This window comes from Algoriphagus ornithinivorans (assembly GCF_900115305.1).
Lineage (GTDB): Bacteria > Bacteroidota > Bacteroidia > Cytophagales > Cyclobacteriaceae > Algoriphagus > Algoriphagus ornithinivorans.
In genome coordinates this window covers 1-115,343 of sequence record NZ_FOVW01000011.1, presented here as the reverse complement: position 1 = coordinate 115,343, position 115,343 = coordinate 1, and the positions used below count along the sequence as shown (strand labels likewise).

The 115,343-nt window shown below is 39.2% G+C and carries 90 protein-coding genes (1 of these 90 running past the window's edge); 40 read left to right on the top strand and 50 right to left on the bottom strand.

Annotation, left to right across the window (positions count from 1 at the left end):
- Nucleotides 1-798: the 3' portion of a PA0069 family radical SAM protein gene (locus tag BM073_RS16010; protein ID WP_091655346.1), read on the top strand. The gene continues 261 nt to the left of window position 1, outside the view; the window shows 798 of its 1,059 coding nt (coding positions 262-1,059); its start codon lies off the left edge, out of view; it ends in the stop codon at nucleotides 796-798.
- A 22-nt stretch (nucleotides 799-820) separates the two neighbouring features.
- Here the strand turns inward: BM073_RS16010 and BM073_RS16005 are convergent, their stop codons facing one another.
- The 5 genes from BM073_RS16005 to mtaB all read right to left on the bottom strand — a co-directional run bounded on the left by BM073_RS16005 (nucleotide 821) and on the right by mtaB (nucleotide 6,092).
- Entirely contained in the window at nucleotides 821-1,696 is an 876-nt protein-coding gene (locus BM073_RS16005; RefSeq protein ID WP_091655345.1) for an ATP-grasp domain-containing protein, read from the bottom strand.
- 86 nt (nucleotides 1,697-1,782) lie between these two features.
- On the bottom strand, nucleotides 1,783-2,220 hold the full coding sequence (locus tag BM073_RS16000; RefSeq protein ID WP_091655344.1) for an SRPBCC family protein: 438 nt from the start codon (nucleotides 2,218-2,220) through the stop codon (nucleotides 1,783-1,785).
- A gap of 28 nt (nucleotides 2,221-2,248) precedes the next feature.
- The gene (locus tag BM073_RS15995) at nucleotides 2,249-2,569 is read right to left on the bottom strand and encodes a hypothetical protein (protein ID WP_091655343.1); all 321 of its coding nucleotides are present in this window, start codon (nucleotides 2,567-2,569) and stop codon (nucleotides 2,249-2,251) included.
- Nucleotides 2,570-2,658: 89 nt separating this feature from the next.
- Nucleotides 2,659-4,671: an alpha amylase C-terminal domain-containing protein gene (locus BM073_RS15990; protein ID WP_091655342.1), complete on the bottom strand. Its 2,013-nt coding sequence runs from the start codon at nucleotides 4,669-4,671 to the stop codon at nucleotides 2,659-2,661.
- Between the two features lie 101 nt (nucleotides 4,672-4,772).
- Nucleotides 4,773-6,092 (bottom strand): tRNA (N(6)-L-threonylcarbamoyladenosine(37)-C(2))-methylthiotransferase MtaB, encoded by a 1,320-nt coding sequence (mtaB, locus tag BM073_RS15985; protein WP_091655341.1) that lies wholly within the window; start codon nucleotides 6,090-6,092, stop codon nucleotides 4,773-4,775.
- 232 nt (nucleotides 6,093-6,324) lie between these two features.
- On the opposite strand from mtaB, the gene BM073_RS15980 reads away from it, so the two are divergent.
- The 10 genes from BM073_RS15980 to BM073_RS15935 all read left to right on the top strand — a co-directional run bounded on the left by BM073_RS15980 (nucleotide 6,325) and on the right by BM073_RS15935 (nucleotide 20,862).
- Nucleotides 6,325-8,487 (top strand): glutamine synthetase III family protein, encoded by a 2,163-nt coding sequence (locus BM073_RS15980; RefSeq protein ID WP_091655340.1) that lies wholly within the window; start codon nucleotides 6,325-6,327, stop codon nucleotides 8,485-8,487.
- A 549-nt stretch (nucleotides 8,488-9,036) separates the two neighbouring features.
- Complete coding sequence (locus BM073_RS15975; RefSeq protein WP_091655339.1) at nucleotides 9,037-12,162, top strand: SusC/RagA family TonB-linked outer membrane protein; 3,126 nt, start codon at nucleotides 9,037-9,039, stop codon at nucleotides 12,160-12,162.
- Nucleotides 12,163-12,190: 28 nt separating this feature from the next.
- The gene (locus tag BM073_RS15970; protein WP_091655338.1) at nucleotides 12,191-13,756 is read left to right on the top strand and encodes a SusD/RagB family nutrient-binding outer membrane lipoprotein; all 1,566 of its coding nucleotides are present in this window, start codon (nucleotides 12,191-12,193) and stop codon (nucleotides 13,754-13,756) included.
- A gap of 78 nt (nucleotides 13,757-13,834) precedes the next feature.
- Nucleotides 13,835-14,965 (top strand): glycoside hydrolase family 18 protein, encoded by a 1,131-nt coding sequence (locus tag BM073_RS15965; RefSeq protein ID WP_091655337.1) that lies wholly within the window; start codon nucleotides 13,835-13,837, stop codon nucleotides 14,963-14,965.
- A gap of 10 nt (nucleotides 14,966-14,975) precedes the next feature.
- Nucleotides 14,976-15,839: an ROK family protein gene (locus tag BM073_RS15960; RefSeq protein WP_091655336.1), complete on the top strand. Its 864-nt coding sequence runs from the start codon at nucleotides 14,976-14,978 to the stop codon at nucleotides 15,837-15,839.
- A gap of 15 nt (nucleotides 15,840-15,854) precedes the next feature.
- Entirely contained in the window at nucleotides 15,855-17,705 is a 1,851-nt protein-coding gene (locus BM073_RS15955) for an FAD-dependent oxidoreductase (protein WP_091655335.1), read from the top strand.
- A 12-nt stretch (nucleotides 17,706-17,717) separates the two neighbouring features.
- A complete protein-coding gene (locus BM073_RS15950; protein ID WP_091655334.1) occupies nucleotides 17,718-18,725 on the top strand; it encodes a hypothetical protein in 1,008 nt (335 codons plus the stop codon).
- Nucleotides 18,726-18,750: 25 nt separating this feature from the next.
- Nucleotides 18,751-18,942 carry a hypothetical protein gene (locus BM073_RS15945; RefSeq protein ID WP_091655333.1) on the top strand — a complete coding sequence of 64 codons (192 nt, stop codon included), beginning with the start codon at nucleotides 18,751-18,753 and terminating at the stop codon, nucleotides 18,940-18,942.
- A gap of 29 nt (nucleotides 18,943-18,971) precedes the next feature.
- Nucleotides 18,972-19,520 carry an RNA polymerase sigma factor gene (locus tag BM073_RS15940; RefSeq protein ID WP_245756441.1) on the top strand — a complete coding sequence of 183 codons (549 nt, stop codon included), beginning with the start codon at nucleotides 18,972-18,974 and terminating at the stop codon, nucleotides 19,518-19,520.
- A complete protein-coding gene (locus tag BM073_RS15935) occupies nucleotides 19,507-20,862 on the top strand; it encodes a hypothetical protein (protein WP_091655332.1) in 1,356 nt (451 codons plus the stop codon). Before BM073_RS15940 ends, BM073_RS15935 begins: the two co-directional genes overlap by 14 nt.
- A gap of 410 nt (nucleotides 20,863-21,272) precedes the next feature.
- Here the strand turns inward: BM073_RS15935 and BM073_RS15930 are convergent, their stop codons facing one another.
- The 9 genes from BM073_RS15930 to BM073_RS15890 all read right to left on the bottom strand — a co-directional run bounded on the left by BM073_RS15930 (nucleotide 21,273) and on the right by BM073_RS15890 (nucleotide 33,263).
- Nucleotides 21,273-22,001: a DUF4397 domain-containing protein gene (locus BM073_RS15930; protein WP_091655331.1), complete on the bottom strand. Its 729-nt coding sequence runs from the start codon at nucleotides 21,999-22,001 to the stop codon at nucleotides 21,273-21,275.
- Between the two features lie 121 nt (nucleotides 22,002-22,122).
- Nucleotides 22,123-24,384, bottom strand: a complete 2,262-nt coding sequence (locus BM073_RS15925) for a xanthine dehydrogenase family protein molybdopterin-binding subunit (RefSeq protein ID WP_091655330.1) — start codon at nucleotides 24,382-24,384, stop codon at nucleotides 22,123-22,125.
- A gap of 12 nt (nucleotides 24,385-24,396) precedes the next feature.
- The gene (locus BM073_RS15920) at nucleotides 24,397-24,855 is read right to left on the bottom strand and encodes a (2Fe-2S)-binding protein (protein WP_091655329.1); all 459 of its coding nucleotides are present in this window, start codon (nucleotides 24,853-24,855) and stop codon (nucleotides 24,397-24,399) included.
- A gap of 213 nt (nucleotides 24,856-25,068) precedes the next feature.
- A complete protein-coding gene (locus BM073_RS15915; protein WP_091655328.1) occupies nucleotides 25,069-25,476 on the bottom strand; it encodes a response regulator in 408 nt (135 codons plus the stop codon).
- Nucleotides 25,476-28,100, bottom strand: a complete 2,625-nt coding sequence (locus BM073_RS15910) for a ligand-binding sensor domain-containing protein (protein ID WP_091655327.1) — start codon at nucleotides 28,098-28,100, stop codon at nucleotides 25,476-25,478. The genes BM073_RS15915 and BM073_RS15910 overlap by 1 nt, the downstream gene beginning before the upstream one ends.
- A 322-nt stretch (nucleotides 28,101-28,422) precedes the next feature.
- Nucleotides 28,423-30,663, bottom strand: coding sequence for a xanthine dehydrogenase family protein molybdopterin-binding subunit (locus BM073_RS15905; protein ID WP_091655326.1), 2,241 nt, complete (start codon nucleotides 30,661-30,663; stop codon nucleotides 28,423-28,425).
- A 259-nt stretch (nucleotides 30,664-30,922) separates the two neighbouring features.
- Nucleotides 30,923-31,465, bottom strand: coding sequence for a fasciclin domain-containing protein (locus tag BM073_RS15900; protein WP_091655325.1), 543 nt, complete (start codon nucleotides 31,463-31,465; stop codon nucleotides 30,923-30,925).
- A gap of 160 nt (nucleotides 31,466-31,625) precedes the next feature.
- Nucleotides 31,626-32,513, bottom strand: coding sequence for a M23 family metallopeptidase (locus tag BM073_RS15895; RefSeq protein WP_091655324.1), 888 nt, complete (start codon nucleotides 32,511-32,513; stop codon nucleotides 31,626-31,628).
- Nucleotides 32,514-32,801: 288 nt separating this feature from the next.
- The gene (locus tag BM073_RS15890; RefSeq protein WP_091655323.1) at nucleotides 32,802-33,263 is read right to left on the bottom strand and encodes a nuclear transport factor 2 family protein; all 462 of its coding nucleotides are present in this window, start codon (nucleotides 33,261-33,263) and stop codon (nucleotides 32,802-32,804) included.
- 496 nt (nucleotides 33,264-33,759) lie between these two features.
- Between BM073_RS15890 and BM073_RS15885 the strand changes: the two genes are divergently transcribed.
- The 12 genes from BM073_RS15885 to BM073_RS15830 all read left to right on the top strand — a co-directional run bounded on the left by BM073_RS15885 (nucleotide 33,760) and on the right by BM073_RS15830 (nucleotide 46,071).
- Nucleotides 33,760-34,536 carry a hypothetical protein gene (locus BM073_RS15885; protein ID WP_091655322.1) on the top strand — a complete coding sequence of 259 codons (777 nt, stop codon included), beginning with the start codon at nucleotides 33,760-33,762 and terminating at the stop codon, nucleotides 34,534-34,536.
- A gap of 4 nt (nucleotides 34,537-34,540) precedes the next feature.
- The gene (locus BM073_RS15880; protein ID WP_091655321.1) at nucleotides 34,541-35,443 is read left to right on the top strand and encodes a helix-turn-helix domain-containing protein; all 903 of its coding nucleotides are present in this window, start codon (nucleotides 34,541-34,543) and stop codon (nucleotides 35,441-35,443) included.
- Between the two features lie 134 nt (nucleotides 35,444-35,577).
- Complete coding sequence (gene moaA, locus BM073_RS15875; RefSeq protein WP_091655320.1) at nucleotides 35,578-36,558, top strand: GTP 3',8-cyclase MoaA; 981 nt, start codon at nucleotides 35,578-35,580, stop codon at nucleotides 36,556-36,558.
- A gap of 1 nt (nucleotide 36,559) precedes the next feature.
- Nucleotides 36,560-37,735 carry a molybdopterin molybdotransferase MoeA gene (locus BM073_RS15870; RefSeq protein WP_091655319.1) on the top strand — a complete coding sequence of 392 codons (1,176 nt, stop codon included), beginning with the start codon at nucleotides 36,560-36,562 and terminating at the stop codon, nucleotides 37,733-37,735.
- Complete coding sequence (locus BM073_RS15865; RefSeq protein WP_245756440.1) at nucleotides 37,735-38,472, top strand: sulfite exporter TauE/SafE family protein; 738 nt, start codon at nucleotides 37,735-37,737, stop codon at nucleotides 38,470-38,472. Before BM073_RS15870 ends, BM073_RS15865 begins: the two co-directional genes overlap by 1 nt.
- 20 nt (nucleotides 38,473-38,492) lie before the next feature.
- Entirely contained in the window at nucleotides 38,493-38,732 is a 240-nt protein-coding gene (locus BM073_RS15860) for a MoaD/ThiS family protein (protein ID WP_091655318.1), read from the top strand.
- Between the two features lie 2 nt (nucleotides 38,733-38,734).
- Complete coding sequence (locus BM073_RS15855) at nucleotides 38,735-39,799, top strand: HesA/MoeB/ThiF family protein (RefSeq protein ID WP_091655317.1); 1,065 nt, start codon at nucleotides 38,735-38,737, stop codon at nucleotides 39,797-39,799.
- A 4-nt stretch (nucleotides 39,800-39,803) separates the two neighbouring features.
- A complete protein-coding gene (locus tag BM073_RS15850; protein WP_091655380.1) occupies nucleotides 39,804-40,250 on the top strand; it encodes a molybdenum cofactor biosynthesis protein MoaE in 447 nt (148 codons plus the stop codon).
- Between the two features lie 19 nt (nucleotides 40,251-40,269).
- A complete protein-coding gene (locus BM073_RS15845; RefSeq protein WP_245756439.1) occupies nucleotides 40,270-41,538 on the top strand; it encodes a pyridoxal phosphate-dependent decarboxylase family protein in 1,269 nt (422 codons plus the stop codon).
- The gene (gene moaCB / locus BM073_RS15840) at nucleotides 41,531-42,439 is read left to right on the top strand and encodes a bifunctional molybdenum cofactor biosynthesis protein MoaC/MoaB (protein ID WP_091655316.1); all 909 of its coding nucleotides are present in this window, start codon (nucleotides 41,531-41,533) and stop codon (nucleotides 42,437-42,439) included. The genes BM073_RS15845 and moaCB overlap by 8 nt, the downstream gene beginning before the upstream one ends.
- A 182-nt stretch (nucleotides 42,440-42,621) precedes the next feature.
- Entirely contained in the window at nucleotides 42,622-44,103 is a 1,482-nt protein-coding gene (locus tag BM073_RS15835; protein WP_091655315.1) for an MFS transporter, read from the top strand.
- Between the two features lie 24 nt (nucleotides 44,104-44,127).
- Complete coding sequence (locus BM073_RS15830; protein ID WP_175557936.1) at nucleotides 44,128-46,071, top strand: alpha-amylase family glycosyl hydrolase; 1,944 nt, start codon at nucleotides 44,128-44,130, stop codon at nucleotides 46,069-46,071.
- A gap of 4 nt (nucleotides 46,072-46,075) precedes the next feature.
- Here the strand turns inward: BM073_RS15830 and BM073_RS15825 are convergent, their stop codons facing one another.
- The 6 genes from BM073_RS15825 to BM073_RS15800 form a co-directional block, all read right to left on the bottom strand.
- Nucleotides 46,076-47,095 carry a LacI family DNA-binding transcriptional regulator gene (locus tag BM073_RS15825; protein ID WP_091655313.1) on the bottom strand — a complete coding sequence of 340 codons (1,020 nt, stop codon included), beginning with the start codon at nucleotides 47,093-47,095 and terminating at the stop codon, nucleotides 46,076-46,078.
- Nucleotides 47,096-47,161: 66 nt separating this feature from the next.
- Nucleotides 47,162-48,724, bottom strand: a complete 1,563-nt coding sequence (locus tag BM073_RS15820) for a purple acid phosphatase family protein (protein ID WP_091655312.1) — start codon at nucleotides 48,722-48,724, stop codon at nucleotides 47,162-47,164.
- A gap of 102 nt (nucleotides 48,725-48,826) precedes the next feature.
- Entirely contained in the window at nucleotides 48,827-50,068 is a 1,242-nt protein-coding gene (locus BM073_RS15815) for a peptidase C69 family protein (protein ID WP_091655311.1), read from the bottom strand.
- 4 nt (nucleotides 50,069-50,072) lie between these two features.
- On the bottom strand, nucleotides 50,073-51,206 hold the full coding sequence (locus tag BM073_RS15810; RefSeq protein ID WP_091655310.1) for a nitrilase-related carbon-nitrogen hydrolase: 1,134 nt from the start codon (nucleotides 51,204-51,206) through the stop codon (nucleotides 50,073-50,075).
- Nucleotides 51,199-52,563 carry a flavin monoamine oxidase family protein gene (locus tag BM073_RS15805; protein ID WP_091655309.1) on the bottom strand — a complete coding sequence of 455 codons (1,365 nt, stop codon included), beginning with the start codon at nucleotides 52,561-52,563 and terminating at the stop codon, nucleotides 51,199-51,201. The genes BM073_RS15810 and BM073_RS15805 overlap by 8 nt, the downstream gene beginning before the upstream one ends.
- Before the next feature lie 40 nt (nucleotides 52,564-52,603).
- Complete coding sequence (locus tag BM073_RS15800) at nucleotides 52,604-53,191, bottom strand: TlpA family protein disulfide reductase (RefSeq protein WP_091655308.1); 588 nt, start codon at nucleotides 53,189-53,191, stop codon at nucleotides 52,604-52,606.
- A 492-nt stretch (nucleotides 53,192-53,683) separates the two neighbouring features.
- Between BM073_RS15800 and BM073_RS15795 the strand changes: the two genes are divergently transcribed.
- From BM073_RS15795 to BM073_RS15780, 4 genes are all read left to right on the top strand, one after another.
- On the top strand, nucleotides 53,684-55,927 hold the full coding sequence (locus tag BM073_RS15795; RefSeq protein WP_091655307.1) for a Tex family protein: 2,244 nt from the start codon (nucleotides 53,684-53,686) through the stop codon (nucleotides 55,925-55,927).
- A gap of 412 nt (nucleotides 55,928-56,339) precedes the next feature.
- Entirely contained in the window at nucleotides 56,340-58,700 is a 2,361-nt protein-coding gene (locus BM073_RS15790) for a TonB-dependent receptor (RefSeq protein ID WP_091655306.1), read from the top strand.
- Between the two features lie 594 nt (nucleotides 58,701-59,294).
- On the top strand, nucleotides 59,295-59,870 hold the full coding sequence (locus BM073_RS15785; RefSeq protein ID WP_091655305.1) for a hypothetical protein: 576 nt from the start codon (nucleotides 59,295-59,297) through the stop codon (nucleotides 59,868-59,870).
- 324 nt (nucleotides 59,871-60,194) lie between these two features.
- Entirely contained in the window at nucleotides 60,195-60,782 is a 588-nt protein-coding gene (locus BM073_RS15780; RefSeq protein WP_139217515.1) for a hypothetical protein, read from the top strand.
- A 368-nt stretch (nucleotides 60,783-61,150) separates the two neighbouring features.
- Here the strand turns inward: BM073_RS15780 and BM073_RS15775 are convergent, their stop codons facing one another.
- A complete protein-coding gene (locus BM073_RS15775) occupies nucleotides 61,151-63,925 on the bottom strand; it encodes an outer membrane beta-barrel protein (protein WP_091655303.1) in 2,775 nt (924 codons plus the stop codon).
- Nucleotides 63,926-64,229: 304 nt separating this feature from the next.
- Here BM073_RS15775 and BM073_RS15770 point away from each other — a divergent pair, with 304 nt between their 5' ends.
- Nucleotides 64,230-64,487: a hypothetical protein gene (locus BM073_RS15770; protein ID WP_091655302.1), complete on the top strand. Its 258-nt coding sequence runs from the start codon at nucleotides 64,230-64,232 to the stop codon at nucleotides 64,485-64,487.
- Nucleotides 64,484-65,257 carry an XRE family transcriptional regulator gene (locus BM073_RS15765; RefSeq protein ID WP_091655301.1) on the top strand — a complete coding sequence of 258 codons (774 nt, stop codon included), beginning with the start codon at nucleotides 64,484-64,486 and terminating at the stop codon, nucleotides 65,255-65,257. Before BM073_RS15770 ends, BM073_RS15765 begins: the two co-directional genes overlap by 4 nt.
- Here the strand turns inward: BM073_RS15765 and BM073_RS15760 are convergent, their stop codons facing one another.
- Nucleotides 65,258-66,019, bottom strand: coding sequence for a hypothetical protein (locus BM073_RS15760; protein WP_091655300.1), 762 nt, complete (start codon nucleotides 66,017-66,019; stop codon nucleotides 65,258-65,260).
- A gap of 12 nt (nucleotides 66,020-66,031) precedes the next feature.
- Between BM073_RS15760 and BM073_RS15755 the strand changes: the two genes are divergently transcribed.
- On the top strand, nucleotides 66,032-66,703 hold the full coding sequence (locus BM073_RS15755; RefSeq protein WP_245756438.1) for a 2OG-Fe(II) oxygenase: 672 nt from the start codon (nucleotides 66,032-66,034) through the stop codon (nucleotides 66,701-66,703).
- Here the strand turns inward: BM073_RS15755 and BM073_RS15750 are convergent.
- The gene (locus BM073_RS15750) at nucleotides 66,700-67,131 is read right to left on the bottom strand and encodes a DUF2141 domain-containing protein (protein ID WP_091655299.1); all 432 of its coding nucleotides are present in this window, start codon (nucleotides 67,129-67,131) and stop codon (nucleotides 66,700-66,702) included. The genes BM073_RS15755 and BM073_RS15750 overlap by 4 nt on opposite strands.
- On the bottom strand, nucleotides 67,128-68,198 hold the full coding sequence (locus BM073_RS15745) for an AMP-binding protein (RefSeq protein WP_091655298.1): 1,071 nt from the start codon (nucleotides 68,196-68,198) through the stop codon (nucleotides 67,128-67,130). The genes BM073_RS15750 and BM073_RS15745 overlap by 4 nt, the downstream gene beginning before the upstream one ends.
- A 105-nt stretch (nucleotides 68,199-68,303) precedes the next feature.
- Here BM073_RS15745 and BM073_RS15740 point away from each other — a divergent pair, with 105 nt between their 5' ends.
- Entirely contained in the window at nucleotides 68,304-69,137 is an 834-nt protein-coding gene (locus BM073_RS15740) for a 1,4-dihydroxy-2-naphthoyl-CoA synthase (protein ID WP_091655297.1), read from the top strand.
- 584 nt (nucleotides 69,138-69,721) lie between these two features.
- Here BM073_RS15740 and BM073_RS15735 read toward each other — a convergent pair.
- From BM073_RS15735 to BM073_RS15695, 10 genes are all read right to left on the bottom strand, one after another.
- Nucleotides 69,722-71,149: a sulfatase family protein gene (locus tag BM073_RS15735; RefSeq protein ID WP_091655296.1), complete on the bottom strand. Its 1,428-nt coding sequence runs from the start codon at nucleotides 71,147-71,149 to the stop codon at nucleotides 69,722-69,724.
- A 5-nt stretch (nucleotides 71,150-71,154) separates the two neighbouring features.
- Complete coding sequence (locus BM073_RS15730; protein WP_091655295.1) at nucleotides 71,155-72,492, bottom strand: vanadium-dependent haloperoxidase; 1,338 nt, start codon at nucleotides 72,490-72,492, stop codon at nucleotides 71,155-71,157.
- Nucleotides 72,482-75,784, bottom strand: a complete 3,303-nt coding sequence (locus tag BM073_RS15725) for a VCBS repeat-containing protein (protein WP_091655294.1) — start codon at nucleotides 75,782-75,784, stop codon at nucleotides 72,482-72,484. Before BM073_RS15725 ends, BM073_RS15730 begins: the two co-directional genes overlap by 11 nt.
- Nucleotides 75,785-75,795: 11 nt before the next feature.
- Complete coding sequence (locus BM073_RS15720) at nucleotides 75,796-77,043, bottom strand: ROK family transcriptional regulator (RefSeq protein WP_091655293.1); 1,248 nt, start codon at nucleotides 77,041-77,043, stop codon at nucleotides 75,796-75,798.
- A 375-nt stretch (nucleotides 77,044-77,418) separates the two neighbouring features.
- A complete protein-coding gene (locus BM073_RS17985) occupies nucleotides 77,419-77,589 on the bottom strand; it encodes a Lacal_2735 family protein (RefSeq protein ID WP_139217514.1) in 171 nt (56 codons plus the stop codon).
- Between the two features lie 42 nt (nucleotides 77,590-77,631).
- On the bottom strand, nucleotides 77,632-79,215 hold the full coding sequence (locus BM073_RS15715) for a toxin-antitoxin system YwqK family antitoxin (RefSeq protein WP_091655292.1): 1,584 nt from the start codon (nucleotides 79,213-79,215) through the stop codon (nucleotides 77,632-77,634).
- A gap of 102 nt (nucleotides 79,216-79,317) precedes the next feature.
- Nucleotides 79,318-79,869 (bottom strand): hypothetical protein, encoded by a 552-nt coding sequence (locus BM073_RS15710; protein WP_091655291.1) that lies wholly within the window; start codon nucleotides 79,867-79,869, stop codon nucleotides 79,318-79,320.
- Complete coding sequence (locus tag BM073_RS15705; protein WP_091655377.1) at nucleotides 79,869-80,867, bottom strand: 3-oxoacyl-ACP synthase III family protein; 999 nt, start codon at nucleotides 80,865-80,867, stop codon at nucleotides 79,869-79,871. Before BM073_RS15705 ends, BM073_RS15710 begins: the two co-directional genes overlap by 1 nt.
- 195 nt (nucleotides 80,868-81,062) lie before the next feature.
- The gene (locus BM073_RS15700; RefSeq protein WP_091655290.1) at nucleotides 81,063-81,761 is read right to left on the bottom strand and encodes an SOS response-associated peptidase; all 699 of its coding nucleotides are present in this window, start codon (nucleotides 81,759-81,761) and stop codon (nucleotides 81,063-81,065) included.
- Between the two features lie 23 nt (nucleotides 81,762-81,784).
- Nucleotides 81,785-82,744: a YheT family hydrolase gene (locus tag BM073_RS15695; protein WP_091655289.1), complete on the bottom strand. Its 960-nt coding sequence runs from the start codon at nucleotides 82,742-82,744 to the stop codon at nucleotides 81,785-81,787.
- A gap of 121 nt (nucleotides 82,745-82,865) precedes the next feature.
- On the opposite strand from BM073_RS15695, the gene BM073_RS15690 reads away from it, so the two are divergent.
- From BM073_RS15690 to BM073_RS15675, 4 genes are all read left to right on the top strand, one after another.
- On the top strand, nucleotides 82,866-84,524 hold the full coding sequence (locus BM073_RS15690; protein WP_091655288.1) for a pyruvate dehydrogenase complex dihydrolipoamide acetyltransferase: 1,659 nt from the start codon (nucleotides 82,866-82,868) through the stop codon (nucleotides 84,522-84,524).
- A gap of 142 nt (nucleotides 84,525-84,666) precedes the next feature.
- Complete coding sequence (hslV, locus tag BM073_RS15685; protein WP_091655287.1) at nucleotides 84,667-85,209, top strand: ATP-dependent protease subunit HslV; 543 nt, start codon at nucleotides 84,667-84,669, stop codon at nucleotides 85,207-85,209.
- A 110-nt stretch (nucleotides 85,210-85,319) separates the two neighbouring features.
- Nucleotides 85,320-85,985 carry a TetR/AcrR family transcriptional regulator gene (locus BM073_RS15680; protein ID WP_091655286.1) on the top strand — a complete coding sequence of 222 codons (666 nt, stop codon included), beginning with the start codon at nucleotides 85,320-85,322 and terminating at the stop codon, nucleotides 85,983-85,985.
- A gap of 3 nt (nucleotides 85,986-85,988) precedes the next feature.
- Nucleotides 85,989-87,308, top strand: a complete 1,320-nt coding sequence (locus BM073_RS15675) for an ABC1 kinase family protein (protein WP_091655285.1) — start codon at nucleotides 85,989-85,991, stop codon at nucleotides 87,306-87,308.
- A gap of 19 nt (nucleotides 87,309-87,327) precedes the next feature.
- Here BM073_RS15675 and BM073_RS15670 read toward each other — a convergent pair whose 3' ends face one another.
- Together BM073_RS15670 and BM073_RS15665 are read right to left on the bottom strand one after the other, a co-directional pair.
- Complete coding sequence (locus BM073_RS15670; RefSeq protein ID WP_091655284.1) at nucleotides 87,328-87,894, bottom strand: GNAT family N-acetyltransferase; 567 nt, start codon at nucleotides 87,892-87,894, stop codon at nucleotides 87,328-87,330.
- Nucleotides 87,894-89,015: a pyridoxal phosphate-dependent aminotransferase gene (locus BM073_RS15665; protein WP_091655283.1), complete on the bottom strand. Its 1,122-nt coding sequence runs from the start codon at nucleotides 89,013-89,015 to the stop codon at nucleotides 87,894-87,896. The genes BM073_RS15670 and BM073_RS15665 overlap by 1 nt, the downstream gene beginning before the upstream one ends.
- Before the next feature lie 200 nt (nucleotides 89,016-89,215).
- On the opposite strand from BM073_RS15665, the gene BM073_RS15660 reads away from it, so the two are divergent.
- Nucleotides 89,216-90,007: a hypothetical protein gene (locus BM073_RS15660; protein WP_091655376.1), complete on the top strand. Its 792-nt coding sequence runs from the start codon at nucleotides 89,216-89,218 to the stop codon at nucleotides 90,005-90,007.
- A 19-nt stretch (nucleotides 90,008-90,026) separates the two neighbouring features.
- Here BM073_RS15660 and BM073_RS15655 read toward each other — a convergent pair whose 3' ends face one another.
- From BM073_RS15655 to topA, 8 genes are all read right to left on the bottom strand, one after another.
- The gene (locus BM073_RS15655; RefSeq protein WP_091655282.1) at nucleotides 90,027-91,226 is read right to left on the bottom strand and encodes an MFS transporter; all 1,200 of its coding nucleotides are present in this window, start codon (nucleotides 91,224-91,226) and stop codon (nucleotides 90,027-90,029) included.
- The gene (gene mgrA / locus BM073_RS15650; RefSeq protein WP_091655281.1) at nucleotides 91,223-92,245 is read right to left on the bottom strand and encodes an L-glyceraldehyde 3-phosphate reductase; all 1,023 of its coding nucleotides are present in this window, start codon (nucleotides 92,243-92,245) and stop codon (nucleotides 91,223-91,225) included. The genes BM073_RS15655 and mgrA overlap by 4 nt, the downstream gene beginning before the upstream one ends.
- A 17-nt stretch (nucleotides 92,246-92,262) precedes the next feature.
- The gene (locus BM073_RS15645) at nucleotides 92,263-93,597 is read right to left on the bottom strand and encodes a YfcC family protein (RefSeq protein ID WP_091655280.1); all 1,335 of its coding nucleotides are present in this window, start codon (nucleotides 93,595-93,597) and stop codon (nucleotides 92,263-92,265) included.
- Nucleotides 93,594-94,706, bottom strand: coding sequence for a serine hydrolase domain-containing protein (locus BM073_RS15640; protein WP_091655279.1), 1,113 nt, complete (start codon nucleotides 94,704-94,706; stop codon nucleotides 93,594-93,596). Before BM073_RS15640 ends, BM073_RS15645 begins: the two co-directional genes overlap by 4 nt.
- A 9-nt stretch (nucleotides 94,707-94,715) precedes the next feature.
- Nucleotides 94,716-96,062 carry a flavin-containing monooxygenase gene (locus BM073_RS15635; RefSeq protein WP_091655278.1) on the bottom strand — a complete coding sequence of 449 codons (1,347 nt, stop codon included), beginning with the start codon at nucleotides 96,060-96,062 and terminating at the stop codon, nucleotides 94,716-94,718.
- On the bottom strand, nucleotides 96,059-97,012 hold the full coding sequence (locus BM073_RS15630; protein ID WP_091655277.1) for a DUF5996 family protein: 954 nt from the start codon (nucleotides 97,010-97,012) through the stop codon (nucleotides 96,059-96,061). Before BM073_RS15630 ends, BM073_RS15635 begins: the two co-directional genes overlap by 4 nt.
- Nucleotides 97,013-97,128: 116 nt before the next feature.
- Nucleotides 97,129-97,815 carry an SIR2 family NAD-dependent protein deacylase gene (locus tag BM073_RS15625; RefSeq protein WP_091655276.1) on the bottom strand — a complete coding sequence of 229 codons (687 nt, stop codon included), beginning with the start codon at nucleotides 97,813-97,815 and terminating at the stop codon, nucleotides 97,129-97,131.
- An 85-nt stretch (nucleotides 97,816-97,900) separates the two neighbouring features.
- On the bottom strand, nucleotides 97,901-100,222 hold the full coding sequence (topA, locus tag BM073_RS15620; RefSeq protein WP_091655275.1) for a type I DNA topoisomerase: 2,322 nt from the start codon (nucleotides 100,220-100,222) through the stop codon (nucleotides 97,901-97,903).
- Nucleotides 100,223-100,377: 155 nt separating this feature from the next.
- On the opposite strand from topA, the gene BM073_RS15615 reads away from it, so the two are divergent.
- Nucleotides 100,378-100,845 (top strand): SixA phosphatase family protein, encoded by a 468-nt coding sequence (locus tag BM073_RS15615; protein ID WP_091655274.1) that lies wholly within the window; start codon nucleotides 100,378-100,380, stop codon nucleotides 100,843-100,845.
- A gap of 133 nt (nucleotides 100,846-100,978) precedes the next feature.
- Here BM073_RS15615 and BM073_RS15610 read toward each other — a convergent pair whose 3' ends face one another.
- Nucleotides 100,979-103,519: a M14 metallopeptidase family protein gene (locus BM073_RS15610; protein ID WP_091655375.1), complete on the bottom strand. Its 2,541-nt coding sequence runs from the start codon at nucleotides 103,517-103,519 to the stop codon at nucleotides 100,979-100,981.
- A gap of 164 nt (nucleotides 103,520-103,683) precedes the next feature.
- On the opposite strand from BM073_RS15610, the gene BM073_RS15605 reads away from it, so the two are divergent.
- Complete coding sequence (locus BM073_RS15605; RefSeq protein ID WP_091655273.1) at nucleotides 103,684-104,418, top strand: 3-keto-disaccharide hydrolase; 735 nt, start codon at nucleotides 103,684-103,686, stop codon at nucleotides 104,416-104,418.
- Between the two features lie 192 nt (nucleotides 104,419-104,610).
- Nucleotides 104,611-105,954 (top strand): Gfo/Idh/MocA family protein, encoded by a 1,344-nt coding sequence (locus tag BM073_RS15600; RefSeq protein ID WP_091655272.1) that lies wholly within the window; start codon nucleotides 104,611-104,613, stop codon nucleotides 105,952-105,954.
- A gap of 112 nt (nucleotides 105,955-106,066) precedes the next feature.
- Here BM073_RS15600 and BM073_RS15595 read toward each other — a convergent pair whose 3' ends face one another.
- From BM073_RS15595 to BM073_RS15575, 5 genes are all read right to left on the bottom strand, one after another.
- Nucleotides 106,067-106,783, bottom strand: coding sequence for a hypothetical protein (locus tag BM073_RS15595; RefSeq protein ID WP_091655271.1), 717 nt, complete (start codon nucleotides 106,781-106,783; stop codon nucleotides 106,067-106,069).
- A 674-nt stretch (nucleotides 106,784-107,457) separates the two neighbouring features.
- Nucleotides 107,458-108,846: a glycoside hydrolase family 30 protein gene (locus BM073_RS15590; RefSeq protein ID WP_091655270.1), complete on the bottom strand. Its 1,389-nt coding sequence runs from the start codon at nucleotides 108,844-108,846 to the stop codon at nucleotides 107,458-107,460.
- Between the two features lie 48 nt (nucleotides 108,847-108,894).
- Nucleotides 108,895-109,281, bottom strand: coding sequence for a hypothetical protein (locus tag BM073_RS15585; RefSeq protein ID WP_091655269.1), 387 nt, complete (start codon nucleotides 109,279-109,281; stop codon nucleotides 108,895-108,897).
- A 184-nt stretch (nucleotides 109,282-109,465) separates the two neighbouring features.
- Nucleotides 109,466-109,963, bottom strand: coding sequence for a hypothetical protein (locus BM073_RS15580; RefSeq protein ID WP_091655268.1), 498 nt, complete (start codon nucleotides 109,961-109,963; stop codon nucleotides 109,466-109,468).
- 106 nt (nucleotides 109,964-110,069) lie between these two features.
- Nucleotides 110,070-113,303: a S41 family peptidase gene (locus BM073_RS15575; protein ID WP_091655267.1), complete on the bottom strand. Its 3,234-nt coding sequence runs from the start codon at nucleotides 113,301-113,303 to the stop codon at nucleotides 110,070-110,072.
- Between the two features lie 519 nt (nucleotides 113,304-113,822).
- Here BM073_RS15575 and BM073_RS15570 point away from each other — a divergent pair.
- Nucleotides 113,823-115,343, top strand: a 1,521-nt coding sequence (locus BM073_RS15570) for a YDG domain-containing protein (RefSeq protein WP_091655266.1), incomplete at its 3' end; no start/stop codon positions are given.

The following is a 115,343-nucleotide window of genomic DNA, read 5'->3' as shown; positions in this document are numbered from 1 at the left end:
TATTATGGCTTTTCGGCAGGTTTAGATTTTGAAACCCAATTGATGGCAAAACCAGATGCTCCACGATTGTTGGAAAAGCAGATCCTGAGTTCAAACTGGAAGGTGGCTCCAATTTCACTTTCAGGAAATACGGATTGTTATCAGCCTATTGAGAAGAAAATGGGAATTACCAGGCAATTGCTAGAAGTATTTGCCCGCTATCGGCATCCGGTTGGGATTATCACCAAAAATTCACTGATAGAAAGGGATATTGATATTTTGCAAGACTTAGCGAAGGAGGATTTGGTGCAAGTCTATATATCGATTACCTCTTTGAATGAAGAATTGAGGAGGAAAATGGAACCCAGAACTGCCAGTGCTTCTAAGCGGCTTCAAATAATTGAAAAGTTGAGCAATGTTGGTGTTCCAGTTGCAGTAATGAATGCTCCCATCATTCCGGGATTGAATGACCAAGAAATTCCAGAAATTTTGAAAGCAAGCGCTGAAAGAGGAGCTAGGTATGCAGGGATGACCGTGGTTCGTTTGAATGGAAAATTGGAGGAGATTTTTAGTGATTGGTTAAAAAGAAATTATCCGGATAGATTCCAAAAAGTCATGCATCAAATCGCCGAGCTTCATGGGGGATCCGTTAAAGACGTAGAGTTTGGAAGAAGAATGAAAGGAGAAGGGATACTCGCTGAAATGATTCACCAACTTTTTTACACCTCTAAAAAGAAATATTTCTCCAATCGCTCCATGCCAAAATTCAATCTTCAGGCCTTCAGGAAAGGGGGTAATTATTCGCTGAATTTTGGATAATTATTACTGGGCTTGTCTTTCCCTATTTGGAAAGATTTGAATAATAATCATGGATCAAGGCTGCAAATTTCTTCGGCGAATCCGGGTCAAAGCGGAAATAAAGGCAAGGCTCAATCAATTCCAATTCCATCAGGGCAAAGCTTCCGTGACGGGTCCGAACCAAATCAACTCTGGCATAGAAAGGAGTTGATGACAAAGCCTTCATTGCTTTATCTGCTGCATTCACGAGTTCAGGTTCTGGGTTTGGAATAGCTATTACCCCGCCTCCATGTTCTTCCTGAACTCTAAAGTCTCCGATTCCTACGGTCTTTAGAATGGTGTGGCTAAGCTCCCCATTCAAGTAAATCAAAGAGAACTCACCCTCTTTGACAATGCCACTCATGAAAGGCTGTATCATTCCTTCTTTTTCCTGAAAGACTTCCAGAGGTTTCCCCCAGTCTAGCGGATGGGAAATATTGATCCAAAAAGTGTCATCTGCATTTGCTCCTACAAGAGGTTTGATTACTAACTGATTACTTTTAAATTTTTCAAAAGATTCGGTGATGAGGCTTTCATCCAAGCTTGAAAACTTCTGAGTAGGAACCAGTTCAATTCCTTTTTCTGCCAAATCAAAAAGGTATCCTTTGTGAATGTTCTGTTTTACGATATCTAAGGGATTTAAAAGAATTGCTTTGGAATCCTCGATTTTTTGAAGGACTTCCATAAACTCTTCCAAATGCTGCTGATAATCCCAGGGGCTTCTGATGATGACCAAATCCCATTTATTCCAATCGGTTTTTTCATTCCAAGGAATATTTTTTACTTCCCAGCCTAATTCATGCAGGAATGGATGAACCAAATCATCGTCAATAAACCAGCCTTCGGTATTGGAAATGGAAAGAAAAGCGCAACGGGGCATATTGTTGAATTTATTCTATCCAAATATCAGTAAGAATTGGAAATTATGGCTTTGAAACTCTTAAAATCTTTGATTGGACCCAATCATTATTTGGAGGCGTAATTTTTCAACCTGTCTTTGATAAAATAATTCCATCCTCCCTCGCAGCTTTCTCTTTGGAATTCAGGGATGTTCTGAGGGAAGGTTTCTAAGCCCTCTGTAATTACTGTAAGTTTTGTTCCGCTGTTTTTTTCCTCCAATTGAAAAGTAACAAATCCCTCACCTGAATATTCTTTATAAGTCCAACTCAATTTGATTTTTTCAAAAGGGATTACCTCAACAACTTCCCAGATATGGGTAAAAGTCCTCTGCTCAGAACTTACAGGGAATGAGGTTACGAACCCTTCTTCAGCTTTGAAATCAGGCAGATTTTCAAAATACCATTCATGCATATGCTGGATTTCAACCAAATATTTCCAAATGGTCTTTACGTCTTGATGAAAGGTTTCAGATACAATTATTGGCTCAAAATGATTTGATTTCATCTTGTAAATGGATTTTAAGGATAAGGTCTTACGAATTTTTATTGAAATTGAAATAAGAAAACCAATTCGGGAAAACATAACAGATTAATGCTTCTAGGCATGCTGCACAGATTAGTAAGAAGCCGAAAATAACAGGCATTCCAATCAAAGCTCCCATTGCAAGTAATGTTCCTAAAGAAAGTCCAGGAGTTTCCCAAACCGCTCCTGATGCAAGCCCTAGGGAAACTAAAGAGTCAACCACTAATCCTCCAATGGAGTAAATAATTCCACAAAAGAAGCCGAGTATTACTCCAATTTTTGCATGAAACCGGATCCATGATTTAAGGTCAATCGTTTTTGGAACCTTCATAACTTGAGTGTTGATCAAGTATAATTTACCAAAATCCAGACAGATTACCTGAGAATTAAAAATTGTAGTGAAGCGGTTTTAATTTCGGTTTAGAGCTTTTTAATGATTAGGACAGTCCTGTTGGGAACATATAAATGCACCATTTGGTCTTTGTCTGTCTCATACTTCACTGACTTATCCACTCTTTCGAAGCCTCCATATTTCTTTTCATCTGAATGGAGTGCTATCTGATATTTTCCTTTTTCGGGCATTGGGACAGGGTATCCAAAATAAGATTCTGTAGGATGAAAAGAGAAAACAAATATTAATTGTCCTCTATGGTAGGCAATGATTTTCTTGTCAGGATCCAGATAGAGTTGCTCGGCAATGCCAGAGGACAATAAGTCATGGTTTTTTGCCAACTGAATCATGGATTTATCCCAAGCATCCAACTGAGAGTATCGAAGATGCTCAGTGTCTACTAAAGACCATTGTCTTCGGGCATATTGATAGCTCCAATTATTGCCTTCTCTTGGAAAATCTACCCATTCAGGATGCCCGAATTCATTGCCTATAAAGTTGAGATAACCTTCTCCTCCCAATGAAAGCGTGATCATTCGGATCATTTTATGGAGAGCAATACCTCGATCAATAACCAGATTTTGATTTAAAACCGACATGGAAAAGTACATCTCCTTATCCATTAGCCAAAAGGCAATAGATTTATCACCTACCAGAGCCTGATCATGGCTTTCCGCATAAGCGATGGATTTTTCCTTCTTGGGTCTGTTGGTTAGTTCGTGCCAAAGCTCAAACATATCCCATTGCTCATCTTGCTTGTGCTTCAGCGTTTTAATCCAAAAATCAGGAATTCCCATTGCTAACCTGAAGTCAAAACCTATCCCTCCATCAGGTACCTGCCTGCATAGTCCTGGCATTCCGCTAACCTCCTCAGCAATCGCTATAGCATGAGGGTTGAGTTGATGGATTAATTCATTTGCCAATTGGAAATAAAGCAAGGCATCCTCATCTACTCCAAAGTCAAAATATTTGTCTGCAGAGTCAAATGAGGTATGGCCATGGTGATGATAGAGCATGGATGTAGCACCGTCGAATCGGAAACCGTCGAAGTGAAATTCCTCCATCCAGTATCGAATGTTGGAAAGCAAAAACTGCTGAACCTCCCATTTTCCATAATCAAATAGCTTGGAGTCCCAGCCTTCGTGATAGCCTCTCATTCCGGGATGAAAGTATTGATGATCCGTGCCGTCAAATTCATTTAATCCTTCATTCACATTCTTAACTGCATGTGAATGTACAATATCCATAATCACTGCTATACCCATATTGTGGGCTGTATTGATCAGCGATTTTAATTCTTCAGGTGTGCCGAATCTGGAGGAGGGCGCAAAAAAGTTGGATACATGATAACCAAAAGATCCGTAGTAGGGATGCTCCATCACAGCCATCATTTGAATGGCATTGTAACCACCAGCTTTAATTCGGGGCAAAATATTTTCTTCAAATTCCTTGTAAGTGCCTACTCCTAATTTTTCCTGGGCCATTCCCACATGACATTCATAGATGAGGGGCATCTCCTGAATCGCTTGAAGTTGAAATGATGAATCAGTCCATTCGAAGGATTTCTCAGGAAACCATAATTGCCCGGCAAAGTCATGGCTTCTTTCATCCTGCACCACTCTTCTTATATAGGCGGGAATTCTATCTAGGGCCACGTCATTTGCTCCAATGACATGTGTTTTGATTTTACTCTCGTGAACAAATGTGTTCTTATATTCTTGATAGGGTAGGAAAATTTCCCAATCTCCTCTGTGATTTCTACGCATAGGATGATTATACCTGTCCCAGTTGTTAAAATCCCCCATTAAGAAAAGTTGCTTGGCGGCAGGAGCCCATTCCCTGTAAATCCATCCCTTTCGGATGGGTTCAAAATGTATTCCGTAATACTGATGGAAATTGGCAAATTCCAAAATGCTTCCAAACTCATTTTCGATATGGAATTTTGCACTGTTAAACCGGTCTATTCTCTTTTGAACTTGCGTTTCAAAAGTTTCCAACCAAGGTTCATCCTGAATAAGCTGTGGTGTATTGTTTGAATTCACGAAAAATTAGATTTACCTGAGCTGAATTTAGGAAAAAATAGGAGGATTGAAACTTTCCCTCTGCTCAAATAAAAAAAGCTGCTCAAGGGCAGCTTTTAGAATTAATGCTTTTCGTAAACAAACTCAGGTTCTAGCACCTCCACATTTCCTGATTCATTGATGTGGTCTAAAGTCACGAGTTTGGTTTCATTGATTAGCATAGGATCATATTTTGCGGCCACACGGATATAGTTCTCGGTAAACCCATGCATTTTTCCATCTTCGATATCCTCTTCAAATAATACCGTGAAGGATTTCCCTAAATTCTCCTCGTAAAACTTTCTTCTCTTTTTCTCAGATAAAATTCTCAACATCTTAGAGCGCTCATTTCGCTTTTTCATAGGAACCACTCCATCCATTTCAACTGCCCGGGTATTGGCCCTTTCAGAATAAGTGAAAACGTGTAAATAAGAAATATCCAGCTCGTTTAGGAAATTATAAGTTTCCAAAAACAGCTCATCTGTTTCTCCGGGGAAACCAACGATTACATCAACCCCAATGCATGCCTGAGGCATCAAGCTCTTGATTTTTGAAACGCGGTCTTCGTACAGTTCCCTCAAATATCTTCTCCCCATACTTCGTAATATTGTGTTGGAGCCGGATTGAAGGGGAATATGGAAGTGAGGAACGAAGCGTTTGGACTTTGAGACAAATGAAATGATCTCGTTTGTCAACAAATTGGGTTCAATGGATGAAATACGGAATCTGTCTATCCCTTCTACTTCATCCAAAGCCTCTACTAGGTCTCCGAAACGCTCATTTCTTTTACCATCTACGATTCCAAAATCGCCGATATTCACACCTGTAAGTACCACCTCTTTCACATCAGTTGCTGCTATTTCTCCAGCCGCTTCTAAAACAGAGGCAATGGTATTACTTCGGCTTTTTCCTCTTGCCAAGGGAATGGTACAGAAAGCACAACCATAATTACATCCGTCCTGAACTTTTAGAAAGGTTCTCGTACGGTCATTGATAGAGTAAGCATTATTGAAAGATTTTGCTTCAGTAATTTCACTCGCTAGGACTTTCGCTTCCTGTTCTTTGGCGAAATCACCTAAAAGTTCGATTAATCGGAATTTTTCAGCTGCGCCCAATACGGCATCCACTCCTTGGATTTCAGAAATTTCTCTGGGTTTTAATTGAGCATAGCATCCGATGATGGCTACATAAGAGTTAGGCGATATCTTTTTAGCCTCCTTTACTATCTTTTTACACTTCTTGTCGGCATTCTCGGTGACAGAGCAGGTATTGATGATGAAAATGTCAGGAGAATCCTGAAATTCCACTTTTTCGAATCCTTTGTCTTCGAATTGTCTACTGATAGTGGACGTTTCTGAGAAATTCAGTTTACATCCCAAAGTATAAAAGGCTACCTTTTTCACAAATTTCCTCCTGATTATGAGTTTGCAAAGGTAAACATTCTTGTCTTGTTTTCAATTTTCCAATAATGAGACTAAAAAGTGGTTAAAATCGGGTGGATGCCTCCTAAAACACCATGTTTTATTGAAAAAAGTGTAAATTTTTGAAAAAAATGATTCAAAAATGAGGCAAAAGCATTTTGGAACACATATTTTTCTATTTTTGCTGGTACAATTTTAAACCACAAATGTAGATATGGCAACACTAAGACAGCAGGCCTTGACAATGGTTCAAGGCAGACCGCGGGTACAAGTAACCCCGCCGGCCCCAAAAATTTCAGACTTCTTCGGTACAAATGTCTTCGGCATTAGCCAAATGAAGCAGTCTTTAGCTCCTTCAGTTTTCAAAAAAGTAATGGAAGCTGTAGACAAAGGAAGCAAAATTGATGTAGCAACCGCAGAAGAAGTAGCATCTGCTGTTAAAACTTGGGCTCTGTCCAAGGGTGTTACGCACTACACTCACTGGTTTCAGCCACTTACTGGCTCAACTGCTGAAAAGCACGATTCATTTTTCGATGCTCATGCAGGTTTGGAAAAGTTCAAAGGTTCTGCTCTAGTTCAGCAAGAGCCAGATGCATCTTCTTTCCCTAACGGAGGTATCAGATCTACTTTCGAGGCTAGAGGATACACTGCTTGGGATCCTTCTTCTCCAATTTTCATTTTCGACAAGACGCTTTGTATTCCAACCATCTTTGTTTCTTATACTGGAGAGGCATTGGATTACAAAACACCTTTGTTGAAGTCATTAGAAGCAATCAATGATGCAGCTGTACAGATTTGTCAGTTATTTGATAGAAATGTTCGTAAAGTATCTCCATCTCTAGGTGTTGAGCAGGAGTATTTTGTGATCGATAAAGCACTTTACTCTGCTAGACCTGACTTGGTCATGGCTGGTCGTTCTGTATTTGGACACAATCCTGCCAGAGGTCAGCAATTAGAAGATCATTACTTTGGTTCTATTCCTACCAGAGTGAAGGATTTCATGATGGATTTTGAAATCGAAGCTCATAAGTTGGGTATTCCGGTTTCTACCCGTCACAATGAAGTAGCTCCAGGTCAATTTGAAGTAGCTCCAGTTTTCGAAGAAATCAATAAGGCGGTTGATCACAACCAATTATTGATGGATATGATGGAGAAAGTAGCTGAGAAGCATGGTTTGAAAGTTCTATTCCACGAAAAGCCATTTGCAGGTGTAAATGGATCAGGAAAGCATAACAACTGGTCATTGATCACAGATACTGGAATCAACTTGTTCCAGCCAAGCAACTCTGCCCGTGAAAACTTGCAGTTCTTGACTTTCTTGGTAGCTACAGTGAAAGCTGTTTATGATAATTCAGATCTTTTGAGAGCTAGTATTGCTTCTGCAGGAAATGATTTCCGATTGGGTGCAAACGAAGCTCCTCCGGCAATTATCTCTGTATTCCTCGGGGAAACCTTGACAGCTATCTTGGATGAGTTGGAGAAAAACGGAAATATCAAGATTGAAAAAGGTGATAACATGTATATGAAATTGGGTATCTCTAAGATTCCTGAAATCATCTTGGATAACACTGATAGAAACAGAACTTCTCCATTTGCATTCACTGGAAATAAATTTGAATTCCGTGCTGTAGGGTCAAGTGCAAACTGTGCAGGACCAATGGCTACTTTGAATGTCATCGTGGCTGAAGCATTGAAGACAATGGCTAAGGACATCGAAAAAGAAATCGAGTCTGGCAAAGAGAAGAAATTGGCGATTGTTAATGTATTGAGAAAATACATCAAGGATTCCAAGAAAGTAAGATTTGAAGGAGATGGATACTCTGAAGAATGGGAGAAAGAAGCTGCCAAGAGAGGTCTTTCTAACTTGAAGTCTACTCCTGAGGCTTTGGATGTTTATAGCAAAAAATCCACCAAGGAGCTATTTGCAAAACATAATGTGATGAATGACTTGGAAGTTCATGCCCGTCATGAAATCATGTTGGAAAACTTCATCAAGAAAGTTCAAATTGAAAGCCGTGTAATGGGTGATCTAGCTTTGAACCATGTGATCCCAACTGCTATTCTTTATCAAAACAAATTGATAGAAAATGCAAACGGTTTGAAAGGTCTAGGCTTAGATCATTCAGCAGCTGTAGAAACGATCAAAGAGGTTTCCAAGCACATCGAATCATTGAAGTCTAATGTGACTGCAATGACTGAGGCTAGAAAGCAGCTGAATAAGGAAGATGATATCGTAAAGAGAGCCAAAGGATATCAAACAGACGTAAAAGAAGCATACTTCGAGAAAATCCGATACGCTGTCGATAAACTGGAGCTTTTGGTAGACGATGAGTCTTGGCCATTAGTGAAGTATAGAGAAATGCTCTTTATCAGATAAGAGAGAAATATAATTTAAGAAAGCCACCTTCTGGGTGGCTTTTTTTGTTTATGGAACTTTTAAATCCCATTCTGAAAGGCATTAAAAAAAATTCTTAGTTATAATTTTCACTTTTCTAATTTTTCATTAAACTATTTTTTGAATTTTTAAATTTAAATCAATGAAGTTTGAATACTGAGCAGATAATTTTAATACTGATCCCTACTAGAAATTTATTTGTTTAATAAGAATCTACTCTATAGGAAAAATAAAATTTCAAAAACGGACACTTTTAAAAAAAAATTAAAGAAGAAATACAATTTTGATAAAAAAAATCATAGAATTGTTTTTAATATTTTTATTAATTTTTAGCTTTACCCAATAGAGTTGCGTTTAAGGTCTGATATACAAGATAAGGCATGGTGTATCAGTTTTTTATCAAATGTTTTGATTGTAAAAATTTATAAAAGCCAAATTTTATGAAAATCGGTAGGCTGCCAATTTTATTTCACAAAAACCCGGGGAACCGGAATTCCAATTCAATTTATTTCTAACCCTTTATTACCAGCTATGAGAAAAATTTTATCGATCTCGTATGGGCTAGCCTTTATGCTCTTTTTGAGTTTGCAGGCATATGCCCAGAATCGCATCCTGACAGGCACTGTCGTGGGTGAGACGGATGGTTTGCCCATCCCTGGGGTGACAGTCTTAGATAAGACTAACCAGACCGGGACGACCACAGATGTGGACGGCAAGTACTCTATCAGTGTCAATTCGAATTCAGTTTTAGTCTTTTCTTTTATAGGTTATGCGACTAAGGAATTTACTGTTGGCAATCAGTCTGTTTTAAATGTTACACTTTCTGAGGACGTTTCTGACCTAAGTGAATTTGTTGTGACTTCATTTGGTATGGAGCGTGACAAAAAAGCATTAGGATACTCAGTCACTCAATTATCTGGAGACAAGTTCACAGAATCTAGGGCTATCAACTTAGGAAATGCTCTTACAGGAAAAGTAGCAGGGGTAAATGTTACTCCTCCGGCAACAGGAGCGGCGGGTTCAACGCGTGTTGTAATTCGGGGTGGATCTTCTCTAACAGGAAATGATCAGCCTTTATATGTAGTGAATGGCGTTCCTATTGAATCAGGCAACTTAGGTTCAGCAGGTCTTTGGGGTGGCAATGATGCAGGTGATGGATTAGCAGCGATTAATCCAGATGATATTGAGAGTCTTTCTGTATTAAAAGGGAATACAGCCGCTGCATTGTATGGTGCCAGAGCTGCTAATGGTGTAATCTTGATTACAACCAAGGCTGGTCGCGCCAGAAAAGGAGTGGGGGTCTCTTTCAACTCCAATTTCACTGTAGAAAGTGTAGTGGACCAAACCAATTTCCAGAGAATTTATGGCCCTGGTCAGGATGGCAGAAAGCCAATGACTCAGGATGAAGCAATCAATACTGCAAATAATGGCTGGGGAAGCAGATACGATGGTTCCCAGACAATTCAATTTGATGGACAGCAAAGACCTTATTCTTATTTAGGTGAAGATTTTACTGATTTCTACAACATGGGTAAAACTTGGAATAACTCCATTGCTCTTTTTGGTGGAAATGAAAATACCACTTATCGTTTCTCATTTTCCAATTTGGACAACAGAGATGTAGTTCCAAATGCTGGCTTCACCAGAAATGTTGCCAATATCAATGTGAATAGCAAGCAGGGAAAGTTCACTTTGGCCGTAACTGGACAATACTCAAAGCAAAATGCTGAAAATAGACCTAGACTTTCTGATTCGCCGGGAAATGCAAACTTCTCGATGGTCGTAAAACCAGGTAATATTCCCTTGGATGTAATCAAAGGAGATCCCAATAAGCCTGGAGCTTTGCCTGACGGAACTGAATTGAGATATCAGTCCAATGTTTTCCAAACCAACCCATATTGGGCTGTTTACCAATGGGGAAGAGAAGACGTAACTGATCGAGTATTGGGCAATATGTCTTTGAAATATGATTTCACGGATTGGTTGTATGCTCAGGGTAGATTTGGTACGGACTTCCAAGTTAGAGATGAATATGCTTTTGAAGCATATGGGACCGCATTTAAGCCAAGAGGTAGTTATAACACTACCATGACTACTATTCGAGAAAATAATGCAGACCTATTAATTGGTTTTGATAAATCTTTTGGAGATTTTGATGTAGATGGTTTTGTAGGTTCTAACATCATGAGAAGAACCATAGAAAATCAAAGAGGTGGTGGAAATGATCTAGTTGTTCCATTTTTCCACTCCGTGACCAACGTAGCTGCTCCGACTTTCGGGTACGGTTTTTCTGAATTGGGAATCAATTCTTATTTCGCCGCTGCAAACGTAGGCTATAAGAACATGATCTTCTTGAATTTGACAGGACGTCAGGATCAGTTTTCAACTCTTTCTCCAGCGAATAGCAAGTTATTTTACCCTTCTGTAGGTCTTTCGGCTGTGATATCAGACATGCTAGAAATGCCAAACTTTGTCACATTTGCAAAATTGAGAGGTAACTGGGGACAAGTAGGTGGTGGAGCACCGAATCCATATGCTTTAAACTTGACATACGGACTTGTTGGAGCAGGACACTTGGGGGCCAATTTAGGGCAGATCAATAATGGTTCTATACCAAATGCAAATCTAGCGCCTTATACGTCTACTGAATATGAAATTGGAGCTGATATTCGATTTATGGATAATCGTCTAGGAATAGACGTGGCTTATTACAAAAGAAGAACCTCGGACGATATCCTTGCAACCGGAATCTCTGCAACTTCCGGTTTTGGATCTACTACGGTAAATATTGGTGAGTTGGAGAACAGGGGTATTGAATTATTGATCAATGCCACTCCTATCATGAATGAATTTAGATGGGATATCTCATTCAATTTTGCCAATAACCAATCTGAAGTATTGAGCTTGGGAACCAACGCAGCTGGTGATCCTATAGAGTTTATCAATTTAGATGAAGCTAGAACCAGAAGAGAAAGAATTAGACACATTGTTGGTCAGCCTCTGGGTATGATATCAGGTTTCAAGCATTTGGAAATCAATGGACAAAAAGTTTACGATGCCAATGGATTCCCGGTAACAACCAATGGCTATGAAACTATTGCTGAGGGTCGTCATCCAATTTCCGGAGGTATTACCAATACTTTCTCATACAAAGGCTTCCGATTGATGGCTTTGATCGACTTTAGACAGGGTGGTTCAATCATGTCAGGTACTGATTATTTTGCATACCAATATGGACTGCATCAAAATACCCTGAATGGGCGTGATGGTTCGTTGACTGTAAGTGGAGTCACTCCAGAGGGTACTCCTAAAACCTGGACAATTCCTGCAGATCCTTCCGATCCAACCAAGTATTTGATTGACAATTACTGGCAGCGATATGCGCAAGTGACAGAGAATATTGTCTATGATGCTTCATTTGCCAAACTGAGAGAATTCTCTTTTGGATATACCTTCCCGAGAGCATTTATAGAAAGGACTCCGTTCCAGTCATTGTCCCTGTCTTTGGTAGGTAGAAACTTGGCTATTCTTTGGAAAAACACACCTAATATTGATCCAGAAGCAGCCTATACTACTTCTGGAAATGCTCAGGGTTTGGAGTTTTTCTCTGTACCAGCAAACAGAAGCTTTGGATTTAATCTATCTGCTAACTTCTAAGTCGGTTCAACCCTAAACTATTGAAACAATGAGAATTTTAAATAAAATGACCGGTCTGGTGTTGGCTTCCTTGCTTTTTGCTACTTCCTGTAGCGAACAGGACTTATTAGACCTAAACGTGAATCAAAATGCTGTCGAGGATATCGATATGCAATACCTTTTCTCTCTTGCAACATTGAGAATTGGAGGGGAATATGAAAATACCCGTGCCAATATGCTGTATGCTGCTACCATGATTCAGCACACTGCATCCACTGCGGGCTACTTCAGTGGAGATAAATATTTCTATTCTGCTCAGTATTCTGGAGCTTATATGGAAAGACATTTCACTGATGTGATCCGTCTCTTTTCCGAAGTAATCCGAAAAACCAAGGATAAGCCAAATGAGGCAAATGTAAATGCTGCGGCAACTATACTTCGAACTTTTGACCTTTTAAGAATGACCGATATGTATGGAGATATTCCATACACGCAGGCAGGTTATGGTTTGGAAGGTGAGCAAAACTGGTTTCCAGCTTATGAACCGCAAAAAGAGGTTTATTATAAAATGATAGACGACTTAAAGGCTGCAAGGGATAAATTTTCTTCTTCTGCAAGACCTTTGGGAGTTCAGGATTTTATTTACGGAGGAGATATCGCAAAGTGGAAAAAGTTTGCTAATTCTCTATTGATGAGAATGGCAATGAGAATGAGCAATGTTGATCCAGCAAAGGCTCAGGAAGTTTTCACAGAAGCGAATAGCAGTGGTGCCTTTACCAGCAATGATGATATTGCTTTTATCCATTATGCACCAGGGCCTCAAGGGGTAAATAGAAATGGTTTAAATGATGGTTATTGGAACACTTATAAGTATTCTAGGGATTGTAAGATTTCAAAAACATTCATGGACTGGATGAATGCTAACAATGATCCAAGAAAAATGATCATTACAGGTGGAATAGGGAATCCAGAAAATGCATCCACTTGGATAACTGCTCCTGAGGAACAGATAGGGATGCCAAATGGCTACAATTCAACTAATATTAGAGATGTTGTTGCTCCTGGAACTTTGGATCGTTTTACGATTGTTCAGCAAAACTTCTCTATGTTGAATTTGAAATATTTGGATTGGGAAGACCCTTATTACTTGATTTCTTATGCAGAGGTTGAGTTGATGAAAGCAGAAGCAGCGTTGAAAGGCTGGATTAACTCGAGCGCAGAGTCTCATTTCACAGCTGGAGTGAGAGCAGCCATCAATTCATGGGTGTATTTTGATCCGGATTTTTCAGTACCTGCTAATGAAGTTTCTGCTTACATAGCAGGAAGAGGATTTGCGGCCGCATCAAATCAAGATAAATTACGCTTGATTGGTGAAGAGTATTGGGCAGCTACTTATTTGAATGATATTGAATCTTGGTCCAATTGGAGAAGAACAGGCTATCCTGCTTTGACTCCTACACAAGATCCTAATGCATTTGAAGGGAATTTTATTCCAAGAAGGTTGAGATATTGGGAATCAGAGATCGGTTCTAATCCTGAAAACTATCAAGCGGCCACTTCAAGAATGGGTGGTGATTTATTCGCTACTAGAGTTTGGTGGGACGGAGGAAATTAATCCTCATCTTTCTTAATTTTGACAGAGGTTTTGATGAATTTCAAAGCCTCTGTTTTTTTAAATCTTAATTGAATCTCAATGAGACTATCTTTGATCCTTCTTGTAATTTTGATTTTCGGATGCACTTCCAAAGAAGAATCCCAGAATTACCCAGAAAAAGATTACCACATCGTCGGCTATGTGGCAGGTTGGAAAAATATCAATCCAAAAAAAATCCCTGCAGATAAGTTAACGCATATCAACTATGCATTTGCTGATGTGAAAGATGGGGTGGTCACCCATATTGATGACAGAAAGGCAAAAGACAGCACCAATTTAGCAGCATTACAATCCCTTAAACTCATTAATCCTGATTTAAAAATCCTCATTTCAATTGGTGGATGGACTAGGTCTAAAGGTTTTTCTGATGCTGTTTTAACTGTCGAAGGGATAAAGAAGCTGACAGCTTCCGGAGTTGAATTTTTGAAAAAACACCAATTGGATGGATTGGATTTTGATTGGGAGTATCCTGGCTTACCAGGGGATAATAATCCTTACCGAGCAGAAGATAAAGACAATTTTGTAGCCATGCTCAAGAGTTTTCGTTCAGCGCTGGATTCTTTGGGAGAGTTGGACAATAGACATTATTTGATGACGATTGCTTCGGGAGGATTTAGAAAATATTTGGAAGTCAATAATATGGCCGAAGCTCAAAAGTATTTGGATTTCATCAACATCATGGCTTACGATTTTTATACTGCAGGAGATGAAATTACAGGGCATCATGCCAACCTGTATCCCAATGGAAGCAAAGGGATGTCTGCTCAAACTGCAGTAAAGGAGCACATCGAATTTGGAATACCAGCTGAAAAACTAGTATTGGGAGTTCCTTTCTATGGTAGAATGTGGAAAGGGGTAGATTCTGAAGATAATGGTCTTTTTCAAGCTGGAAATTTTGAAATGGGGCTTCCTTATCATCAAATCTATGCACTTTCAAAAAACTCCTCCTACAGTAGATTTTGGGATACTCAAGCTTCTGCTCCCTACCTGTTTTCACCATTGGATTCTACCTGGATTACTTTCGAAGATGAAGAATCCCTAAAAGCCAAAATGAGATTTGTCAAAGAGAATCAATTAGGGGGAGCAATGTTTTGGGAGCTTTCTGAAGACAATACAGGCAGCTTGTTGAACACCCTTTATGAATCTTTGAACCCTGCTAACTCTAATTAAAGCATTTAAAATGATGACAATAATTGGAGTTGATATTGGGGGAAGTCATATTTCAGTAGCGCAGATAAACTGGAATTCAGGAAGCATACAACTTTCCAACTTTTCTGAAGCAGACGTAGATACTTCTGGCTCAGTTGATGAAATCATTGACGCATGGTCAGATGTAATTAAAAAAGTAGCTAATGGGAAACAGGCAATTCAACTAGGTATCGCCATGCCAGGGCCTTTTGATTATCAAAATGGAGTTTCTTTGATTCAAGAACAGGGGAAATTAAAAAGTCTGTATCAATTGTCTGTAAAAGACTTATTGGCTGACTCTCTTTCAATTGGCCCGGAATTCATCTTATTTATGAATGATGCAGAGGCTTTTCTGAGAGGGGAAAGTATGGTGGGTGCAGGGAGAAAGCATAGTAATCTATTGGGACTAACATTAGGAACTGGCCTAGGCTCAGCTATTCAAGTGGAAGAGGTATTAAAGGATGCAAAGCTTTGGACAGCTCCTTTTAGGGATGGAATAGCAGAAGACTATTTGGGAACGGCTTGGTTCATTGGAGAAGCAAAAAAACAATATGAATTGGAAATAGAGGGAGTAAAGGACCTGTTAGCTCCAGAGGTGGATTCTGAGATCTCTCGATCTATTTTTCAGAAATTTGGGAATACATTGGGCGAATTTTTATTCCCCTATGTTTCAAGACTTCAAACTGAGTCAGTTATAGTTGGCGGAAAAATTTCTAATGCATCCAAATTTTTTCTTCCGTTCGCTCAGACTTACCTCGAAAGAATGGGCTTGGAACTGACTTGTAAGAAATCTGAATTGGGTGAAAATGCTTCTTTGATTGGTTCAGTTCAACCATTTTTTAAAAATCTAACATGAAATAAAAACTGATTTATGAAAAAGATAACTTGTTTGAGCCTTTTGTTTTTTGGCTTTTTAAGCCTTCTTTTTGCTCAGGAAAAATATGATGTATTGATTGTGGGAGGGGGAGCAAGTGGGACAGCTGCTGGTATTGCTGCAGCAAGAATGGGAAGTAAAACCCTGATTGTAGAGTCAACAACTTGGCTCGGTGGGATGCTGACTTCTGCTGGAGTATCGGCAATTGATGGTAATCATAAGCTGCCCTCAGGTATTTGGGGAGAATTTAGAGATAGTCTAATCGCTCATTATGGTTCTCAGCAAGCGCTTTCTACAGGTTGGGTTTCAAATACCCTTTTTGAACCTAAGGTTGGAAATGAAATTTTTCAACGAATTGTATCTTCTGAACCGAATCTTCAGGTTTCATTTCAAAGCGAATGGAAGTCAGCCCAATATGAGGGCAATCAATGGACTTTGATTTTCGGAAGAGATGGTCAAATTCATACCGCTTATGCTCCCATTTTGATAGATGCAACGGAGTTGGGAGATGTAGCTGCTTCTCTCGGACTGCCTTACCGCTTAGGCATGGATGCCCGAACTGATATTGGAGAGGAGTTTGCACCCGAGAGGGCGAATGATATTGTGCAGGACTTGACTTATGTGGTGACCCTTCAGGATTATGGTAAAGGAAGCGATCGAACGATTCCAAAGCCTGCCAATTATGATCCTGCAGAGTTTGCCTGTGCCTGCGCACATGCTGATCCTATCACGGATAATGCTCCAACTTTGGACTGTGATAAAATGCTAGGTTATGGGAAACTCCCGAATGGAAAGTACATGATAAATTGGCCGAATTGCGGAAATGACCACTATGTGAATTTAGTCGAGCTGAGTGAGGAGGAACGAAAAAAGGAACTGGAAAAAGCCAAACAGACGAGTCTACGATTTGTCTATTACATCCAAAATGAATTGGGATATAAACATTTGGGAATTGCGGAAGATGAGTATCCAACGGAGGATAACTTGCCAATGATTCCATATCACAGAGAGTCGAGAAGGTTTTATGGCTTGGTGGATTTTACATTACCTTACGTGAGAAATCCATATGATGCTCCCAATCCCTTGTACAGAACAGGCGTGGCAGTCGGAGACTATACGATAGATCACCATCATAAAAAGAATTTGAATGCTCCAGAGATCGACTTTATCAAAATCAGAGTTCCAAGCTATAATGTTCCATTAGGTGCTCTGATTCCTAAAAATCATCCTGCTCTAATTTTAGCAGAAAAAAGTATTTCTGTTTCCAATATTGTCAATGGCGCATCCAGGCTTCAGCCAGTGGTATTGGGGATAGGCCATGCGGCCGGAGTACTTGCAAGCATTACTTCTAAAAACTCAAAAAGGTTAGACGAGATTTCAATCAGGCAGGTACAGTTGGGGTTGTTGAATCAAGGTGCTTATATCATGCCTTTTATTGATTTGAATCCAAGAGACCCGCACTTCATGGCGATGCAAAAAATAGGTGCGACAGGAATTTTAAAAGGAGAAGGTGTTCCTTATTTATGGGCTAATCAAACATGGTTTTATCCTGAAAGACCAATCACAGAATATGAATTGATGTCAGGTTTAAAAGAAGTATATCCACACCTGAATGATTATTGGGGTGCATCCGGGGATTACTTGACGGGAGAACGGTTTCAAGCCTTTTTGGAAATGATAAAGGAGAATACTCCATTATTGGAGATTGCTCAGGTTTGGAAAAGAGAGGGTCTGGAAGGTGATTTTCGTACAGATAAAATCCTTAATAGGAGAGAGGTTTCAGTCATTTTAGACGAAATTCTAGATCCCTTTTCAAAACCTGTTAGTTGGAATGGAAGATATGATTAGTTAATTTTCCTTATGCAAAATATTAGAATCTTCGTTTCATTGGCCTGGCTAATAATAATTTCCAACTCTGTCGAGGCTCAATCATTTTTTAGAATATTGGATAAAGAAAGTGGTGCGACCATCAATTATCCCAATGCAGAATTAGTACAAGATGGATTTATTAACTTTGCTAGCATCTCTTTACGTAGTTCAAAAGATGTGTTTTCCTATACACCTTGGTCTGACCAACCTATAGATAAGTCCAATCATGAGTTTTTCTTAAGCATCAATCATTCAAAATATTTTCCAGAGTGGATAGAGGTCGATTTGATTAAATCAGATACGCTGACAGTATTACTCAGGCCTGATCCAAACCAAAATGGACTTGGTAAAAAAGCCATCTACCAGAATTGTGGAGAGCCAATCTATAAAAAATATTACCCTAGACCCTTTCGCGAGTGGGAGGATCTTCCAAAAGAATTGTTTGAAAAAGTAGAGACCAAACTACTTGATGCAATTGGGCCAGGTTTGTTAAAGCAGCTGTACATTTCTTCTATTTATAGGTTTATAGCGGATGAAATGAATCAAGCCGAGGGAAGGATAGTTTATCAGCCTGGTGAAGTAGGATATAGAATCTGTCTTTCTTACTCTAATCCAAAAGCAGGAATATCTCAATATTCCACTGATTTTTATGTTAATTCTAAAGGGCATATTTCAAAACTACCCAGCTTTCCAAATATTAACTTGCGGCCTTCTTTTTCAAAAGGTATAGAACTTCTTGATTTTACAGAATTGAAGAAAAAAGTCGAATTGGATGGAGAAATTGATCTCGAAAAATCTAACTCAGATTTTCAATACTTTACTAGATCTAATTCTTTTGTATGGATTTTTACCCAGATCATGGAGGAAAATAAAAATGGTATTCAGTCTTCTAAATCAGTTTATTATGACGCTGAAACGGGTAGAAAATTAGCGATATTTTTTGATGAGAATGAGTTTTTTTATCATTTTGATGGTATCAGTGTAGCGTTGGATAATTAGTGTTCGTATCCTAAAAAAAAAGGATATGAAATTGTTTTTGAAAGTAGCGGTCTTTCTACTCTTTTGTAGCTTTTCTTTTCCAGTTGGTTCGGATCAATTGGAAATTGAACAAATTGCTATCGAGCCAGAAATTGAAACTTCTGCTATTAGAAACAATCCCATAACAGAAAAGGAAAATAAACCGAAACCTGCTTCAGGACAAGGAGCGTTTGAATAAGGACAAGCCCGGATTTTAAGTCTTTTGTATTGAATTGGTCTGACGAAGAGTTGATTGCCGGTTGCAAACGGCGCTCAGCAAAACATGAGGAATTTTTTTTTAAGAAATACTATGGCTATGTCATGGGTATCAGTCTCTCCTATGCCAAAGATCGGGATTTGGCTAAGGAGATAGTCAATGACTCTTTTCTGAAGTTTTTCGGTTCGATTAAAAATTTTGATGAGTTTCAGTCTGTGAAATCCTGGTTGAGACGAATCACCGTGAATACCTCGATTGATTTCTATAGAAAAAACAAAAAAATACGAGAGCAACTGGAAATCAATGAACAGACGGAGGTTTTTCATGAAGTAAATGCCATTGGTAATTTGGCTTATGAAGATCTGATTGCCTTATTAAATCAACTTCCGGATGATCAGAAGTTGGTGTTCAACCTTTACGAAGTGGAAGGATATAGTCATAAAGAAATAGCTGGGAGACTCCAAATCACCGAAAGTTCTTCCAGGGTCTATCTAGCTCGTGCCAAAGCCAAACTTCGGGAGCTAGTTCACACACATTTAAAAGAATATGCAGGAAGATAAGCTGAGCAAACAGATAGCGGACTCCCTGAAAAAATATCAGGAAGAAGGAAATCAGCCCTACGAAATAGGAGCCTGGGAGAGCTTTGAGAAAATGCGGGGAGCTTCTAAAATTAAACCATTCTTCTGGTGGATCGGAGGGGTGGCAGCAAGCTTACTATTGATAGCGACTTTTTATTTCTTGCTTCCAAACTCAGAATTGGAAAGTCCTCTATTAGCAGAAGATTCCCAGGGAACAGAAAAAGTCGTAGAAGAAAATAGAATTGAAGAAGCTCATCAAGAAGGCTCTAAATCCTCTCCCTCAGTGGAGACGGAGAGAAAATCAGAAGGTATTCAAGAAGTTATCCCACAAGGAAAATCTAAGAATACCATACAGTCAAATGGCCTAATAGAAAAGCAAAACAATCAATCTCTCATTGCATCCAAGGACTCTCCAAAACAGCCAATTAAAGTAGTAAAAGATGCCAAGGAGCTAAATAGTGATTTGAAATCACAAGAATCTCCATTCACTCAAAAAGTGATAGCTCAGGCTGAAAATATTGAAGAAATAAAGTCAAAAAGCCAATCAGAGATTTCTACTACAAGTGGTTTGATTGCTAAAGAGTCTTTGATGTCTGAAAGTAAAGTTGAACAAGGCAAGCCGCTAATAGCTTTCAAAGAAGAGCCTGAATTCGATCCTATTCCTAAAGAAAAATCTTCATTATCCTATGGATTAGGTGTGGCACCAGGTTTTGGTTCAGCTAGGCAAAATGGAGAATCAATTTCAGGAAATACCTTAGCTATGGGGGTAATGGTGAATTTGGATCTTCCAGGGAAATTGACTTTGGGGTCAGGCTTAGGCTTGAACTTGCTGAATCAGCAAAGTGATGTTTCCAATAGGCCAATGGTGGGCTTTAACATGAGTATAGCCACAGTTACAGAAACAATAATTGTAAGACAGACTCAGGTTGAAATTCCGATTTACCTCAAGTACCCCATTACTAGGTCTAACTCTCTGTCCGTTCAAGCAGGTTTCTCCAATTTCTACGCATTCAATCAGCAGGCAGAGTTAGAGACTTCCTTTACCAGACAAGTAACTGTGGCAGATGCTTCAGCCGCAAATTCATTCCGCACTTTGAATGAAGATGTGGTTCAGACTAGAACATTGGAATCAGTAGATAGTAGATTTTACCCTTTAGCCACTATGAATTTTGGATTGAATATCAGGCTGCTTCAGGCTGAAAAAAGCAGCTATGTATTGATGCCATTTTACAATTATCCTTTACGACAGTTTACAGGGTTTGGAGATAATCCGGGCTTTTTTGGAGCTTCTTTCAAAGTGAACTTTGGAGGAGGAAAAGAATAATAATTTAGGGGTTTGATTACTTCAGAAAGGCCAACTCTATTTGAGTTGGTTTTTTTTTGACCCAAAGACTTGGCTAGATCTCGTTAAGATAATTTGAAAGCTATAATGCTAGAATTGAAGACCTAGGCTTGAATATATGTCTCTTTAATAAGGATTAAATGAGGGGTTTATAAGAGCGAACATTAAAATCTAGCTTGGCTAGAAGTGATTTGATGCATCGTATAAAGGAATATTTTTAATTTCATTGGGCTTAAAAGGTTGTGGATAGCATCTATAAGATTGGAAGTTTAATGGGATCAAACAATGGATTATTAGCCTTAGAATTGAAGCTCATATTCTTTAAACAGTTATAGAATAGGTAAAAAAAAATCCCGGACCGAATGGCCCGGGATTTTTTCATTATGAGGCATTTAAAAATTTACATAGTTGGTAATGAGTTGTAAATCCATTTTCTGGGTTTGATTAGTTGTTTCCGCTAATCCTCTCAATACAAAAGTGTAGACTCGATTCCCGTTGATCTGTACATCATTTGCGCTTAGGAGTACTTCTCCTGTGGCTACAGATTTCACCTGAACATTATAGGTGTTTTTCTTCACCATGGTGAAGTTTGAGTCATCCCCGAAATTCATATTATTTGTTACAGGAGTGCTGAGATTAGAAAATTGTAGAAAAACCTCTCCAGTATCTGGGGACAAATGCACCATCCTTACCTGTGCAGAATCCGCTGAAGGCAAGGTCCATTCGTCTTCAATCAGGATAGCATCCAAATCAGCTACTCTGTCTAAAACGAACATGGAATAAATAGCATCTTGTTCTATTGTGAAATCTTTTTGAAGCAGAGTAGTCGTTGAATTAAAAGAGGAAAATCGGAAGGATCTTTCTCCTACATAAAACGGACTATAAGCAAGAACCTCTGCGAAATTTAAGGGCTGATTATTCACCCGATTTTGATTTGCAAAAATATCCATTGCAGGCGCATCGGGAGATCCCTGGTAAATTGAAATGTAAGCTGCTGGTTGTGCGGGTGGCGTATCGAAATTATTAAGACATCCACTGACCAGTAGTGGTAAACCAATTAAAGTGGCAACCAACGACCATTTAGATTTGAATCTGGGTGAAGAAATGAAACTTTTAATCATAGTGTTTGAATGTTTTTAAATTCCTTCTCTAGACGATTCCATTTATCAATTCGCTTCATTTAGCACAAAAAAAATGGCCTGAAAATAATTGATTCAGGCCATAATCTTGATTTAAAGTTATTTACATCTTCAAATTTTGCATTTCTAGCTGTGGTGCAAATGGTTGTTCGTAATAACGCTTTCCAGTTGCCTTGTAAAGTGAATTAGCTAAAGCTGCAAAAACAGGAGGGAAGAGTGGTTCTCCCAAACCTGTTGGGTCTTCGTTGTTTTGAACAAAATGAACCTCGATTTTTTTAGGAGACTCTTTTTGCCTAATCATTCTGTACTTATCAAAATTGCTTTTGCTGGGAACTCCATTTTCAAAGGCTAATTCTCCAAAGAAGGCATTTCCTATTCCATCTACAATTGCTCCTTCTCCCATATTGGCAGCGGCATCTGGATTAACCACAATTCCACAATCCACCGCAGCATAAACATTTTCTACTACTGGCTTATTGTCTTTGATGACAGTATCTACCACTTCAGCTACATAAGAGTTATGACAGAAGTATGCGGAAACCCCTCGATGCACATTGTCTTTAGGGCTATTCCAGTTTGATTTTTCTTTCACCAGTTCTAATACACCAGCGTATCGCTTGGCATCATAATCGTTGTTTTTCCCAACAGGGTTTGTTTCTGCTCTTTTCAATAATTCCAAGCGGAAATCAATTGGATCCTTACCCATCTCTTCAGCCAATTCGTCCAAGAAGCTTTGCTCTGCTCCTGCGATGAAGTTGGATCTTGGAGCTCGGAAAGCACCGATGGTGATATTTGATGGAATATCCCATCCTTCGGCCAAGTAATTATCTAAGGCTCCCGCAGGGAACCTGTTAGGATGAATTGGAGTCTCAGGAATTCCACCTGCCTTGACATGGAGGGCAGTTAAGTTATTGTTTTCATCCAAAGCCGCCCTGTATGTTGCAGTATAAGTGGGTCTATACACACCAGAAGTCATATCATCTTCCCGTGTGTAAACCATCTTCACAGGGGCTTGAACTTTCTGTGAAATAAGGGCAGCCTCTACCATATGGTGGCTATAAGCTCTTCTTCCAAATCCGCCTCCCATTCTTGAAAGGTTGATTTGAATATTTTCTTTTGGAATATCCAAAGCCTGCACCAAGGTTCCCATAATGAATTCTGGAGCTTGAGTAGGTCCATAAATCACAGCCTTGTCACCCTTGACATCCGCAAAGCAATTCATAGGCTCCATGGTGTTGTGAGCTAAGAACGGAGCGGTATAAGTTCTTTCAATGATTTTTGCTGCTTTCTTAAACTCTCCCTCCGGATCCCCGTCTTTTCTGAGGATGTTTCCCGGTTTTGCTGTGAATTCAGCCATCCTTTCTTTGTGGCTGCTTGTGTTTTCCAAACCAGCAGGGACAGTCGCAGTAATTGTTGCTCCACCTCTGCCGGCCATTGGGAAAGTTGATTCCTGAGCTTTTTCCCATTCAACTTTCAAATTCTTCTTTGCCTGCATGACTTCCCACGTGGAATTACCCACTATGGCAATAATCTCAGGAAAGGTAGTGGTGTCAAAAAAGTTTCTATTATAATCATCATTAAATAAAGAAACAGAGAAAACATCCATGATACCAGGCATTCCGGAAACTGAATTTTTGTCAAATGATTTCAATTTCATACCGAATGCAGGTGGGTGAACAATCGCTGCATATTTCATTCCTTCCACTTTATGGTCTAAAGAAAAAAGTGGTTTTCCGGTTAGGATTTTGACCCCGTCTACGTTCTTCTTGGAGTTACCAATGATTTTAAAATCCTTTATTTCTTTTAATTGAACTTCTTCCGGTACTTCCATAGTAGCCGCTAGGGAAGCCAATTCTCCATAATGTGCTTTTTTTCCACTGGATTTGTGTTCTATTTGACCTGCAGCTGTAGTGATTTCGGAAGCAGAAACATTCCAGGTTTGAGCTGCTGCTGCCACAAGCATGGCTCTTGCGGTGGCACCGGCCGTTCTTAATGGAGTCCAACCTTGCCTGATCCCCTGGCTTCCTCCAGTAAATTGTCTATCAAATCTCTCAGGATAAAAATCAGCTTGTTCTACGAAAACATTTTTCCAGTCTGTGTCCAGTTCCTCTGCCAGTATCATCGGCATGGATGTTTTTACATTGGAACCGAATTCTGGGTTTGGAGAATAAAGGGTGACAGCTCCATTTTCACCAATTTTGATGAAGTTATTGAGTTCAAACCATTCTTTTGGCATCTCCAGCATTTCTTTGGATGTAGGCTTACAGCCTGCAAGCCAACTGAAACTTAATACCATGCCGCCACCCGCTAGTGCGGATACTTTCAAAAATGATCTTCTATTCAATTTTGTATTTACAATGGTCATGATTTCAGAGTTTTAAAGTTTTTGGGAAGCTGTTTTTACTGCTGCTTTTATTCGCAGGTAAGTTCCACAACGGCAAATATTCCCATTCATGGCATTTTCAATTTCCTCATCGCTTGGGCTTGGATTTTGCTGTAAGAGAGCGGCAGCAGTCATTATTTGGCCTGCTTGACAGTAGCCACATTGTGGGACATCATGCTCCATCCAAGCTTGCTGAACGGGGTGATCTCCATTCTCAGAAAGTCCTTCGATAGTTGTGATTTTGGCGTCTTCTACTGCAGAAACAGGAAGTTGGCAAGATCTAACTGCGTTTCCATCCAAATGAATGGTACAAGCGCCACATTGTGCGATTCCGCATCCGAATTTGGTGCCTACCATATCCAAATGATCTCTTAATACCCAAAGCATAGGAGTGTTTGTATCTACATCTACTTTAAGACTTTTACCGTTGATATTGAGATTATATTGAGCCATATCTGTTAAATTTTAGAACTCAATTTAGCTATTATTTGACCAAGTGTCCTTACAAAAATCAAATAGAAGCTTATGGTAATCAATTGATTGCTTGAAAAGTGGCCGTCTGTTACTTTAATAAAAGTGAGTATTCCTGAAAAATAATTTTTGATAAGTCTGATAATCTTCGATGCACTAAAGGGTATTAGGAAGCCAATGTAAGGTTAGAGTATTTTACATTTCAAACCAGATGGGGATTTGTTTGGCAACTAGAGCAATTTGATTTTCATTGAGCGGTTTTTCCCAAAAATCCATGACAAAAGGACTTTTTTGGGCTTTTTCTTTATCAGATCGATCTAAAGAAGAGGTGACCATCACGACTCTGACTTTTACATGGCGAAGTTCCTTTTCTAAATGATTGAGTAATTCCCATCCGCTCATTCTAGGCATGTTTATATCCAAAAAGATTAATATACCTTTTTCAGGTATGTCATTTTCCAGAATGTGATTTAATGCTTCTTCAGGATCAAAAAAAGTAATCGGGTTTGGATGTAATCCCTCTCCCTTTATGATAATTTTATGTAAGAAAAGTATTCCCGGATCATCATCTATTACCAACACATTTGGAAGAAAGGTATTCATTACTTTGTGAGATTTTCAGATTTTGTATGAGTGTCCTTAATAATCTCATCTACTTGTTTCAATGATTCCAGAAGTTCTTTTTCTAATTCTTCTTTGCTTTTTTCTATCCCCTCATACTTGGAATAATTGATCAACAGGTGATTGATCCCCATCGCCCTAGTCAGCGGAGCCCTAAGCAGATGTGAATGATTCCAAGTAAGCTGTTTCATAATTATATTTTGGTTTTCTATTTCTTCCAGAGCCTCCTTTAATTTTTCATTTGCTTGGCTAAGATCAGAAGTTCTCTGAATGACTTTCTCTTCCAAATCTTTCTTTAATTTCTTATTGAAATAAGATTGTAGAATGAAATAAAGAAGAAGAATTGCGACAATTCCTATTATAATTTTAAAGGTTAAAGTTTCGAAAAACAAAGCAGAAACCTTTATGGGAAGAGAATAAACTTTATCTTCTTCGCCGTATCTGAGGACTTTAATTTCTAAGGTATAGTCACCAGGTTTTAGTCCATTGAAAAACAATTGTCTTTGATTCTTTATTGGAAGCCAATTATCATTTTCATTGTCTATTCTATAAAATAATGAATATTGAGCAGGATTCTCAAAATCAATAAGATTAAATGAAATTTGAAACATCCTAACTCCCTCAGGAATACGAATTGGTCCCTGAATATCAGATTTTTCTTCTCCTATCCTGAGTTCATCCCAGTAAAAACTAATTGAATCATTGGGACTGTTAGAAATGGTTTGTGGGTTGATTATCCCAACTCCCTCGACTGTTGGGATCCAGATTTTACCACTATAATCTTGTATGGCAGCAGGAAAAATCAAACCATTGGTCTCAGAATTAGGCAAACCCAATCTTTCATCATATAAAGTTGAGCTGATCAATACATTTTCATTCTCACTTTCTTTAAACTTTTTTATTTCTGAGTAAGAAAAATATTGAACCCCAAAATTATTACTGATCCAAATTCCACGCTTTCCATCGTCCGTTATGCTGTATACAGTTTTAGATTTCAAACCATTGATCTTTCCTAAAATTTTGATTTGATCTCCTTTCAGTAATACAAGCCCTCCATGTGTACCGAACCAAAGGTCATTTTCAGCATCCTCATACATGCTGTAAATCACATCTTCACCAGGAGCCAAAGGAAGTCTTTTATTATCGACGAAGACGGTATCCTCTAATCGAAGAATACCTTCATTCATAGAACCGATTAATAATTGACCATTTTTGAGCTCTAGGGCACTTACAAACCTTGTTGCATCAAATTTCTCAGGAAGCTTAATCTTTTGAGGTTTGTCATTCTCATCAAGGTAATGTATTCCTCCTTTTCTTGTCAGGATCCACAAGCGATTATTAGAGTCTCTGAATAGGGCATGTACATAATTACTTCTTAGCCCATCCTCTTCTGTAATCTGTTCTATAATTTTCCCTCTTTGAATGTCAATTACAGAGATACCGGAGGTGGAGCTGTAGTAAAGTTTGCCGTTTCTTGAAGCTAGGCTGGTGTTGTTATCCTGAATCAAGCCATCTTTTTGAGTCCAGATTTTAACTTTACTCCCATCAATCTGATGGAGTCCATTTGCTTTTGTTCCTATCCAAATACTGCTATCCTCACTTTGGTAGATAGCCTTGACATTCTTATTCCTCAGCTCTTCGTGATTTGGCTGATTTACGCTTGCAGGTTTAATAATGAGGAGTCCTTTTCCTAAAGTCCCTAGAAACAGGTTGTTATCTTCTTTAATAATTTTTCTTACCGTATAATTTTTCAATTCAGGGTAGGAAAATCTTGTGACTTGTCCCTGATTGATCATCATCAAACCTTGTTGTAATGATCCTGCCCAAATTCTTTTATCAGAATCAACTATCAGGCTACTAAGATTAATGTCTTTGATTTGGCTAATTGGGACTATTTTTTCCATCTCATAGCCTTTGTTCATTTGAAAAATACCTTCTTCAGGCGAAAAAATATAGATCTCTTTAGAAGTCCCAAATATTTTATAAACTCCAAGGCTGTCTGCTGAAATTAATTTTTTGGTATTTGCTTTCAAGTTCAGCTCGTATAGGCCTCTAGTTGTTCCTACCAAAAGCTTGTATGAATCGATTTGGAAAAAACTGTAAATCTCCATTGGAAATTCATGCTTCCATATTTCTAGTTCAGTGAAGGTTCCGTTCTCCCATTGGTGAATATCACCGGCATCTGTTCCAATCAATAATTTGCCTCCGTCGATTTCTGTGACAGCTCTTATCCATGTATCATTGGTAATGCCGGTACAGTCTATGATTTTTCTGATATTCTTTTCCAGCAGCGCAATACTTCTATCTCCCGTTGCCCAAATTCCAGCCTTTGATTTATAAAAAGTATAATAGGTCTGCTCTTGCATTAGGGGGTAATTTTCCTGATCAAAAACCTTTGCAGAATATCCGTCAATGCGAGTAAGCCCCTCTTCTGTAGCTACCCAAAAATAGCCATGGTTATCCTTTTCCATAGCAAAAACAGCATTTTGCGGAAGCCCATTAGAGTTGTCCCAGTTTTCCACTATGTAATTGGAGTTTTTGGGAAACAAAGGGGCTTGTGCTGAAAGCTTCTGAGACCCAACCAAAAGACTGATTAGGCACAGCATTACATATATGGGTGATCTAGAAAACAAAGGATTTATCAATTAAGTAGCTGGGTCGATTGGGTAGGCTTAATAAATACCTTTAAAGTATTTTGGAATAAGTAGGAAAGAACTTATATACATTGGAAAATTAAGGGTTTTTAAGATAAAAAGCGGGTAAATCAATACTTTTTTAGTAGAAAAAATAATGATCTTGAAAAAATGAGTGCAGGGTTTTAATTGATTTATGACCTTCACTTTCAAGAATCAACTTTTATTCCTTGATTTTCCGCAGTTCAAATTGTCTTCTGAGGAAAAATGAAGTTAAGTTGAAAGGTTTTGAAATTCAGCTTTGAAGCTGTTTGATAAAAGGTTGTTCGTAAAATCTTTGGCCTGTACCCTGGTAAAGGGAATTTGCTAAGGCTGCAAATACAGGAGGATATGCAGGTTCTCCCAAGCCTGTTGGATCGATTTGGTTATCCACAAAATAGGTTTCAATAACTTTTGGAGCTTCTTTCATTCGGATCATCCTATATTGATCAAAATTACTCTTGCTCGGTTTGCCTTCTTCAAAGGTCAACTCACCAAAAAGCGCAGTACCTATTCCATCCACCACTGCACCTTCACAGAGATTTTTGGCAGCGTCCGGATTGACCACGATTCCGCAGTCCACTGCAGAGACTACCTTTTCTATAAGAGCCTGTCCATTTTCCATTTTTAACTCCATCACTTGAGCAGCATAAGAATTATGGCAAAAATAGGCTGAAAATCCTTTAGCTATACCTTCTTTATTTGTTGCCCAGTCTGATTTTTCACGTGCCAGTTTGATGACTTCCTCATATCGTGCTGGATCATAATCATTGTTTTTTCCCACTGGATTTTGTTTGGCCTTTTCCAATAGCTCTAATCTGAAATCAATAGGATCTTTCCCAGCAACTTCTGCTACTTCATCCAAAAAGGATTGTTCTACGGCTGCCATGAAATTTGATCTCGGAGCACGGAAAGATCCCGTGGTGATATTGGAAGGAACTTCCCAACCCTCGGCAAGATAATTTTCAACCGCACCAGCTGGAAACCTATCTGGGTATATGGGATTTTCGGGTAATCCTCCTGCATTGATATGAAAGCCTATCAACTGATTGTTTTCGTCCAAGGCAGCCCGATAAGTTGCCTGGTATCGGGACCTATAAATTCCCGAAGTCATATCATCCTCTCTCGTGTAAATCAATTTGATAGGAGCATTGAGTTTTTGAGAAATAACAGCCGCTTCAATCAACCAATGAGCATAGGACCTTCTTCCATATCCTCCTCCCAACCTGGTCATTTCAATATGGATGTTTTCAACAGGTATGCCTAATCTTACCGAAAGAGCCTGTTCTGTTAACTCAGGTTTTTGGAGAGGACCTGCACATTCTACTTTATCGCCTTGAACATGGGCAAAAAAGTTCATCGGTTCCATACAATTATGGGCCAGAAATGGTCCTGTATAAGTTTTCTCAATGACCTTAGATGCCTTTTTAAAAGCTTCTTCAGGGTTTCCATCTCTTCTTAATTCTTGCGGTTTTAGGGATGCAATTCTCATTTTTTCTGCCTGAGATTCTGTGTTCTCCTGACCAGCCGGAACTATCCTGCTTTCTTCGGAACCAAATCGATCTCTTTTTTCTACATAAGCGGAGATAGGTTCATACTCAGCCTGGATGGCTTTTTTTGCATTTAAGACTTCCCAAGTGCTAGTTCCCACAACTGCAATTAAATCAGTGAAGGTAACTGTGTCGAAGAATGTTCTAACATAGTCATCTTCTAATGATTTGAATTCAAAAACCCCTTTGATTCCAGGCATATTTCGTGCTTCTGAAGCATCAAAGGATTTAAGCTTCATTCCAAATGAAGGTGGATGAATAATCATAGCTATTAAAGTGCCTTCCTTCTTATAATCAATCCCAAATAGTGGTTTCCCAGTAATGATTTTTTGGATATCTACATTTCTCTGAGATGTGCCAATAATTTTGAATTGGTCCACTTTTTTCAATTCTACATTTTCCGGAATAGGAAGAGAAGCTGCGTAGGAAGCCATTTCTCCAAACTGTGCTCTTTTTCCTGATTGAACATGTATAAGAAATCCGGGTTCGGTTTTGATTTCCGAAGCAGGCACCTTCCACTGATCGGCTGCTGCATTGATTAAAAGTTGTCTGGCTGTAGCACCAGCTGTTCTCAAGGCATTCCAACCAATTCTGATCGCCTGACTTCCTCCGATAAATTGCCGAGTAAAATTTTCAGTGTCCAGGGGAGCTTGCTCTACTCTTACATTTTTCCAGTCTGCGTCCAATTCCTCAGCAACTATCATGGGCATGGAAGTTTTCACATTCTGACCACCTTCTGGATTGGGTGACATGATGGTGATCAGCCCATTTTCACCGATTTTGATATAGCCGTTGAGCCTGAACCATTCTTTAGGCAAATCCAAAATTTCGGAAGAATTAGGTTTGCAGCCTGCCAGCCAATTGAAACTAAGAATCATACCTCCACCCGCGAGTGCGGAAACTTTCAGAAATGATCTTCTATTCAATTTATTGTCTGGATAATTCATTGGAAATTTTGGGCTAAAGAAAGTGAAACCGCAAATCAAAGTTTTACCATTTCTAGTGCATCCTCAAAGGGTTAGATTTGCAGATAATAAGCTAGAAGTTAATGTTTTCCTGGGTATCGGGGAATAATATTTACTTCAATGTGAAAATAAAGCACTTAGCTGGAAGATACTTACGGAATTCAAACAGGATTATTAAAAATAGAAAACAAAAAAAGGCTAGCTCCATGGGAACTAGCCTTAAGTTTAATAACCATCAACCTTATTTCGGTAATAATACTTTATCAATTACATGGACTACGCCGTTTGTTCCGGCTAAATCAGCAGCAACTACAGTTGCATCGCCAATCATAACTTTTCCATCCTTGATAGATACAGTTGCAGTTTGACCATTCAAAGTCGTAACAACTTGTCCATCACTTAAATCACCTGACATTACGTTTCCAGATACTACGTGGAATGTTAAAATGCCAGTAAGCTTTTCTTTGTTTTCAGGCTTCAATAAGTCTTCAACTGTTCCTGCAGGAAGTGCTTCAAAAGCCGCATTAGTAGGAGCAAAGACAGTAAAAGGACCGTCTCCACTTAGTGTTTCTACCAAACCTGCAGCTTGAACTGCAGCTACTAGAGTAGTGTGGTCAGGAGAACCGATAGCTATATCAACTACTGTATTGGATTCTTCTACCGGAGCCTCTTCGACTACTTCCATTGTTTCTTCTGTAGACTCTTCCTTAGGTGCACTGCATGCAGTCCATAAGCCCATTGCCAGAAAACTTCCTGCTAGAGCTAAAATTTTTGTGGTTTTCATTTTTGAGTGGTTTTTTGATTTAACATCTACAGAACTACTGTCAGGCTGTAAGGTTTAAAAATAATTTATGAGCAAAACATATTGGTTGATTTCAAATGTTTTTCTAAGGAAAAAACTTCGTTCTGAGAGGAATAATCATTTTTTACTCAAGAGATCAGATTTATTTTTTTGAATATTTCTTAAGCTCTTTTTTATCCATTTCTAGTTGAATAATGTTTTCCGGATGTTTAGCTAGAATATCCTCTGCATCTTGGTCACTTGAAATATTTTTTTGTTCAGAAAAAATGACAACCGGAAAATTCACCCAAAGCATTCCACTTTCGCTCATCTCCCAATGACTTTGAATCATTTTAACATGATGCAAGTTCTGATTCGGATCGATCGCTGATTCAGCTATTTCCTGTCCTGGAAATACTGTATCACCTATTTCAACTTTGGCTGAATTTTTTTGAAGCCCACTTAATCTGCTGAAACTCCCATCCTCGTGATAAATTTCTATGAAATTTTCTGATTCAAAATTTGAAGGTCCGGAAGCCAAAGCCCCTCGTTCCATTTTAATCTCTGAAACTATTCCCTTCCTTGGGGCACAGATTGCTACTGCTTTTTCAAAAAGAAATAATGAGCCTGTATATGTATTTAATCCTGAATTCTGAGAAGGATGAGACTCAATTCTCAGTGGTCTCATGTTAAATTTTGTTCCTTCTTTAACCGGTGGAAGATATATCGTTTTGTAAAGTGGTCTCTGAAATATATCTCCTTTGAATAGTTTGGTATTATACCGAAAACCGGTTTTTTCATTAGAATAAATGGATTGAAGCTTCACTAAAGTGCTTTTTCCGGGGTTAGCAGTTTTGAAAAGAATGTCTCCCTCCAAAGATTCAAGATTTTCTAAAAGAATGAATTCTAATCTTATGGTGTAAGGGATTTTATCGCTGTTTAAACCCAGTAAAGTAAGGTCACGGTTTTGGTCTTGTTCTGCCACTATCTGAACTTGAGCCAAAACAAAATTGGAACAAAAGGCTAACAATAAAGTAATCAGGTATTTCATCAGTGATTGGGATTTTACTAATCTGATTATCCGCAATCTTACCACTTACCATATATTCTTTGCTTGACCGCTTGGATACTTCGACTTCGCACAGCACAGTCGGCCTATGACCCAGCCACGGTAGGCATGCGAAGCTTCCGGATTCTGATCCTTTGAGCTATCATTAAGCTTTATTATACTTTATACTGGTAAGAAAGCGGATATTGATATTTGCTAATTACCGCAAATTAACTAAAGAATACTTGATAAGCCTTCTAATTTATTAATTTTTGTAAGTCACAATAGTCCTTACTTCTCAATTTGATGGGTGTCTCTTACACTGCTAAAGGTCAATGCAAGCATTTTCCAACCTGAATTATCTTTTTGATATACCTCAGTTACGGTAAATTCTGTTACTACATCATTCCCTCTAACTTCGGCTGTTAAAGTGATTCTATTCCAGACCAATGCTGTATTTCCGAACAGCTCCACTGCAGTATCATGTACTTTTGCATTTTTATACCAGATACTTCCTGATTCAATGATTTCCAATTCCCGTTCCGTACTCCAGGTTCCGCTCATATGCACAAACTTGGCTTCAGGGTGAAAAAGGGGCTTTAATTGAGTAATGTCCTTTTCTGCCATCCATTTCCACTTGTTCATGGAGAGTTCATAAATTTCCTTTTCAGAGGATTGGTCAGGTTGATTTTGGGCCAAAACAGAAAGATTAAGGCCAATAAATAAGACAAATGGAATGATATAGTTTTTCATATTAATAGTGTTTTTGTTTGGTGTTTTTTAAAGTAATAATCTTAGTAAGGTACAATTAGGAACTCAGCCTAAAAAGAATCGGTTTGATTTTTCAAATCTTTGAATTTTATGCAAGATTAGGTTTCATTTTTATAATTCATTGAAAACTTTTTATCGCAAGGGTTAAGATTGTTTGCTTGTGTCCTGAGTTTATACAAATCCATCATTAGATATCAAATAGAGAAATTATTAACTCAAAATTAATTGATTTTTAGCGTTATAATTAATCATTATCAAATAAATACTTACGCTTTTCAAACATATTTCAAGGGTTTTCTTCTCGGTAATTTTATTGATAAATTGTTTTTTTCAATAAATTGATTTTTCTCTTATAGCTATTCAATGTTTGAATTTTGTAATCATCTATTTGATTTTCATTATAAATTAATTGATAAAATTTGGACATTTGTAAGACTAATTTCTCAATTGCCTATTTACCCTCACTTTGAAAAGTTCAATGAAATCAATTACAAAAATTCAGATTTTGATTCTGAGTTTGGTTTTACTCCAAGGTCCTTCCTTTTCTCAGGAAAATCCAGTTGAATCTCAATCACCGATTCGCCATTTTAGTGGAACTATCACAGCGACTAATAATGGCGTCTCAATTATTCCTGCATTTAACTTAGGAAAGCCTGCTGCCTTCTTCGACCTCAGTGTAGGAGGAGAGAGACTTTCTTTTGATCCTATGTTTCGATTCGGAATGAATGGAAAGCCTTGGTCATTTATTCTTTGGTGGAGATATAAAATCATCAAAGACAAGAAATTTTCCTTGACTGCCGGTGCGCATCCTGCATTTCTCTTTCAGGATAGGGAGGTAATGGTGGATGGAGAAGTTCAAAGGATGTTTGTAGCCAATAGATTCCTTGCAGGGGAGATCAATCAAAGCTATAAATTCAGCAATAAATTGAGCATGGGTATTTATTATCTTCATGGAACAGGCTTTAATCCAACAGGACCAAAAAACAGTGATTTTGTAGCTTTGAATACTGTGATTTCCAATATCAGATTAGGAGGAGACTTCTCCTTGCGAATTAACCCGCAACTCTTCTTTCTCAGTGTGGATGAAAATTCTGGAACTTATATCAATTCAAGTTTTACATTCAGCAAAGACGAGTTTCCAATTTCATTTCAAACCTTTTTTAATCAAAAAATTAAGTCACAGGTAGCTGGAGATGATTTGGTTTGGAACATGAGCTTGCTTTACACTTTTAAAAATACCTACGCTAAAAAATAACAAAATGGAAAAGTCAGAGACCTTAGAGGAATTTTATAAACGTAAATTCAATTGGATTCCAGAAAGCCTAAAAAAGGATTTCGGGCATTTTAATATTTTCAGACTTGAACCCTATTTCGAAGGAAAGCTAAAAAGTGTCCCATATAGAAAGCGGGATTTTTACAAAGTCATGCTTGTCAAAGGTGCTAGCACAGTTCATTACGCTGACAGAGTGTATGAGGTCAAAAAACAGGCACTGTCCTTTTCCAATCCCATGGTTCCTTATAAATGGGATCACATAGGAGCGCATACTACTGGGGTATATTGTATTTTCAATCCTCATTTCTTCATGAATTATGGCCAAATTCAGCAGTATGAGGTTTTCCACCCAAATGGAACTCATGTGTTTGAGTTAAGTGATGAGGAGGCTAAAGAAGTAGAGACTATTTTTGAAACGATGCAGGATGAGTTTAATTCAGAGTACAAATACAAGTATGACCGTATTCGGAATTTGGTGTCCGAACTGATTCATTTCGGGATGAAGCTGCAACCAGCAGACTTGCAAACTACCCTTCACGGGAACGCATCTTTGAGAATAGCGTCCATATTTCTGGAGCTTTTGGAAAGGCAGTTCCCAGTAGATGAAAGCCACTCTAGTATTCAAATGAGAACTCCCTCAGAATTTGCCAATCAACTCAACATCCATGTCAATCATCTCAATCGCGCTGTGAAAGAGATGACGGGAAAAACTACTTCTCAGTTGATTGCTGATAGATTGGTACAGGAATCTAAAATCCTTTTGAAACAAAGTAATTGGAACGTGTCTGAGATTGCCTTCGCTTTAGGGTTCAACGAAGTAACTCACTTCAATAATTTCTTCAAAAAGCAGGTCAATTCAAGTCCAACTCAATTCAGAAAAGGCGCCTGAGTCAAGATTCTGGAGAAAATCAGCTTTTACCGAGCTAATTGAATTAAATTACATTAGAAAAATAAAGTCTCCATTTGTAGAAAGAGGGTGGAGAAAGCATTTCAATCTTTCTAATATTAGACTAAAATCACGGCATGCTCAAAGACAATTTTGGACGTATTCACAATTACCTGAGAATTTCTCTGACGGACAATTGCAATTTCCGTTGCACCTATTGTATGCCCCAGGAGGAAATGGAGTGGATGCCACAATCCAGATTGATGAGTGCTGATGAAATTGTAGAGCTGGCTGAGGTTTTTGTAGAACTTGGCGTTACCAAAATCCGATTGACGGGTGGAGAGCCCCTGGTTAGAAAAGATGCTGGTGATATTATTCAAAGGCTGGGTAAGCTTCCGGTAGAATTGTCTTTGACAACGAATGGGATACTGGTTCCAAAATATATTGACCTTTTGAAGGAATCCGGAGTTAAGTCGATCAATGTGAGCTTGGACACCTTGAACCCCGAGAAATTTAAAAGGTTGACGCGGAGAGATCAATTTCAGCAAGTGTGGGATAGTATCATGCTACTATTGGAGGAAGGTTTTCGGGTTAAAATCAATGCTGTGGCCATGCTGGGTCAGATTGAAGATGAGTTGGTGGATTTTATACAACTGACCAAAAAATATCCCCTTCACATACGATTCATCGAGTTTATGCCATTTCAGGGAAATAGCTGGGACAGTAAAAAAGTCCTGACGGCAGGAGAGATGTTGAAAATTGCAGGATCTAAGTTGGACTTCAAAAAGCTAACCGATAAACCTCACAGCACAGCCAAAAAATATAAAGTGTCGGGTTATGCCGGAACCTTCGCTTTTATTACCACCATGAGTGAGCATTTTTGTGGTAGTTGCAACAGGTTAAGATTAACTGCCGACGGGAAGATAAAGAATTGCCTATTCGGTAAAGATGAGCTGGATTTGCTGAGTAGGTTGAGAAATGGGGAAGAGGTAAGATCTTTGATTCATGAGTCTTTGGCAAAGAAACACGCAATTTTAGGAGGGCAGTTTTCTGCGGATTATCAACTTACCCAAGCTGATAAAATCGAAAATAGAAGTATGATTAAAATCGGAGGGTGAGATGATTTCAGTTTCTGAGGCAAAAAGAATTCTTCAAAATATCCCTTTGAATAAAAGGTCTCAATTAATTCCTCTCTTTGAGTCTGAAGGCTTATTCCTAGGAGATGAGGTAAGATCCTTGATGGACGTTCCTTCTTTTGACAATTCAGCTATGGATGGCTATGCCTTTATATGGGAAGAGGGACTCAAAGAATTGGAAATAATAGGTGAATCAGCCGCTGGAGGAGATTATTCTCAACAAATAATGAATGGCCAATGTATTCGAATCTTTACTGGTGCGCCTATGCCAGAAGGTGCGGATTCTGTGATCATGCAGGAAAAGGTGGAGAAGAATGGTGCTAAAATTAATTTTAATCCAGAAGATGCGATTCAGGGACAGCATGTCCGATACCAAGGAAGTCAATGCAAAAAAGGAGACTTGGTGGCTCAGGCCGGAGCTAAAATAACCCCGGGTCTAATCAGTTTGATGGCTTCTGTGGGAGTAGGAGAAATTCCTGTTTTTCAGCCTCCGAAAGTAAGTATTTTGATCACAGGGAATGAAATAAAAAATCTCGGAGAAATCTTGACTAAGGGTCAGATTTATAATGCAAATGGCCCTGCATTGGATATTTGGTTGAAAAGTCAGGGAATTAGAGAAATCCAGCATTGGCAGGTTCGTGATGAAAAAAAGGCAGTTCAAGATATCATATCAAAGGCCTTAGCGCAGTCTGATTTGGTTTTAATTACAGGAGGCATTTCTGTAGGAGACTACGATTTTGTAAAAGAGGCTTTGGAATTTCATCAAGTTGAACCACTTTTTTACAAGGTGAAGCAAAGGCCTGGAAAGCCCCTTTACGCTGGAATGAAAAAGGAGAAATTGGTTTTTGCACTTCCAGGTAATCCTGCGTCTGTTTTATCTTGTTTTTTGAACTATGTTAAGCCGGTAATTGAGTCTTGGAAAGGGAATTCAATGGCTTGGAATTCATTTGTGGAGTTACCAGTTTCGGATGACTTTGAGAAGCCTATTCCATTAACTCAGTTTCTTAAGGCCAATGTAGAAGATGGGAAAATTCATATTCTGAGTGGGCAAGAATCTTTCAATCTGATATCCTTTGGTACTGCTAATGGATTTGCTGAAATCCCCGAGGAAACCACATTTATCAAAGCTGGACAAACCATCAAATTTTATCCTTGGTAATGGAGACTTGGATGTACTATGCCCTGTTTTTCCTTATGCCATTTGCTGCATTTCTATATGCTTCAGTAGGCCATGGTGGAGCTAGTTCTTATTTGATGATTTTAGCACTGCTAGGTTTTGCTCCGGAGGAAATCCGTCCAACAGCATTGATTTTAAATATGATGGTTTCCATGGTTGCCTACCTGAATTACAGGAAAGCAGGTGTTTTTCCTATGCAACTGTTTTTATCCCTGATTTTATTTTCTATTCCAGCAGCTTATCTAGGAGGCACGATATTATTAGATGCAACAGTTTATAAGAAGGTATTGGGCGTTTTATTGATTTTCCCAGTATTAAAATTTGGGGGTGTTTTCCCAATTTCAAAGGATGAGCAGGTAGAAAGAAAATGGTGGATGGCTCCGGTTTTGGGAATTTTGATAGGCTTTGTTTCAGGAATGATTGGAATAGGGGGAGGTATAATTCTTACTCCAATAATTTTGATGTTGGGTTGGGCAGGAGTAAAGGAAACTGCTGCTTTAAGTGCGCTATTTATCTTTCTAAACTCAGTAGCAGGTTTTGTAGGAGCGGCGACGTATGAGATTACAGTTTCCCAGGAACTTTGGGTTCTGATACCTTTGACAGTTTTGGGAGGTGCCCTAGGAGCTTATTTGGGTGCTAAGAGGTTCTCTGTTAAGGTATTGAAATATATGTTGGCAGCGGTATTATTATTTGCCTCTGTGAAATTGATTCTTTCTTAATGCATTTCGTAAATTGAATTATGGCTGAGAAACTTATTATTAAAGCATTCGGGATGGTGGCAGAAGAAATTGGCCAATCGGAAATTTGGCTGGATTCTGTCTCTGATACCCAGGAGCTGTTAGCTATTCTTAAAGAAAGATACCCAGGATTGGAGGGGATGAAATTCAGTCTGGCTGTTGACAAAGAGTTGGTATCTGAAAATCAAAAAATCGATGGAGCCAGGGAAGTTGCCCTTTTGCCTCCATTCTCAGGAGGTTGATTATGGATCGCTTCGAACGCCAAGTAATTCTTCGGGAATTAGGTCCAGAAGGTCAAACTAAACTCCAAAATGCCTCGGTACTATTAATAGGCCTTGGAGGTCTTGGATGCCCAATCTTAAATTATTTGGCTGCTGCAGGAGTTGGGAAAATCGGATTGGTTGACGGGGATTTAGTATCGATTTCTAATTTAAACCGGCAAACTCTCTATGGTGAAAATCATGTAGGGGAATTGAAGACTGATGTGGCTAGCCGAATTATCAGCAAAAAGTATTCAGATATAAAGCTCGAAGTCTATCCTTTTTTTCTCACCCCAAAAAATGCCTTTGAAGTTATTTCTCAATACGATCTGGTAATAGACGGGACAGATAATTTTCCTACTCGATATCTAGTCAATGATGTTTGCTTCCTGCTCCACAAGCCTTTGGTATTTGGAGCAATTTTTAGACATGAAGGTCAGGTCTCTGTATTTGACCTTGGAGAAAACTCCTGTAATTACCGGGATCTATTTCCCGATCCCCCTTCCTCATTGGAAGTTCCAAATTGCTCAGAAACTGGTGTTTTGGGAGTACTTCCTGGCTTGATCGGAACTTTGATGGCTACAGAGACCATCAAAGTCATCACAGGATACGCGGAAGCTCTCAGGAATCGGGTTTTATTTTTCGACAGCAAAACTTACCAACAATACTTCTTGGATTTAAAGCCAAATGCAGTGGCCAGAAACTTAATTCCAAAAACGCAAAAGGAATTGGAGCAATTGGATTATGAGTTTTTATGCTCAGGAATTCAAATTGCCAGTTGGGAGGAAGGGCTTAAATCCCCCAAAGTTCAGTGGCTGGATGTCAGAGAAAGTCACGAAATGCCTAAATTGAATTTGGAAAATCTAATAGAAATCCCAATAAGTGAATTTTATGATTTAAATCAGGTTCAATTCAATTCTGATCAGGTTTTTGTTTATTGCCAAAGCGGAATTAGAAGCCAAAAAGCAGCTGTAAAGCTGAAAGAGAAGTTTCCTCAAAAAGAATTTATATCAATTCGTGGAGGCGTGAATGCCTATCCGAAAAATTAATCTTATGGACAAAGTAAGAACCCCAAAAAATATATTTGTACAGGGAGCAATTTCTCCTGAAAAGATTGCCTCATCTATTGCGAATCATAGTACCAAAACTGAAATAGGTGGGCACTCCATTTTTTTAGGTCAAGTAAGGGCGGATCAAAAAGAGAAAGGAGAAGTGGTTGCCATAGAATACACTGCCTATGAAGAAATGGCTCTTCAAAAAGCTTTTGAAATCAGAGAAGCAGTTTTCGCTAAGTACCCACTGACCTGCATGCATATTTACCATAGTTTAGGCGAAGTGAAAGTAGGGGAGTTATGTCTGTTTGTATTTACATCTTCCAAACACAGAAAAGCCGCTATCGAAGCCTGCAGTGAGTTGGTTGAGCGCATCAAAGCCGAATTACCAGTTTGGGGGAAAGAAATTCTGGATTCTGAAGAGCATGTTTGGAAAAAGAATAGGTAAATAAACCCAAATCAGCCCTATGCATATTGACATGAAATTTTGGAAGAAGTTGAACTCGGAACAGCGCTTGGAACGAGTTCAGAGAGCTTTGAAACAAAATGTTGATTTCTCCAAGGATGCCAACCTGGGATATCCTGCATCTAAATTGGATGAAAAGGTATTTGCCAATGAATCTCTTTTTTTGAGAGAAATGCCTGTTTTGAATACCTACATAGCCAACCCAAACCATATTGGCTGCCACACCTTTGGAACTTCAGAGTTTGCTTTCAAAGGTACTCAAGAACTGGAGAGGGAAGTCCTCAATATGATTGCGGTGGACTTGTTCAAAATCGAAGAAGGTAGCTTTGATGGATATATTTCTCCTGGAGGGACTGAGGCAAATATTCAGGCCCTTTGGATTTATAGAAACGAATTCATTCAAAAGTATGGAGCTAAGATCGATGAGATTGCTATTTTAGCTTCTGAAGATACGCACTATTCCATTCCAAAAGCTGGAAATTTATTAATGCTTGATTGGGTTAAAGTACCTGTGCAAGCAGAGACAAGAGACATGTCGAAAGCAGATCTGGAAAGGGAAGTAAGAGATGCGATTTCTAAAGGAAAAAAATACTTTATTGCCATCGCAAACATGGGGACCACCATGTTCGGGTCCGTGGATGATCCAGTGCCAATGGCGGATGTTTTGAAGGAGTTTCAAGTGCCATTTAGACTTCATATTGACGGTGCTTATGGTGGTTTTGTATATCCCTTCTCAGAAGGTGAAAACCAAATTACTTTTCAAAATTCAGATATCTCTTCCCTAACTATCGATGCCCACAAGATGCTTCAAGCACCCTATGGAACGGGGATTTTTGTTTGTAGAAAAGGTTTAATTGAAAATGTATTAACCAAAGAGGCTCAATATGTTGAGGGTTTGGACTTAACTCTTTGCGGGAGCCGTTCAGGGGCTAATGCGGTGGCTGTCTGGACTATTCTAACCACCTATGGGCCACACAAATGGTTTGAAAAAATCTCTGTCTTAAAGATGAGAACAAACTGGCTATGCAGGCATCTGAATGAGTTGGGGGTTCCCTTTTTTAGAGAACCTGAAATGAATATAGTTACGCTCAGGGCAGAGGCTGTACCAGACTCAATTGCCCATAAATATAACCTCGTTCCTCAATCTCATTCTGAGGATAATGAGTGGTATAAAATTGTCTTAATGGACCACGTTGAAATCGAGCACTTAAAAGATTTCATCCAGGATATGAAGTCCTCTCAAAAACTACCGGAAACCAAACATGATTGATATTACCCACAAGAGTTCTACTCTGAGAAAAGCTATAGCAGAAGCCACTGTAAAAGTGTCCAAGCCTGAAACGATTCAGGCTGTAAAGGATAGAAAAGTACCTAAGGGTGATGTGCTTGAAATGGCTAAAACCGCAGGGCTTTTTGCGGCAAAAAGAACAGCGGATATGATCCCTGATTGTCACCCTTTGCCAATAGAATTTACAGGTGTAACCTATGAAATAGGAGATGAAGAGATACGGATTTTGGTGGAGATTCATACTATTTACAAAACCGGTGTGGAGGTGGAGGCCATGCACACGGCCTCGGTAGTTGCGCTCACCATGTATGATATGCTTAAGCCATTGGACAAAGGAATCAGTATTGAAAAAATTAGATTGATTGAAAAGAAAGGTGGTAAGTCTGACTTAAATTCTAAGGACTTTTCTCATCTCAAAGGCGCTGTAATTGTTTGTTCGGATACTATCTCTCAAGGAAAAGGCGAGGATAAATCGGGTAAGATTATTCAGGATAAACTCAGCAGCATTGGCGTACAAGTAGTGGCCTATGAAATCATTCCTGATGAAATAGAAAAGATCCAAGGTTTAGCAAAAAAATACGCTGACGAAGGAATAGACTTAATCATTTTCTCGGGAGGAACAGGATTATCACCAAGGGATGTGACTCCGGATGCTTTGGAACCCCTATTGACTAGAAAAATTCCTGGAATTGAAGAAACCATCAGGAATTACGGTCAGCAGCGAGTTCCAACAGCCTTTTTATCCCGCTCTTTAGCTGGAGTGATAGATCAAAGTTTGGTGTTGGCAATGCCAGGTTCATCTGCTGGCGCTAGAGAATCTATGGATGCAGTTTTTCCAGCAGTTTTACATGTCTTTAAGGTGCTTTCCGGAGAAAGACATTGAGTAATCCGAAAATCATCAAATTTTTAGGCTTGTCAAAATAATCAACCGTTTGCATAGATTTTCCCTGTATTTTCTTTTGAAAGGCTGATTTTCTGAAGGATAAAGTTTGTATGTTAGATGACCTATTTTAAAATCCTGTGGGATTTTAGATGGTGTTTAGCAATACATACCCAAAATAATCCATGGCAAAACCACGCCTGTCCTTTTCCCAGATCATTAATATGAATGTCGGATTTTTCGGCATTCAATATAGTTTTGGTTTACAACAGAGTGCTGTCAATCCCATCTACGATATGTTGGGTGCAGCACCAGATGAAATCCCCATATTGAACCTTGCAGGTCCGATGACGGGCTTATTGATCCAGCCGATCATTGGTGCATTGAGTGATAATACCTGGAGTCCAAGATTTGGTCGAAGAAAGCCCTTTTTTTTCATAGGTGCCCTTTTCTGTAGTATTACCTTATTCCTGTACCCATTCAGTAGTTCCCTTTGGATGGCTGCTGGATTGCTATGGGTCTTGGATGCCGCCAACAATACTGCTATGGAACCTTATCGGGCCTTGATTGCTGATAAACTTCCAGATGAGCAATATTCTACAGGATTCTTAACCCAAAGCTTTTTTACCGGTCTGGGAATTACGCTAGCCAATATTTCCCTTTTTGTATTTCAAAAATATATCACTGGAACAGCAGGTTCTCTCCCTTATTGGGTATATGCTTCTTTCTTTTTAGGAACCATTTGCTCCATCACCACCGTCATGTGGAGTATTTCAAAAACACCAGAAATACCACCGGATGAAGAGGAACTGAAAGCTCTGAAAAAGCGAACGGAAGGTATGCCTCACCCGGCCATTCAGTTTTTTCTTTCTATTCTAACCACTTTGGTAGCTTATCTGGTCTTTTTCCTATTGCTGATTCCTGCAATTTTTTCCAAAGGGTTGATTCGAAGAACCTTGGAAAAAACAAAGGAAAACTCGACTACAAGGGTATTATTTGCCCAAAACATTGAAATCATCGAATCCATCATGGTCATGCCTTCTGTGATGTGGAAATTGGCACTTATTTACCTTTTCCAATGGTATGCCCTCTTTTGCTATTGGCAAAATGCTGCGAAAAGCATTGCTCAATCTGTTTGGGACACAACTCCGACAGGGGATAAGTTGCTTTATGAGGAAGCTGTAGGTTGGACTGGTTTGGTGAACGGATGGTATAATATAGTGACCTTCCTTTCAGCCTTCTTTTTGGCAAGTATGGCTCAAAAATATGGACCTAAAAAGGTGCATTTTATCTGTTTAATCATAGCAGGTATAGGGCTCTTGATTTTTCCTCAATTGGATAATAAATATGCCTTATTTATACCTATGACTGGTTTTGGGATCGCATGGGCTAGTATGATGGGGGTTCCCTATTTGTTGGTGGTCAATGAAATTCCCAAGGAACGATATGGGGTTTACATGGGGATAATCAATATGATGATTGTGATTCCTATGATTTTACAGACGCTGACTTTTGGCTTTATCTCTAAAACCTTCCTGGGAAATGACCCGGGAATGGCCATTGTGTTTGGTGGGGCTTTGCTGCTGATTGCGGCTTTAGCCACTTTAAATATCAAAGAAAATAAAAAAGTAATAACCAATTCCGGCGGTTTCTCCGCAGGGCATTAATTATTTTGACTTAATATGTCACAGATGAATTCCAGTAATGACCTTTCAATTTTGAAGGACTTTTCTATAGATGCTGTCAAAAAGGACAAGGATTTTGTAGGGCGTTTTGAAGAAGGAGTAGGCTCGTTAAAAAGCCTGTTTTTTGAAATTTATGGAAGAAATGAGTCCACTCATGCTTTCTTTTCAGATCTTTTGAAAACTGTGGTCTCAGCCTATAAAAATCGAGATCAAGATCTTAAAAAAAGAGATTTGGATAAACTGAAGCAAGGTCATTGGTTTTTGAGCAATGACTTGGCGGCCATGAGCCTGTATGTAGATAGGTTTTGTGGTTCCATTTCTGAAATGGAAAAAAAGTTAAGCTACTTCGATCAGCTGGGAGTAAATTTTCTCCATCTCATGCCTCTTTTTAAAAGCCCTCCTGGAGAAAGCGACGGGGGCTATGCAGTTTCTGATTTCAGGAAGGTGGATGAGCGATTTGGAACCCTGGAAGAACTTCTTTCACTTCGAAAAAAAATGCATAAAAACGGTATGCATCTGATGTTGGATATCGTATTGAATCATACTTCTCATAGGCATGAATGGGCAGAGAAGGCAAAAGCTGGGGATAAATTTTATCAGGATTACTTTTACATGTACGAGAATCGATGGATTCCCAATGAGTATGAGCTTGCCATGCCTGAGATTTTTCCGGAAAGCTCACCAGGCAATTTCACTTGGTCCGAGGAATGCCAAAAATGGGTGATGACCGTTTTCCATAACTACCAATGGGATTTAAATTATCGGAATCCACATGTATTAAGGGAAATGCTGGATACGATCTTTTTTTATGCCAATCTTGGTGTAGATCTATTGAGGATAGATGCCCCTGCTTTTATCTGGAAAGAAACTGGTACAACTTGTCAAAATTTGCCTCAAGCTCATGCTATTTTGAGATTGATCAAACAAGCAGTACAGATAGCAAGTCCGGGAATGGCCTTGCTCGGAGAAGCAATTGTGGCTCCGGCCAAAATCATGGAATATTTTGGGACAGGTGAAAATGCCGGCAAGGAGTGTGATTTTGCATATAACGCCACTCAAATGGCTTTGCAATGGGATATGCTGGCCACAGGAGAAACGCAGGTTATGCTGAATGCTCAATCCATTATTCAGCAAAAGCCTTTCGGAACAAGCTGGATAAGCTATACTCGATGTCACGACGATATTGGTTTGGGCTATGATGATTATATGATTGCCCAGGCTGGAAAAGATCCTTACCGGCATAGAACATTTCTGAAAGATTATTTCTCAGGGAAATTTCCAGATAGTCCTGCGAGAGGAGCTTTATTTTCATCCAATCCAAAAACAGGGGATGCCAGGATTTCAGGTACACTTGCATCGCTTTGCGGACTGGAAAAGGCTATCTGGGAAAAAGATGATACCCAAGTTGCCTCTGCCATCCAAAAGATTCTGATGATGCAGGCTCATTCTGTTTTCCTCGGTGGATTACCTATGTTATATTATGGAGACGAATTGGGCTACACTAATGATTATAGCTATGAAAAAGATCCAGCAAAAAGCTATGACAACCGATGGATGCATAGACCAATTATTGATTGGGTAAAAGCTGAAAACAGAAATGAGGAAGGAAGTATTGAAAACAGGGTTTTTACAGGAACTCAGAAATTACTTCAAATCCGGAAATCACTTCCAGCCATAGGCGACTACAAGAATATCACATGGTTGTACCCGCATAATATTCATGTTGCCGCTTATTTGAGAAGCTTGGAGGATCAAAAATTTTACTGTGTTTTCAATTTTAAGAATGAGGCCTCTTATCTGACTTGGTATGCCTTTAAGGAGCAGGGAGTAATCCCAAAGAAGTTTAAAGATCACTGGACAGGTCAGGAATTCGAAGTGGGGAGAGATGATGAATACTTGATACTGGAACCATTCGGATTTCGGATTTTGGAAGTAATTGAAAGCTATTAAAGCCTCAATTTAGAGTTGACTCTCGAATAATTAAATCTGAGTCAATTTTGTAAGTCTCATTGGATCCAAGGCTTTGATCTTTCAGGAGCTGAACCAAAAGATTTACAGCTTTCATTCCCATTTGATGGCCGTGCTGTTCTACTGTACTTAGTCCTGGGGACATCACTTCTGCTATTTTCCAGTTGGAAAAGCCCATCACACCGATTTGTTTGGGCACTTGAATTCCTTGGGACTTGAGATAATTCATTACGCCTAATGCTACCAAGTCGGTGATACAAAAAAAGGCATCCGGCGGCTGAGGTAAGTTGAGTAGTTCCTGAGCAAACTGGTAACCTTCTTCCTCGCTGATATTTTTGCAATGCGGAACCCATTCTTCTCTAAATTCCAAACCGGCATCTTCCAAGGCTTTTTTATATCCTTTTAAGCGATCCATCGAGTTCTTTACCTCAAGGAGTCCATTGATATGTGCTATTCTTCGGTATCCTTGCTTGATGAGATGGTTGACGGCTTCATAGGCACTTTCATAATCATCCGTAATTACCTTGGGTGTATGGAAGTTTTCCAGAAACTTATCAAACTGGATGACAGGTTTACCTTCATCTATAAATTCCTGCAAATGCTCAAAGTCTTTGGTTTCATTACTAACCGAAATCAACAAACCATCCACACTTCCTGAAAGCATACTCCTACAAGCTAATTTCTCGTTGGGTAGTTTTTCGTCGGTTTGGCCTAAAAGTATCCTGTACCCATGTTGATTGGCAGCCGCAATTGCTCCGCTGATAATAGATGAAAAGAATGGGTGTACGACTTCCGGGACGATCATTCCCAAAGTCATGGTTCTATTTCTTCGGAAATTGACTGCTATGCTATTTGGAACATAATTATGCTTTTCAGCATAATCCTTTACCAATTTAATCGTCTCTTCAGAAATCCCAGAATAGGAGTTTAGCGCTCTAGAGGCAGTAGAAACAGATATACCCAACTCACGGGCAATATCTTTCAAGGTAATTCTTCTCTTATCCATTCTTTTAAAGGATCATTCATCAAGATAAACTGAAAAAATGGATTTTTGTCCTGTTCAAACCTCTGATTAGTTTTCGCTCAGGACTTTTCCTTTGCTATCCAGCAATAGGATTTTCTGAATTTCCACTTTTTGAATTCGAAGTTCAATTCTTGTTTGACCTTCTACTTCTTTGAAAATCACCCTCCTAATTTCATATCCAGAATATTTTTTCAAGATTTTAGACTCAATTTCAGAAGGTAACTGATCCTCATAGGGAATAGTGTTTTCAAATCTATACTCAGGCCCCAAATCGGTTTTCAATTCCAAAAAGGTATTGCTTCCATCCTCATTTTTTGCCAATTCAAAAGCATCATAGAGTTCTCCTACAGCCGTGTAGGATTCAAATTTCAGGCTATTATTCTCAATGCTAATTACCTGAAACAACTGAGTGTTTTCAGCAGCCCGGTCTCTCACTGCCTCAGTTCCTTCCCATGCATTTGGGTTGAGGCCATACATTTTGCCTCCACTGACTGACACCACGTAAACTGTACCAGTTAGGTCTCTCAGGTTGGTTCCATTCAGTACATTCTCACCAGGACTTACTCTCCCTCGAGCATAGCTATGGTCATGTCCTTGCAATGCCAAGTCTACTTTAAATTCATCGAAAATAGGCTTCCAAATAGCTCTCAATGCCTCATTATCTCTTCCAGAGGAAGCCGAAAAAAGTGGATGGTGGTAAGATACAATGGTCCATTTCTTTTTATTCTCTTTCAATATGTCTCGAAGCCATGCAGCCTGCTTTTCATGATCTCTGTTAGAGTCCAAGAAGATAAATTTGACATCAGGATAATCGATAAAATAGGCTGTTTCCTCCAAACCTTCAGGACCGTTTATAGGGAAAGTAAACTGAGGCTTCCACTGAATGGAAAGTGCTCTTCCGGCCTCCCGATTGGAGTTATTTAGATAATTGTATTCATGATTACCAGGAACAGAAAGGGAAGGGAGCATACTATGGATAAAACCTCCTGCAGTAAACCATTCATGCCATTCCTGCTCTCTATGAGCATAATTGATCAGATCCCCTGCATGGATTATAAAATCTGCATCAGGTGCTTTTCTATATCCTTCCCGAATTAACCTAGCCCATAATTCCAGGATATAATTTTGTGCATCTCCTACATACAAAAAAGAAAAGCGCTCCTTTGGATCAGCAGAGGCAGTTTTGAATTGAAACCATTCGGACCAATGTTCTCCATCTCCAACTCTATAGCCATAAACTTGTCCGGGTTGCAGGTTCTTAAATTCCACAGAATGATAATTTGCTTCCACTTCTGCCATGGGAACTTCTTTGGCATTCAGGTTTTCAGTTTTGGCTGTGTAAGTTTTCGCATTTCTCCAAAACTTCGGAGCTGCCGTAGCAGGTGCAATTTCTGCGTAGGCGACCTCTATCTCTGTAGTAGTTCTCCAAGTTACGTTCATTTCTGAACTGGGATTTTGACCGGGATTTAAGATGATTCTGTCCGGATGAATACTGGGTTTGGACCAATCGTTGGCAAAAACTGGTTCTTTGTAAACTCTAATCTCCTGGGCTTTACAAGAAGATTCAAAAATTAGAATGCCTAAAAATAGGAATAGGATCCTGATATGCATAGGATTTTGGGTTTGGTTAAGGTCTTGAAAAATACCTGATTATCCCCAGAAGAAAAATCTAAAAAGGAATAAACATCTCTTTAATCCTAAAGGAGCTATTCTTTAAGCAGAAAGCTGGGATAGTTTATCGGCTATCCATGCTTGATATTCCATATAACAGTCTTCTGAAAAGGAGTTGAGAATTGACTTATCAGACTTAGCAGCCAAAAGCTCCTGATCCTGTTGAATCCATCTATTTTGAATAGTATTCAACTCCTCTCTAATTTGGAAAAATAGGCTTTGCCGATGCTGATCGATTAAAGAATGGAGCTCCTTTGCTTTCCACCATAGGGACTTGTCTGGATTGGAGGTTGGAGCTACGAGAAAGCCTTTTGATGTGCCCAGATAAAATGGCACATAAATACTCAAACAGGGGTGTGGTGTGCCTGAAAGCCAAATGCTTGAAAAGCCTTCTTTTCTGAGTTCAGCAACCATACTTCCCGTGGTATCTGACGGATTTGTCAAGCCTGTTGCGTGCATACAAATCGATTCAGAATTGGCTTTCTTGGGGTGAAATTTGGTATCAGGTAAGTTATGCGTCCTTAATATTTCAAATACTGAATGTATATCGATAGCTCCCTGATTTTCTTGTAGAAAATTACCTGTACAAGCTTTTCTTTTATCACCTTTTCCAAAATAGGTAAATAGGATGTCAGAAAATCTTGATTTAAACCCCGATTTTTGAGCAAACCAAGAGGAAAAGGTTTGGCTTTCACCAGCTATGAAAATCTGATCATAATCCTCCTCGATGGTCAATATATTGGAAATACTGGCAGTTAACGCCACTTTTTTCCATGCCCAGGATTTTCCCGAGGTTTCCAGTATAAATGCATGATCCAGATCAGCAATTAGGAAGCTGTTGTGATAGTAAAAGTCTTTATTTTGATAGCCTCCACAGGCATTTTGGCCAAACTGCTGCAGAAGGGAAATGATGATTTCCCTAGCTTCTTCTGCGCTTTTACTTCTTTCTAATGCCAATCGCAACAAATCCATCCCTGTAAGTCCCTGATTGGATTTATCGAATTTGACATTGGTAAATACAGCTTCATTGCCAATGCACACATTGAACTCATTTACCCCCATCTCTGCACCCCACATTTGGAAGGGTTTGGAAAGGATGCACTCATAAGTTTCACTTACTTGAGGAATCTCTAAATAAGTGCATTTAAGGATTTGAGAAGTAGGTTTTTGGGCTGGAATCCAGAGAATTTCCTGAGCCTCTTGTGGTTCCCTATCCGAGTTTTTTCCAAATATCAGATTTCCAGATTGGGTTGCTTTTGCAAGGGCTACCAGTGTATCACACATAAGCTCAAAAGTTCAAGGACCAGATCCCAGCTTGTTCTGCCGCTTGTATTTCCAAGGTATCTCCTCTCAAATAAGCAAGAGGTTGCCCATCTGCACCTAAGTCCCAGAGCTCTCCTTTGAGGAAGATATTTAGTCCAACCAACGCCGAGGTCTGGCTGATTTTACCAGGTAAGGCATATTTTTTCCATGCTTCACCTTCCGTCAGAAGATTAATGTCAGATTCATTGATGCTTGTAGGTGTGATGGATCCGCTATAGCCTTTCCAGGGGTTATTCATGGTGCTATCTCCAGGGCAGAAGGATGGCACCAAGACTATTTCAGCTCTATTTTCAATAGTATTTAAATAAGCATCTTCATACCAACTATCGGCACACACGAGTACGGATGTTTTTCCCATAGGAAGATCAAATACAGGCAAATCTTTACTTTCTCCAGAACTTAAAAAAGGGAGTTCGGATTCAACGGGAAAGTTCTTGTAAATAGGGGAGCCCATGATATTGCCTTCCGGATCAAAAAGGAAAGAGACATTATACAAAGGACCATTGGGATCCACGCTGAGTTTTCCGGAAATCACAGCAGGCTGAGGTAGAATAATTGAACCTGCAGTAATATAAACCTGATAATCTTTAGCAAGACTGGAAAAGGTTTCGAAATAGGTTTTTGCCATTTCCTTAGCTTTCATCCTGAAAATAGAAGCTGCTGCTTTGTCCTTTTCTTTTGTCTTGAAAAAAGCCAGAGAGAAATCAAAAATATTGCTCATGACCAAGGTGCTCATAGCCTCATTCAGGGTCTTTTTTTCAGCTAAAACATGCTTTTCTCCTTGCAAAACCAGCCAAGTGCCGATATACTCAGGATACAGAACCAAAGTGTTACTTTTTAAAAAACCTGAATCGCGGGCGATTTGTAGATACAATTCTATTTTTCTTTTAAAAATATCCGGCTGCAAATAATCGTGCTCATCCATGAAAGGTTGAATTCCTACGATATTCCTTTCTAAGGAATCGCTGGGATTGATTTCCTGAACCATGCTCAGGTAGGGCTTTGGCGTTGGAGCTTGAATTTTTCGCCCGGAAGAAGACCAAATCAACCAAACGAAAATCACCAATAAGAATAGACTGATGAGTAATCTTTTAATCATTGCTTAATTCCTGTAATATTTTCTCTGCAGCAGCTTCTCCTGCTCTCACGGCACCTTCTATATATCCATGCCATCGAGTAGCTGCTTCTGTGCCTGCAAAATGCAATCTTCCCTCGCTTTGGCTATAACTGTTCTGATATTTAGTCCAAGAATTGACTCCTCTAATTCCGGCGTAGCAGCCCTCAGACCATGTTTCCTGATTCATGGTGTGGTCCACATAGTTGATTTCCTGATTAGCTTCCTCTCCAAAATATTGAATAAGCTGTTTTTTCACGGCTTGTTTTCTCGAATCCTCATCCATCTGGAAGAATTTTCGAGCCTTGTTTCCAATGACAAAACCCATTAAGACTCCGTATTTGGAATCCGCCGGGGAACTGTCAAATATTGTTTGTAGGTAAAATTCAGAATCCGAAACGGCTTGGCCAGATAGATTTTTATGTCTCCAATATGGCTTAGCAAATACCATTTGGCACTTTCCGATATATCCCATTTCATATCCTTCCAAGAGTTTTTGCTTTTGATCAGAAAGTGGAGGATTGATTCCTATTTTCTTCAAAAGAGGAGGAGGAACGGCGAAGATGATATGGCTAAATACTTGAGCTCCTTTGGAGGTGCTTAGGGTAAATTTTTCCTTTTCCTGAATGATTGATAGGACAGGGGAGTCAAATTGAATACGATCAAAAAATGGTTTGGCTATCGCTTCTGCAAGTGTTTGCATACCTCCATGAATTCTATGCTGCTGAGCTCCGTTTTTGATGGAAATCAGGACATCGAGAGAGGTGCCGGATTTGATATAAAACAGCGCATGCAAAAGAGAAAGCTCCTCGGGTTCGCAGGCGAATATGGTCTGCATACCAACTTTCATCACCTGCAAACAAGCCTCAGTTTTTGAGTTTCTTTTCAGGAAATCCAGCAGAGTTTGTCCGTCAAATTCCTGAGCTTTAGGATGGGTCCAGGGTTTTTCCAAATCTATTTTGGAGGCCATGCGCTCTAGCTTTCGCACGATCATATCCAGATTTAAAAGTGAAATGATATCCAGCTTAGGGATAGTTCCTTTGTAACTTTTGATTCTTCCATTTAGATCCAGAATACTTTGCCCTTGGTTGTAGGTTTCGAAATATGGAACTCCGTATTCTTGGCAGAGCTCGTACATCCGGGTTTGGGAAGGACCTATCCACTGTCCGCCTAAATCCAGGTAAAGGTCGTCTTGGATTTGTTTGGTATAAACTCTTCCACCCAGTCGCTCTCTTGCCTCAAATAACTGGAAAGAAATTCCCTTTTGATGCAAAATGCGTGCGGCTGCTAGGCCAGAGAAACCAGCGCCAATTATGGCAATCTGATTGTTTGGGTGAATCATAACGGAAAATAGATAAATTTTCCGAAACTCAGATAGTTGATTATTTATTCTGGGAAATCAAGAATTCACGAAATTCCTCGGTATTAAAATTACTCATCCCTTCTTGGTAGAATACGATTTTGCCTTGAGGATTTATTACCAAGGTTGTAGGAATGGATTCACTTTGTAAGCTGCTATTGAGACCATAGCTGGCATGAGCTGTAGGGAAAGCCCAACTTTTACCTTGAATAAATGCTTTACTTTTTTCAAAATCATTGTCTAAACCAATCAGAAGAAATTCCAGATTGGGTTCATCCTTTACCTTTTTGTAGAGTTCGGAGATATGCGGCATTTCAGCACGGCAAGGGCCACACCAAGAAGCCCAAAGATTAATAAAAAGAGTTTTGCCTTTGAACTCAGCTAAATTGATTTCCTTTCCTTCAAAATCCAGGAATTTACCTCTGTAATCAAAGTTTTGATTTGTTAAATCTACCCGCTCAATTTTGGGTGTGATCAGGCCCGTGTATAGTAATGCGGATTGGATTCCACCTTGAATCACCGGCAGTAAGCCCGTGAAATAAAGAAAGGCAAAAAAGGACAAAATCAGCCCCCAGGATTTAAGTTCTTTGAGAAAGGTTGATTTTGACATGGTTTAAAAGATTCAAGATTTAAGATTTTTGATTTACGAGGGGCACTAATAACTCAATAACTAATAACTAATAGCCTACTACAATCAAATAAGATAGTTTCCTCTTTTGATAGCTGCCTGTTTGATTTTTTGAGGGAATAAGTCATTTGTGATTATAGCCTCGATATGACTGCTTCGTTCCTCGCGGTGACGACAATATTTTTGATTTACGAATTACGATTTACGAGGGGCACTAATAACTCAATAACTAATAAATCAATAACTAATAACCTACCCCCATCAAAGAAAATAGATGCTTCTGCTGATTGCCTCTGACTTTTTTATCCCACAGATTAACACAGATTTCTTTCAGCTTTTACACTTCTAATTTCAGCCTTTCCAAAATTACCCCCACGCTTTCAGACGCTTAGTGACAAGTCTCACGGACTTTACTTTTTTGAAAGAAAAGCAGCCTTATCTTGCAGGTTCAATCGAAAGATCTTAGCCAAAAATATGAATTACGAGATTAAAATTGCCTCCGAACTCAACATCAAATCCCATCAGGTGAAAGCCACCATGGACTTGCTGGATGAGGGAGGTACAGTTCCCTTTATTTCACGCTATAGAAAAGAAGCAACAGGAAGCCTGGATGAAGTGCAGGTAGCAGCGGTAAGAGACAGGTTGCAGCAATTACGGGATTTGGATAAGCGTAGAGAGGCGGTGCTGAAGTCCATAGAGGAACAAGGAAAGCTAAGCCCGGAACTCAAAAAAGCTGTAGAAAATGCAGAAACTATGGCTAAACTGGAGGATATCTATCTTCCTTATAAGCCCAAAAGAAGAACCAAAGCTACTATCGCCAGAGAAAAAGGTCTGGAGCCTTTGGCAGAACGTATTTTCCAGCAAGAATCAATTGATTTGGAAGAGGAAGCCTCTCAATATATAAATGAGGAAAAGGAAGTTAAATCAGTAGAAGAAGCCCTTCAGGGAGCAAGAGATATTCTTGCCGAGTGGATCAACGAAAAAGCAGATCTCAGGGAGAAAATGCGTAAGCTGTTTTTGGAAGAAGGAAATTTCACTTCCAAAGTAATCCCTGGAAAAGAAGCCGAAGCGGTTAAATACAAGGATTATTTCGACTGGACAGAACCCATTAAAACTGCTCCTTCTCATAGGGTTTTGGCGATGCGCAGAGGGGAAAAAGAGCTTTTCCTGATGCTGGATTCCTGTCCAGAAGAATCAGATGCCTTGGCCTTGATAGAAAGAGTAATGATTGATTCCCAAAGAAGCAATGAATCCGTAGAACAGGTGAAACTGGCGATCAAGGACTGTTATAAGCGCTTGCTGAAGCCAAGTATGGAAACAGAAGTTCGCCTTCTGACCAAAAAGAAAGCTGATGAGGAAGCCATTCGGGTTTTTGCGGAGAATTTAAAGCAGTTGCTTTTGGGAGCTCCTTTGGGTGAAAAATCTGTGATGGCCATAGACCCGGGATTTCGTACTGGTTGTAAGCTGGTATGTCTGGGGCCGCAGGGTCAATTTTTACATTATGAAAGTATTTTTCCACATGAGCCTCAGAAAAGAGCATCCGAAGCTGGCATGGCTGTCAAAGGTTTGGTGGATAAGTTTTCTGTTCAGGCAATTGCCATTGGAAATGGAACTGCGGGTAGGGAAACAGAAGCCTTTGTAAAATCTTTAGGGTTGCCCAAGTCAGTCGTAGTTACCATGGTCAATGAAGCAGGAGCATCCATCTATTCTGCATCAGAGGTTGCAAGAGAGGAGTTTCCAGACTTAGATTTGACTGTTAGAGGTGCAGTTTCAATTGGCCGAAGATTGATGGACCCTTTGGCCGAATTGGTTAAAATCGACCCAAAGTCCATAGGAGTAGGGCAGTACCAACACGATGTGGATCAAAATGCTTTGAAAAATGCACTGGATGATACGGTGATGTCTGCAGTAAATGGAGTGGGAGTGGAGGTCAATACGGCTTCCAAACAACTGCTGACTTATGTTTCCGGTCTAGGTCCTGTACTAGCTCAAAATATAGTAGAATTCCGAAATCAACATGGACCATTCAAATCCAGAAGTCAGTTGCTAAAGGTTCCTCGCTTAGGTGAAAAAGCCTATGAACAGGCAGCTGGTTTCCTGAGAATTTCTCAGGCAAAAAATCCTTTAGATGCTTCGGCGGTTCACCCGGAGCGATATGCTTTGGTGGAAAGCATGGCGAAAGATCTGGGAGCTTCGGTTGATGATTTGGTTAAATCAGAGGAACTACGCAATCGAATCAACTTAAAAAACTACGTTTCAGAGCAGGTTGGTTTACCCACCTTGCAGGATATTTTAGATGAGTTGGCTAAGCCCGGAAGAGATCCACGAGAGAGTTTTGAGGTCTTTCAGTTTGAGGAAGGAGTAAATAGCATGGAAGATCTCCGGGTAGGAATGAAATTACCGGGTGTGGTTACGAATATAACTGCCTTTGGAGCTTTTGTAGATGTAGGCGTTCATCAAGATGGCCTGGTTCACTTAAGCCATTTGGCAGATCGCTTTGTGAAGGATCCGAATGAGATTGTACATGTCAATCAAAAGGTGGAGGTAACAGTCGTAGAAATAGATATTCCTAGAAAGCGGATTGGGTTGAGTATGAAATCCGATCCTTTTGCGGAGCGAGGAAAGAAAATGGAGAAAAGTGCAAAGCCAGCCAAAAAAGAAGAACCCCAAGGTAGCATGGCAGAAAAGCTGGCCATGTTGAAAGGAAAGTTTAGATAAGTTAGAATTGTGAAGTTTGAAATATGAAAAAGCGCGATTCCGAAAGGGGTCGCGTTTTTTTATTCGGGTATTTTGCCACAGAGTTCACCGAGGAAAGTGCTGAGGGCGACTGATACGTTTTTTTTAATTGGAGATCAAAATTGCGAAGCAGTTAAAATTTAAATAGCAGCAAGTAAAAATCAGGATAATGGATTAGTGATAGACAAGGTCCTCCCGCCCAAGAAATTTAAAGGGAAGAATCAGTAAAGTGCAAGGAGGAGGGAAGAGGTTTTTTTGAATAGGACTAAAATGGTATTTCATTGATCGTTTTCTCCAATCAGAGTTTTTATCTACCGTAAGTCAAATACCTGAAACAAAGAGGTGTACAACGTGTTTTTTCTTTCATTCAACAAATTGTTACAACTACTGAACCGTGAAGAAGAAAAAAGAAGTACTTAAATTTAAATTCAAAACTTACCAACTTACATTATTTATCGGTTTAAGTTTTTTCCTCTGTTCGAATATCATTTTTGCCCAATCAGTTAAAGTAATCGGAAAGTTAGTTGACTCCCAGTCACAACAACCCGTTTCATTTGCTCAAGTTGCGTTATTCAAATCTTCTGATGATGTTAATCCTGTGGTTTTTTCTGATTCCGATGAAAAAGGTGCGTTTCAGCTTGAAGTAAAACCGGGTACTTATACTTTCAAAGCATTTTTTTTGGGATATGAGGATTTGATTTTAGAAACTATCCAAGCTACTACAACTACGAATCTGGGGAATTTGAGCTTTGAAAGTAGTAATCAAAATCTCGAGGAAGTTGTCGTCGAAACCTCTCAGCTTCCGGTTAGAACTACATTGGAAGGTTTGATAGTTACTCCTGCCAATAATTTAGCAAATGCAGGAGGAACCTTATTGGATATCTTAAGGAATACTCCTTCTGTCTCAGTTAGTGAGGATGGTGGCATTTCTTTGAGAGGTAGTTCTGCTACCAACATTTTAATCAACGGTAGAAACTCTTCCCTAACTCAAAATTTGGATCAACTTCCGGCATCAGTTGTGGAAGAAATTAAAATTATAAATAATCCTAATGCAAGGTACGATGCAGAAGCAGAAGGCGGTGTAATTGATATTGTTTTAAAGAAGGGAATTGAATTAGGAACTCATGGTGGGGTCGAAGGGACTTATGGAACAAGAGGTAGAAGCAATGTTGGAGGGAGAATTAATCACAGAAACCTGAAAATGAATGTTTTTGGTGGATATAATTACCGAAACTGGAGGAGTGTTGGAGAAAGGCAAAACTCAAGAAGATTGTTTGATGAACAAGAAGATTTGGATCAGACCACCAGAAGTTCTGATAAAGACGTGAGTAATAATCTGAATTTTGGATTAGACTTATATTTCGGTGAAAATACCTTGAGTTATGAGGGGGTACTTCAAGTGAATGAAACTTGGGATATCAATACTCTTTTTGCAAATCAAATAAGAAAAGGAAGGGATTTCGATTATGTTCGGCGAAACAATGAAAATGAACAAGATGATGGCCTTGATAACGCTTTAATTTTTGAGCATAGGTTCAAGGAAAAAGATCATGTTCTTCGCGCTACTGCAAGCCATTCATTCAGAAATCAATATAAGACCCAAAACATTGAGATATTCAATGGGACTCAAAATCCAATTCCAGAGAATCTTTCAGGTAGGGAAAGGGCATTTACAGATGAGGTAAGAAATATCAGCGTTGCTCAAATTGATTATATCAGACCACTGGATAAAGGGAAATTTGAGTCGGGTTTAAAATCAACAATTAGAGAATTTGACAATGATTTTATTTACCAAAGGTTCAATGAGTCGACTCAGACCTTTGTAGATGATTCAAATGTTAGTAATCGTTTTCTTTACCAAGATCAAATTCATGCTGCTTATGCAATCTATTCAAATAGCGGTTCCAAATTTGAATATGGTTTGGGTTTAAGAGGTGAATTCACGCAAGTGGATACTTATCTATTCAATTCTGATGAAGAAAATCAACAACGATATTTTAATCTGTTTCCGAGTATACAAGGCTTATACAACCTAAATGAAATTCATGGAGTGAAATTCACCTACAGCCGTAGAATAGATCGGCCAAGAGCATGGAGATTAAACCCATTTCCCAATATTACTGATAGTTTGAATGTTCGCCGGGGCAACCCGAATCTGGTGCCAGAAATGATCAATTCCTTTGAATTTGGGCACCTGGCAAATTTTGAAAAGACGAGTTTGACAACTAATCTATTTTATAGGAAGATCAATAATCAAATAGACTTCATAACCATCATTGAAGATGGAATCTCTTATACACAGCCTGAAAATTTGCGTTTTGCCGAAGCCTATGGAGTAGAATTGATAGGAACTGCTGAGTTAAATGAATGGTACTCATTGAATGGTGGGATGACCTTTTCCAGAATTGTGGTAAATGCATCAAATATTAGTGAGGAATTTACGAATGATGGATTTACCTATAATGCGAAGCTGAATCAAGATTTTAAATTGCCAAAAGGTTTTAACTTCCAATTAGTGGCGAATTATGAATCACCAGAAATTCAGGCTCAAGGAAAAAGCCTTTCAGTTTATTATGTAGATACTAGTATTCAAAAATCCTTTTTTGAAAATAGAGGAAGTCTTACTTTAGCTGTAAGAGATGTATTTGATACCAGGAGATATGCGGGTAGCTCCTTGACGAATACCTTTTCTCAAGAATATTTCTCCAAGGATGAAACCAGGATTGTATTGCTTTCGGCGAGATATAATTTTTAACCGGATTATTATCAATTAGGCCTTTACCATATTTTCTGTAATTGGCCGATTGGATATTTCGACTAAGCTCAGCACATGCGAACGAAGACCGAAGCGTCCTAATTCTAATACTTTGGGCAAATCCTATGGCATATTTTTCTTCTTACTGAGAAATGTGATTATATAATTTTTAAATGAAGGAGTAGTGTTTATTTCTTTACCTAAAAATTTCTCTTCCAAAAAGATTAAAGTTGCTTATAATTTGGCCTAAAAATACCCTGAATAGGGTATTTTTTTAGTTTAAAAAACAACTATTTTTAGGTGTCAACTAATTATAAAAAAAACGACCCCAGCTAAATATTTTAACTGAGGCCCTTTTAAATGTTTTCACAACGGATCTTCATGTCAAAGCATTGAAGGAGGGCTGTGATTCCTACAGGAAAGTACCAATTTGAAAATGGAATTCATTACTGTAAGCTTTTAAGAATGAATCTTCAAGATAGTGAATTAAGGTTGGATTGTCCGGAGCACGAGTTCACTTAAAAAACTCAAATTTTCAGAAATCAATTATTGAAAAAAAAATTGCACTTTTGGCGAAATTTATCCTTGCTCCTTATGAAGCTAACTCTCTTTTTCCTGCTATCAGTCTTTGGTCTAGAAACCTTGTATGCCCAAGATTTTGTCAACGGATATTATGTGACAATGGCGCAAGATACGGTACCATGTTCCATCAAAATTGGCGGTAAAAAAATCTCTACCAATTATTTTGCCTTGGTAGTGAAGGGTGATGGAGAGGAGGCTCAAGTATTTAAGGCTAAAGATCGACAAATTGCGGCCTATGGATTTGGAATTCCGGGACAACGCTTTGATTTTCGTTATATTGAAATAGAAAAAACCAACGATGGTGGGTTTTATAGACAGATTGATTACGGTCCAAGATTCCAATTATATTTACATATGGTAAGTACAAATGTCAATGGAGTTGTTACCACTTTGCCTCAATATGCAGTTTTTGATACTAACGGTTCAAATTTTATTCTGACCACCCATTTGTTAGGTAATTGGAAAAAAAACTTAAGGAAATTACTTCATGATCAACCTGCTGCTTTGCTTGCTCTTGAGGAAATCAATAGAAATCAAATACCCGAGTTTATTGAATCCTTGAATAGAGGAAAAAATACAATAAACTGATCATAAGGATAAATTACTATCCTCTAATTACTACCTTTAATCTGAATTCAAAATTCACTTTTTACTCAGAAGATATTTAATATTTGAAATAGAAAAATAGCTAAAATTATTCTCGGTTAATTCTTTTTTAAATTTTCTGTTACTCTTGTTTATTTATCAAAATACACTGAAATATTTTTTTTCAACTGAATTGAAATTTTCTTCTTTTTCTTCACATTTGCTAAAATTTGTACCTGATAGCAAGGGATATTTTCCATCTGCAAAACGTCATTGAATAAGGCAACAGGTTTTGTTTTTTCTAAAATTACTCGAACCTTATTTCTAATGATGAAAAGAATTCAGAAAGTCTTACCCTTGATAATTGCTGTCATATCAATCTCTCAATTGAGTTTTGCCCAAGAAAAAGAATCAGCCATTAAAGCTAAATTGCTCATTGAAGCAGGACTTGAATATGGAGGCGATGAATTGCTGAAAATATTTTTCACGAATGGAGAGGATCAAGTAATGAGAGCCGGTCAGGGTGGTTATTTATCTGTTGGGGGACAATTCGATTTTCCTAAAATCAAACAATTTATGCTCCGAGGTGGAGTAGGCTGGAAGTATAATACGACTGCCGCTGACAATGCTAACATCAGGTTTACAAGGGTTCCTATTTACTTAATTCCGTTTTTCAACTTCAATGAAAATTTCAGGTTAGGAGCCGGAATTACTTCTCATCAGTTAGTTCGTTTTAAAGGTGATGGTTTTGTAGCTGATGACAAAATGAAAAGCAATTTGGGAGGAAAAGTAGAATTTGGATACAAATGGATCGCTCTAACATATTCAGCCCTCCAATATTCTACATCCTCAGGAGAAGAACTTTCAGGAAGCTCTGTTGGCCTTGTGGTATCATTTACTGTTCCAGCTAAATAATTCTCCAAGAATTAACTTTAATTTCAAAATGACCAGTGTGACTTATTTCAATAGTTAAGGTTTATTCCTACGTTGGTATATTTGGTTCAAATTGAAAGGGTTAAAGCCGCATTTCTATTTTAAATTTAAGGCCTTTCCTATTTCCTCCGGCTTCAGCCGGAGGTCTTATTTTCATAATAGAAATATTTAGGCTTTAGCCGAATTATTCAGGATTGATTTAAATTCATAAACCTATCTTAAACAAGCTTTAAGAACAAAGAACAAAGATCAAGGATCATTTTCACTAAGCATCCCGTAATTCGTAAATCCGATATCCAAATTCAGGTTACTGACTATTTTCAGATTATTGAATTTAGCCTTCATCTTTACTATCTACCACCCCTTACTCTGCCGTCATCTCCGGTATTGATCATTTCATTGTAATCGTCCATGTCCATTCCTTTGCTAAATCTTCGGATATTATAACTGAAGGTCAGCATTACATAGCGTTGCAAAACGTTGGTTTGCACATCCTCAATAAAAGTCTCAGAGATATTTCTGCGAATGTTGTTGTTCTGTCGGAATAGGTCATACACATTCAAGCTGATTTCTCCTCGCTGATTGTTGAAGATTTTCTTGCCTAAACTCATATTAACCAAGGTGAAATTGGTGTCAAAGCCTTCGGAAAGGCCAGAATTCACTTGATGGGTCAAATCCAGTCTATACACAAAACCTTCCCAGATGATCCAGTTGAAATTGATTCTTCCTCTCTGATTGAAAAACGTATTATTCAAATTCGGATTGAGCGTGTTTTCTACATCATTGAAGGAAAATCTTGTCCATATGTTAAAGTCAATCTGATCACTGATATTACTGCTGATGGAAAATCCAGTGCTGAGTCTTCGGGAATTGTTAAAACCGTTTTGCTGATTGACTAATGTGGGCCTTTTGGTGTAAGCCGCCCCGAAATTCATATTGAAATTGGACTTGATAAATCCTGCAGGAATACCATAACTCAACCAAGATCTAAAGTCCCAATAGCCGTCTAAGTTTACCGGTCTAAACAACTGACTGCCCTGTTCCAAGATGATTCCATTTTCAATTTCTGTCGCTTCCTGAGCAATAAAGGAACTGTTACTGATTGTGTTTTTTACAAAAGATGATTGAGCAAAAAGGAACCAGTTTCTATCTGTTTCAGGATTGTTGCTTCTGAATCTAACTCTCAATCGGTTACTGTAGGATTGATCTAAATCCGGGTTTCCTACATACAATTGCAATGGATTGGAGTTGTCGACTACCGGTTGTAATTGCCTTAAGTTTGGCTCATTGGTTCTGGTGTCGTAATCGAACTCGATATTTGTGTTATCAGAAAATTTATAATCAATTCTGACAGTTGGCTGGAAACTTTGGAAAGTTCGCTGCAATTCAAAAGTCAAAGGAAAGCCCTGGCTATTGTCCAGTTTGGCATTTTGATATTGTCCTTCCACCTGAAATCTCAAGCCATCTTTTGAATATTGATACCCTAACTCCACTTCCTGAGTTAAGAACTTGCTTTCAAAAGTATTACTCAAAGCAGTATCCAATCTTAATTCAGGATCACCTGGAGTTTCATCAAGCACATCAAAAATCAACTGGTCTGAATCATTAATTCGGTTTCCGATTTCATATTCCAATTCTAACTGGCTTCTTTCACTCACTGCCTCTGTGAAGGAAATTCCTGTTTCCCAGGAAAGCCCAGTTCGGTCTCTGTTTATTTGTTGATTGATGGTTTCAGTCCGGAAAGTAGGGGAGAAAAACTGGTTTTCAGCCAATCGGTTGGCCCTATCCTCATTGGCATTATTTCCCAATCTAGCTCTAACAGTCATGGTTCTTCCGGGCTTATCAAATTTGTGACTGTAGAAAAAGCGATTGAATAGATCGTAATCCTTGTTTTTTGCTGTTCGAGTATTCTCTACTGAATTGATCAAATCTACTCCATTGGTCGTTTCCCCAAAGAAATCTGAGTTTTCTGTTTCGAACCTTGCCGAAAATCTAGGGATATATAAGATCCTGTTCTTCTCATCAATATTATATTCGAAGCGCATATCAAATTGATGCTGGTTGTTCAATCTGGTATCATTGCTTACTTCATTATAAAATTGATCCGTTTCATTATTTGTGATAAACTCACGGAAGCGTATTTCCTGCCCGATATTTTCTCTGCTGCTGAATACATAGCTTCCCGAGACCTTTATCTTTTTACCCCAAAGATCTGAATAGTTTAAGCCAGCCAAATTTGTATTAATGATCCCATTTTGAGGCCTCGCATTGTCCTGAGCATTAGGGTCGGAGGAGTAATCAGTCAGGTTAATATTATTGGAAAGTCCGGTAAAAGTAATGCGCTGATCCTCGTTGAAAGCATTGATACTTGCTCCCACTACATAGCGATCATCGCTTCCATAGCCTGCGGAAGTACGTCCAAATTGCCCTTTTCTTCTATATGGTTTGGTAATTATGTTGATCGTTTTAAGCCTTTCACCATCATCGAAACCACTCAATCTGGCTTTTTCGCTTAGCTGATCAAAAATCTCAATGCTTTGAATTACTTCTGCAGGCAAATTTTGTAAGGCTGTTCGTACATCAGTTCCGAAAAATGGCTTTCCATCCACCAATATCTGCCCAATATTTTCACCTTGAGCCTGCAGAGCACCGTCAGCGGAAGTTACTCCCGGTAATTTTTCAATCAGTGTCTGAGCGCTGGCATCCCGCATAGTCTTGAAGGCATCAGCATTATACATTGTCGTATCTGACTTTTGCTGACTGGTAGACCTTCTTGCAGAGATGGTTACTTCTTCTAAAGCAGTTGCCTCTTCTTGGATGGAAATGATACCTAGGTCAATATTTCGTGCAACTTGGAGGCTTCTGAACAGGTTTTGATAGCCTAAATATTGAACTTTTAATAAATATTCTCCTTCGCGTACATCGTCGATTTCAAAATTTCCATCTAAATCTGAAATCATTCCATCCACCTGGGTGGAATCGTTTACACGAAGAAGTAAGATGGTCGCATTGGGGATTGCTGTTTTGGAGCCTGATTCCTGAACTCGTCCTCTGATAGAGTAGGTTTGGGCAATTAATGTGGTAGTTGCAAAAAAGAATAACAGGATACTAAATTTTACTCTCATTGGTAGGTTTACTGTAATTCGCTGGTTTGAAGCGAAGATTGGTTTTAGTTTTCAATACAAAGGAAAGTCCTGTCAGAACTAATTGTTTGAACTTTTCGCTGAGCGGTCATATGTGAAAATGAAAGCATACCGATCGTGTAAAAAATTAGTCTTTATCATGTTATAAGTGCCTGATAATTTTATGATTTAGCTTCATTTTTTGTAAAAAATGACAATGCCTGTCAGAAATTTATGTAAATTTTATAAACCTATTGATGTTTATAAAAGTAACATTTTATATTAGTACTCGTAAAACAGGTCAATCATGGAAAAGCTAGAAAAAATCAACATCACCACTAAAAATTTGGCATCAGGGAATTGTCAGGTAAAGTTTGTTGTCGAAGATGATCAGGATCCTAGGTACGGATATCTTTTGATGACAGAGCCGAAGCCGGTAGGTGAGATCATTTTGGAAATTCAGCGAAAGCTGGAAAATAGAAGAATGGCTGAGCGGAATATCAATCCATTATTTCCGGTTGCTCCAGCTCAGGAAGATCCTAACTTTTATTTGTTCTCAGCATGAGTTTTCTAGCCTCCAATCTCCGGTTTTTGCGAAAGCAAAAAGGCATTACCCAAAGTGATCTGGCTGATCAGTTGGACGTGCAAAGAACTATGATTTCGGCATATGAGGATGGGCGTTCAGAACCCAAACTTGCGGCCCTTCAAAAGATCTGTGAATTATTGGAAGTTGGGATGGATGAGTTGATCAATCATGATATTGAAAAGCTTGGAAGAAAAGCTATTCAAAAGCGAGATCTGAACATTTTGACTATCGCGGTAGACGATCAAGATAGAGAGAATATCACGCTAGTGGGTCAAAAGGCCTCTGCCGGATATCTGAATGGTTTTGCAGATCAGGAATACATGGAGAAGTTGCCGCAATTTCATCTTCCAAATTTATCAAGCAATGCAACTTACAGAGCCTTTGAGTTAGCGGGAGATTCCATGCTTCCACTGATACCTGGTACAATCGTAATTGGTGCCTATGTGGATCATCTCAGTTCTATCAAAAGTGGCAGGACTTATGTACTTGTAACCCAAACAGAAGGGGTAGTTTACAAGAGGGTTTTTAACTATTTATCCGAAAATGGTAAGCTCTTTTTGGTGTCGGATAATGAACATTATAAGCCCTTTGAGGTAAAAGGTGAAGATGTACTGGAGGCATGGGAAGCCAAAGCCTTTATCAGTACTGATTTCCCAAATCCGGGAGATAAGAAAAAGCCTTTAAGTTTGGATGATTTGGGCGAGATGATTAAGGATATTCAATTGGATTTGAAAAAGTTGAAAGGATAATTATTCTTCCACCAAGCCCTCAAAACCTTCCTGGATTTTACCAACAGCATCAAAGGCTGGATCGATATTGACCACACCTTTTCCCAATTCATGCCAATATCCATCACCACAATCAATGTAATGACCTCGCTTGGTACTTGGTGATTCTTTGGCCATTTCGTAATGATAATCCGGCGTAAAAACCAATTTCATCAATTGAATGGCGTATTCCCAATTGATGGTTCTGCTTTTACCATTTTGCTCAAAAATCACCTTTCTGTTGGAAAAATGAACGGTTACGGAGCAATCCACAGTGCTTTCAGAACTGACTATTCTATAATTGACCTGAAGAGGTGCTTCTTTTTTTGTGGTTTCATAAATGGCTTGAATCAGATCTTGAGCCATTAATTGCCATTCTTCCTGATTGGCAGGAGTTTTATAATCCTTTACTTTACCTGATTCGGTTAGACCAATTCTAATCCCTCCTTCATCCAGGGATTTGCCTGTCCATCTAGAGGTGGAGATCAGTTCCTGAAGAGATTTGACCCAAACCTGATCAAGAGGACCATCATATTGATAGTCATCGTTGAGAGTAAAGCCTTCATCTAAGATTTCTTCTTCCGAAAGTTCCTCTCTATCAGTGTAATGTAATTGAAGTTGAGCTTGAAGTTCCTTGCCCGACCAGTCCAAAGTCATGTGAAATACATGGGCATAAGGAGGTGGGGTGATTCCTGAATCGTATTCGAAAACTAATCCTGTAACGTTTGATTTTGGGGAACTCATAGTTTGAAGTTTGTGCAAAAGTATATTTTTTCCACTGATAAAGCAGTTATTTTGCAAGCAAATAGCCGATTGATGGAAGATGTATTGGAAATGATAGCTGACGAGATTTATACCAAATCCTATGTGGTAATAGATAATTTCGTCGATGAGATCTTTAGAAAAGCCCTTTTTGATGAACAAACTGACCTCCTTGAAAAAGGTAAGTTTCGGAAAGCTGCAGTGGGATCAGGTGATAAAAAGCAGGTAATACCTGAAATCAGAAGTGACGAAGTACTTTGGATGGATGAAGAGAACTTGAGCCTCCTTCAGCGGGAATATTGGAATCGTGTAGAAGAAATCAAGACGATTTTGAACAGGAGATGCTTTCTGGGGTTGAAGTCTTTTGAAGGGCATTTTGCCAGATATCCAATTGGTTCATTCTACAAGAGGCATTTGGATCAATTCCATCAAGTACCTTATCGGGAAGTCACTGTGATCCTCTATGTAAATGATCGATGGACTGAGGCGGATGAAGGGGCTTTGCGAATGTATCTCCCCAATCCTGATGGTACAGAGAGAATAGAAGATTATTTGCCTATGCCGGGAAGGTTAGTGGTATTTTTAAGCGCTGAAATCCCTCATGAAGTATTGCCTACAAAAAAGGAAAGAAACAGCATCACTGGCTGGCTGAAGACGATTGCTTAGCGGAGAATTATGTTGATTTCTCTGACTTGATTCGCTTTCAATTCAAAACTGCATTTTTCAAATGAAGGAGTAGAGAAAATCACACGTGGGTTATTAGAAAATCCATATTTCTCGGAAGGATAGCCAAATGGATTTTTGTTTAACTCACCATTTTCGTCCTCATCATGGAAAGTTGAAATGGAGTATTTCCCTGGTTTTAAATCTAAAATGGCAATTTTTGATTCCTGATTTTTTATAGGTAGTGAGATGGCCTTAATCGCTTTTTTTCTATTGTCAGGAAATCCACTTTCCTGATCAAAAATCAATATTCTTACCATGCCCTGGTTTGATCTGCAATTCGAGACCGTCAAGGATATACTTGCTAAATCTTGGTTTGAACTCAGTCCTTGAAATAAGAAGTGAAAAACTATCAATAGGATTTGTATCATTCAGGCAGGCTTTTTCTGGCTAATTTGCCATTTGCAGTCTCAGGAAATTTGGGTAGGCAAATAATCTCCTTTGGCCTTTCAAAACGGGATAAAACAAGTTCAAGTTGCTTTTTTAAATTCTCTACCTTATCCGCTTCAATACCTTCCCTTTCTAAAAGTAGAACTACTTTTTGTCCTAAGGATTCATCCTTTTTTGAACTGACAAGAAATCGGGTATCTGGGAAAATGGCTTGAACTGAATCTTCGATTTTATTTTCAACTTGTTCCGGATGAATCTTTACTCCTCCAGAATTGATCACAAAGTCCAATCTACCTTTCCAAATAAATTGATTAGGAGAAAGCAATTCAATTTGGTCATTTGTTTGGATCTTTGGAGGCCCGCTCATTGGGGATTTTATCCAAAGTGCATCATTTGAATCCGTTCCGATTTCTACACCCGGCAAGGTGCTGTAAATTAATTCTGGCTCGTCAGTTATTCTAGCTAATGCAACATGTGAAACAGTTTCTGTCATACCGAAGGTTTGCCAAGCAGCAATTCCATGTTTGACTATTTTAGATTTTAATTTTTGGGAAAGTGGAGCTCCTCCGATGATAACATGCTTGATTTTTTGCAATTTTTCTAAGCTGTCCGGCTTCTCCAAGCTGTTTTCTACCTGAAATGGCACCATTGCTACAAAGTCAGGTAATTCATCCAAATTGAGTTCACTCAGTGGATCTGAACTTGCAGCTACGATTTGAATGGGAGCATCCCAAACCATAGCCCGAACTAACATCATTTTTCCGGCGATGTAGGCAGGATTTAGGCAGCAAAGTAGTTTGGTGTCTTTACCTATTTTGAAAAAGCCCTGAGTAGCTAAGGCACTGGCTTTCATTTGGGATCTATCAAGTAAAATACTTTTGGGTACGCCTGTTGATCCCGAGGTTTGTTGATGAAATTGGGTTTCTCCATTTTTCCAAGCTAGGCAAAAAGCCAAGGCCTCTTTTAAAAAATCAGGATAGCCTGATTGTGTCTGAATAAAATCTTCAGGCTTTTGAAAAGTGTGATGATGATATTTTAATTGAAACATAAGGTTTTAACTCAGGAAAGCAGACTTCAGGTTCGAAAGATCAACAAATTCCGTGGAAGCCTGTTATCTTGCAAAAAAATCTGATTTTTAACCAAAACGAAAATCATGGAGTGGATTACTGCCAAAGAATACGAAGATATCACCTACAAGAAGTGTAATGGGGTTGCTAGAATAGCATTCAATAGACCTGATGTAAGAAATGCTTTCAGGCCCAAAACGACAGCCGAACTTTATGATGCTTTTTATGATGCTCAGGAGGATACCTCTATTGGAGTTGTTTTGTTGAGCGGAGAAGGACCTTCCTCCAAAGATGGAAAATGGGCCTTTTGCTCAGGAGGTGATCAAAAAGCCAGAGGACATCAGGGCTATGTAGGAGATGATGGGTATCATCGCTTAAATATCTTGGAGGTGCAGCGTTTGATTCGCTTTATGCCAAAAGTTGTGATTGCAGTAGTGCCCGGTTGGGCTGTAGGAGGTGGACATAGTTTGCATGTGGTTTGTGATTTGACTTTGGCAAGTAAAGAAAATGCAATTTTTAAGCAAACAGATGCTGATGTTACCAGCTTTGACGGAGGTTATGGTTCAGCTTATTTGGCCAAAATGGTTGGACAGAAAAAGGCAAGAGAGATATTTTTCTTAGGTAGAAACTATTCTGCCCAAGAAGCTTATGAAATGGGGATGGTGAATGCAGTTATTCCTCATGATGAATTGGAGGAAACCGCTTACCAATGGGCCCAGGAAATATTAGAAAAGTCTCCAACTTCCATCAAGATGCTCAAGTTTGCCATGAACCTAACCGATGATGGCATGGTTGGGCAGCAGGTTTTTGCAGGAGAGGCAACACGCTTGGCTTATATGACAGAAGAAGCCAAAGAAGGAAGAAATGCCTTTTTGGAGAAAAGAAAGCCGAATTTTAAGGATATTAAGTGGATTCCTTAAGGAGATTCTCCCGCAAAGTGTGAAAGAGGCAAAGACTAGTAGGAAGTAGGCATTAGGCAGTAGTTAGTAGGCAGTTTTGGAAAAGCTGAAATTAGAAGTCAGAAGGCTGAAAAACGGTAGTCTAAATAATCCGTTTTAAGAACTAATGAAGGTAGTTGGCAAACTTAGATGCTCGTGAACTAATAATATTGCCGTAACCGCAAGGTTTAACATTTTGGAAACGCACAATTCGAGATGGCGGAAGTATAAAATGGAATCGACGTTTTGGTCACCCTGAGCGGAGTCGAAGAGTCCTCTTACCTCCAGACTATCGTTATCTGCCTGCACGGACAGATACATAAGATTGATTGTTATTAGTTATTGAGTTATTAAGGCCCCTCGTAAATCGTAATTCGTAAAACAAAAATCTCAAAATATGTTCAAGTTGAATCCAATGGACAGCTTTGGAAAAACAATTTGAAATAAATGATTCTTCTTACTCTCTGTAGTTATTAAAATGCTCGCTGCGACGTCGCGCCTCTGCGTGATTTTTCTCAAAAATTAAGTAAGAGGTAATTCCGTAAATCGTAATTCTAAAATTAAAACTAGTCAGGGCTTTCGTACTTCCCATGTTTTCTCATGCCGCTACCTTCAGAACCGGTTAGTGCATCGCCCATATCTTTCCTAGCTTCTTCAGCATAGCCTTGTAGCTTGGCTAGCATTTCCGGGTTTGCTTCGGAGACATCCTTACTTTCAGCAGGATCTATTTCCAAATTATAAAGCTCGGCTTTTTCCAAATTTACATGCGTGTATTGAACGGGGATTCCATCATTTCTCAAGACGGTTCCTTCTGGCAAAGTTCTATAGCGGTGGGGAAAAACAAGTTTCCATTTTCCATAAATCACTGCTTGTAATTCGTTTCGGTTATAGTAGGCAAAATAAGGCTTTTCCTCCTGCTGCTCTCCCTGAATCATGGGCCATATATTTCTTCCGTCAATAGGAAGTTGAGGCATATTGGAACCTGTTATCGCAGCAATTGTGGGTAAAATATCCACGGTCATAGCTGCCTGATTTTGAACAATTCCTGATTTAATTTTTCCAGGCCAAGTGAAAATGGCAGGAACTCGAATTCCTCCTTCCCAGGAAGTGCCTTTGCCTTCTCTCAATCCTCCAGTCAATCCTGCATGACCTCCATAAGAAAGCCAAGGACCATTGTCTGAAGTGAAAATTATCAAGGTGTTTTCCTCCATGTCCAATGCTTTCAATTTTTTTCGGATTTCACCTACGGACCAATCAATTTCCATGATTACATCTCCATACATTCCCTGAGGCGACTTTCCTTGGAATTTTTCAGATACGTAAAGAGGAACATGAGGCATGGAATGGGCCAGGTAAAGGAAGAATGGCTGATCTTGATTTCTCTCAATGAATTCCAGTGCTTTTTCCGTGTATCGACTGGTAAGCAAACTTTGATCATCCATGATTTCAAGAGTGGAATCACCTTGAATCAGTGGCAAAGGAGGGTAATAGTCTTTAGCCTCAGGATGATGAGGCCACATATCATTGGAATAAGGTAATCCAAAATAGCTATCAAAGCCTTGTTTGCCCGGTAAAAAAGGTTCTAAATGACCCAAATGCCATTTACCCACCATGCCTGTGGCATAGCCTTGTTCTTTGAGTAATTCAGCGATAGTAGTTTCATCTGGGTTTAATCCATGCTTGGCAGTATGGTCCAAGGCTCCAAAGATTTCCAATCGATTGGCATAAGCTCCAGTCAACAAAGCAGCTCTTGAAGCAGAACAAACTGCATGAGGTACATAAAATTGCGTGAATTTTGCCCCATCTTGAGCCATTTGATCCAGATGAGGAGTTTGCCATTCTTTTGCTCCATAGCTTCCCAAATCGCCGTAGCCTAGATCATCTGCAAAAATTAAGACGATATTTGGTTTTTGGATAGGCTCTTTAGCTTCTTCTTTTTGGCAGGAAAAACAGAATAAACAAGAGAATAATAGAAGTGCTAGGGTCGATTTCAAGGCTGTTATTTTTTACTTATAAAAACTTCAGTTTTACTTATTTTTTTCCAGATATTTTGTCCAATTTTTTCTCCTTGGGCTACTCCTTCTTCGATCGCATCTCTAAAATGAATACCCCCATATAATCGAGAAATGGCAGCTTCTTCAGATGCTTGTAAAAAGGACTGAAACTGTCTTTCAGGTAAGCCGAAGTAAATTTCTGAGGTATCCAGAAACTCAAAATCATGTCCAAAATAACCCGTTAATACTACCGCAGAGGCTCGAGAGATCACGGAGTGACCAGAGGTGAATTCCGGAAAAGGGGGAGTTTGAAGCAATGGCTTCCACCTTTGGTCCAATTCTCTGTTTATGACTGTTTCAGGACGTATTCTGTCTGTTTCATATTTGGCCTTCCAGCAGGAAATGAAGGCATCATGCAAAGTCATTCCAACTAAAGCATGAATGTATGCAGTTTCTGCAAAGCTTAATTGCTGTTTTTCTGCCGCAATTCCAGTGATTCCGATCCAGTGTCCTCCTGGAGATATTTTTTTAACACCCATCGCCATGTGTCCGGAAAATTCTACCATAAAAGGATTGCAGTCCCAGAAATTGGCTATGAGTTTTTGTTCCTCATTCAGGTTTTTAACTGTTTGATAAACCTCCATCAATTGGGTACGAAAGGAACTACCTTCCTTCAAATCATAAGTAGCCATAGGATTTGGAGAAAACTGGTTCAGGTCCTGAATGTAAAAAGTTTTAATAGTTCTCCATTCTGGTTCAACAGCACCCATATAAGCTGGAGGAGTGGGGTACCAATTGCCAGCACCTTCCTTGGGGCTATATCTGGTTAGTGTGGGAAGTTCAAGATAACCATCTGATTTGGCCTGGGCTAGAACCGAATTCGCAACTGTTTTAGCAAAGGTGATGTGCGCCTCCAGTTCTTTCTTTTTGAAAAGTTTGTTTTTTAGAGCAAAATCCACCCATTTCTCTTTCTTTTCTTTCAAAAGATAACCTGAAGGCATAATACTTTCACCTACCAACAGCATGGCATAAATTGCTGAAAACTCGGGTGAACTGACTGGATCTTTTTCTAGTTCGAGACTATTTAGCCGAGATGGTTCAAGCAAATCCGGATGTTTGAATTCCTTTCCTTGCTCTCTAATAGCCAAATAGGTGGCTAGATTGGAATAGGCGTAGATTCTAGCAGCTACCGGAGGACTTGCCACGTCCGTGACCATCACTTCAGTTAGATGAAATAGCTGTTCCTTATAGGTCTTTGGCCAATTCAAGGATTGCGCTTTTGCTTGATTTAGGCCAACTGCGAATAGAAGAATGATAATCAGTTGCTGGGCTTTATTTCTCATGGTATTGATAAAGTTCTAAAGCTTGTCCATGAATCCCAAATAGCAAGAATTTTTTCCCTGCCACTTCAATTGATAAAATCGACTTAATATCTCCTTTAATTGCCAAACCTGATTCAGTTGGGTAGGTAGTTTGGAAATCTCCTTTTCCATTGCCTTTTAGCACTAATCCTAGCCCGGCATCTATATTGCCAATCCGAATCCTTGTTAACCTTTGATTGCCACCCAAGAGCAAATCTGTATAGCCATCCTGATCAAAATCCCCCGTTTGAATTTGAAAAATGGGAAAGGCTTGAGCTAAAGTTGGGAGTTTCTTGGCAATGAAACCGGTTCCTGTGTTTTCAAAAACATATGAGCTTAGACTGTTGGCTTCTAAAATTTGAGCAGCTTCCAAGTCTTTCTGCGAAAATAAATCTTGCAACTTAGCATCAGCATAACTCTCATAAGTAGTGAATTTGCTCCTCATGGAGACCATTTGATCCAGTAATTCATCCCGGCTTGCAAAAGGATATACCTCATCCCCTATGTAGCATTCCAAAATCGGATCTATTGAGCCATTTTGATCAAAATCAGAAGCATAGAGCCTGAGCTTTTTTTCATCGTTTACCTTGAACTGAGAGTTGTTGCCAAAATTTCCGGCGAGGATATCCAGATCCCCATCACCATCTAGATCTGTAGCATGAAGTGCAGTCCACCATCCTGATATATGATCCTTAAAGTATTGATCTGTTTGGTTTATAAATGATTTTCCTTGCTGATTAATCAAAACGGTAATAGGCATAAATTCTCCTGCGATCACTAAATCCGGAAATCCATCCTCATTCAGATCTACATTAATACTAGTTTGAATCAAGCCCAACTTTCCGTTTTGAGGGAGATATTGATCTGTTTGATCTGAAAATACTCCGCTACCATCATTGATTAAGACTTTACTGAGAGGTATTTCAGGGTATCTTCCGGGAATCACTTTTCCTCCGACAAACAAATCCAAAAATCCATCTTGGTTGATGTCCAATGCTTGGGCAGTGCCAGTTGATAGGGTATAGGCTGTGAAGTTTTTTTGAAGGCTTAATTTACCTGTTCCATCATTAAGATAAAGTCTGTCCTGAAGTGCCTCATCACTACTTAGATAATCATGATAGCCTCCACTTCCAATAAATAAATCCAGCCAACCATCAGCATTAAAATCTTCAAAAATCGCAACTGCATCAGTGAATTCCTCGGAAGATCTAAACCCTTTATAATTGGACCAAGTACTTCCGTCAAAGCTAAAAATCATTCCAGACTGACCTTTGGTGCCTCCGATAAAAATTTCAGGAATACCATCTTGGTTTAGATCTCCCTTTGCCAAAACAGGACTAATAGCCCCAGGCATAACAGTCATCAAGGGTTGTCTTTTGAAATCATTGAATCCAGTGGGTTTTGGCTTGAAATCAGGTAGCTTCTCTACTTTGCTGAAGAAGGTTTTTGAAATAGCAGCTTTCGGATGGGGAGTAATAGCATTGCTGTAGCTTAAGGTATTTATGCTGTTGACTTTGGGATTTTGGATGGTTTCAACTTTACCATCAGGCCAAGAGATCAATACCGAATCAACACTTAAGTTTTCTCCCAATCCAAAATGAACTCTATATGTACTGCTTGACTGAAAGCCTCGGACTACCTGATGTTCTTGAATTTGCTGGCTTCCTTTACTAAATACTTTGATTTCGGAGCCTAGCCCGAAAGGGTTTAATTCCGGACCTTGAAGCCGGAACTGAATCCAGTTTCCTTTCTTCCCGGTATTTTCAAAGATTCCTGCTGTTTCATTCAGATTACTGACAATCAAATCCAAATCTCCGTCATTGTCCAAATCCGAATAGGCAGCTCCACTGGAAAATCCTTTTTCCTCAAATCCCCAATCATTTGAGCGGTTTTTGAAATTCAGATCACCCAGATTTTGAAAGAAATAATTGGAAATAGGAGTGGAGCTCATGGAAGTTACTAAATGCAAAGTGTCGGCTTTTTGATTTGCTACGGCCTGTTTGAAATAATAGTCCCCTTTATACTTTAAAAAGTCCCTATTGGTGTAGTCTCTGAAATATCCATTGGTGACCATCAAGTCCTTAAAGCCGTTGTTGGTAGCATCAAAAAACAAGGCCGACCAAGACCAGTCGGTATTTGATATTTCTGCCAATTGACCTACTTCTGAAAAAATCCCATCTCCCAAATTAAGTTGGAGCATATTTCTCATGTTTTGATGATAAAAGCCTTTTTTGATCATCAATGCATATTGCTCGTAGTTTTCCGGACCATAGAGGAGCTTTTGTCTTCGGTTATCTTCCGGTAGCATGTCCAAAGTGTAGATATCTTTCAACCCATCATTGTTGATGTCTGCTATATCAGCTCCCATGGAAAAGTGTGAAATATGCTGAAAGTAGGTGGTTAATTCGTCCTTGAAGGTGCCATCCTTTTGATTAATATAAAGGTAGTCGGGCTCTATGTAATCATTAGTGACTAGAAGGTCTGTCCATCCATCTCCATTGATATCTGAGGCAATGACTGCTAATCCAAACCCTAAGGCAGAGCCTTTGATGCCCGCTGATTGACTGATGTCTGTAAATTTTCCATTGTCATTTCTATACAGCTTGTCGCCTGCGGTTGGATGTCGCAGCAACTTGACTTCATCAAACTCTAACTCATTAATGACTTGGATATGGTGATTAAGTAGATATAGATCCAAATCACCATCTCTATCAAAATCGAAGAATAAGGCTTGAGTAGAATTGGAAGGGTCCGCTATACCATATTCCTCTGCTTTTTCTTCGAATTCAAAGCCACCTAGATTGATCCAAAGTTCATTTTTTCGGCTTTGCTCATCACCTTTTCCCGAGTAGGAGACGTAAATATCCAGCAAACCATCAGCATTGATATCTACCATACTTACCCCCGTTGCCCAAGAGTTTTTTCCTCCAATTCCAGCTGACTTGGTTAAATCTTCAAATTTCAGACCTCCTAGATTTTTATATAACCTATTGGGTACCATATTTCCAGTAAAGAAAATATCATCCAGTCCATCATTGTCCAAGTCGCCGACAGCCACTCCGCCACCATTATAGAAATATTCATATCGGAGAATATTGTTGTATTGATCTTCGGTCAGTTGGTTTTTAAAATTGACCCTGGATTTGCTGGCTTTAAGCTGTTGGTATTTTGCCTCGAAATTTTCTTGAGCATGCCCTGAAATGGATAAGAGGCAAAGTCCCATGAGCATCCAAAAAAGTGACTTAGAAAAGATCTTTGAATTATTGGTGCTCATGGGAATAATACTTATCCTAATCTGCTGATTACATCTTCAAAAAGCTGTTCATTGACCACTGCTACTCCTCCCATTAATCCCACATCTTGCCCAAGCTGATAGAGAGCCAATTGAGATTTTTCTCTTGATTTGGCCATGCTGTAGATATTTAATGCTTGTTGAATTGGCGTGATCAAATATTGGTTGGCTTCAGCCACAGATCCACCTATAATGATCAATTCTGGATTGAGCAATTGGATCAGCATAGATATTCCTCTTCCTAAATCCAAGCCAGCCTCAGAAAGAATAGTGATTGCTCTTTGATCTCCTGCTAATGCAGCTTCTACCACGATTCCAGGCTCCAGTTCCCCTTCGTGGTCTCTTACCATTCTTGCTAGAATACTATCTTTGTCCAGTTTGATGGCTTCCTCTGCCATCTTTACAATGGCTGTTCCTGAAGCAACCGCTTCCAAGCATCCTTTCTTTCCGCATATGCAGGTTACATCTCTAGATTCGAAGATCGGTGAATGAGAAAATTCACCTGCAAATCCAGATGCTCCTCTGTAGATTTTACCATCGATGATAATTCCCAAACCAATTCCCCAACCAACGAAAAGGCCCAATACATTTTTGTAAGAATGATTGGATCCAAACTTGAATTCAGCGAGAGTCATGGCTCTTGCATCATTTTCCATGAAAATCTTCTTCTGGAATCTGGATTCAAAGTTTTCCAATAAAGACTTTTTGCCAAAGCGGAAATAAGTATAATTGATACCCCCTATAGAATCCACTAGGCCTGGCATAGAAATACCGATAGCAATGATTTTGTCCGACTCTATTCCCGTGTTGGCTAAATAATGATCTATGATGTCACAGATTTTATCAAAAGTTTCCTTTTCATTATCTAAAACAATCTTGTGGCTTTCTTTGGCTACTGCTAAGGTATGATTGCAGGAATAGAGCCCAAGATTCATATTAAACTTTGAAAGATCTACAGAAAGGACATAGAAAGCGTCCTCCGCTAATCTGTACAGATCAGGCTTTCTTCCTCCTTGAGATTCTGCTCGACCATGCTTGATGACTTCTCCCGAACTCATCAAGTCTGTGAGTAGGGAGTTGACGGTAGGAAGTGAGATCCCAACCTCATTGCAAATTTCACTGGCTGTATTTGCTCCTTTGAGATATAGGTTCTTAATGATCTTTATCTTGTTGAGATAACTCTTGATTTCGACTACTCCCTCCATCTTTTCGATGAGGGCATTTGGATTTATTAGGTTCATAGATTCAAGTTGTACCTGAAATAAGGGAATTTTTAGGTTTCAAAAAATACTTTTTTAAAAAAATTAGAAAATGATTCAAATTTTAACGCTGCAAAATCAATTTATTTTTAATTGATTGATATTTGACTAAAAGATTTAGAAAGGTTTCGGGTTTGGGTAGACCTCTTTATATTGGATTAAAAAAAGATGAGGCTGTCTTTGAACAAAGACAGCCTCAAAAAGAATTATTAAGTATGCGTCCGTAGCTCAATCACCCTTAAAATAAACTAATCTAGTTGAAAAAATGCTCTATCGGACTAGCTTAAATAATCATTCTAATTTACATATAAATACTTGAAATACAAATAAATGCATTATAAATTATTGAATATGCGTTTAGTTTTTTGTAAGGTTTTCGATTTTTTTTGCTATTTCTTCTGCCTCAGCCATTAATTTATCAGCTGCAGTTCTATTAGAGTGGGAGATCTTGTGTGCTTCTTCCAATTTCTTTTTGTACAAATCCTGAAGTTTTTCAGCTTCGGATTTCTTCTTAAATAATCCAAACATATCTAGTCTTTAGGGGTAGAACACGAGAGGATTTAAAAGGTTTTAAAACCGAATGAATGAGGCTGATGGATCTTGAGTTCGACTGTCTCCTTCTACGATCTCATCATTTTTGTAATTGATCAAATCTTCCAATCTACCTGCGGAATTATAATATCTCCAAGGACCTTCTCTTTTTCCATCTTTCATCGCACCTTCTGAAGCCTTTCTTCCATTCTCATGATAGAAAATCCATCTGCCATCGGCTTTGCCCTCTTTATAAACTCCCTCAGATTCTTTTTTGCCATTTATATAGTAGGTGATTCTGGTCCCGTCTCCATCCTTTAAGGTACCTTTATCATACGTTTTGGAACCATCATAGGAATTGTATTCCGAGACATTCCATAGACGGCCTTCTTTCCAGAATTCTTCTTGGGTTAATTGCTTATTGTCATAAAATAATCCCCAGATTCCGTCTTCAAAACCCAATTTGTAGGATCCAACGGTCTTCAATTGTCCACCATCATAATAATAGACCCATTGCCCGTTTTCCATTCCCAATTCGTATTCACCTTCTGCGATCAGGATGCTGATTTTATTAAAGTATTTCCAAAGACCTGTTTTGACATCATTTCTATATTCACCTATAGAGAATAAAACCCCGTCAGGAAAATAACTTTTCCATACGCCGGTTTTCATACCGTTGGCATATTGCCCTTCGACAGAAACTTTTCCGTCCTCGTAAAATTCTTCGTATTTACCTACTGGAACTCCCAGCTCATAGGTTTTTCGCTTAGCTACATTTTTGTTGGGGTAATATTCTTCCCAAGTTCCAACAGCGATACCATTTTCATAGGTCTCAATTCTTGCAAGTCGTTTATTCAGATAGTAGTATTTCCAAGTTCCGATTCTATTCCCATTTTCATTGTAGAATTCTTCAGCTTCAATAGTTTTTGTGTCAGGAAAGTATCTCACCCAGGGGCCGACTTTTTTTCCCATTTTGTATTCTCCTGTTTCAAGTACATAATTATAGGAGGAGAATGCAGTGTATTTTCCATCAAGTTTTCCTTCGGAATAAGTGGCTTCTATTAGGAGTTTTCCATCTACGTCATACTCAAAAAATGGCCCGTCTAGTACTCCTTTTTTATAAAACTCTCTTCTTAAAACTTCACTAGAAGGATAATAATAAATCCATTGACCGGATTTTTCACCTTTTTCATATTGCCCCTCTGTAAAGATTGCTTTGGGATCCACAAAATCTGGTTGGCCTGTACTACCAAAGTACTCCACATATTTTCCAACTATCAGACTGTCTTGAAAAATCAACCTCCTTTTAAGAAAACCATCATTATCATAAACCTCTGCCGGGCCAAAAAGAACTCCATTTTTATACTCTGCTTCTAACATTTTTTTTCCATTGGGAAAAAATGAAACCCAAACGCCTTCACGTATATCGTTTTCAAATTTTCCCCTAGTTAGAAGGGCATTGTTTTTTGGATTGTAGTAATTCCATAAGCCTTGTTTTTTGCCCTGCTTAATCACACCAGTGGCCATGATGCTGGAATCCGGACTGAAGATTTTTACTAATTCGGTTTCTTGGGCAAAAAGTGAAGAATTTATAAAAAGGAAAAGGATGATTAGATATCTCATAAATTATTTGTCATGATCTGGCTAGAGCCAAATATCGGGGAGAACTAATTTGAATGATTCTTAGTATTCTACGAACAAATAGAATTCCTGTTTAAAAATAACCTATTTCTGCTTCTTTGCCAGAAATGTCTGAAGGGAGTTTAGAACTTTTCTAATTGCCTCTGTCCAATCTTTTTGATTTTGGCTAAGAGCAGAAGAAACAGGTAAACTTTTAAACCATTGAATATAGTTAAGGTTTTCGTTTTCCGAAAACTCCTCTAATAACAGTTCGGAATATTCCCAAGGGCTGCTTGTCCAAGATCTCTGAAAGTCAAGTTCTTCTAGACCCCAGTCGGTATGTGAATTTGTTCCGCATAAAACAAAAAGATAAACTCCTTTGCCAAACCAATTGAGCAAGCGAATATTTAATCCTTGCTCTAGGTCAAAATCTCTAAAAATATCCAAGACTTGATAGGGAAGGCCCATTAAATCTTGGCCTTGGGCTAATTTTTTTCCTTTGACTTTGCAGTGGTATAGACTAAGCTCACTTTTCGGGAATTCATCGCCAACAGCTCCAAGAACTTCCCAAAACTGATATTTCAACTGATTCTGTCTTCGGATTAAATTTTCATCAGCCCAAAGATCCAAATCCAGTTTATCTGATTTTTTATCCATTACCAATTTAGCAGAGCGGAAGCCCAAGTAAAGCCAGATCCAAAAGCAGCCAAACAAATGAGGTCGCCTTCTTTGATTTTTCCTTGTTCCCAAGCTTCACTTAATGCAATTGGAATAGTTGCTGCCGTTGTATTTCCCATATGCATGATATTGTTGAAAACTTTCTCATCCGGCAATTCCAATTTTTGCTGAATGTATTGGCTGATTCTCAAGTTAGCCTGGTGAGGCACTAATAAATCTATGGCTGATTTATCCAATTGATTATGTTTCAAAGCCTCTTGAATAACTTCCATAAAACGTACCACAGCATGTTTAAATACAGCGTTTCCGTTCATCCTTAAAAAGGTGCTTCCTGATTCCAACATTTCCGGAGAAAGCCTCACCTCTCTACTACTTCCTGGGTCTTTACAATAGAGCTCCTCCGCATACTTTCCCTCTGAGTGTAAATGGGTAGAAAGAATTCCTGGTTGATCAGATTCCACAGCTCCTAGGACTACTGCACCGGCACCATCTGCAAAAATGACTGAACTGGATCTTCCTTCATCACTTTTATCCAAGGCAGAGGATTGTATTTCTGCGCCTACTACCAAAATCTTTTTGTACATGCCGGTTTTTATAAATTGATCGGCGATGGAAAGCGCGTAGATAAATCCAGAACAAGCATTTCTGATGTCAAGCGCTCCAATTTCTCTAAAGTTGAGTTCTCGCTGTAGTAAGACTCCATTTCCGGGAATAAAATAATCTGGAGTGATGGTAGCAAAGACGATAAAGTCTATTTCCTCTGCTGTGACATTAGCTCTTTCAAGAGCCTTAATCGTGGCAGCTTTGGACATGGAAGTGATGGTGTCTACTCCTGGAGTAAACCAATGTCTGCTGTAAATTCCGGTTCTTTCAACAATCCACTGATTGTTGGTGTCCATCATTCCTGCAAGATCTTCGTTGGTTACAACACGCTCAGGTACATAATGGCCTACACCTAATATTCTGGATTTTTTCATGTGATTATTCTTTTTTTTCAATCGCCATGCCGTCCTGCCAAATGACAGATTGGATCTCGTATGAATAATAATCACATCTGTACAGGTTATTTTGGGTCATACTCGATTATGGCAAATTTGGGTCAATACTCGAAAAGGAGACCTAAATATCGTGACTTAGGCGCTTTCTACAAAAACCATCAAAGCCTCATTTGTTTACCCGAAAAGGGTATAATTCCCAAATTGATCCATGGGAGAGGTTCTTTTGATGATAGCCGGACTATCATTCTTCACTGAATTAACCATAGGGGAAACAGTAAAGCTGAGCATTTTTTCAGCCTGATATGGCTTCAGCATAGCAAGAAGCTCTTTTTCTTCGGTATAAGAGTCCAGCCATTTCTTTTCATCTTCCCGATTTAAAATGACAGGCATCCTGTCATGCACTTCAGAAACCAATTCGTTTGGAGAAGTGGTCAAAATCAAAAAAGTATGGTGATTTTCTCCATTGATATTTTCATACTCTTCCCAAATTCCAGCAAAGGCAAATAACTCATCATCCCTCATGGTAAACCGATAGGGAATTTTGGTTTTCTTTCCCAATTGTTTCCATTCATAAAAGCCGTCAGCTGGAACCAGACATCTCCTTTGTTTAAAAGAGGTTTTAAAAGAAACTTTCTCATGCACTGATTCTGCTTTTGCATTGATCAGTTTTTGAGCGACTGGTTTATTTCTTCCAAATTCAGGTGTGATTCCCCAATAGAAAAATGAAAATCCCTTTGGACTTTGGGAAGTGATTACCGGCAAAAGCTGAGTTGGGGCAATATTATACCTAGGGTTGAAATCAGGAAGCATTTCTGCCTGAAACCTTTCTTCCAATTCAATTTTGCTTTTGCTTAGAGAATATCTACCACACATGATTTGTCATAATTTGCTGGAAGTTAGATATCCATCCCTATAAATTCAAATGCTCTTTGCTCAGAATAGTAAGGAATTGAATTATTTCCTGAAGAAAATCCCACATGACCCCCATATTTTGGGAATTCGAAATAAACTTTTGGAATACTTTTTCCCAATTTTTCAGGAAAACAGCGCTCGCTTAGGAAGGGATCATTTTTAGCATTCAAAACCAAAGTAGGCACATCAATCTGATCCAAAAAATGGATAGATGAATTAACCTCATAATATTCCTCTGCATCGCTGAAGCCATGTAAAGGTCCAGTGAAATAATCATCAAAATCGCTGAGAGTTTTGATGTTTTTTAAAAAATGAACCGGGATTTCCTCAGGATGTGTTTCTGCCTTTTTCATAACCTTTTCTCTTAGCGATTTGAGAAATCTTTTGGAGTAAAGGATGTTTTCGCCTTCTGATATCTTTTTGCTGCTGGATGAAAGGTGAAGCGGAACTGAAACAGCCACTCCATTTTTGATTTTTGGATTGTTGTCTTTTTGTTCTCCTAGATACTTTAATGTAAGGTTTCCTCCTAAGCTGAAACCAATAAGACTGATTTGATCATAATGCGGCATTGAGTGCTTCACTACCTCATCCAAATCATAGGTTGCTCCGGAATGATAAAATATTGCCTGTTTATTGAGCTCTTCTCCGCAACCCCTATAATTCCAAGTGAGCACATCAAAGCCATTTTTGAAAAATATTTTGGCCATACCCAACATATAGGGACGGGAACTGTTTCCTTCCAAACCATGACTGATGATGACTAAATGGGAGGAGTTTTGCTTATACCAATCCAAATCCAGAAAATCTCCATCGGCTGTTTTAATTCGCTCCCTTTGTCCGTTTAAGAGCTCTATTTTGCGAAAAAGGGCGGGGTAAATAGTTTCTAAGTGGCCATTAAACAGCCACTTAGGCCTTTTGTAGTTGCTTTGGGTAATCAGAGGCATACAATTTAATGTATTATCTATGGCTTCAATCAGAGGGGAAAATACTAGTTTTAAATTTGAATAAAGACATTATAAAAACTATTTTTGGACACTTTAAAAACGAACTAGCGCGCAATAACCTATGGCCGAAGTAATAAGAATGCCAAAAATGAGCGACACCATGGAAGAAGGGGTGATCGCTGCATGGTTGAAAAAAGTCGGAGATTCTGTAAAACCAGGAGATATTCTGGCGGAAGTAGAAACTGACAAAGCAACTATGGAGCTTGAATCCTATGAAGAAGGTGTGCTCTTACATATCGGAGTAAAAGAGAAAGATTCAGTTCCTGTAAACGGCATCATCGCTGTGATCGGGGAGAAGGGGGAAGACTTCGAGCACCTGTTGAAGGATAACGGAGGCTCTGATGAAAAGAAAGAAGAAGCTCCTAAAGCTGAAGAGAAAAAGACTGAAGAGAAAAAATCTGAAGACAAGCCTAAAAAGTCTTCGGAGAAAATAGATACATCCAATATAGATGCTACGGTGATTACCATGCCGAAGATGTCTGATACTATGCAGGAAGGTACTATCGCTGCATGGCTGAAGAAAGTTGGAGACAGTGTGAAATCTGGCGAAATCATCGCTGAGGTGGAGACGGACAAGGCTACCATGGAATTGGAGTCTTATGAAGACGGTACACTTCTATATATAGGAGTAGAAGAAGGTGACAGTGTACCAGTTGACGGTGTAATTGCTGTAATTGGTGCAAAAGATGCTGATTATGAAACTCTGCTGAAAGCTCAAGAGCAATCAGATGAGCCAGAAGAGGAAAAGCAGGAAGAAAAAGAAGAGAAGAAAGCTCCAGAATCTAAGAACACTGAAGAATCAAAGTCAACTAGCAGTAGCTCTGTGGCAAGTCCTTCTCCAGTAACTTCTGATGGAGATCGTGTTAAAGCCTCACCCTTGGCAAAGAAAATTGCTGAAGAAAAAGGAATTGACATCCGTCAGGTAGCTGGCTCCGGTGATGGAGGAAGAATCATCAAAAGAGATGTAGAAAACTTTGTTCCTACTGCTGCTCCGGCTGCTTCTGCTTCTGCATCTGCTGTAATGCCTTCGGTTGGTCAGGAGAGCTTCACAGAGGAGAAAGTTTCTCAGATGAGAAAAGTGATTGCGAAGAGACTTGCAGAAAGCAAATACTCCGCGCCACATTTCTATTTGACCATGGAAATCAATATGGACAAAGCCATCGAAGCTCGTAAGAGCATGAATGAGGTTTCTCCAGTGAAAATTTCCTTCAATGACATGGTGATTAAAGCAAGTGCAGCAGCCTTGCGTCAACATCCTAAAGTGAATTCAAGCTGGTTGGGTGATAAAATCCGATACAACGACCATATCCATATCGGAATGGCTGTTGCGGTTGAGGAAGGACTTTTGGTTCCTGTTATTCGTTTTGCAGACAGCAAGTCATTATCTCAGATTTCCAACGAGGCAAAAACTTTGGGTGGAAAAGCCAAAAACAAAGAATTGCAACCTAAAGATTGGGAGGGTAACACATTCACAATTTCCAACTTAGGGATGTTTGGTATCGATGAGTTCACGGCTATCATTAATCCGCCTGATGCCTGTATCCTAGCTGTAGGAGGCATCAAAGAGACGGTAATTGTGAAAGACGGTCAAATGAAAATCGGAAACATCATGAAAGTGACTCTTTCTTGTGACCACAGAGTAGTAGATGGTGCAGTTGGGTCAGCTTTCTTACTGACTCTAAAAGGCCTATTGGAAGATCCGGTCAGAATATTGATATAAATTATCTGTCAAAAAGTCCTGTTTTCAGGACTTTTTGCTTTTAGTATGGTTATTGGAGAAACGGATTTGAGAAGACGCTGAGAGTTTTAAGAAAACTCGAAGTCAGCAGAGTCATCTTTATAAGCAAGAAAACTTTTAATTCATGGAAAGAATCAAATCAACCACCGTTGTAGCTATCAGGCACAATGGGGAAACAGTAATAGGTGCAGATGGACAGGCCACTTTGGGAAATACGGTAGCCAAAAGTAGTGTAAAGAAAATCAGAGTGCTGCAAGGAGGGAAAATTGTAACAGGTTTTGCTGGTTCAACAGCTGATGCATTTACCTTATTGGAGAAGTTTGAAGAGAAGCTTGGTGCTTTTGGCAATAATATGAAAAGAGCCGCTGTTGAGTTAGCCAAAGAATGGAGAACAGACAGAATGCTTAGCAAATTGGAAGCGATGATGATTGTTGCTGACAAGGAGGATATCTTGATTATCTCTGGCACTGGAGATGTGATTGAGCCGGATATGGAAATAGCTACTATTGGTTCGGGATCCATGTTTGCGCAGTCAGCTGCAAGAGCAATGAAGAAATTTGCTACCCATCTGTCAGCTGAAGAAATGGTGAGAGAAAGTCTCCATATAGCTGCAGATGTATGTATTTATACGAATCATAATCTGGTGGTGGAAAAAGTGGGAGACTGATAATTTTCGCCTAAGAATTTTGACCGGGACATGTTCCCGGTTTTTTTATGCCAATATCTTAAACCCAAAGTCACTTTTGCGTGTTTACCTTTTGTACTTACACCTGAAAAATGGAAACAGCAACAGTGAAAAAGACCAACAAGAAGGATTATAGAAAGCTAATTCTGGAAGGTTTTGTAAATCATGTTTTAGAAAATGGAACTGCTCCTAATTCGATCTTTAAGTTCGCAAAAGAGCTAAAGATGAAAGAGGCAGATTTCTACACTTATTTCACCTCCTTTGATGCAATCAAATCAGCAATCTGGGTTCAGATTTTTGAGGATACCATCAGCCAGTTGGAGGCTCAAGAGGTATACAGGGAATATTCAGCCAGGGAAAAATTTCTCGGTTTTCTCTTCACTTGGATTGAGGAGCTCAAGAAAAACAGGTCCTATTTATTGAGTCTGTATGAGCACAGAAGTAAAGCAATGAATCCAATTCCTTCAGAATTGAAGGAGTTCAAAGAAAAATTCAAGGATTTTGCTGGAGACATCATTATGGAAGGGAAGGAAACACAGGAGATCGCTAACCGCCCTGTGATTTCAGATCGCTATGATGAGGCCTTGTGGATTCAGGTATTGTTCGTTTTGAAATACTGGTTGGATGATAATTCTCCAAGATTCGAAAAAACAGATGCCGCTATCGAGAAGTCTGTCAACTTGGCTTTTGACCTAATGGGAAAAAGTGCCCTAGATAGCTTCTTAGACTTTGCCAAATTTTTATACCAAAACAAATAAACCATGGCTGAAAATGTGAAAGAGCAGGAAGCGATACCAGTTTCCAAAGTGCAGAGAGCGGCTAAATTCATTTCTACCGGTGCGAAGGTAGGAGGGAATTATGTGAAGCATTATGCCAAAAAAATGGTTAACCCAGCTTTGGACAAGGAATCCTTGCATCAAAGTAATGCCAAAGATATATATGATTCATTGAGTCAATTGAAAGGTTCTGCCTTGAAAGTGGCTCAAATGATGAGTATGGATAAAAATCTTTTGCCACGGGCATATCAGGATAAGTTTACCATGGCTCAATATTCTGCGCCACCATTATCCTATCCATTAGTAGTTAAGACATTTCAACAGCATCTGGGAAAAACTCCTGATCAATTGTTTGATACCTTTACCAGATCCGCAGTGAATGCTGCTTCCATTGGCCAGGTGCATCAAGCCACTAAGGGAGATAAATTGCTCGCTGTGAAAATCCAGTATCCAGGGGTAGCTGATTCAGTCGGGTCTGACTTGAAACTTGTTCGTCCTTTTGCTTTGAGATTACTAAACATGAATGAGAAGGAACTGGATCATTATATGGCTGAAGTAGAAGAGAGGCTGTTGGAAGAGACGGATTACGTTTTGGAAGTAGAGCGATCCAGAGAAATTTCAAAAGCCTGTGAGCATATTCCAAACTTGAATTTTCCTACCTATTATGATGAACTGAGTGCTGATCGCATCATCACCATGGATTGGATTCAGGGAAAGCATATCAAAGAATGGCTAGAGACCAATCCTAGTCAGGAGGCTAAAAATCAAATCGGTCAAGCATTGTGGGATTTTTACCATCATCAAGTTCACAACTTAATGCAGGTACACGCAGATCCACATCCAGGTAATTTCATCGTACAGGAAAATGATGTTTTGGGGATTATAGATTTCGGATGTGTAAAAGTGATCCCGGAAGAGTTTTACCATGGATATTTCTCTTTGATCAAAAAGGATTTATTGATCAAAGAAGAAGAGCTGAATCAGATTTTCTATGACTTGGAATTTATTTCCGACAAAGATACCGAGCAAGAAAAAGTCTATTTCAAAGGAGTATTCAAAGAAATGATTTCCTTACTGGGTAAGCCATTTCATGTTGAAAAGTTTGACTTTGCTGACGATGGCTTCTTTGAGCAAATATTCATGTTGGGAGATAAAATCTCGAATGATAAGATGTTTAAGAAGTCTAGGCAAGCGAGGGGTTCCAGACATGGATTGTACATCAATCGAACCTACTTCGGATTGTATAATTTGCTAAATCAGTTGCAGGCGGAGGTTGTTACGACCAAACCTGATTGGTTGAAATAATTAATGAAAGGCGCTGATTTCAGCGCCTTTTTTTATACCAATCCTTTTTCGCGGATTCCCATTCATCTGCGAGTAAACGATAATAAATCGTATCTCTTCTCCTTCCGGAGCAAAGGAGTGTATGACTTCTCAATATGCCTTCCTCTCGAATTCCCATAGCAAGCATGGCTTTTCTTGCGGGAGTATTCAATACATCAGTTTTCAATTCTACTCTCAGCATTTTTTGGACTTCAAAAGCATACTCGAACATCAGAAATTTGATCTGCCTATTATAACCTATTCCATGAAAGTCCTTTCCCAGCCAGGTCCACCCAATTTCTACTCTTTTATCTCTGGGAGAGAAGTTTCCAAAGGCGCTGGATCCTATAGGCAGTGTGCTTTCTTTATCGATTATTGTGAACTGCAGTCTTTCGCCAGAAAATGTGGGAGCAGCCCAATCCTCAAAATCTTCCGGGCTACTTAAATTATGGGTAAAATAATTCCAAAGTGATTTTTCTCTGCTTAAATCCAATAGTAAAGGAAAATCCTGCCGAGTCATGGGCCTCAGCAGGATTTGTTCATTTTCTAGAATTACATTTTCTAGCATTAGCCTAATACTTCTTTTAGGGTTTGATTAAAGATGGCTACTTCCTCGGGAGTTCCCGTGGAAATTCTGCACCAGTCGTTCAAAGGCGGAAAAGGTCTTCCAATGATGATTCCTCTGTCCGCAAAGGTTTTATTTAATTCCCCAATATCTCTTCCAGATTGGAAGAATACAAAATTGGCATGTGAATCCAGGTAAGGTAGTTTCAACTCATCCAAAGTCTTGGTAATGGAAGCTTTTACTTCTTTATTACTTTGAATTGAAAAGTCGTAAAACTCGTTATCCAAAAGTGCTGCTTTGCCAGCTTCAATAGCCATAATATTGGTATTGGCCACCACCCGGTCTCTCAGTTTTTCGGCAATTGCAGGCCTTGCCACCATGTAACCAAGGCGGATACCTGCCAGTCCATAAGCTTTGGAGAAAGTTCTGGAAACGATGACATCTTTTCCTTCTTTGACTAATTCCACCATAGATGGATAATTAGGTTCTGTGATGTAGTCATAATAGGCCTCATCACTAAAGACCACTGTTTTCTTGCTGACCGTATTACAAAAATCCTTTACACGGTCTGCAGGTAATAGTTTTCCTGTTGGGTTATTAGGATTACAAAGGAAAACCAATCTAGTCTGATAAGAAACCCGCTTCTCAATTTCATCCAGATCAAAGTCCAAATCCTTGGTCAAAGGAACCCATTTGATATCCGTTCCCCACAATTCGGCATAGCTCATCATGGATAAAAATGTAGGAGCGCATGAAATGATCTCACCACCTTGCCCGAAAGTGATTCCTGCCACTTTGAGTCCTTCTGTGGATCCTGCTACCATGACAATATGATCCTCAGTAACGCCTTCTTTATCAGCGATCATCTTCACTAAATCCCCATTGTAGGCCCACGGATATCTGCATCCTAGATCAAAATTGTCCATCATTGCCTTTCTCATTTTCTCAGAGGGGCCGTAAGGATTTTCGTTTGAGCCTAATCGAATTGGACCTTCTAATGGTCTGGGATTAAACTTTTTTATCTCCTCAGCACTTAGCTGAGTACTTATACCCGTTCCAAATAAGGCCAAGCTTCCGCTCATTCCGGCTTTTTTTAACCAAGATCTTCTTGAAATTCTTGTCATCTTCTCATCATTTTTTTAGTAAAATACCAACTTTTGTTGATCTCTTTTATGAAAATTACATTTTCGGTGTCTCTTTGTTAAAAATAAGTTTTATCCTGAAAATATTCAATAAATAAAATTTCATTTTAATAAGTTGCATATAAACAGAATTATTTTTTAAATTATAAGACAAGCACATCAATCCCTAAACTATGTATAATATGAAAAAGCTGTTATTTTTCTTGGTTTGTGGGTTGCTTTGGTTCTCAAGTCTTAGGGCCCAGCAAACTCAGTATATGGTATTCGAATTTATCAAGGTAGAAAATGATCAAATCTTTGATTACATCGAGTTTAAAGATTTTATGGAAAAAGTTTACCGGCAGGCTCTCAATGATGATCAAATCAATGGATGGGACTTCTGGGCATTACAGTCAGGAGGAGATCAAAGTGATTTTCAATACATCATGATTACTTACTTTGATGACCCTGTTAAAATGATGAACGGATTAGAGGAGAAAAGAATGATAGAGTACACAAAAATCGCCTACCCTCATCTCAGTGAACCACAAGTGCTCAAGCTATTTGAAAATGCACTTTCGATGAGAGATATGCCCATGAGACTTTATATGAGAGAAATTGTAAGTACTGATGACAGTTTCCAAATGAAACCCGGAGTGCTGGCCTCTTTTGACTTGATGAAGGCAGTAGAAGGTAAATTCAACCAGTACGAGCAAGCTGAAATGGAAGTGTTTAAACCCATACACCAGAATAAAATTGAAAAGGGTTTGATGGGACACTGGAGCTTTCTTCGAACAGCATTGCCGCAAGGTTCTCAAGCAAAGTCAACGCATTTGACCATGAATATGTATAAGGATTATATGCAGTTTTTCAATGCTCAAGCTTATGAGGACTTAGAGCAAACCGCTGAGGAAAGAAAAGCTGTCAATGAAGGTTTGAACTCAAGAGATCAAAAGTGGGTTTACCTAGCAACATTAGAAAATGTAGTTCGCTAATCAATAGTCCGGTTTGTAACTATGCAGGGAGGCTTCGAGACAAAGCCTCCTTTTTCTTTTTAAACAATTTGAACAATAGAAGACCGAAAAGTGGCCCTATGCTCAGTAAACTGATCATTTGTTCAATCGAAAGCCATTTCAGCAGTAGTTGCCCCACTTGAATAGAAACAATTGTCAATGCAAAGCCCAGACAATTCACCAAAGTAAGTGCAGTTCCTTTGTACTGAGCGGGAGTAGCCTGAGCCACCAATGTGGAAAATTGAGGGGAATCAGCTGTGACTAGCATCCCCCAAATCAACAGAAAAATGATCCAAAAATAATTGGGTTCATTCGGAATAATCAGAACCAATATACAGCAAATACCAGAGCCTAGTAATGCGGTTAATGCTACTTTTTCGCTTCCTATTCTGGATGATATCAGTCCTCCCACAGCACAAGAGATGGCCCCAACCGCAATGACTGCAAATGAAAGATAAGCGTTTTGAGAAGATTGAATATCTTGAATACTGAACCAAGCAATCAATCCTGGGATAAATGCCCAAAAAGTGTATAGCTCCCACATGTGGCCGAAATATCCTGATGCAGCACTTTTTAAAGCAGAGATCTTAGAGAGATTAGGGATTAGGCTCCATTCAAATTTCAGATTTTGTTTTCTGAATGGACCATCTGGAACAAAAATCCCAACTATCAATCCGCCTATAATAGCCAAAGCAGAGGTAGTCCAAAAGAGAATTTCCCATGAAAGCTGAAGTTCTAATCCTCGAATCAAATGCGGGAAAGCTGTACCCAATACCAATGCTCCCACCAAAAACCCCAAAGCAGTGCCCAAACCTTTTTCAAAATAATCTGCCGCTATCTTCATCCCAACCGGGTAAATTCCTGCCAGAAAAAAGCCTACGAAAAACCTACAAATGAGAAGTACTCCCAACTGTAGAGGAATTAATACGATGAAAAGATTGAAAAAGGCGGCTAAAATAGCACTCACCATGAAAACCCATCGAGGAGAAAATCTGTCTGGGATAGAAAAAATAGCGAATAGGAGGGTGCCTGATATGAATCCAAATTGAACCGCAATAGTAATGGGTGCAGTCAATTCTGGTTGACCGAGAATTTGACTGATTTCCGGTATCGCAGCATTGGCTGCAAACCAAAGAGAAGTTCCCAGAAATTGAGCAATCACGATCAATATCAGGGCACTTCTTGATTTATCAGAACTCATTTTGAACCTAAGATTCCTTTGATTTTAGAAACTTCTGAATCCGAAAATTGAGTGTTTTTCACTGCATTCACATTGTCATCTAATTGTTCAGGTTTTGAAACGCCCACCAAAACAGAAGTAATTCGGCTGTCTTTCAAAAGCCAAGCAATCGCCATTTGAGCCAAGGTTTGTCCTCTAGAGATCGCAACTTCATTAAGTTGACGGATTTGCTCTAACTTTTCTCCTCCAATTTGCTCTGGCTTAAGATATCTTCCGTCTTTTGCTGCTCTTGAATCTTCAGGGATTCCTTTCAAATATTTATCCGTCAGCATTCCTTGTTCCAAAGGTGAAAAAGCGATACTTCCTATACCATTTTCTCCCAAAACGTCCAATAAACCATCTTCAACCCATCTATCCATCATGCTATACCTAGGCTGATGTATAAGTAAAGGAGTACCGAGTTCCTTCAGAATTTTATAAGCTCTGGCTGTGTCCTCAGCACTATATTGGGAAATTCCTACATAGAGTGCTTTACCTTGTCTAACCAATAGATCCAAGGCACCCATAATTTCTTCCAAAGGAGTTTCTGGATCTGGTCTATGGTGATAAAAAATATCCACATAATCTAGTCCCATGCGCTTGAGACTTTGATCACAACTGGCAACCAAATACTTTTTGGAGCCCATATTTCCATAAGGTCCGGGCCACATATCCCATCCTGCTTTGGAAGAAATGATGAGTTCGTCCCGATAGGGTAAAAAATCTTTTTTTAGGATTCTGCCAAAATTTTCCTCAGCGGATCCATAAGGAGGACCGTAGTTATTCGCTAAGTCGAAGTGTGAGATACCCAAGTCAAATGCTCTTCTCAATATTTTTCTGCCCAAAGTAAAATCAGCATTATGGCCGAAATTATGCCAGAGACCAAGGCTTATTTCTGGGAGAAGCAATCCGCTTTTTCCTGTTCTTCGATATTTCATCTGAGCATACCGGTCAGTTGAAGGAAGATAAGGAGGTAAAGGATTGTGGTCGTTGATGTTCATAAATAGGTTTTTTTAGGTTAAGCGAACCAAATTAAGGCGATAAAAATAGATATCAAACAAATTCCTATAACTGCTAGCCAAGACTTAATGATAAACTTGATCCAGTCATTGAATTTGATGCCAGCTGCTGCAATTACCGCCATCATTCCACCATTTGTAGGGGTAAGCAAATCCATCATGCTAACGGCGTATTGGCTGGTAAATACTGCAAGCTGTCTGGAAATTCCCAATAAATCCATTAGGGGGCTTGCCAAGGGAATGGTGAGGACAGTTTGGCCGGAAGTACTTGGAACTGGGATATGGATTAGAAGCTGACTGATAAATAAACCCAGTACTGCCAATTGATCTGGAAGCCCTTCCAAAGGAGTAAACATAGAATGAATCACCGTATCGATGATCATTCCTTTCTCCAGAATCAAATAGACACTTCTTGCCAGACCCACAATCACACCAGCAAATATCATTTCTCCGAAACCAGCTGTATATACTCTTGCCGTTCCATTTATGCCTAATTTTCCGATAAGTCCACAGGCAAATCCAATCACAAAAAAGAATGCGGACATTTCATTGTATCCCCAATCCTTTTGTGTAATTCCCCAGCCCATAAATATGATTCCTCCTAATGAAAGAAAAAGAATCAATCCATTTCTCCATCCTATGGAAGAGGGTTTTAATTCTATTTTTTCGGTAATTGAATTTTTATTTTTTCCTTTTCTGATCATAAAAAAAGTCCAAACTCCTATCCCAATCACGAAAAACACAAGTCGATAAACCAAGCCCTCTGAAATTTCGACTTCTGCCAATTTTTGAGCTAACAAAGAATTGAATGGATTAATAGGGGACAAGCCTGCTCCAACCAATGAAGAACCTAAAGTCAAACCTACTATGGATTTTACATTATAATTGAGCTTTTTGGATAATACTATCAGCAAAGGAACCATAGCTATAATTTCCTCTTGCATGGCAATGGTTGCCCCAGCTATTGAAAAACAGATGGAAAGTATGACCAATAATAAATAAGTGTTTCCCCGAAAAGTATAGATCAATGCTTCAACTCCTACCTGCAATGCTCCTGTCTTTTCAACAACATAAAAGGCCCCGCCGATAAGCAGGATTAGGACTAGAATATCGGCGCCCAAAATAATCCCCTCTGGAATTGCTTTGACCATTTCATCATAGGAGACATTTTGCTTTTCTATAGCTTCATAACTTCCCTGAATCACCACTTCCCGTCCGGTAGATTCATCGATTTGCCTATCATAAGTTCCTGATGAAACCAAAAAGGTTGCTAGCCAAGACAATAGGACGAAAGCCAAAAGAATGATTAATGGATGTGGAAAAGAGATTTTCATGGGTTTTGTTGGATGAGGGAGTGGATATCACTTGCCAGGTTAGCTCTAAAATTGTCTCGGTCCCGAGTATTCGAAAGAATTATTAATCCAAATTTTTCTTCGGGATCAAAAAGTAGAAGAGCACTAAATCCAGCTTGGCCTCCAAAATGACCAATAAACTGCTGCTTATTAATTTCAATCTTTTGAAAGCCCGCAGGAGCTTTTTCAGGGTCTGTTTGGAGCCAAAGAAGCTCTTCCTGCATATTTCCTAAATGGAGACGTATTAGCTGAAGTAAGGCATTGTTAAGGTCTTCAATAGAGCTTTGTAGGCCGGAAGAAGGGGAGGGATATGATTGATATGCAATGGGAGATTCCTTTAGCCTTTTCCAAACAGATGTTTTTCTATAGCCCCGATTAATTATTAAACTTTCATTAAAATAACTGGAATTCATTCCTAATTGCTGGAAAACAGATTCTTGAACCAAATGATCGAAACTCGCTCCTGAGGAGAAGGAAAGTAAGAATCCCAATAAATCAAAATTAATATCTGCGTAATGATAATCCCTTTTTCGATCAGGTTTTGGTGAACCCTCCAAAAAATCCAAGACATAGTTGTCGAGACTTTGATCTCTCTTTTGTTTGAAAAAATCGTCAAAAACTGTTTTGTCTTTTAATCCTGATTCATGACGGAGTAATTGTTCAAAGGATATTTTTCCCAAATCTGATTCAGGACTAATCAAAGGATGTTCCAGGATTGAAATTGGATCAGTCACGCTCAATCCCAGGCTTTGGAAGTGGTTGGCAGCAGCTAAGCTGGTAAAAATTTTGGAAATGGACGCAACTGGAATGATTGTGTTTGTCTTCAATGAATCTTTGGTTTCCAGTTCATTAAAGCCAATTGCTTTTTGATAAGTCACCTTCGAATTCCGAATAACCGAAACTGCCAGGCCTGAGAGTTGATTTTGATTGAGTGTGGCTATTAAGATAGAGTCCAGCTTTTCCTTTTTTGAATGACTGGCTAAAGGCGGAGCGAAGCTAACTTTTGGAAAACTATTCCACCATTCATATCCGTAGAAAAGGACTGCTCCTACGATTAAAATCCAAAGAATGAACTGGATTGTTTTTTTCATTCTATTGAATTATTCAACTTCATTATTTACAGTTTCCTTTTTATTCAAAATAGGCTTTTTCGATATGTATTCCTTTGGCAACTGCTTTTTCAGATCTTTCACAAATTGGTGATAGTCCACCGTAATGGTATGCCTTGGGGTGTCTATTTGATTGTAATGTGGGTTCTTTACCTCTTTTTGACAAAGCTCCTCTAAGTTGGAAGGCCTTTTCCACTTGCCAATTAATTCCTGAGCCATCAGCTTACTTTGTAATTCTGCTCCCGGCCAAATACATCCCAAAGGCTGAAACATGCCAATAAAATAAAGATTTTGGAATTCAGGGTGAAACATTTTTAGATAAAGAGGAACAGGTCCTTTACTATAGTCTATAAAGTCTTTCTCGAAAAAGGGATGACTCAACCAGTACCCAGTGCAAGCAATGATGGTATCGAATTCTTCTTCTCTTCCATCTTCAAAAATGACTTTTTTCCCTTCGAATCGCTTGATATCCAGTCTAGGTTTGACCTTTCCATGGCGTATTTTATGCAGAAGCTCATCATTGATGGTAGGATGAGTAGCGCCGAAGGCCTCAGTGGGAGGTCTGAGTCCATAAACTTCATTTTTTCCGATAATGATTCTCAGTAAAATAGAATTGAGAAACATCCTGATCTTCGGAGGGATCCATTTACTCTGCTCAGCTACTTTATCGGATGGCTTTCCAAAAATGAATTTGGGTACAATTCTGTATCCTCTTCTCCAGCTAATTGCCGTTTTCGAGGAAACTCTGCTGGTTTCTACGGCTACATCACATGCTGAATTGCCTCCCCCAATGACCAAAACCCTTTGGTCTTTAAATGGAGCTGCCTTTTTGAATTGATGGGAATGGAGAAAGTCTCCGGAAAATTCTCCGGGATATTGAGGATATCTGGGTTTCCAATGGTGCCCATTGGCCACAACTAGATGGGTGAAAATCTCCACATTCTCATTACCATCCTTTTCTGTAGTTATTTCCCATGTTTTTTGGTCTATCCATTGACATTTTTTGACTAAAGTACCAAAGCGGATGAATGGGTATAAATTGAATTTGGAGGCATAAGCCTGAAAATATCTTCTCAATTCATCATGAGAAGGGTAATCGGCAGTTTCAGGATCAAATTCATCGAAAGTAAAGTCCTCGTATTGGGAAAGAGTTTTGGAGGAAATAATGTGAGTTGTTTCAAAAACACTGGAATGAGATTCGTCTTCTGAGTAGATCCAGTTTCCGCCTACATCTTGGTTTCTATCAAAAGCAACCGCATCAATTCCTTGGTCCAATAAGTTTTTTAAGGCGGTTATTCCAGAAGGACCTACACCGATTACGGCTACTTTTCTGTTCATAGATTGATTGCTGAATTTTTCTTTTCTAGATGACTGAAATCACAATCTAACTCATTTCTGTCCCAGTTTCCAACTTCAGTTGCACCTTGATAAGTGCTTTGTAGAAAACTCATTAATGTTTCCTTGGGATTGGATGAAGTTTGTACTGCTTTGTAGGGTAGCATAAACTCACCCATGTCTGCGTGCCAAAATGCGGTGTCTGGCTGGACTGAGATTGCCCTAAAATGCTCATGATTAGGATAGCAATATGCGTAAAAACAAGCTTCAGGGAAGTCAGCGTTTCCTAGCCAGAATCCAACACTGAAAACTTCGTGGGAATAGGCTTCCTGCATTACATCTAATGGCATATTGGGCATTTCTCCTTGAAATTCTGGAGCCGTAGATCCTGAAAATCTGGTATAGGCTAAATCAAAAGATCCCCAGAAAAAATGAATTGGGCTACTTTTTCCTCTGAACTTGGCTCTGAAAATGCTAAACACATTTTGAACCTGAATTAAGCTTTTCCAAAGCTTTTGTGCCTCATTAGGAAGATAAGAGACTCTTTTGGTGTTTTTTGCAAATGGAATGGCTTCAGGCATTTCATTGGGCTTTGGATGGATTTTAACTGAAATACCCAGAAACTTCAACTTTTCATTGAGCTGTTCATAAAAGCTAGCTACGGTTTGGCCCCCTAACGAAAATCTATCTCGCGTACCATTGCTTGTTTTTATTTTTAACTCATGCCTCGTGAAGTCCAATCGTATTTCAAAAATTCCATTTTCATAGGGAATTGGTCCTGTAGTAAAACCCTGAGCATCTATATATAAAGCTACATGCCAAGAATGATTTTGCCACGGTGATTTTTTCAACCGAACTTTTCCAACCATCTGAGTCCAATGGTGGAGTAGGTATAATGTGTCTTTGTATAACTCAAAATCGAGCTGCGGCCAAGAGTTTTTGCGAGTTGACATAGGAAAAATTTAAATTTCAATTTATGGTTTTTAGACCATTCGATGAAATTTTATTTTCTCTAGTGAAAAATGAATAATATAACTTGTCCTTGATTTCTATTGATTAACGATGAATATTAGGACCAAAGCAATACCTCTTTGAGAATCTTCATTCCCTCTGTAGCTGATTTTTGAAAATGGGTAAGATTCTTCGGTAGACTGTGAAAGCTAGAATTAGGATCAATCAAATAAATGGGAATGTTTGAAGGCGTATAATCCACAATACTAGCTGCAGGATATACTTGGAGAGAAGTGCCTATAATTAGAAAAATATCGGCCTTTTGGGCTATATCAATCGCCTCCAGCATTTTAGGTACAGGTTCACCAAACCATACTACATTTGGGCGCAGTTGACTTCCTCTTTCGCATTTGTCTCCTTTTTTGATTTCCCAGTGATCCAAAGCATATACCAAGTTGGGGTCTAAGGAGCTTTGAGCTTTTCTCAATTCACCGTGCAAGTGGAGTACATTTTTGGAACCGGCCCTTTCATGTAGATCATCTACATTCTGAGTGATAATCTGCACATCAAAATTATCCTCCAACTCAACCAATATTTGATGCGCTAGATTTGGCTGGCATTCCAGCATCTGTTTTCTCCTTTGATTATAAAAATCTTGAACTAGGTCCTGGTTTTTTCTCCAGCCCTCTGGACTTGCCACTTCCATCACATCATGTCCTTCCCAAAGTCCTCCGCTGTCTCGAAAGGTTTTTATTCCGCTTTCTGCAGAGACTCCGGCACCAGATAATACAACCAATTTTTCCATAAAAGAATAAGAGTTTGATTACTCAATGATTTGTAATGTATCATTTAAGTTAAAAAATTAAAGCCGGTTTAAGCCGGCTTTTAATTTACTTCTTTTTCGAAAAACGCCCTTTTTTCTTTGTATCAGGCTGATTTTCTATGATTTCTATGGTTTCAGCATAGGTGAGCTCTTCCGCCTCTTTGTCTTTAGGGATTTTGAAGTTGTTCTTACCAAACTTGATGTAAGGACCCCATCTTCCGTTTAAGATCTGGATTTCAGGATTTTCATCGAAGGACTTGATATGCTTTTTGGCATCTGCTTCACGCTTATCCTTGATCAATTGAATTGCTTCCTCCTCTGTGATACTGAGTGGATCCTGCTCTTTTTTCAATGAAACAAAAGAACCATCATGTCTTACATAAGGACCAAATCTTCCTATGGCAGCCACGATTTTTTTATCTTCAAACATGCCAACATCTCTTGGTAGTTTGAAGAGTTCTAAAGCATCGTCTAAACTGATGTTTTCAATGAATTGCCCTTTTTTCAAACTGGCAAACTGCTTCTCTTCGTCTTCATTGTCTCCAATCTGAACCAAAGGACCAAATCTACCCAAACGAGCTGTCATGGGTTTTCCAGATTCAGGGTGATTTCCTATGAACCTACTAGAATTGACATCTTGCCTTGAAACTTGCTCAGTCTCTTCAACTCGATGATGGAATTTGCCATAGAAAGAGTCGATCATATCCTGCCAATCTTGGCCTCCCGCAGCAATGTCGTCAAATTCTTTTTCCACCTTGGCGGTGAAATTGAAGTCAATCACATTTGGGAAATGTTCCACCAAAAAGTCATTCACCACCATTGCAATATTGGTAGGGAAAAGCTTTTGCTTTTCAGCTCCCGTGATTTCAGTCTTAGTTTCCTCCTTGAATTTCCCTTTGGAAATTTTCATTTCCTGATATTCCCTTGGGGTTCCATCCCTGGATTCTTTGATGACATAATCCCTTTTTTGGATAGTTGAAATCGTAGGAGCATAGGTGGATGGTCGTCCTATTCCCAACTCCTCCAGTTTTTTCACTAAGGATGCTTCAGTATATCTAGGGGCAGAGCGAGTAAAGCTTTCTCTTCCTTTCATTTCCAGAAGATCCAGTTTCTGTCCTACTTTCAGTGGAGGCAAAAGTGATTTGTTGGTGCTTTCCTCTTCTTCTGGCTCCTCATCGGTACTTTCCAGATAAACTTTAAGGAATCCATCAAATTTGATGATCTCTCCATTGGCTGTCAAAGTCAATTCAGAGTTGGAAATACCAATATTGACTGTGGTTTTTTCCAATTCAGCATCAGACATCTGAGAAGCAATTGCTCTTTTCCAGATCAGTTCGTACAACCTCTGCTCATTTCTATCACCAGAAACACTTGATTTGGAAAAATCCGTTGGTCGGATAGCTTCGTGAGCTTCTTGTGCGCCTTCAGATTTTGAAGTATACTTTCTGGAATGATGATAAGGCTTTCCGTAAGAATCTTCAATGGCACTTTTTGCTGACTGCATTGCATCTTCAGAAAGGTTGACGCTGTCAGTACGCATATAGGTAATCTTACCAGCTTCATATAGCTTTTGAGCCACAGACATGGTTTGGGCTACAGAGAAGTACAGTTTTCTACTGGCTTCCTGCTGAAGGGTAGAAGTAGTAAATGGCGGAGCGGGGGATTTTTTAGCTGGCTTCTTCTCTAGGTTTACAATGCTGAACTCAGCATCAAGACAAGCTTTCAAAAACTCTTCTGCCTCTTCTTTAGTTGGGAACTTTCTCGGAAGCTCGGCTTGAAAAGATTTTCCCTCTACTTCAAATTGAGCAGTAATACGGAATGAAGACTTTGCTTTGTGAGCTTCGATTTCTCGTTCTCTCTCAACAATTAGTCTTACAGCTACTGATTGAACTCTTCCAGCTGAAAGTCCGGTTTTGATTTTTTTCCAAAGAATAGGAGAGAGTTCAAATCCGACTAATCTGTCCAAAATCCTTCTTGCCTGTTGCGCATTGACTAAATCATAGTCAATACCTCTTGGATTTTGAATGGCTTTGGTGATTGCATTTTTGGTGATTTCACGAAATACAATCCTCTTGGTGTTTTCATCCTTAAGGTTCAGGACTTCCTTCAAATGCCAAGAAATAGCTTCTCCTTCCCGGTCATCATCACTTGCTAGGTAAACAGTCTCAGAATCCTTTACTAGGTTTTTGAGGTTTTTGATTACCTCTTTTTTATCAGGGGTGACCTCATAGGTCGGTTTAAATCGGTTATTGATATCAATCGCTTTATCACCTTTCGGTAAATCTCTAACGTGGCCATAGCTAGAGGCCACTTTGAAATCCTTGCCCAGGTAACCTTCAATGGTTTTTGCTTTGGCAGGTGATTCGACGATTACAAGGTTTTTAGACATAAAAAGCAGTTTTCATTTACCCGAAGGCTTGTTTTGAAAAGCTAAAAATAGACGGCATTGTTTTCACGTGCAAATATTACTCCTTTATAAAGCGTTACTTTGTATGAATAGGTTGCCAATTATTCGCTAAATTATAGAGTAAGCAAAAATCAACTATGAAGAAGTTATTTCTTCTCCGACATGGAGAGGCAGGTTTTGTAGAAGGAAGTGATTTCCAAAGGCCACTTACACCCAGAGGAATAACTGCCATAAAAAAAGTTGGAGCCATACTCCAAGAAAGCATCGATGAGATCGATTTGATGTATTGTAGTCCGGCACAACGTACAAGAGAGACTGCCGAATGGTTAGGGAAATACGTATTAATCAAAAATTCTGAGCTTCAACTCAATATTTATAGTGGTGATCTCTCTACCATGATGCAAATGATAGATTCTACTCCCGATGAGGTATCAAGCTGTTTGATTGTAGGCCATAATCCAGTGATAAGCCTTTTGCTATCCTCCTTGTCAGACTCAGAATATATTAATCTATCGCCCGGCAACTTGGCTATTTTGGAGTTTGATGTTGAGTCTTGGAAATTAATCATTTCGGGAAGTGGCGACTTGAAGGAAATAATAAATTAAAAAAAGTCGCAGATGATATATTCTGCGACTTTTAAAAAGGGATTATTTTCCACCAATAAGGATATTTAACGGCTTATAGGAAGTTCAAAGTTTGCGAAAAAGCAACTTCGATTATCGGTCTTCCAGCTTTTCTTTAATCCATTTGGTTTCCGAAGAAAATGGCATTCAGAAATAATTTATTGGTGCCATACCAAGCTCCTCTGAAATTTGGGCTATCGAAGAAATGAATGACTCTACCTCCGCCAGTAGGCGAGATCAGCACACTCGCGCTTTGCTTAAGCTTTTCTAAATTATCCTTGGAAATATATCCTCCCAAATAAGGATTTGCAGTATACCTGATTGGAGTCAGATATTTATCCTTACTAGGTTGGATAAAAAGATTAGTATTTCTATAAACCGGTATGGTTTCTCTTCTATATCCATAAGCAATAGGATGAGATAGGTCCAGTCTTGCCATATAAATACTTCCTCCCACTTCTTTAGCGCCTTCAAAATCTCTCCTAGTCTCAAACGGAAGCTCCTTAGGCTCAGGTTTTCTTTCTAATTCTACAGGAGCCTCTTTGGTAATTTCTTTCTGGTTTAACCAAAGACTCGCGCTTTTCATGGAAATGATAGTTCCACCTCTATTTACCCAATCTTTGATATGACTTACTGAGGATTCAGATAAGGAACTGTAGGATCCAGAAGGCATAATCAGCGTATTGTAGTCGAAAAGATTAACTCTATTAAACATATCCGAATTTACCTTGGTAATAGGCATCCCTACTTTGGTATCCATCAAATGCCAAATCTCTCCTGCCTCGTAAGATGAAATACCAGGTCCAACAATCATAATGACCTTTGGCTCTTGAACTGCTCCAACCAGATTGGAGCCTAAATCAATACCTGACACATTTAGTCCGGTAGTTACTTTATAGACTTTTTGGGAATTTTTTGCAGCGAGTTCTTTCAGGTGCTTTTGAACATCCTCTTTTTTCAGTTTCTGAAAGCCCATAGGGATCATCAAAGTACCTCTGGCGAAATCTACTCTTCCATCCTGAGTTTGAGAGCTAAAGTCTCGGTTGATTAGCTCTACATGTATTCCAGCCTGCTGCAAATCATGCAACATTTTAGGAGCAAAGTAATCAGACCAATCAATGAGGTAAGCATAAGCATTTCCTTCAGGAAACTCATAAGTAGGCATTGAAGAGTTCAGTACTTCTGTTCCAGGCTTTGCACCAGGGGCGGAGGCAAAAGGAACACCATATGAAGCTGCCATAGTCCAAGCAGAAGCATCATAAAAGACTGAATCCGCAAATTCCTTTACATATTCAAACATGGTTCTCACCATTCTGTATTGAGGTTGGGCGGTAGGAACCACCCAAGATTTGCCTTTTTTGAAGCTCTGGCCTCCAACCGTTAAATCACTGCTGTTTTCATAAACCTTGATTTGATGATCTCTGAGGAATTGAATGAACAACTGATTTCTGCTAGCATCATAAGGATCTCCGAATACATAGTTTTTTGCCGGATCTTTGGACCCTTCAGATACTGCTGACTCGAAAAATTCACGCAGGTAATTATGCATGTATTCTCTGTTGTCCAAAGCTGCTTCCATGGTAGCTAGCGAGTTCACCACATGATTTCTAATCGTAAAAGCAAAGCTGATATCACCCCGCTGGCTGGCTTGCAAATGTCCTCTGCTACTGGCTGTTTCAAAGACCAAACCTAATCCCCCGTGAATATCTGGGTAGGTGGATCCATAACCTGGGTAACTATTGTCAAATACCTCTTTAGTCCAATAGAGACTTCCGATTTCATCCATGTACTTGGCAAAGTATTTAGCAAATCTCGGATTGATATCATCGTAGTTTTTTCTTGGAACTACCGGATTTTCTGATCCATAAGGTTTGGTAGGCTCAAAAAAGTAGGTGCTATTGGTGCCCATCTCATGAAAATCTGTGGTGACATTAGGATACCACTGATGATACCAGGCAATTTTTACCTGGGATTCGGGATGGGCTAAAGGCAACCAGTCTCTATTTAGGTCAAACCAGTAATGATTGGTTCTTCCTCCAGGCCAAGCTTCATTATGCTCTCTATCCATAGGATCTGCAACAGGAGGGAAGCCTTTATTGGAATTAGCCCATAAGCTATGCCTGTCTCTACCATCTGGGTTCACAGTTGGATCGAAATGAACCACCGCATTTGCTCTGAGATTTTTTGCCAGGTCTGATTGGGAAGCTAAAAGCCAATAAGCAGTAAGCATCGCGGCCTCTGCAGACGAAGGCTCATTACCGTGGACTCCATATCCTTGGTGAATGATGGATGGCATAGAGCTCACATCAGGTTTCGGTTTGGATGGATCAGCCAATTGCAGTTGCTTTTGACGAATTGCCTCCAAATTGGCCATATTGCTAGCCGAAGCGATGGTCAAAATGATTTTCGGTCTATGTTCATGGGTATAGCCTATGGTTTGGAGTTGAGCCAAATCACTTACAGCATCCAACTTTTCATAGTATTTGACAATCAAATCGTAACGGGTGTGCCAATCACCGATAGGGTAGCCGAGAAATTCTTCCGGGGAAGGGATAGCAGGATCAAAACTTTCGCCTGGAAAGAAGTAATCTACCTGCGCATAGGCTTGTAAAAAGGTGAATAAACTGAAAATTAGTGCGGTTAGTAGTTTTTTCATATTTGGTAATTTTCTGAAAATTAGGAAAGGAATTTGGCCTGACAATGAAAAATCCATCAATGGTTTTTTGATTGCGTTCATTTGGGCTTAATTTAATGGACTTAAAAATTTTACCCTAAATAATCTATTGTATGAAGACTTCTTTGAAACTTCTTTTTGTCTGCATGTTTTTGTGTGGATTTAGTGTCGCCACTTTTGCTCAAAATCCAACTCCTCCCCAATTACCTCCACAGGCTACTGAGTTTTATACTCCTGTTCCACCTAAAATCAGTCCCGGAAGCCAGAATAATCTTCCTCCCTCTGATGCCATAGTCTTATTTGATGGAACAAGCCTTAATAATTTTGTCTCAGCGAAAGACGGTTCAAGTTCAGCTGAATGGAAAATAGAGAATGGCGAATTGGTTGTGGTGAAAGGAAAAGGTGATATCCAGTCCAAGCTTCCATTCGGAGACGCTCAATACCATGTAGAATGGTCAGCACCTACAGAGATTGTAGGAGAGGGACAGGGTAGAGGTAACTCTGGTTTTTTCCTGATGGGAATGTATGAAGTACAGATTTTGGATAGCTATGAGAGCAAAACTTATACTAATGGACAAGCTGGAAGTATTTACAAGCAATATCCTCCCTTGGTGAACCCATTAAGAGCTCCCGGGGAATGGAATTACTATGATATCATATTCAAAGCACCAAGATTTGATCAGAATGGAATGTTGACTTCACCAGCGACCGTGACGGTTTTGATCAATGGTGTAGTCGTACAAAACAATGTGATTTTAAGGGGACCAACAGAATACATTGGTATCCCAAATTATAAGGCACATCCAGAGACATTGCCGATCAAGTTGCAAGACCATGGAAATCCAGTAAGATTTAGAAATATCTGGGTTAGACCTTTATGATATACGAATTACAAGTGACGATTTACGAACCCCAAAAATTGAAATCAGCGTCTTTCTAGGCTTGATTCTTTTTTTTCGAAAGAAGAATAGTCTAAAAATTAAGGAAAGGTTTGATGCTAATCACCGCTTCGTAATTCACAAATCGTCAATCTAAAATTCAATTTACTCTAAGCCTTAATAACCTAAAACATCATGTCATCAAGAAGAAAATTTTTGCAGAACACTATGCTCCTAGGAGCTGGTTTAAGTATGCCCAGTATTTTAACAGCGGCGGATTTTGGGACTTTTATCCGAAAAATCAAACCCTCAGATCAGCTCAATTATGGAGTGATTGGATGCAAAGGGATGGGGTGGTCCAATATGAATGCCCATCTAAAAATCCCTAATGTCAACTGTGTGGCTTTGGCAGATGTAGACCAAGCAGTATTGGATCAGAGAACGGAAGATGTTTTCAAATTACGTGGTACAAGACCCAAACAATACAAGGATTACCGGAAAATGCTGGAAGATCCGGATATAGATGTGGTGATTATTGGTACTCCAGACCATTGGCACTGCCTGAATATGGTTGATGCAGTTTCTGCAGGTAAGCATGTTTATGTAGAAAAGCCCATTGCGAATACCATTGAGGAGTGTCAGTTGATGGTGAAAGCTCAGGAAAGATATGGGAAAGTGGTGCAGGTTGGGCAATGGCAGCGTTCCGGCTCTCAATACGATCAGGCTATTCAGTATGTCAAATCAGGTAAGTTGGGTCAAATCCGATTGGTGAAATGCTGGGCTTATCAAGGATGGATGAAACCTGTGCCCGTACTTCCCAACGGTCCTGCGCCTACCGGTGTTGATTATGATATGTGGTTAGGTCCTGCTCCCAAGCGGCCTTTTAATCCAAATCGATTTCATTTTAATTTCCGTTGGTTCTGGGATTACGCAGGAGGATTGATGACAGATTGGGGTGTACACGAAATTGATATTGCTCTTTATGCTATGGGAGTAAGTGCTCCAAAATCTGTGATGGCTTCAGGTGGAAAATTTGCCTATCCTGATGATGCTTCTGAAACTCCAGATACTTTGCAGACGGTGTATGAGTATGATGGATTTAATATGCTATGGGAGCATGCTACAGGAATTGATGGAGGAAATTATGGAACTACAGAAGGAATCGCCTTTATAGGAAATAATGCGACCTTGGTGGTGAATAGAGGAGGCTGGAAAGTGATTCCTGAAACAGAGAATATTGACGGGCAAAGAGTACCTAAAGTGGAGGAAGTTCCTCATACCAGACCTTCAGGCCCAAGTGCATTGGATCTACATGCGGTCAACTATGTGGAATCTGTCATGGCCAATGACCCCACCCAATTGAAATGCGCTATTCAAACAGGTTCGGTAGCAGCAATCAATGCCCAGATGGGGAATATCGCTTACAAAACAGGTAAAAAAGTATATTGGGATTCTACCAAAAATCTATTCACCGATGCGGAGGCAAATCAATTGATCAAAGCCAATTATCATAATGGCTGGAAGTTGCCGGTAGTTTAAAGATTGAATGATCAAAAAAAGAAAAGGCATGGACCCCTAATCCATGCCTTAAAGTATTTTAAAAAATAATCAACCCATTAAAACCTTAGAATAAAAGTCATTCAGCTAAACTTTACTTGTTTTCCATTTTGGAGGCAATCTCATCTGCAATGGCTTTTAATTCTTCTTTGGTGAATTTTTTACCCATCCATTTTGAAGGATTGTCTTCAGCTATAATTTGACTAGTGTATGACTTTTTAGCAGGGATAGTGAAAGAATAATCAGAATTTGATGATTCTTTTACTTCAAAATAAATGGTTGTTTCGCAACTTGATTCATCAGAAACTTTTACGAAATAAGAGCCCGGTTTTAGATTTTCTGCAACCTCTCTATTCTTTAGGCCATGACTCCACTCAATTTTCAATGTTGAATTATCGAAATTTTTAACTCCTAACTTGGCAGCACCCAATTCGTTGGATTCGATATTGGCATTTTTAATTTCTACAATCTCTGCCAAAATTGGCATAGGTGGTTGTACCACAAATCTTTCTTCCAGTTTGTTTCCATCCTTGTCTTCAATGAGAACAGTGTATGTTCCAGGATTCAAGTCACTTAGAATTTGATTAGAAACTTTATTTCTAGAGGATATCTTATAAGGAGGATTTCCACCTTTAACGTCTACGAAAGCATAACCCTTGTCGTCAAAACTGCAAAGTTTAAGCTTACCGGTAATATTTACTCTCAATACAGCATTTTTCTCATTTCCCTCAACATCTTTTTCAGCTGCATAGCTGAAAGTTGTAAGGCTTAGAAACAAGAACAGGATACCAAGTGTCATTTTTGCTTTCATGACCCTATTTATTATGTCTTTTGAAATTCATTTTTTTGTTTTTCATATAACCTTTATTGAGTTATATGTTTTAGAATAATATTTTATGTATTTTGAATACATCAAAATGATATTCTACATATTTACATTATTTTTATTATTATATACTGTAAAATCATTAACTCCAAATAATGTTCTCCAAATATTTTTATAATATTGAATAATATTTTTCTCAGAACTTACAAAAGGGAGAGAGTTTCAAGCACTGATTGGATCCAAACAAAGTTTTTGTCATGTAAAGACGACTCTTATATATGTTTTTTAAAAAAAATCTAACTAGATAGGATTTGTTTCTTTGTTAGATTGCTGAGGGATTAAATTGGAGATTTTAATAAATGAAAAAATTTATATCGGCTTTATATTGGAATAAAGGGTGAAGAGCCAGATTTCTGATTTAGTCAGTGGTTTAAGAAGTTTTCTATCTTTCTAACCAGTTGGTGAGTTTCTTAACAATGCCACATTGAGGATAACCAGAATTCTTTATCCGAAAAAAATAGCTACACTCATGATTAGTGGATGTAGCTATTGTTTTATTTGAAGATCCATTTATTTGATAGATCAGCAGAAACCCGATTCAGACATTGTCAACTATTTAAAAAACTTCCACTGACATGAACTCTGAAAACTAGGTTACTTTATTCCCAAATCCAAGTGCCTACCGAACCTGCAGGTAAGGAAACATCAAATACTTTGCTTCCTTCTTTGATTTGAAAAGCCTTAAGCTCGGAACTTTCATTGAGGGCAATTAATATGCGTTTTCTATCCGGCCTCAAAAAAGCTACGTTTGGTAGGTTTGAGATCTCTGGGCTGTCAATTCTTACAGAACCTGGATCAACAAATTTGCTTGCATGCGCTATTATATAATAAGCAGGATTTCTAGTCACTTCCTCACCATCAAGTGTCACTGCGCCCAAGCACCTGTCGCAACCTCCTCTGTCGGTGTGTGGAGTTAAAGTGGGGTTGGAGGTAAGGTTCCATTCCAATACAGTTTTAGCCCAATTCCTAGTCGCACCTATAATTAGATTTTTTGTATGCCAAGACAGATCACCTGGAAGATTTCCCGGTGCACCTATCCATTGCTCTGTGAAGTAGATATTTTTGTCGGGAAAAGCCTGATGAACTTCCGATAAAGCCTCGATTTTGCCTCCGTATAAATGAAATGCAGAACCGTCTATATAAGGATACGCAAGTGAATCCTCTAATACTGTAATTGGATAGTCTGGCCTATCGGCATTATGATCGTAAATGACGATTTTGGTTTGAATTCCTGCCTCTTCAAAAGCAGGTCCTAAATGTTGGCCAATAAACCTGGCCTGCTGTTCGGGCAGCATTAATAAGGATGGATTATTCCCAGGATGCAGCGGTTCATTTTGAATGGTTAAGGCATGAATAGTGATGCCTTGCTCTTTCATTGCCTTTATATACTTCACTAAGTATTGGGCATAGCTAGCTTCGTATTCTTCCAGTAATGATCCACCTCTGGTATCTCTGTTATCTTTCATCCAGGAAGGAGGGGACCAAGGAGAAGCCATCAATTGAATTTTTGGATTGATGGATATAATTTCTTTTAAGATTGGAATTACATCCAAAGTGTCTGGGCCTAGTGTGAAAAACTCTAATTCAGGATCTACGCCTAAAGAATCTGATAAGTCATTATAGGAAAAAGGATATTCATTCAAATCTGAAGCTGCAACTGATAATCTTAAATAGGAAATTCTGATAGATTTTTCATCGTCTCCAAAAAGCTCTTTTAGCAAATCAAGTCTGGCAGAGTCACTCATCCCCAAAAGGTGCTGAGCGCTTCCTTGAGATAAAGTAAATCCAAACCCATCCATCTCCTGATAAATGATCTCAGGATCTACTTCTAAACTCTGCTCTGACTCTGAAATGAAATATACATCTTGCTTTTCGAACAAGATGGGTTGATTGGGATCAGTCAACCAAAATTCAATTTCCTGCTTAGGTTTAGCGCAAGCAATGCATGCTATTAGAAGCAATAGATAGGATAGTCTTTTCATAGGCATAAAAAAAGCTCCAAAATAAATTGGAGCTTGAATTTGTGTTAAATCATATCAGAAAGCAAGAGCTGCTAGTCCCAATTTTGATTTTAAAGGATTAATGCCCTTGGTTACTTGGCTTGTGTATTTTTGAAATAAAGCCTGAGTCAGCAATTGAGTTAGGAAACTGTTTCTTTTTTCCTTGAGATTCAAAAAGCCAGCTTTTTTATCCTCATCTGAAGCATCACTCTTATTGATATTCATCAGCTGATCCACAAAGCTCTTATTATTATCCATCAGTTTGCTTTCCTGATCCTGATTTAAGCCTAATCCTTTGGTATTATTCAGCACCTTCAAAACCTGCGCAGCCATATCCATTTTAGGAGCTTTCAGGGATTGCGATTGAGCTCTAAAAGCAAATAAAGAAAGGCAAATGATTGTAAATACTAATTTGATTTTCATTTCTAAACTTTTTGGTGATTAATATTATGTGAGTTTATGCCACAAAACAACTTATACGTTATAAAAGCAGCTTAAAAGTCCAATTCTACCTAACATCGGTCATCGGTCATCGGACACTTTTATCTTCCGTTTTCGGTTCTCCAACTTCACTTTCGATTCTCGCGGAATTCTGGGGAGTTAAAAACTACTTAAACAACCCTTTACCCATTCCCATCAGGCCTCCTAGATCCATTCCGCCTTTTCCTCCTCCGCTAAGTAAAGTTCCTAAAATATCTGCTCCTCCAGCTCCAGGGCCTCCCTGAAGAGCCTTAGCTACAGAATTCATGATATCATTATTTGCCATTGGAGCGTCGTTGACTCTTTTATTAAAGAAATTCATGATAAAAGGTAAAGCAGTCATGGCAATGCTCATGGCTTGTTTGCTGTCTATTCCTAATTTATCCATCAAACCGCTGGACAAATCTCCGGCAAGGTTTTGAACAACAGGACTGTCTGGATCTGTATCGTTTCCTGAAAACATTTCTTTAATTGCAGTCAAATCTCCAGCTTTAGCCTTACTCTGAAGAATACTTGAAAGGGTAGATTCAATTGCGCTTGCTGCACCCGGTCCGGCATTGACGCTGGAGTTGGCTAATAATTCTTGTAGAGGCCCATCGGCCATTTTTAATAATTGGTCTAACATATTCATTTTGTTTGCTTTTTAAAATGGTGATTTTGGCCCTTTTTTCCTAATTATTCTCCTCTTATTCAAATGAAAAAGCTCTTGGTTTCCCAAGAGCTTAGAGGACTTAGTTGTCTTTCTTCGGTCTAAAATAACGGATTGGAGGAGCTGGTTCAGGCTTCAGTTCTACACCCTCCGTAGCTAATCTGCTTAATGCTTCCTGCACTGCTCTTTCTAATTGCGGGTCCTTTCCGGATGCAACTTCCTTTGGGGTTTGTTCGACAGGAATATCAGGAGAAATTCCAACTCCTTCCACGGCCCATTCTCCGTTGACATCGTAGAATCCACCCCTCGGAGCCACCATTCTACCTCCATCGATAAATGGAGGAGTGTCCCAAGTTCCTACTAGGCCTCCCCATGTCTTGGTTCCGATCAAAGGACCTATTTCCATTTTATTAAATAGATAAGGCAAAAGATCTCCACCTGAACCTGCACGACCATTAATCAGCATGACTTTAGGTCCCCAAATTCCTGACATTGGGGTGGTGAAAGGCTTGTGATCATTGGCTCGGGAATTAAAATATCCATGTAGGTCTCGAGCCATGATATCTACCATGTAGTCAGCTGCCGAACCACCGCCATTGTTTCTTTCATCTATTACTGCTCCTTTCTTGTCCTGCTGAGAGAAGTAATATCTGTTGAAAAATGTATAGCCTGGCTGACCAGTATTAGGTAAATAAACATAGGCAAGTTTTCCTCCTGAAAGTTGGTCAACTTTTCTTCTGTTACCTTCTACCCAATCCATCAATCGTAATTGATTTTCATTAGAAACCGGAACGGTCGCTATCATTCTAGCGCCATCCATTCCCGGCTTGGAGTTCAAGTGAATCGTCGTGTATTGGTTGGCGCTTCCTTCTAGGTAAGAATATAGATTAGTTCCTGATTGAATCGGTTTTCCATTGACAGCTACAATGTACTCTCCAATTTTGGCTTCATTGCCAGGGTGTGCCAACGGGGCATTGAGATTTGGATTCCAACTTTCACCTGAATAGATTTTTTTGATTCGGTAATTGCCATTTACCTCTTCAAAATCTGCACCCAATAATCCAATAGGAATTCTTTTGATATCCGGGAAATCTCCACCTCTAGTATAAGAATGGCCTACAGCTACCTCACCGCCCAAAATATCAATGATGTAATTCATGTCTGTTCTGTGTCTGACATGGGCAACCCATGGTTTATACCACTCATAGATCTGATCCCAAGGCGCTCCATGAACATTGTCCACATACAAGAAGTCGCGTTGATATCTCCATCCCTCCCGATATATCTGCTGCCATTCTTCCTGAGGATTAACTTTTACCTTCATGGTGGAAATTGCTTTCAATGCACCATCACCAGGTTTTTTACCATTTCCGGAGGTTTCTATGATTCCCCAGGTTGATCCTGAGCGATAAAGCATAGACTTTCTGTCCTGTGAGATAACAACTTCATTTACTCTGGATAAAAAGTCCTCAGCTTTTCTCTTTTTGAAGTCATATTTTTTCAAGGCAATGCCTTCATTGGGGATATTTTCCATATAAAATACCGAACCTTCAGGGCCTGAAGCTAAACCGGTATAATCCCTTGCCGGAATATCCACTGCCACTCTTCTGTTTAAGATTTCTGCTTCTGAAATTATGACAGGTGAATTTCCTTCTTTTTTCTTCTCTTCAGTGCTTTCCTTTTTGCTTTCCTCATCACTTTGAGGTAGAAGTGGAGATTTGTCCGCAGCATTTAATATAGTCAGATAAAGATTTCTAGTAGTTGGTCTGTCATAGCTACTCATATCCAACCAACCGGTATTCAAACCAAAATCAGTGCTTGCCAAGTAGTATAGGTATTTGCCACTTTCATCCCAAACAGGCGAAATAGCATCGGCCATTGCATCTGTAATCTGAATCTTCTTTCCACTGGAAATTTCATAGACAAAAATGGATTTAAACTGATTGTCCATCAATCGGGAATAGGCAATCCATTTTCCGTCAGGAGACCAAACCGGGTTCATGCTTCTGTTGGGATGGGCATATCGATCTGTATCCACCACTTTTGCTACTCCTGTATTTACATTGACCACCCATATCTGATAGTCAGTATCCGTGAATGCTATGTGATTTCCGTCAGAAGCCCATTCTGGTTTGAAGAAGAAGCTAGGATCCGGAATGGCTATAGTTTTTTCTATTTTAGAACCTGTTTGGTCTGCAATGACCAACTGATACTCTCCACTCTTATCAGAGAAGTAAGCGATTTTGCTTCCATCAGGAGACCAAACTGGAGCTCTTTCAGCAGAGGAAGAAGAATTGGTGATATTCCTTCCGGCGCCATTTTCTTTCGGAATGGTAATTATTTCCCCTCTAAACTCAAATACTGCTCTTTGTCCTGTTGGAGAAAGTTGAGGGTTTTGAAGAGAGTTAGCTGATACGTCTACCCATCGCTCCCTCGCCCAGAAGAAATCCCCTTTTACTTCAATCGGAACTTGTTTGAGGCTTTTATCCTGAGGATTAAAGAGGTGAATATATCCTCCTTGTTCAATGACAATGGCATCAGGACCTGCATCTATGGTTTTGATATCAAAGTCTTTTAAGAAAGTTTCTTGCTGCTCCTTTCCGGTAGCTGGATCAAAAGACCATAAATTGGCTAGGTAATCCCTTTCCGAGATATAATACACCTTATTTCCAAACCATACCGGGTCTGTATGTCTTTCTCCATCCAACTGAGGAGTCATGGTCAATTCCATGGATTTTCTGTCCACAATCCAAATCGGTTTGGCTTGGCCTCCTCTGTGGTTTCTCCATTCCGGATCCCAAAAGGCAATTTGCTGGTAGGCGAAATGCTTTCCATCCGGTGAAATTTCACCATTCACAGCTCTTGGGATTTCCAAGGATTGAGGCATTCCGCCTTTCACAGAGATTTCAAAGAATCTAGACTCTTGAGTTGGGTGGCCTTCTCGGGAAGAAGTAAATATGACCTTGCTACCATCCGGCGACCAGCCCGTTACCAAATCATCCCCGGGGTGCCAGGTTAATCTTTGGGGTTCACCGCCAGATGAAGGAATCAAATACACATCTGTGTTCCCATCATATTCGCCGGTGAAAGCAATGTATTTACCATCAGGGGAAAAGTGGGGGAGTCGTTCTTCTCCCTCATTGGAGGTGAGACGGATAGCTTGTCCGCCTTGCCGACCTACTTTCCAAAGATCATTGGCATATACAAAAACGATTTCGGATTGGGAAAGAGTGGGTTCCCGTAAAAGCTGAGTTCCCTGACCCCAAGCCCATAAACTGGAGCATGAAATCAGAAAAAGAGAAAGGATTTTTTTCATGTGTTTAATCTGTGGTTTCCCCTAAAAATAATGGAATTCCAGTTGGTTGGCTAACCGTTCAAGGAAAGGAAGTTTTAAGATGAAATAGAGTCTGTTTGGGTTTAATGAATTTCCTCTGGAGAAAAAGTGTAACTCAATTACAGATAGTGTTTTCTGGTACCTTATTTATAAAAATAGAAACAGGAAGATGACTGAAATCAATATTTTGAAAATTATTTTCTAAATAAAGCGGCTCAAGGAAAAGTTATATTTTTAGTTGTAAATAGTCAATTAGTCGATTTTTTAGAGGGAAATTTCACCTATTTTCAATTTGAAGTATAGTTATAATTAAAATGAAAAACTTTTTTTACGGTTTGTAATACAAAAAAAATGGTATGAAAAGTAAAAAGGGTTTGTTTTTTAAAAACTAATTTTCATATTTATCCTGATTTAGAATCCCCATAAGTAATTGTTTAATAGAAGAGTAAATGGGTTAGATGGGGATTAAGAATATTGTTTGCAACTATTTACTGAATTCTCATGGATACAATTTTACCCAAAATTGCCAGGCTTTTTAGCTTGGTGCTTTTACTTCTATGCTTTTCAAGCTTTTCAGAAGCTTTAGGACAAGCCACAGTCACCACGGATAAGGATGATTATGCTCCTGGTGAGTATGTGATTATCACAGGTACAGGTTGGCAACCCGGGGAACGGGTTGATTTTCATTTCGAAGAAACCCCCAAACCCGAAACCTGTTCCAATTCCCATGATAACTATGCCATCGCAGATCCGAATGGTAATATTTATTATGATGGGTTTTTGATAAAAATAAACCACTTAGGGGTTCATTTTGTGCTTACTGCTACAGGTGAAAGCTCAGGGAGAACGGCGGTAACGGAGTTTACGGATGGAAATGTTCAATTTCGATCTTCAGGATTACCTAATGGAATATCTGTGTCTGTCACAGTTACATATACTCCTGCAACTCCATCAAATGCAACACAAATAACTCAAATTATTACTTTTAATTCTCAAAGTAATGGTGGTGTCGCTGCTAAAGATGGAACTCAAATTTTTTGGTCATTTTCAAACCCATCAAATTATTATTGGGATGGTCAAGGAAATTATTCACAAGGATTTACAGTAAATGGAAACTATACTGGAAGCAATGGTATCCTTGGTACATATTTGGGATGTACAACAACCAGCGTCACAAACCCAGGGGACTATAATAATACCTATGGCTTTGACGCCACTTTTTCTGTTACAGGCTCAGGTTCAGGATCACTAACCTACCAATGGGAAGAATTTAATGGAGCATGGACTCCAATTTCAAATGGAGGAATATACTCTGGAGCTACAACTAATACACTTACCTTAACAACGCCAGGAGTTGCACTTTCTGGAAGAAGATATAGAGTGGTAGTAACTGGAGCTTGTGGTTCTGCTACCAGTGATGGAAATGCTACTTTAACAATTACTCCTAAGACATTAACTGGTGCTTTCACAGCTGATAACAAAGTCTACGACGGCACTACTTCCGCAAATGTATTAGGAAGAATCTTAAACGGAGTTTTGGCAGGAGATGTGGGGAATGTTAGTTTGAGTGGGGGTACTGCGACTTTTGCAACTGCCAGCGTTGGCAACGGAAAAACAGTAACCTTAACCGGAGCGACTCTTTCTGGAAGTGCAGCTGGTAATTACAACTTGACTTCGGTAGGAACCACGACAGCGAATATTACTCCGAAATCGGCGATCGTGACCCCGGATGCGAACACGAAAGAATACGGATCAGCGGATCCAGCCTTGACCGGTACGCTTGTTGGCTTCCTAGCGGGAGACAATGTGACTGCGGTTTACAGCAGAGAAGCAGGTGAGACCGTCCTTGGCGGGCCGTATGAAATCAGTGCGGAGTTGAGTCCAGCAGGGGTGTTGAGTAACTATGACATTACGTACAATACTGCGGAGTTCACGATCACCACGAAATCGGCGAGCGTGACCCCGGATGCGAACACGAAAGAATACGGATCAGCGGATCCAGCCTTGACCGGTACGCTTGTT

Bases quoted from the DNA above. Each gene is read 5' to 3' on its own strand.
- BM073_RS15640 (WP_091655279.1), bottom strand. From the start codon at position 94,706: ATGAAAAAAACAATCCAGTTCATTCTTTGGATTTTAATCGTAGGAGCA.
- BM073_RS15885 (WP_091655322.1), top strand. From the start codon at position 33,760: ATGAAATCAATTACAAAAATTCAGATTTTGATTCTGAGTTTGGTTTTA.
- BM073_RS15865 (WP_245756440.1), top strand. From the start codon at position 37,735: ATGGAGACTTGGATGTACTATGCCCTGTTTTTCCTTATGCCATTTGCT.
- BM073_RS16000 (WP_091655344.1), bottom strand. From the start codon at position 2,220: ATGAAATCAAATCATTTTGAGCCAATAATTGTATCTGAAACCTTTCAT.
- BM073_RS15860 (WP_091655318.1), top strand. From the start codon at position 38,493: ATGGCTGAGAAACTTATTATTAAAGCATTCGGGATGGTGGCAGAAGAA.
- BM073_RS15730 (WP_091655295.1), bottom strand. From the start codon at position 72,492: ATGAGAAATAAAGCCCAGCAACTGATTATCATTCTTCTATTCGCAGTT.
- BM073_RS15825 (WP_091655313.1), bottom strand. From the start codon at position 47,095: ATGGATAAGAGAAGAATTACCTTGAAAGATATTGCCCGTGAGTTGGGT.
- BM073_RS15715 (WP_091655292.1), bottom strand. From the start codon at position 79,215: ATGAGATATCTAATCATCCTTTTCCTTTTTATAAATTCTTCACTTTTT.
- BM073_RS15795 (WP_091655307.1), top strand. From the start codon at position 53,684: ATGAATTACGAGATTAAAATTGCCTCCGAACTCAACATCAAATCCCAT.
- BM073_RS15910 (WP_091655327.1), bottom strand. From the start codon at position 28,100: ATGCTGTGCCTAATCAGTCTTTTGGTTGGGTCTCAGAAGCTTTCAGCA.
- BM073_RS15675 (WP_091655285.1), top strand. From the start codon at position 85,989: ATGGCTGAAAATGTGAAAGAGCAGGAAGCGATACCAGTTTCCAAAGTG.
- BM073_RS15655 (WP_091655282.1), bottom strand. From the start codon at position 91,226: ATGAGTTCTGATAAATCAAGAAGTGCCCTGATATTGATCGTGATTGCT.
- BM073_RS15605 (WP_091655273.1), top strand. From the start codon at position 103,684: ATGTTTTTGTGTGGATTTAGTGTCGCCACTTTTGCTCAAAATCCAACT.
- BM073_RS15665 (WP_091655283.1), bottom strand. From the start codon at position 89,015: ATGACAAGAATTTCAAGAAGATCTTGGTTAAAAAAAGCCGGAATGAGC.
- BM073_RS15615 (WP_091655274.1), top strand. From the start codon at position 100,378: ATGAAGAAGTTATTTCTTCTCCGACATGGAGAGGCAGGTTTTGTAGAA.
- BM073_RS15745 (WP_091655298.1), bottom strand. From the start codon at position 68,198: ATGTTTCAATTAAAATATCATCATCACACTTTTCAAAAGCCTGAAGAT.
- BM073_RS15710 (WP_091655291.1), bottom strand. From the start codon at position 79,869: ATGGATAAAAAATCAGATAAACTGGATTTGGATCTTTGGGCTGATGAA.
- BM073_RS15850 (WP_091655380.1), top strand. From the start codon at position 39,804: ATGGACAAAGTAAGAACCCCAAAAAATATATTTGTACAGGGAGCAATT.
- BM073_RS15880 (WP_091655321.1), top strand. From the start codon at position 34,541: ATGGAAAAGTCAGAGACCTTAGAGGAATTTTATAAACGTAAATTCAAT.
- BM073_RS15670 (WP_091655284.1), bottom strand. From the start codon at position 87,894: ATGCTAGAAAATGTAATTCTAGAAAATGAACAAATCCTGCTGAGGCCC.
- BM073_RS15980 (WP_091655340.1), top strand. From the start codon at position 6,325: ATGGCAACACTAAGACAGCAGGCCTTGACAATGGTTCAAGGCAGACCG.
- BM073_RS15970 (WP_091655338.1), top strand. From the start codon at position 12,191: ATGAGAATTTTAAATAAAATGACCGGTCTGGTGTTGGCTTCCTTGCTT.
- moaA (WP_091655320.1), top strand. From the start codon at position 35,578: ATGCTCAAAGACAATTTTGGACGTATTCACAATTACCTGAGAATTTCT.
- BM073_RS15635 (WP_091655278.1), bottom strand. From the start codon at position 96,062: ATGAACAGAAAAGTAGCCGTAATCGGTGTAGGTCCTTCTGGAATAACC.
- BM073_RS15590 (WP_091655270.1), bottom strand. From the start codon at position 108,846: ATGCCTATGAAAAGACTATCCTATCTATTGCTTCTAATAGCATGCATT.
- BM073_RS15630 (WP_091655277.1), bottom strand. From the start codon at position 97,012: ATGTCAACTCGCAAAAACTCTTGGCCGCAGCTCGATTTTGAGTTATAC.
- BM073_RS15805 (WP_091655309.1), bottom strand. From the start codon at position 52,563: ATGATTCACCCAAACAATCAGATTGCCATAATTGGCGCTGGTTTCTCT.
- BM073_RS15610 (WP_091655375.1), bottom strand. From the start codon at position 103,519: ATGAAAAAACTACTAACCGCACTAATTTTCAGTTTATTCACCTTTTTA.
- BM073_RS15705 (WP_091655377.1), bottom strand. From the start codon at position 80,867: ATGAAAAAATCCAGAATATTAGGTGTAGGCCATTATGTACCTGAGCGT.
- BM073_RS15845 (WP_245756439.1), top strand. From the start codon at position 40,270: ATGCATATTGACATGAAATTTTGGAAGAAGTTGAACTCGGAACAGCGC.
- BM073_RS15725 (WP_091655294.1), bottom strand. From the start codon at position 75,784: ATGAGCACCAATAATTCAAAGATCTTTTCTAAGTCACTTTTTTGGATG.
- BM073_RS15960 (WP_091655336.1), top strand. From the start codon at position 14,976: ATGATGACAATAATTGGAGTTGATATTGGGGGAAGTCATATTTCAGTA.
- BM073_RS15925 (WP_091655330.1), bottom strand. From the start codon at position 24,384: ATGACCATTGTAAATACAAAATTGAATAGAAGATCATTTTTGAAAGTA.
- BM073_RS15765 (WP_091655301.1), top strand. From the start codon at position 64,484: ATGAGTTTTCTAGCCTCCAATCTCCGGTTTTTGCGAAAGCAAAAAGGC.
- BM073_RS15935 (WP_091655332.1), top strand. From the start codon at position 19,507: ATGCAGGAAGATAAGCTGAGCAAACAGATAGCGGACTCCCTGAAAAAA.
- BM073_RS15930 (WP_091655331.1), bottom strand. From the start codon at position 22,001: ATGATTAAAAGTTTCATTTCTTCACCCAGATTCAAATCTAAATGGTCG.
- BM073_RS15900 (WP_091655325.1), bottom strand. From the start codon at position 31,465: ATGAAAACCACAAAAATTTTAGCTCTAGCAGGAAGTTTTCTGGCAATG.
- BM073_RS15855 (WP_091655317.1), top strand. From the start codon at position 38,735: ATGGATCGCTTCGAACGCCAAGTAATTCTTCGGGAATTAGGTCCAGAA.
- BM073_RS15820 (WP_091655312.1), bottom strand. From the start codon at position 48,724: ATGCATATCAGGATCCTATTCCTATTTTTAGGCATTCTAATTTTTGAA.
- moaCB (WP_091655316.1), top strand. From the start codon at position 41,531: ATGATTGATATTACCCACAAGAGTTCTACTCTGAGAAAAGCTATAGCA.
- BM073_RS15700 (WP_091655290.1), bottom strand. From the start codon at position 81,761: ATGTGTGGTAGATATTCTCTAAGCAAAAGCAAAATTGAATTGGAAGAA.
- BM073_RS15920 (WP_091655329.1), bottom strand. From the start codon at position 24,855: ATGGCTCAATATAATCTCAATATCAACGGTAAAAGTCTTAAAGTAGAT.
- BM073_RS15955 (WP_091655335.1), top strand. From the start codon at position 15,855: ATGAAAAAGATAACTTGTTTGAGCCTTTTGTTTTTTGGCTTTTTAAGC.
- BM073_RS15750 (WP_091655299.1), bottom strand. From the start codon at position 67,131: ATGATACAAATCCTATTGATAGTTTTTCACTTCTTATTTCAAGGACTG.
- topA (WP_091655275.1), bottom strand. From the start codon at position 100,222: ATGTCTAAAAACCTTGTAATCGTCGAATCACCTGCCAAAGCAAAAACC.
- BM073_RS15895 (WP_091655324.1), bottom strand. From the start codon at position 32,513: ATGAAATACCTGATTACTTTATTGTTAGCCTTTTGTTCCAATTTTGTT.
- BM073_RS15945 (WP_091655333.1), top strand. From the start codon at position 18,751: ATGAAATTGTTTTTGAAAGTAGCGGTCTTTCTACTCTTTTGTAGCTTT.
- BM073_RS15810 (WP_091655310.1), bottom strand. From the start codon at position 51,206: ATGATTAAAAGATTACTCATCAGTCTATTCTTATTGGTGATTTTCGTT.
- BM073_RS15915 (WP_091655328.1), bottom strand. From the start codon at position 25,476: ATGAATACCTTTCTTCCAAATGTGTTGGTAATAGATGATGATCCGGGA.
- BM073_RS15870 (WP_091655319.1), top strand. From the start codon at position 36,560: ATGATTTCAGTTTCTGAGGCAAAAAGAATTCTTCAAAATATCCCTTTG.
- BM073_RS16005 (WP_091655345.1), bottom strand. From the start codon at position 1,696: ATGCCCCGTTGCGCTTTTCTTTCCATTTCCAATACCGAAGGCTGGTTT.
- BM073_RS15785 (WP_091655305.1), top strand. From the start codon at position 59,295: ATGAAGCTAACTCTCTTTTTCCTGCTATCAGTCTTTGGTCTAGAAACC.
- hslV (WP_091655287.1), top strand. From the start codon at position 84,667: ATGGAAAGAATCAAATCAACCACCGTTGTAGCTATCAGGCACAATGGG.
- BM073_RS15660 (WP_091655376.1), top strand. From the start codon at position 89,216: ATGAAAAAGCTGTTATTTTTCTTGGTTTGTGGGTTGCTTTGGTTCTCA.
- BM073_RS15780 (WP_139217515.1), top strand. From the start codon at position 60,195: ATGATGAAAAGAATTCAGAAAGTCTTACCCTTGATAATTGCTGTCATA.
- BM073_RS15625 (WP_091655276.1), bottom strand. From the start codon at position 97,815: ATGGAAAAATTGGTTGTATTATCTGGTGCCGGAGTCTCTGCAGAAAGC.
- BM073_RS15720 (WP_091655293.1), bottom strand. From the start codon at position 77,043: ATGAACCTAATAAATCCAAATGCCCTCATCGAAAAGATGGAGGGAGTA.
- BM073_RS15775 (WP_091655303.1), bottom strand. From the start codon at position 63,925: ATGAGAGTAAAATTTAGTATCCTGTTATTCTTTTTTGCAACTACCACA.
- BM073_RS15800 (WP_091655308.1), bottom strand. From the start codon at position 53,191: ATGTCAAAATCAACCTTTCTCAAAGAACTTAAATCCTGGGGGCTGATT.
- BM073_RS15645 (WP_091655280.1), bottom strand. From the start codon at position 93,597: ATGAAAATCTCTTTTCCACATCCATTAATCATTCTTTTGGCTTTCGTC.
- BM073_RS15830 (WP_175557936.1), top strand. From the start codon at position 44,128: ATGAATTCCAGTAATGACCTTTCAATTTTGAAGGACTTTTCTATAGAT.
- BM073_RS15965 (WP_091655337.1), top strand. From the start codon at position 13,835: ATGAGACTATCTTTGATCCTTCTTGTAATTTTGATTTTCGGATGCACT.
- BM073_RS15580 (WP_091655268.1), bottom strand. From the start codon at position 109,963: ATGTTAGACCAATTATTAAAAATGGCCGATGGGCCTCTACAAGAATTA.
- BM073_RS15815 (WP_091655311.1), bottom strand. From the start codon at position 50,068: ATGTGTGATACACTGGTAGCCCTTGCAAAAGCAACCCAATCTGGAAAT.
- BM073_RS15585 (WP_091655269.1), bottom strand. From the start codon at position 109,281: ATGAAAATCAAATTAGTATTTACAATCATTTGCCTTTCTTTATTTGCT.
- BM073_RS15950 (WP_091655334.1), top strand. From the start codon at position 17,718: ATGCAAAATATTAGAATCTTCGTTTCATTGGCCTGGCTAATAATAATT.
- BM073_RS15690 (WP_091655288.1), top strand. From the start codon at position 82,866: ATGGCCGAAGTAATAAGAATGCCAAAAATGAGCGACACCATGGAAGAA.
- BM073_RS15595 (WP_091655271.1), bottom strand. From the start codon at position 106,783: ATGAAAGCAAAAATGACACTTGGTATCCTGTTCTTGTTTCTAAGCCTT.
- BM073_RS15680 (WP_091655286.1), top strand. From the start codon at position 85,320: ATGGAAACAGCAACAGTGAAAAAGACCAACAAGAAGGATTATAGAAAG.
- mgrA (WP_091655281.1), bottom strand. From the start codon at position 92,245: ATGAACATCAACGACCACAATCCTTTACCTCCTTATCTTCCTTCAACT.
- BM073_RS15575 (WP_091655267.1), bottom strand. From the start codon at position 113,303: ATGAAAAAAATCCTTTCTCTTTTTCTGATTTCATGCTCCAGTTTATGG.
- BM073_RS15770 (WP_091655302.1), top strand. From the start codon at position 64,230: ATGGAAAAGCTAGAAAAAATCAACATCACCACTAAAAATTTGGCATCA.
- BM073_RS15890 (WP_091655323.1), bottom strand. From the start codon at position 33,263: ATGAAAAACTATATCATTCCATTTGTCTTATTTATTGGCCTTAATCTT.
- BM073_RS15760 (WP_091655300.1), bottom strand. From the start codon at position 66,019: ATGAGTTCCCCAAAATCAAACGTTACAGGATTAGTTTTCGAATACGAT.
- BM073_RS15995 (WP_091655343.1), bottom strand. From the start codon at position 2,569: ATGAAGGTTCCAAAAACGATTGACCTTAAATCATGGATCCGGTTTCAT.
- BM073_RS17985 (WP_139217514.1), bottom strand. From the start codon at position 77,589: ATGTTTGGATTATTTAAGAAGAAATCCGAAGCTGAAAAACTTCAGGAT.
- BM073_RS15695 (WP_091655289.1), bottom strand. From the start codon at position 82,744: ATGCCTCTGATTACCCAAAGCAACTACAAAAGGCCTAAGTGGCTGTTT.
- BM073_RS15975 (WP_091655339.1), top strand. From the start codon at position 9,037: ATGAGAAAAATTTTATCGATCTCGTATGGGCTAGCCTTTATGCTCTTT.
- BM073_RS15835 (WP_091655315.1), top strand. From the start codon at position 42,622: ATGGCAAAACCACGCCTGTCCTTTTCCCAGATCATTAATATGAATGTC.
- BM073_RS15905 (WP_091655326.1), bottom strand. From the start codon at position 30,663: ATGAATTATCCAGACAATAAATTGAATAGAAGATCATTTCTGAAAGTT.
- BM073_RS15740 (WP_091655297.1), top strand. From the start codon at position 68,304: ATGGAGTGGATTACTGCCAAAGAATACGAAGATATCACCTACAAGAAG.
- BM073_RS15600 (WP_091655272.1), top strand. From the start codon at position 104,611: ATGTCATCAAGAAGAAAATTTTTGCAGAACACTATGCTCCTAGGAGCT.